Source organism: Duganella flavida (genome assembly GCF_009857445.1).
Taxonomy (GTDB): domain Bacteria; phylum Pseudomonadota; class Gammaproteobacteria; order Burkholderiales; family Burkholderiaceae_D; genus Rugamonas; species Rugamonas flavida.
On sequence record NZ_WWCN01000015.1, the window covers coordinates 1 to 113,237 of the forward strand.

The 113,237-nt window shown below is 60.3% G+C and carries 105 protein-coding genes, 4 tRNA genes and 2 pseudogenes (1 of these 111 running past the window's edge); 28 read left to right on the top strand and 83 right to left on the bottom strand.

The genetic code is table 11. The features are described from left to right. Positions 1 to 178 precede the first annotated feature (178 nt). From ilvC to GTP46_RS21685, 3 genes are read right to left on the bottom strand one after another with little or no spacing between them, the layout of a single operon-like run. Positions 179 to 1,195, bottom strand: a complete 1,017-nt coding sequence (ilvC, locus tag GTP46_RS21675; protein WP_161008712.1) for a ketol-acid reductoisomerase — start codon at positions 1,193 to 1,195, stop codon at positions 179 to 181. 53 nt (positions 1,196 to 1,248) lie between these two features. Further along, positions 1,249 to 1,740 (bottom strand): acetolactate synthase small subunit, encoded by a 492-nt coding sequence (gene ilvN / locus GTP46_RS21680; RefSeq protein WP_092273446.1) that lies wholly within the window; start codon positions 1,738 to 1,740, stop codon positions 1,249 to 1,251. 1 nt (position 1,741) lies between these two features. Next, a complete protein-coding gene (locus GTP46_RS21685; RefSeq protein ID WP_161008713.1) occupies positions 1,742 to 3,481 on the bottom strand; it encodes an acetolactate synthase 3 catalytic subunit in 1,740 nt (579 codons plus the stop codon). Between the two features lie 443 nt (positions 3,482 to 3,924). On the opposite strand from GTP46_RS21685, the gene GTP46_RS21690 reads away from it, so the two are divergent. From GTP46_RS21690 to GTP46_RS21710, 5 genes are read left to right on the top strand one after another with little or no spacing between them, the layout of a single operon-like run. Beyond that, on the top strand, positions 3,925 to 4,491 hold the full coding sequence (locus GTP46_RS21690) for an RNA polymerase sigma factor (protein ID WP_161008714.1): 567 nt from the start codon (positions 3,925 to 3,927) through the stop codon (positions 4,489 to 4,491). Continuing rightward, positions 4,488 to 4,901 (top strand): DUF3619 family protein, encoded by a 414-nt coding sequence (locus tag GTP46_RS21695; RefSeq protein ID WP_161008715.1) that lies wholly within the window; start codon positions 4,488 to 4,490, stop codon positions 4,899 to 4,901. Before GTP46_RS21690 ends, GTP46_RS21695 begins: the two co-directional genes overlap by 4 nt. A 4-nt stretch (positions 4,902 to 4,905) precedes the next feature. Beyond that, a complete protein-coding gene (locus GTP46_RS21700) occupies positions 4,906 to 5,610 on the top strand; it encodes a DUF3106 domain-containing protein (RefSeq protein ID WP_161008716.1) in 705 nt (234 codons plus the stop codon). Next, the gene (locus tag GTP46_RS21705; protein ID WP_161008717.1) at positions 5,600 to 6,100 is read left to right on the top strand and encodes an RDD family protein; all 501 of its coding nucleotides are present in this window, start codon (positions 5,600 to 5,602) and stop codon (positions 6,098 to 6,100) included. The genes GTP46_RS21700 and GTP46_RS21705 overlap by 11 nt, the downstream gene beginning before the upstream one ends. A 52-nt stretch (positions 6,101 to 6,152) precedes the next feature. After that, positions 6,153 to 8,273, top strand: a complete 2,121-nt coding sequence (locus tag GTP46_RS21710) for a prolyl oligopeptidase family serine peptidase (RefSeq protein WP_161008718.1) — start codon at positions 6,153 to 6,155, stop codon at positions 8,271 to 8,273. Here the strand turns inward: GTP46_RS21710 and GTP46_RS21715 are convergent, their stop codons facing one another. The 12 genes from GTP46_RS21715 to GTP46_RS21770 all read right to left on the bottom strand — a co-directional run bounded on the left by GTP46_RS21715 (position 8,274) and on the right by GTP46_RS21770 (position 17,263). Next, positions 8,274 to 8,993, bottom strand: coding sequence for an RNA pseudouridine synthase (locus GTP46_RS21715; RefSeq protein WP_161008719.1), 720 nt, complete (start codon positions 8,991 to 8,993; stop codon positions 8,274 to 8,276). After that, a complete protein-coding gene (gene ltaE / locus GTP46_RS21720) occupies positions 8,947 to 9,954 on the bottom strand; it encodes a low-specificity L-threonine aldolase (protein WP_161008720.1) in 1,008 nt (335 codons plus the stop codon). The genes GTP46_RS21715 and ltaE overlap by 47 nt, the downstream gene beginning before the upstream one ends. Next, positions 9,954 to 10,838, bottom strand: a complete 885-nt coding sequence (locus GTP46_RS21725; RefSeq protein WP_161008721.1) for a class I SAM-dependent methyltransferase — start codon at positions 10,836 to 10,838, stop codon at positions 9,954 to 9,956. Before GTP46_RS21725 ends, ltaE begins: the two co-directional genes overlap by 1 nt. Continuing rightward, positions 10,825 to 11,019: a Fe-S cluster assembly protein IscX gene (gene iscX, locus GTP46_RS21730; RefSeq protein WP_161008722.1), complete on the bottom strand. Its 195-nt coding sequence runs from the start codon at positions 11,017 to 11,019 to the stop codon at positions 10,825 to 10,827. The genes GTP46_RS21725 and iscX overlap by 14 nt, the downstream gene beginning before the upstream one ends. Before the next feature lies 1 nt (position 11,020). Next, a complete protein-coding gene (fdx, locus tag GTP46_RS21735) occupies positions 11,021 to 11,362 on the bottom strand; it encodes an ISC system 2Fe-2S type ferredoxin (RefSeq protein WP_161008723.1) in 342 nt (113 codons plus the stop codon). A gap of 18 nt (positions 11,363 to 11,380) precedes the next feature. Next, on the bottom strand, positions 11,381 to 13,261 hold the full coding sequence (gene hscA, locus GTP46_RS21740) for a Fe-S protein assembly chaperone HscA (RefSeq protein ID WP_161008724.1): 1,881 nt from the start codon (positions 13,259 to 13,261) through the stop codon (positions 11,381 to 11,383). Positions 13,262 to 13,320: 59 nt separating this feature from the next. After that, positions 13,321 to 13,836: a Fe-S protein assembly co-chaperone HscB gene (hscB, locus tag GTP46_RS21745; protein WP_161008725.1), complete on the bottom strand. Its 516-nt coding sequence runs from the start codon at positions 13,834 to 13,836 to the stop codon at positions 13,321 to 13,323. A gap of 6 nt (positions 13,837 to 13,842) precedes the next feature. Further along, a complete protein-coding gene (gene iscA, locus GTP46_RS21750) occupies positions 13,843 to 14,166 on the bottom strand; it encodes an iron-sulfur cluster assembly protein IscA (protein WP_161008726.1) in 324 nt (107 codons plus the stop codon). 42 nt (positions 14,167 to 14,208) lie between these two features. Beyond that, the gene (iscU, locus tag GTP46_RS21755) at positions 14,209 to 14,592 is read right to left on the bottom strand and encodes a Fe-S cluster assembly scaffold IscU (RefSeq protein ID WP_092273495.1); all 384 of its coding nucleotides are present in this window, start codon (positions 14,590 to 14,592) and stop codon (positions 14,209 to 14,211) included. A gap of 24 nt (positions 14,593 to 14,616) precedes the next feature. Further along, a complete protein-coding gene (locus GTP46_RS21760; RefSeq protein ID WP_161008727.1) occupies positions 14,617 to 15,873 on the bottom strand; it encodes an IscS subfamily cysteine desulfurase in 1,257 nt (418 codons plus the stop codon). Between the two features lie 19 nt (positions 15,874 to 15,892). Continuing rightward, a complete protein-coding gene (gene iscR, locus GTP46_RS21765; RefSeq protein ID WP_161008728.1) occupies positions 15,893 to 16,372 on the bottom strand; it encodes a Fe-S cluster assembly transcriptional regulator IscR in 480 nt (159 codons plus the stop codon). A 111-nt stretch (positions 16,373 to 16,483) separates the two neighbouring features. Next, positions 16,484 to 17,263 carry a uracil-DNA glycosylase family protein gene (locus GTP46_RS21770; RefSeq protein ID WP_161008729.1) on the bottom strand — a complete coding sequence of 260 codons (780 nt, stop codon included), beginning with the start codon at positions 17,261 to 17,263 and terminating at the stop codon, positions 16,484 to 16,486. 51 nt (positions 17,264 to 17,314) lie between these two features. On the opposite strand from GTP46_RS21770, the gene GTP46_RS21775 reads away from it, so the two are divergent. Both GTP46_RS21775 and GTP46_RS21780 read left to right on the top strand, forming a co-directional pair. Then, positions 17,315 to 18,322, top strand: a complete 1,008-nt coding sequence (locus GTP46_RS21775) for a S41 family peptidase (protein WP_161008730.1) — start codon at positions 17,315 to 17,317, stop codon at positions 18,320 to 18,322. A gap of 90 nt (positions 18,323 to 18,412) precedes the next feature. Beyond that, positions 18,413 to 20,110 (top strand): GGDEF domain-containing protein, encoded by a 1,698-nt coding sequence (locus tag GTP46_RS21780; protein ID WP_161008731.1) that lies wholly within the window; start codon positions 18,413 to 18,415, stop codon positions 20,108 to 20,110. Between the two features lies 1 nt (position 20,111). On the opposite strand, the gene maiA is transcribed toward GTP46_RS21780, so the two are convergent. The 3 genes from maiA to GTP46_RS21795 are packed head-to-tail and all read right to left on the bottom strand — an operon-like array spanning position 20,112 to position 22,317. Continuing rightward, entirely contained in the window at positions 20,112 to 20,756 is a 645-nt protein-coding gene (gene maiA, locus GTP46_RS21785) for a maleylacetoacetate isomerase (protein ID WP_161008732.1), read from the bottom strand. Continuing rightward, entirely contained in the window at positions 20,756 to 21,778 is a 1,023-nt protein-coding gene (locus GTP46_RS21790; RefSeq protein WP_161008733.1) for a fumarylacetoacetate hydrolase family protein, read from the bottom strand. Before GTP46_RS21790 ends, maiA begins: the two co-directional genes overlap by 1 nt. Then, a complete protein-coding gene (locus GTP46_RS21795) occupies positions 21,775 to 22,317 on the bottom strand; it encodes a VOC family protein (protein WP_161008734.1) in 543 nt (180 codons plus the stop codon). The genes GTP46_RS21790 and GTP46_RS21795 overlap by 4 nt, the downstream gene beginning before the upstream one ends. Before the next feature lie 99 nt (positions 22,318 to 22,416). Between GTP46_RS21795 and GTP46_RS21800 the strand changes: the two genes are divergently transcribed. From GTP46_RS21800 to GTP46_RS21810, 3 genes are all read left to right on the top strand, one after another. Next, complete coding sequence (locus tag GTP46_RS21800; RefSeq protein ID WP_161008735.1) at positions 22,417 to 23,331, top strand: LysR family transcriptional regulator; 915 nt, start codon at positions 22,417 to 22,419, stop codon at positions 23,329 to 23,331. Between the two features lie 98 nt (positions 23,332 to 23,429). Then, positions 23,430 to 23,996, top strand: coding sequence for an NAD(P)H-dependent oxidoreductase (locus GTP46_RS21805; RefSeq protein WP_161008736.1), 567 nt, complete (start codon positions 23,430 to 23,432; stop codon positions 23,994 to 23,996). Positions 23,997 to 24,029: 33 nt separating this feature from the next. Further along, positions 24,030 to 24,593 carry a gamma-glutamylcyclotransferase gene (locus GTP46_RS21810; protein WP_161008737.1) on the top strand — a complete coding sequence of 188 codons (564 nt, stop codon included), beginning with the start codon at positions 24,030 to 24,032 and terminating at the stop codon, positions 24,591 to 24,593. Here the strand turns inward: GTP46_RS21810 and GTP46_RS21815 are convergent. Next, positions 24,585 to 25,742 (bottom strand): PA0069 family radical SAM protein, encoded by a 1,158-nt coding sequence (locus GTP46_RS21815; protein WP_161008738.1) that lies wholly within the window; start codon positions 25,740 to 25,742, stop codon positions 24,585 to 24,587. The two genes, GTP46_RS21810 and GTP46_RS21815, sit on opposite strands and share 9 nt — an antisense overlap. 142 nt (positions 25,743 to 25,884) lie before the next feature. On the opposite strand from GTP46_RS21815, the gene GTP46_RS21820 reads away from it, so the two are divergent. From GTP46_RS21820 to GTP46_RS21830, 3 genes are read left to right on the top strand one after another with little or no spacing between them, the layout of a single operon-like run. Then, on the top strand, positions 25,885 to 26,472 hold the full coding sequence (locus tag GTP46_RS21820) for a DUF2760 domain-containing protein (protein ID WP_161008739.1): 588 nt from the start codon (positions 25,885 to 25,887) through the stop codon (positions 26,470 to 26,472). Beyond that, positions 26,469 to 28,313: an Hsp70 family protein gene (locus GTP46_RS21825; protein WP_161008740.1), complete on the top strand. Its 1,845-nt coding sequence runs from the start codon at positions 26,469 to 26,471 to the stop codon at positions 28,311 to 28,313. The genes GTP46_RS21820 and GTP46_RS21825 overlap by 4 nt, the downstream gene beginning before the upstream one ends. Continuing rightward, positions 28,313 to 31,126, top strand: coding sequence for an Hsp70 family protein (locus GTP46_RS21830; protein WP_161008862.1), 2,814 nt, complete (start codon positions 28,313 to 28,315; stop codon positions 31,124 to 31,126). The genes GTP46_RS21825 and GTP46_RS21830 overlap by 1 nt, the downstream gene beginning before the upstream one ends. Here GTP46_RS21830 and GTP46_RS21835 read toward each other — a convergent pair. The 4 genes and pseudogenes from GTP46_RS21835 to GTP46_RS21850 form a co-directional block, all read right to left on the bottom strand. Next, the gene (locus tag GTP46_RS21835) at positions 31,123 to 31,692 is read right to left on the bottom strand and encodes a tRNA-uridine aminocarboxypropyltransferase (protein ID WP_229259058.1); all 570 of its coding nucleotides are present in this window, start codon (positions 31,690 to 31,692) and stop codon (positions 31,123 to 31,125) included. The two genes, GTP46_RS21830 and GTP46_RS21835, sit on opposite strands and share 4 nt — an antisense overlap. A 75-nt stretch (positions 31,693 to 31,767) precedes the next feature. Continuing rightward, a complete protein-coding gene (locus GTP46_RS21840; protein ID WP_161008742.1) occupies positions 31,768 to 33,495 on the bottom strand; it encodes a methyl-accepting chemotaxis protein in 1,728 nt (575 codons plus the stop codon). 623 nt (positions 33,496 to 34,118) lie between these two features. Further along, positions 34,119 to 36,404: pseudogene (tssM, locus tag GTP46_RS21845) on the bottom strand (type VI secretion system membrane subunit TssM); the annotation flags it as partial. Between the two features lie 102 nt (positions 36,405 to 36,506). Beyond that, the gene (locus GTP46_RS21850) at positions 36,507 to 37,346 is read right to left on the bottom strand and encodes a M15 family metallopeptidase (protein ID WP_161008743.1); all 840 of its coding nucleotides are present in this window, start codon (positions 37,344 to 37,346) and stop codon (positions 36,507 to 36,509) included. 24 nt (positions 37,347 to 37,370) lie between these two features. Here GTP46_RS21850 and GTP46_RS21855 point away from each other — a divergent pair, with 24 nt between their 5' ends. After that, positions 37,371 to 38,180 (top strand): hypothetical protein, encoded by an 810-nt coding sequence (locus GTP46_RS21855; protein WP_229259054.1) that lies wholly within the window; start codon positions 37,371 to 37,373, stop codon positions 38,178 to 38,180. Here the strand turns inward: GTP46_RS21855 and GTP46_RS21860 are convergent, their stop codons facing one another. Beyond that, positions 38,181 to 38,885, bottom strand: a complete 705-nt coding sequence (locus tag GTP46_RS21860; protein ID WP_161008744.1) for a glutathione S-transferase N-terminal domain-containing protein — start codon at positions 38,883 to 38,885, stop codon at positions 38,181 to 38,183. A gap of 34 nt (positions 38,886 to 38,919) precedes the next feature. Further along, positions 38,920 to 39,534: a protein-S-isoprenylcysteine O-methyltransferase gene (locus GTP46_RS21865; protein ID WP_161008745.1), complete on the bottom strand. Its 615-nt coding sequence runs from the start codon at positions 39,532 to 39,534 to the stop codon at positions 38,920 to 38,922. A 60-nt stretch (positions 39,535 to 39,594) separates the two neighbouring features. Between GTP46_RS21865 and GTP46_RS21870 the strand changes: the two genes are divergently transcribed. After that, complete coding sequence (locus GTP46_RS21870) at positions 39,595 to 40,365, top strand: substrate-binding periplasmic protein (protein ID WP_161008746.1); 771 nt, start codon at positions 39,595 to 39,597, stop codon at positions 40,363 to 40,365. Positions 40,366 to 40,395: 30 nt separating this feature from the next. On the opposite strand, the gene GTP46_RS21875 is transcribed toward GTP46_RS21870, so the two are convergent. From GTP46_RS21875 to GTP46_RS21910, 8 genes are all read right to left on the bottom strand, one after another. Then, a complete protein-coding gene (locus GTP46_RS21875) occupies positions 40,396 to 40,833 on the bottom strand; it encodes a hypothetical protein (RefSeq protein WP_161008747.1) in 438 nt (145 codons plus the stop codon). Positions 40,834 to 41,394: 561 nt separating this feature from the next. Next, on the bottom strand, positions 41,395 to 41,937 hold the full coding sequence (locus tag GTP46_RS21880) for a cysteine hydrolase family protein (protein WP_161008748.1): 543 nt from the start codon (positions 41,935 to 41,937) through the stop codon (positions 41,395 to 41,397). Positions 41,938 to 42,037: 100 nt separating this feature from the next. Continuing rightward, a complete protein-coding gene (locus GTP46_RS21885; RefSeq protein WP_161008749.1) occupies positions 42,038 to 42,409 on the bottom strand; it encodes a hypothetical protein in 372 nt (123 codons plus the stop codon). 92 nt (positions 42,410 to 42,501) lie between these two features. Beyond that, positions 42,502 to 42,918: a hypothetical protein gene (locus tag GTP46_RS21890; protein ID WP_161008750.1), complete on the bottom strand. Its 417-nt coding sequence runs from the start codon at positions 42,916 to 42,918 to the stop codon at positions 42,502 to 42,504. A 92-nt stretch (positions 42,919 to 43,010) separates the two neighbouring features. Continuing rightward, positions 43,011 to 43,496: a DUF2199 domain-containing protein gene (locus tag GTP46_RS30410; RefSeq protein WP_161008751.1), complete on the bottom strand. Its 486-nt coding sequence runs from the start codon at positions 43,494 to 43,496 to the stop codon at positions 43,011 to 43,013. A gap of 30 nt (positions 43,497 to 43,526) precedes the next feature. Continuing rightward, positions 43,527 to 43,976, bottom strand: coding sequence for a hypothetical protein (locus GTP46_RS21900; protein WP_161008752.1), 450 nt, complete (start codon positions 43,974 to 43,976; stop codon positions 43,527 to 43,529). A 122-nt stretch (positions 43,977 to 44,098) separates the two neighbouring features. After that, the gene (locus GTP46_RS21905) at positions 44,099 to 44,575 is read right to left on the bottom strand and encodes a hypothetical protein (protein ID WP_161008753.1); all 477 of its coding nucleotides are present in this window, start codon (positions 44,573 to 44,575) and stop codon (positions 44,099 to 44,101) included. A gap of 109 nt (positions 44,576 to 44,684) precedes the next feature. After that, the gene (locus GTP46_RS21910; protein WP_161008754.1) at positions 44,685 to 44,990 is read right to left on the bottom strand and encodes a hypothetical protein; all 306 of its coding nucleotides are present in this window, start codon (positions 44,988 to 44,990) and stop codon (positions 44,685 to 44,687) included. A gap of 366 nt (positions 44,991 to 45,356) precedes the next feature. Between GTP46_RS21910 and GTP46_RS29930 the strand changes: the two are divergent. The 3 genes and pseudogenes from GTP46_RS29930 (at position 45,357) to GTP46_RS21930 (ending at position 47,729) form a co-directional block, all read left to right on the top strand. Then, a pseudogene (locus GTP46_RS29930) lies at positions 45,357 to 46,322 on the top strand (integron integrase). Positions 46,323 to 46,392: 70 nt separating this feature from the next. Next, positions 46,393 to 47,238: a transporter substrate-binding domain-containing protein gene (locus tag GTP46_RS21925; RefSeq protein WP_202414393.1), complete on the top strand. Its 846-nt coding sequence runs from the start codon at positions 46,393 to 46,395 to the stop codon at positions 47,236 to 47,238. Between the two features lie 80 nt (positions 47,239 to 47,318). After that, a complete protein-coding gene (locus GTP46_RS21930; RefSeq protein ID WP_161008756.1) occupies positions 47,319 to 47,729 on the top strand; it encodes a hypothetical protein in 411 nt (136 codons plus the stop codon). A 72-nt stretch (positions 47,730 to 47,801) separates the two neighbouring features. Here the strand turns inward: GTP46_RS21930 and GTP46_RS21935 are convergent. From GTP46_RS21935 to GTP46_RS21955, 5 genes are all read right to left on the bottom strand, one after another. After that, positions 47,802 to 47,877: transfer RNA gene (locus GTP46_RS21935), tRNA-Asn, on the bottom strand. A 57-nt stretch (positions 47,878 to 47,934) separates the two neighbouring features. Beyond that, entirely contained in the window at positions 47,935 to 50,118 is a 2,184-nt protein-coding gene (locus GTP46_RS21940; protein ID WP_161008757.1) for a TonB-dependent receptor, read from the bottom strand. 383 nt (positions 50,119 to 50,501) lie between these two features. After that, a complete protein-coding gene (locus tag GTP46_RS21945) occupies positions 50,502 to 51,200 on the bottom strand; it encodes a DUF3334 family protein (RefSeq protein ID WP_161008758.1) in 699 nt (232 codons plus the stop codon). Positions 51,201 to 51,304: 104 nt separating this feature from the next. Continuing rightward, positions 51,305 to 51,970, bottom strand: coding sequence for a helix-turn-helix transcriptional regulator (locus GTP46_RS21950; protein ID WP_161008759.1), 666 nt, complete (start codon positions 51,968 to 51,970; stop codon positions 51,305 to 51,307). Between the two features lie 75 nt (positions 51,971 to 52,045). After that, positions 52,046 to 52,348 carry a hypothetical protein gene (locus tag GTP46_RS21955; protein WP_161008760.1) on the bottom strand — a complete coding sequence of 101 codons (303 nt, stop codon included), beginning with the start codon at positions 52,346 to 52,348 and terminating at the stop codon, positions 52,046 to 52,048. 210 nt (positions 52,349 to 52,558) lie between these two features. Here GTP46_RS21955 and GTP46_RS21960 point away from each other — a divergent pair, with 210 nt between their 5' ends. Beyond that, positions 52,559 to 52,885, top strand: a complete 327-nt coding sequence (locus tag GTP46_RS21960; RefSeq protein ID WP_161008761.1) for a DUF2322 family protein — start codon at positions 52,559 to 52,561, stop codon at positions 52,883 to 52,885. A 93-nt stretch (positions 52,886 to 52,978) separates the two neighbouring features. Here GTP46_RS21960 and GTP46_RS21965 read toward each other — a convergent pair. After that, positions 52,979 to 53,054 (bottom strand) — tRNA-Asn (locus GTP46_RS21965). Between the two features lie 119 nt (positions 53,055 to 53,173). Here GTP46_RS21965 and GTP46_RS21970 point away from each other — a divergent pair. After that, on the top strand, positions 53,174 to 54,331 hold the full coding sequence (locus tag GTP46_RS21970) for a sterol desaturase family protein (RefSeq protein WP_161008762.1): 1,158 nt from the start codon (positions 53,174 to 53,176) through the stop codon (positions 54,329 to 54,331). A gap of 72 nt (positions 54,332 to 54,403) precedes the next feature. On the opposite strand, the gene GTP46_RS21975 is transcribed toward GTP46_RS21970, so the two are convergent. The 3 genes from GTP46_RS21975 to GTP46_RS21985 form a co-directional block, all read right to left on the bottom strand. Continuing rightward, a tRNA-Asn gene (locus tag GTP46_RS21975) sits at positions 54,404 to 54,479 on the bottom strand. A gap of 269 nt (positions 54,480 to 54,748) precedes the next feature. Continuing rightward, positions 54,749 to 54,824: transfer RNA gene (locus tag GTP46_RS21980), tRNA-Asn, on the bottom strand. A gap of 113 nt (positions 54,825 to 54,937) precedes the next feature. Continuing rightward, entirely contained in the window at positions 54,938 to 56,134 is a 1,197-nt protein-coding gene (locus GTP46_RS21985) for an amino acid aminotransferase (protein ID WP_202414394.1), read from the bottom strand. A gap of 114 nt (positions 56,135 to 56,248) precedes the next feature. On the opposite strand from GTP46_RS21985, the gene uvrB reads away from it, so the two are divergent. Next, the gene (uvrB, locus tag GTP46_RS21990) at positions 56,249 to 58,321 is read left to right on the top strand and encodes an excinuclease ABC subunit UvrB (protein WP_161008763.1); all 2,073 of its coding nucleotides are present in this window, start codon (positions 56,249 to 56,251) and stop codon (positions 58,319 to 58,321) included. A 3-nt stretch (positions 58,322 to 58,324) separates the two neighbouring features. On the opposite strand, the gene GTP46_RS21995 is transcribed toward uvrB, so the two are convergent. From GTP46_RS21995 to ndk, 22 genes are all read right to left on the bottom strand, one after another. Then, a complete protein-coding gene (locus tag GTP46_RS21995; protein WP_161008764.1) occupies positions 58,325 to 59,260 on the bottom strand; it encodes an alpha/beta hydrolase in 936 nt (311 codons plus the stop codon). A gap of 12 nt (positions 59,261 to 59,272) precedes the next feature. Then, on the bottom strand, positions 59,273 to 59,908 hold the full coding sequence (locus GTP46_RS22000; RefSeq protein WP_161008765.1) for an SdpI family protein: 636 nt from the start codon (positions 59,906 to 59,908) through the stop codon (positions 59,273 to 59,275). Then, positions 59,905 to 60,192 (bottom strand): autorepressor SdpR family transcription factor, encoded by a 288-nt coding sequence (locus GTP46_RS22005; protein WP_161008766.1) that lies wholly within the window; start codon positions 60,190 to 60,192, stop codon positions 59,905 to 59,907. Before GTP46_RS22005 ends, GTP46_RS22000 begins: the two co-directional genes overlap by 4 nt. A 75-nt stretch (positions 60,193 to 60,267) precedes the next feature. Next, entirely contained in the window at positions 60,268 to 60,864 is a 597-nt protein-coding gene (locus GTP46_RS22010) for a MarC family protein (protein ID WP_161008767.1), read from the bottom strand. 67 nt (positions 60,865 to 60,931) lie between these two features. Continuing rightward, positions 60,932 to 61,573, bottom strand: coding sequence for a choice-of-anchor E domain-containing protein (locus tag GTP46_RS29935; RefSeq protein ID WP_161008867.1), 642 nt, complete (start codon positions 61,571 to 61,573; stop codon positions 60,932 to 60,934). 36 nt (positions 61,574 to 61,609) lie between these two features. Then, complete coding sequence (locus tag GTP46_RS29940) at positions 61,610 to 62,284, bottom strand: PEP-CTERM sorting domain-containing protein (RefSeq protein ID WP_161008868.1); 675 nt, start codon at positions 62,282 to 62,284, stop codon at positions 61,610 to 61,612. 250 nt (positions 62,285 to 62,534) lie between these two features. Beyond that, positions 62,535 to 63,080: a phosphoribosyltransferase gene (locus GTP46_RS22025; RefSeq protein ID WP_161008768.1), complete on the bottom strand. Its 546-nt coding sequence runs from the start codon at positions 63,078 to 63,080 to the stop codon at positions 62,535 to 62,537. Positions 63,081 to 63,096: 16 nt separating this feature from the next. Continuing rightward, entirely contained in the window at positions 63,097 to 64,407 is a 1,311-nt protein-coding gene (locus tag GTP46_RS22030) for an adenylosuccinate synthase (RefSeq protein WP_161008769.1), read from the bottom strand. Between the two features lie 4 nt (positions 64,408 to 64,411). Continuing rightward, complete coding sequence (locus tag GTP46_RS22035; protein WP_161008770.1) at positions 64,412 to 65,572, bottom strand: ATP phosphoribosyltransferase regulatory subunit; 1,161 nt, start codon at positions 65,570 to 65,572, stop codon at positions 64,412 to 64,414. Positions 65,573 to 65,727: 155 nt separating this feature from the next. After that, the gene (gene hflC, locus GTP46_RS22040; protein WP_161008771.1) at positions 65,728 to 66,639 is read right to left on the bottom strand and encodes a protease modulator HflC; all 912 of its coding nucleotides are present in this window, start codon (positions 66,637 to 66,639) and stop codon (positions 65,728 to 65,730) included. Further along, a complete protein-coding gene (gene hflK / locus GTP46_RS22045; protein ID WP_229259055.1) occupies positions 66,639 to 67,928 on the bottom strand; it encodes an FtsH protease activity modulator HflK in 1,290 nt (429 codons plus the stop codon). Before hflK ends, hflC begins: the two co-directional genes overlap by 1 nt. Before the next feature lie 17 nt (positions 67,929 to 67,945). Continuing rightward, entirely contained in the window at positions 67,946 to 69,115 is a 1,170-nt protein-coding gene (gene hflX, locus GTP46_RS22050) for a GTPase HflX (RefSeq protein WP_161008773.1), read from the bottom strand. Between the two features lie 42 nt (positions 69,116 to 69,157). After that, complete coding sequence (hfq, locus tag GTP46_RS22055; RefSeq protein WP_072780809.1) at positions 69,158 to 69,394, bottom strand: RNA chaperone Hfq; 237 nt, start codon at positions 69,392 to 69,394, stop codon at positions 69,158 to 69,160. A 204-nt stretch (positions 69,395 to 69,598) separates the two neighbouring features. Next, positions 69,599 to 70,945 (bottom strand): ribosome biogenesis GTPase Der, encoded by a 1,347-nt coding sequence (der, locus tag GTP46_RS22060; RefSeq protein WP_161008774.1) that lies wholly within the window; start codon positions 70,943 to 70,945, stop codon positions 69,599 to 69,601. 4 nt (positions 70,946 to 70,949) lie between these two features. Next, the gene (gene bamB / locus GTP46_RS22065; protein ID WP_161008775.1) at positions 70,950 to 72,089 is read right to left on the bottom strand and encodes an outer membrane protein assembly factor BamB; all 1,140 of its coding nucleotides are present in this window, start codon (positions 72,087 to 72,089) and stop codon (positions 70,950 to 70,952) included. Positions 72,090 to 72,186: 97 nt separating this feature from the next. Next, entirely contained in the window at positions 72,187 to 72,819 is a 633-nt protein-coding gene (locus tag GTP46_RS22070; protein WP_161008776.1) for a YfgM family protein, read from the bottom strand. 30 nt (positions 72,820 to 72,849) lie between these two features. Then, a complete protein-coding gene (gene hisS / locus GTP46_RS22075; protein WP_161008777.1) occupies positions 72,850 to 74,193 on the bottom strand; it encodes a histidine--tRNA ligase in 1,344 nt (447 codons plus the stop codon). Next, on the bottom strand, positions 74,186 to 75,442 hold the full coding sequence (ispG, locus tag GTP46_RS22080; RefSeq protein ID WP_161008778.1) for a flavodoxin-dependent (E)-4-hydroxy-3-methylbut-2-enyl-diphosphate synthase: 1,257 nt from the start codon (positions 75,440 to 75,442) through the stop codon (positions 74,186 to 74,188). Before ispG ends, hisS begins: the two co-directional genes overlap by 8 nt. Before the next feature lie 19 nt (positions 75,443 to 75,461). After that, the gene (locus tag GTP46_RS22085; protein ID WP_161008779.1) at positions 75,462 to 76,481 is read right to left on the bottom strand and encodes a RodZ domain-containing protein; all 1,020 of its coding nucleotides are present in this window, start codon (positions 76,479 to 76,481) and stop codon (positions 75,462 to 75,464) included. A gap of 13 nt (positions 76,482 to 76,494) precedes the next feature. Further along, a complete protein-coding gene (pilW, locus tag GTP46_RS22090; protein ID WP_161008780.1) occupies positions 76,495 to 77,310 on the bottom strand; it encodes a type IV pilus biogenesis/stability protein PilW in 816 nt (271 codons plus the stop codon). Further along, entirely contained in the window at positions 77,310 to 78,482 is a 1,173-nt protein-coding gene (rlmN, locus tag GTP46_RS22095; protein WP_161008781.1) for a dual-specificity RNA methyltransferase RlmN, read from the bottom strand. The genes pilW and rlmN overlap by 1 nt, the downstream gene beginning before the upstream one ends. Before the next feature lie 72 nt (positions 78,483 to 78,554). Beyond that, positions 78,555 to 78,962 (bottom strand): nucleoside-diphosphate kinase, encoded by a 408-nt coding sequence (gene ndk, locus GTP46_RS22100; protein WP_161008782.1) that lies wholly within the window; start codon positions 78,960 to 78,962, stop codon positions 78,555 to 78,557. A 221-nt stretch (positions 78,963 to 79,183) separates the two neighbouring features. Here ndk and GTP46_RS22105 point away from each other — a divergent pair, with 221 nt between their 5' ends. After that, a complete protein-coding gene (locus GTP46_RS22105; protein WP_161008783.1) occupies positions 79,184 to 79,864 on the top strand; it encodes a Bax inhibitor-1/YccA family protein in 681 nt (226 codons plus the stop codon). Between the two features lie 44 nt (positions 79,865 to 79,908). Here GTP46_RS22105 and pbpC read toward each other — a convergent pair whose 3' ends face one another. The 9 genes from pbpC to GTP46_RS22150 all read right to left on the bottom strand — a co-directional run bounded on the left by pbpC (position 79,909) and on the right by GTP46_RS22150 (position 95,464). Further along, positions 79,909 to 82,023: a penicillin-binding protein 1C gene (gene pbpC, locus GTP46_RS22110; RefSeq protein WP_161008784.1), complete on the bottom strand. Its 2,115-nt coding sequence runs from the start codon at positions 82,021 to 82,023 to the stop codon at positions 79,909 to 79,911. Then, entirely contained in the window at positions 82,020 to 87,719 is a 5,700-nt protein-coding gene (locus tag GTP46_RS22115; protein ID WP_161008785.1) for an alpha-2-macroglobulin family protein, read from the bottom strand. The genes pbpC and GTP46_RS22115 overlap by 4 nt, the downstream gene beginning before the upstream one ends. A gap of 79 nt (positions 87,720 to 87,798) precedes the next feature. Further along, positions 87,799 to 89,142, bottom strand: coding sequence for a 23S rRNA (uracil(1939)-C(5))-methyltransferase RlmD (gene rlmD, locus GTP46_RS22120; RefSeq protein ID WP_161008786.1), 1,344 nt, complete (start codon positions 89,140 to 89,142; stop codon positions 87,799 to 87,801). Between the two features lie 77 nt (positions 89,143 to 89,219). Then, on the bottom strand, positions 89,220 to 90,224 hold the full coding sequence (rpoS, locus tag GTP46_RS22125) for an RNA polymerase sigma factor RpoS (protein WP_161008787.1): 1,005 nt from the start codon (positions 90,222 to 90,224) through the stop codon (positions 89,220 to 89,222). A 14-nt stretch (positions 90,225 to 90,238) separates the two neighbouring features. Further along, on the bottom strand, positions 90,239 to 91,180 hold the full coding sequence (locus GTP46_RS22130; protein ID WP_161008788.1) for a peptidoglycan DD-metalloendopeptidase family protein: 942 nt from the start codon (positions 91,178 to 91,180) through the stop codon (positions 90,239 to 90,241). A 30-nt stretch (positions 91,181 to 91,210) separates the two neighbouring features. Further along, complete coding sequence (locus GTP46_RS22135) at positions 91,211 to 92,080, bottom strand: protein-L-isoaspartate(D-aspartate) O-methyltransferase (RefSeq protein ID WP_161008789.1); 870 nt, start codon at positions 92,078 to 92,080, stop codon at positions 91,211 to 91,213. After that, positions 92,077 to 92,814, bottom strand: a complete 738-nt coding sequence (gene surE, locus GTP46_RS22140; RefSeq protein ID WP_161008790.1) for a 5'/3'-nucleotidase SurE — start codon at positions 92,812 to 92,814, stop codon at positions 92,077 to 92,079. Before surE ends, GTP46_RS22135 begins: the two co-directional genes overlap by 4 nt. Positions 92,815 to 92,884: 70 nt before the next feature. Further along, entirely contained in the window at positions 92,885 to 94,849 is a 1,965-nt protein-coding gene (locus tag GTP46_RS22145; RefSeq protein WP_161008791.1) for a KGGVGR-motif variant AAA ATPase, read from the bottom strand. A 9-nt stretch (positions 94,850 to 94,858) separates the two neighbouring features. Then, a complete protein-coding gene (locus GTP46_RS22150) occupies positions 94,859 to 95,464 on the bottom strand; it encodes a toll/interleukin-1 receptor domain-containing protein (protein WP_161008792.1) in 606 nt (201 codons plus the stop codon). A 158-nt stretch (positions 95,465 to 95,622) separates the two neighbouring features. On the opposite strand from GTP46_RS22150, the gene GTP46_RS22155 reads away from it, so the two are divergent. Continuing rightward, positions 95,623 to 96,600: an NADPH:quinone oxidoreductase family protein gene (locus GTP46_RS22155; RefSeq protein ID WP_161008793.1), complete on the top strand. Its 978-nt coding sequence runs from the start codon at positions 95,623 to 95,625 to the stop codon at positions 96,598 to 96,600. 106 nt (positions 96,601 to 96,706) lie between these two features. Here GTP46_RS22155 and yoaA read toward each other — a convergent pair whose 3' ends face one another. Then, positions 96,707 to 98,743, bottom strand: a complete 2,037-nt coding sequence (yoaA, locus tag GTP46_RS22160; RefSeq protein WP_161008794.1) for a DNA repair helicase YoaA — start codon at positions 98,741 to 98,743, stop codon at positions 96,707 to 96,709. A 15-nt stretch (positions 98,744 to 98,758) separates the two neighbouring features. Further along, complete coding sequence (locus tag GTP46_RS22165; protein WP_008450659.1) at positions 98,759 to 98,959, bottom strand: YdcH family protein; 201 nt, start codon at positions 98,957 to 98,959, stop codon at positions 98,759 to 98,761. A gap of 148 nt (positions 98,960 to 99,107) precedes the next feature. On the opposite strand from GTP46_RS22165, the gene GTP46_RS22170 reads away from it, so the two are divergent. Then, on the top strand, positions 99,108 to 99,911 hold the full coding sequence (locus tag GTP46_RS22170) for a PP2C family protein-serine/threonine phosphatase (protein WP_161008795.1): 804 nt from the start codon (positions 99,108 to 99,110) through the stop codon (positions 99,909 to 99,911). On the opposite strand, the gene GTP46_RS22175 is transcribed toward GTP46_RS22170, so the two are convergent. From GTP46_RS22175 to GTP46_RS22205, 7 genes are all read right to left on the bottom strand, one after another. Further along, complete coding sequence (locus tag GTP46_RS22175) at positions 99,912 to 100,541, bottom strand: hypothetical protein (RefSeq protein ID WP_161008796.1); 630 nt, start codon at positions 100,539 to 100,541, stop codon at positions 99,912 to 99,914. A gap of 12 nt (positions 100,542 to 100,553) precedes the next feature. Then, positions 100,554 to 101,651: a cell division protein ZapE gene (zapE, locus tag GTP46_RS22180; protein WP_161008797.1), complete on the bottom strand. Its 1,098-nt coding sequence runs from the start codon at positions 101,649 to 101,651 to the stop codon at positions 100,554 to 100,556. A gap of 70 nt (positions 101,652 to 101,721) precedes the next feature. Next, positions 101,722 to 103,152, bottom strand: coding sequence for a dihydrolipoyl dehydrogenase (gene lpdA, locus GTP46_RS22185; protein ID WP_161008798.1), 1,431 nt, complete (start codon positions 103,150 to 103,152; stop codon positions 101,722 to 101,724). Between the two features lie 3 nt (positions 103,153 to 103,155). Then, on the bottom strand, positions 103,156 to 103,476 hold the full coding sequence (locus GTP46_RS22190; RefSeq protein WP_161008799.1) for a PspC domain-containing protein: 321 nt from the start codon (positions 103,474 to 103,476) through the stop codon (positions 103,156 to 103,158). A 63-nt stretch (positions 103,477 to 103,539) separates the two neighbouring features. Then, positions 103,540 to 104,796 (bottom strand): 2-oxoglutarate dehydrogenase complex dihydrolipoyllysine-residue succinyltransferase, encoded by a 1,257-nt coding sequence (odhB, locus tag GTP46_RS22195; protein ID WP_161008800.1) that lies wholly within the window; start codon positions 104,794 to 104,796, stop codon positions 103,540 to 103,542. Positions 104,797 to 104,874: 78 nt separating this feature from the next. Then, positions 104,875 to 107,730, bottom strand: coding sequence for a 2-oxoglutarate dehydrogenase E1 component (locus tag GTP46_RS22200; RefSeq protein WP_161008801.1), 2,856 nt, complete (start codon positions 107,728 to 107,730; stop codon positions 104,875 to 104,877). Between the two features lie 218 nt (positions 107,731 to 107,948). Next, positions 107,949 to 108,863, bottom strand: coding sequence for a LysR family transcriptional regulator (locus GTP46_RS22205; protein ID WP_161008802.1), 915 nt, complete (start codon positions 108,861 to 108,863; stop codon positions 107,949 to 107,951). A 102-nt stretch (positions 108,864 to 108,965) separates the two neighbouring features. On the opposite strand from GTP46_RS22205, the gene GTP46_RS22210 reads away from it, so the two are divergent. The 3 genes from GTP46_RS22210 to GTP46_RS22220 all read left to right on the top strand — a co-directional run bounded on the left by GTP46_RS22210 (position 108,966) and on the right by GTP46_RS22220 (position 111,536). After that, positions 108,966 to 109,802 (top strand): MBL fold metallo-hydrolase, encoded by an 837-nt coding sequence (locus GTP46_RS22210; RefSeq protein ID WP_161008803.1) that lies wholly within the window; start codon positions 108,966 to 108,968, stop codon positions 109,800 to 109,802. A gap of 66 nt (positions 109,803 to 109,868) precedes the next feature. Next, positions 109,869 to 111,143 carry a leucine-rich repeat-containing protein kinase family protein gene (locus GTP46_RS22215; RefSeq protein ID WP_161008804.1) on the top strand — a complete coding sequence of 425 codons (1,275 nt, stop codon included), beginning with the start codon at positions 109,869 to 109,871 and terminating at the stop codon, positions 111,141 to 111,143. Between the two features lie 18 nt (positions 111,144 to 111,161). Next, the gene (locus GTP46_RS22220) at positions 111,162 to 111,536 is read left to right on the top strand and encodes a BlaI/MecI/CopY family transcriptional regulator (protein WP_161008805.1); all 375 of its coding nucleotides are present in this window, start codon (positions 111,162 to 111,164) and stop codon (positions 111,534 to 111,536) included. Positions 111,537 to 111,540: 4 nt separating this feature from the next. Here the strand turns inward: GTP46_RS22220 and GTP46_RS22225 are convergent, their stop codons facing one another. After that, entirely contained in the window at positions 111,541 to 112,860 is a 1,320-nt protein-coding gene (locus tag GTP46_RS22225; protein WP_161008806.1) for an alpha/beta hydrolase, read from the bottom strand. A 189-nt stretch (positions 112,861 to 113,049) separates the two neighbouring features. On the opposite strand from GTP46_RS22225, the gene GTP46_RS22230 reads away from it, so the two are divergent. Next, positions 113,050 to 113,237: the 5' portion of a hypothetical protein gene (locus GTP46_RS22230; protein ID WP_229259056.1), read on the top strand. It continues 169 nt past the right edge of the window; only the first 188 of its 357 coding nucleotides appear in the window; its start codon is at positions 113,050 to 113,052; its stop codon lies off the right edge, out of view.

A 113,237-nucleotide genomic window follows, 5' to 3' on the forward strand; every position in this document is an offset into this window, starting at 1 on the left:
CAACCAAGCACTGATCGCTCTCGCAAGGCGGCGCTGCGACGTGATGTACGCCATGATGCGAGACGGGACACTTTATTGCCCTGCACCTCTCGCAACTGCTTGACGAAGTACATAGGGACACCCCCCTCGCAAATAAAAAAGCCGGCATATGCCGGCTTTTGCGTGAAGAAGAAACTGCTTAGTTCTTCGACTGGTCAACCATTTTGTTTTTGGCGATCCAAGGCATCATGGCGCGCAGTTTGGCGCCGACTTCTTCGATCGGGTGCTCTGCGGTCAGGCGGCGACGCGAGATCAGGGTCGGTGCGCCAGCTTTGTTTTCCAGGATGAATGATTTAGCGTATTCACCGGTCTGGATGTCTTTCAGGCACTGACGCATGGCGTTCTTGGTGTCTTCGGTCACAACACGTGGGCCGGTCACGTACTCGCCGTATTCGGCGTTGTTCGAGATCGAGTAGTTCATGTTGGCGATGCCGCCTTCGTAGATCAGGTCAACGATCAGCTTCAGTTCGTGCAGGCACTCGAAGTACGCCATTTCCGGAGCATAGCCAGCTTCGGTCAGGGTTTCGAAACCAGCTTTGATCAGCTCAACCGCGCCACCGCACAGAACCGCTTGTTCGCCGAACAGGTCGGTCTCGGTTTCTTCACGGAAGTTGGTTTCGATGATGCCGGCTTTGCCGCCGCCATTGGCCGATGCGTACGACAGGGCGATGTCACGGGCGATGCCGGATTTGTCCTGGTACACAGCGATCAGGTGTGGCACGCCGCCGCCCTGGGTGTAGGTAGCGCGCACGGTGTGGCCTGGGGCTTTCGGTGCAACCATGATCACGTCCAGGTCAGCACGTGGCACAACTTGACCGTAGTGCACGTTGAAGCCGTGGGCGAAGGCCAGTACCGCGCCTTGCTTGGCGTTCGGTGCGATGTTTTCGTTGTAGACCTGGGCGATGTTCTCGTCCGGCAGCAGGATCATGACAACGTCAGCCGCTTTCACTGCGTCGTTCACTTCCGCCACTTTCAGGCCGGCTTTCTCAACCTTCTGCCACGAAGCGCCGCCTTTGCGCAGGCCAACGGTCACGTTGACGCCGGAGTCGCTCAGGTTTTGTGCGTGCGCGTGGCCCTGCGAGCCGTAACCGATGATGGCTACGTTTTTGCCTTTGATCAGGGAGAGGTCAGCGTCTTTGTCGTAGAAAACTTTCATGTTCATTCCTAGTAAATTCGTTTCAGTTGAAGTACTGCTTATACTGGTACTGCTTATACTTTGAGGATGCGTTCGCCGCGTCCGATGCCGGAACCGCCGGTACGTACCGTCTCGAGAATCGAGGCGCGGTCGATCGAATCGATAAACGCGTCGAGCTTGCTCTTGGCGCCGGTCAGTTCAATCGTGTAGCTCTTTTCGGTAACGTCGATGATGCGGCCGCGGAAGATGTCAGCGGTGCGCTTCATCTCTTCACGTTCCTTGCCCACCGCGCGCACTTTAATCAGCATCAGTTCGCGTTCGATGTGCTGGCCTTCGGTCAGGTCCACCACCTTCACCACCTCGATCAGGCGATTCAGGTGCTTGGTGATCTGCTCGATGATGTCATCCGAACCGGTGGTGACAATCGTCATCCGCGACAGCGTCGCATCTTCGGTCGGCGCCACGGTCAGCGTTTCGATGTTGTAGCCGCGCGCCGAGAACAGGCCCACCACGCGGGACAGCGCGCCGGCTTCGTTTTCCAGCAATACAGAGATAATGTGTCGCATATTAAAGATCCTCCGAACCCAGCAGCATTTCGGACAGACCCTTGCCAGCTTTCACCATCGGCCAGACGTTTTCCGATTGATCGGTAATGAAGTTCATGAAGACCAGCTTGTCTTTCATGGCGAAGGCATCGCGCAGCGCGCCATCTACGTCACCCGGTTTTTCAATGCGCATGCCGACGTGGCCATAAGCCTCGGCCAGCTTCTCGAAGTTCGGCAGCGAATCCATGTAGGACTCGGAGTAGCGCGAACCGTAGTCGATCTGCTGCCACTGGCGAACCATGCCCAGGAAGCGGTTGTTCAGCATGATGATCTTCGGCGTCAGGTGGTACTGTTTGCAGGTTGCCAGTTCCTGGATGCACATCTGGATCGAACCTTCGCCGGTGATGCAGGCCACCGTTGCGTCAGGATTCGCCATCTGCACGCCCATGGCGTACGGCAGGCCCACGCCCATGGTGCCCAGACCGCCCGAGTTGACCCAGCGCTTAGGCTTGTCGAACGGGTAGTACTGCGCAGCCCACATCTGGTGCTGGCCCACGTCGGAGGTGATGAAGGCGTCGCCTTTGGTCACTTCCCACAGTTTCTGCACCACGGATTGTGGCTTGATCACCAGATCCGAGGTGGCGAAGCTCAGGCAGTCCTTACCGCGCCATTCGTTGATCTGTTTCCACCAGTCCTTGAGCGCAGGCGCGTTCGGCTTGGCATCGGCCGCATCCAGCTGGGCCAGGAATTCGATCAGCACGTCTTTCACGTTGCCGACGATAGGAATGTCGACCTTCACGCGCTTGGAGATCGACGACGGATCGATGTCCACGTGGATGATCTTGCGCGGGTTGGAGGCGAAGTGTTTCGGATTGCCGATCACGCGGTCATCGAAACGCGCGCCGATAGCGATCAGCACGTCGCAGTTCTGCATCGCCATATTGGCTTCGTAGGTCCCGTGCATGCCTGGCATGCCGACGAATTTCTCGTCGCTGGCGCGATACGCGCCCAGGCCCATCAGCGTGTTGGTGACCGGGAAGCCAAGTTTGTCGACCAGCTTGTTCAGTTCCGGCGCCGCATTGGCCAGGATCACGCCGCCGCCGGTGTAAATCATCGGACGTTCGGCTTGCAACAGCAGTTGGACTGCCTTGCGGATCTGGCCGGAGTGGCCTTTGTCTACCGGCTTGTACGAACGCATCTCGACCTCTTTAGGGTACGAGTACGTCGTTTTGTGCATCGAGATATCCTTCGGAATATCCACCAGCACTGGGCCTGGACGGCCGGTACGGGCGATGAAGAAGGCTTTCTTGACGGTCTCAGCCAAGTCCTTGACGTCCTTGACGAGGAAGTTGTGCTTGACCACCGGACGGGTAATACCGACCGTGTCGCATTCCTGGAACGCATCCTGGCCGATTGCATGGCTCGGCACCTGGCCGGAGATCACGACCATCGGGATGGAATCCATGTACGCGGTGGACAGACCAGTCACTGCATTGGTAACACCCGGACCGGACGTCACCAGCGCAACACCGACCTTGTTCGACGAGCGCGAGTATGCATCGGCAGCGTGGACCGCAGCCTGCTCATGGCGTACCAGAACGTGTTGGAATTTGTCTTGCTTGAAGATGGCGTCGTAGATATACAGTACGGCTCCGCCCGGATAGCCAAAGACGTGTTCAACGCCCTCTTCGGCCAAGCAGCGCACCAGTATTTCCGCGCCAGTCAGTTGATTATTGCTTTGTGAAGATGCTTCGGTATTCATGAAACATTCCTTTCAAGGTCCATAGGAGATTGATTGGATGCTCTGTCCTAACGAAGTACACCTACCGCTACAGTTCTGCCCGGACTCCCTTTATTTATGCGGTCGCACTACCTCTTCCGTCAACCGTAGTGACGTGCAAAGCGGCGCTAGCGCAAACTCTCGTTTGGCCGGGTTTTCCGTAGTGGTTATGCGTACCTCTCGTACTTGTGGTACGGGCGAGAGCAAACTGCCTACATAAGAAAGCGCGTCGTGTCGTTTGCGGCGTTGTGTGCCTGCTGCGACCAGACCATAGAGCTTCGGGGTTGTTCAAAGCGTCCCATACGGTACACCGGGCCAACACTTTCAGCAAGAGCTAATTTGGAAAATGGTCGTTTTTGAGGTAAAACCATGCAAAACACGAGGTTTTTTGCTAGCATGCGCCACAGTTCAAAACATCCCGACGCATGGCCACAGACAAAGAATTATCCGACTTCCTCGAAAACGTCGAACGCCGGGCCTTCAAGCAAGCCGTCTACGCAGTACGCAAAGACGAATCTGCTTTAGATATCGTGCAGGACGCGATGATCAAACTCGCCGAAAAATACGGCGACAAGCCGGCTGCCGAGCTGCCGATGCTATTTCAGCGCATCCTGCAAACCACGATCCTCGACTACTTCCGCCGTGAAAAGGTGCGCAACACCTGGGTCAGCCTGTTTTCCAGCATGGGTCCCTCGGGCGACGAGCATGAGGACTTTGATATACTCGAATCGTATGCTGTTCAGGATGGCGAAGCCGGTGAATCAAGCGCCGACCAGGTCGAACGGCAGCAAACGCTGGCGATTATCGATGCCGAAGTACAAAAGCTACCGGCGCGTCAACGCGAAGCCTTCCTCATGCGTTATTGGCAGGATATGGACGTGGCCGAAACGGCCGAGGCGATGGGCTGCTCAGAAGGCAGCGTTAAAACGCATTGTTCACGAGCAACACATGCGCTGGCCGAGGCGCTGGCAGCCAAGGGAATTAAATTATGAACACCGACGACCTGAATTTCGCTCACAAAGTGCGCCACGCGCTCAATGAAAAGCTGGATGACCTGCCGGCTTCGACCACCGACCGCCTGGCCAAGGCGCGCCAGATCGCGCTCGCGCGCAAGAAAGCGCATGTGGAGCAGCCAATGAGCGTGCGCGTGACCAAGGCCGAACTGGCGGTTGCGGGCGGCGGCATCAGTGGCTTCTTCTCGCAGTTCAGCTGGCTGGGCCGCGTGAGCATGGCGGTGCCGGCGCTGGCACTGGTGATCGGCATGATCGGCATCTACCAGTACGAACAGCAGGAGCGCATTGCCGATTTGGCGGAAATCGATGCTGCCGTGCTGTCGGACGAGCTGCCGCTGAACGCCTATCTGGACCACGGCTTCAACGCCTATCTGTCGCAAAGCGAGTAAGCGTATGGCATGGAGCGGTCGCGCCAAACTGGGCGCAGGAGCAGCGGTGATAGTGGTCGCAGCAGCGGGCGCAGCCTGGGTCGCCAATCGGCCCGACGCGCCGGCACTGGCGCAGGCGCCGTTGGCTGCCGTGCAAGGCAAGAACACCGCCAACGCGCCTGAAAAAATCCTCTGGAAAAACTTGTCGCCTGCGCAGCAGCAGGCGCTGGAGCCGCTCGCCGGCGAGTGGGACCAGATGGAAGCGGTGCGCAAGCAGAAATGGCTGGGCATCGCCAAGCGCTACGCCAAGATGAATCCGGACGAGCAGGTACGCGTGCAAGAGCGCATGCGCGAATGGGTGCGCATGACGCCGGAAGAACGCCGCCAGGTGCGCCAGGCCTACGCCCGCGCGCAAAAGCTGAACCCGACGCAGAAATCGACTTCGTGGGAATCCTACCAGCAGCTGCCGGAAGAACAGAAGAAGGAACTGGCGGCTAAACCAGCCACCAAAAAACAGGTCGCCAATCTGCCGACGCCGGCGCAAGCCAAGCAGCAGACGGTGGCGCCGATCAAGCCAGCCGCGCCGACTGCATCGCCGGGCGTGGCGACGCCGGTGGCGTCACCGCTGGCGCCTGCTGCGCCCGCCCCAGCTGCTGCCGATCCGCTGCCGAACGCCTCCAACGTGACGCCGGTACCGCCGGCGCAACCTGCCCCGACCGATGTCAAATAACCCGACCATCAAGCGACGCCTGATTTCGATGGTGTACGAATCACTGCTCGGCTTTGCCGTGCTATTCCTGCCGTTTTTGATTTTTGAAGTGGTCACGCGGGCCAGCCACACGCCGCTGATCGAGCACATGCGGCAGGCGCTGGCCTTCCTGGTGCTGGGCTTCTACTTCATCCACCAGTGGAGCCGCGACGGCCAGACGCTGGCCATGAAAACCTGGCGCATGAAGCTGCTGGGCGCGCATGGCGGGGGCGTGTCGCCGCGCGCGGCCGCTGTGCGCTATCTGTTGAGCTGGATGTGGATTCTGCCGGCGCTGCTCGTCGCGCTAGCGTTGGACCTGCATCGCTGGCAGGCGCTAGGCGCCGTCTTCGCCGGCATTCTGCTGTGGTCGCTGACCGCCTTCTTCAACAAAGACCGCCAATTCCTGCACGATAAACTGGCTGGCACCCGCCTGGTACAGCTGCCGCCGCAGGAAAAGAAAAAGAAGGTGTAAATTTCGCAACCTTTCGTGGCAGAATAGTCTTTTCTGCCTTGAAGGGACCGAAATGAAACCTGTCATCTACGGCGCGCTGTTTGCGCTGATCGCCAACGCAGCAGCCGCTGCCGATATCCCTCCCGCGCCCGTCGCCCGCGTCGAACCCGTCACCGACACCTACTTCGGCGAAGCCATCGTCGACCGCTACCGCTGGATGGAGAACGACAAAGATCCGGACTGGCTGCCCTTCCTCAAGCAGCAAAGCGCCCACACGCGCGCCGTGCTGGATCAACTGCCCAAGCGCGATGAACTCTTCAGGCGCATCCAGCAACTGTCCGGCGACATGGCAAATGCGAGCGATCTGCAAAAGGCCGGCACGCGCCTGTTCTACCTGCAGCGCCCTGTCGGTGCCAACAACTTCAAACTGTTCGTCCGCGAAGCCGGCAAGGACCGCGTACTGGTCGATCCCACCAAGCTCGATACCAAAACCAGCCACGTCTCGCTGGACTGGTGGCGCGCCTCGCCTGATGGCAGCAAGTTGGTGTACGGCCTGTCGAAAGACGGCAGCGAAGACTCGGTGCTGCACATCATGGACGTGCGCAGCGGCGCGGTGCTGAAAGAGCGCATCCCCGACACGCAAGGCGCCAGCCCAAGCTGGCTGGCCGATAGCTCCGGCTTCTTCTACAACCAGCTCACCGGCAAAGTGAACACGCCGGAGCGCTACCTTGATGCGCAAGCGCGCTTCCACAAGCTGGGCGCCGATCCGGCCAAAGACCCAGTGCTGATGAAACGTGGCCAGGACGCCGCCGTCCAGTACGAGAAAATCCAGATGCCGCTGATCGTCGCCTCTGCGCAATCGAAGACCGCCGTGCTGCTGCTAGCCGATGTGCGCGAAGAGAAGCGGCTCTACACCGCACCGCTGCAAGACGTCTTGCGCGGCAAGGCGCAGTGGAAGCAGGCCACTACCTTCGCCGACGAGGTAACCGACTTCAATCTGCATGGCGATGAGCTCTACCTGCTGTCCTATCGCCAGCACCCGCGCGGCCGCCTGCTGAAAACCTCGGCGTCGACGCCGTCGCTGGTGAGCGCGCAGGAAGTGGCGCCGGAATCCGCGCTGGTGCTGCAAGGCGTTACGCGCGCCAAGGACGGCTTGTACATCCGCGCGCTGGACGGTGGCATCAACAAGCTGCTGCGCCTTGGCGCGGACGGCAAAGTGGCCAACGTCGCCCTGCCCTTCGACGGCACCATGCGCGCCATCGACACCGATGGCAATGCGCCGGGCGCGATGCTCATCCTCACCGGCTGGCTGCAGCCGACCGGCATCTGGTCGCTGGATGCGAACGGCAAGCTGGCCGACACTGGCATCACACCCAAGCCGCCGATTGACGTCAGCGCCTACACCACGGAGCGCCGCTTCGCCACCGCCAAAGACGGCACGCAAATTCCGTACACTTTGATTTACAAAAAAGGCCTGAAGCTCGATGGTAAAAACCCGGCCTTCATCTCGGCCTACGGCAGCTATGGCGCAGCGGCTTACATGCCGGTGTTTGCGGGCCGCACGCTGGCACTGGTGGATCAAGGCGCCGTTATCGGCTACGCCAATGTGCGCGGCGGCGGCGAATTTGGCCGCGAGTGGCATCGCGCCGGCCAGCTGGAAAACAAGCCAAACACCTGGCGCGATCTGATTGCCGTGTGCGAAGACATGCAGGCCAAGGGCTACACCTCGCCCGCCTATCAAGCGATTGGCGGACGTTCGGCCGGTGGCATCACGATGGGCCGTGCGCTGGAAGAGCGTCCGGACCTGTTTGCAGCCGTAGTGTCGGGCGTGGGCTGGCACAATCCGCTGCGCTACGTGGCGGAGCAAAACGGCTATGGTGAAGAACCTGAGTGGGGCGCGATTGCAGATCCGGCGGGCTTCAAGGCGCTGAAGAGCATCGACAGCTACCAGCAAGTGGTGGATGGCACGAAGTATCCGGCGATCTTGCTGACCACCGGCGTGACCGATCCGCGCGTGGCACCGTTCCATCCGGCGAAGATGGCAGCGCGCCTGCAAGCGGCGACTACCAGCGGCAAGCCTGTGTTGTTGCGAGTGGACTTTGACGCCGGCCACGGTATGGGCTCGACGCTGGCGCAACAGGATGCAGAGGCGGCGGATACTTATGCCTTCATCCTGTCACAGGTTGGAAAGTAGTTAGAACCTCTCGTAATCCTGCAGGTAGCGCCATTCGCCTGCAGGAAGGCTGGACATGGAGATGCGTCCCACGCGGATGCGCTTCATGCTCACCACTTTCAATCCCACTTCCTTGCACAGCTTTTCGATCAGGCCTAGCTTGGCGTTCTTCATGGCGAAGCGCAGGCGCGTTTCGTTTTGCCAGCTTACCTTGCCGTTGATGGTGTTTAGCTGGCGCAGTCCATCCTCAATGATGTTGCCGGAGACTTCAACGATAATTTCCTGCTCCACTGCTTCATCGCTCAACTTGCGGTTGACGCGGAAGTCCTGCGTGAACACGACCAGGCCACTGGCTTTCGCATCCAGCGGTGCCATCTGCTCCTGCCCCGTGATGTGACGCTTGAGGAAGCGCTTGCCCGGCACGGTGCGGGTCAGCGTTTCCACGTTCAGCAGGTGCAGCGGCTGCGCCGCGCCCGCAGGCTTGTGCAGCAGGATGGTGACTGGCGTGATTTCCAGCAGCGTGGCGTCGTCGGCGATGGTGATTTTTTGTTCCGGTGCGACGCGTGCGCCCACCTCTTCCACGACCTTGCCATCGACGCTGACAAAGCCACCCTCGATGTATAACTCGGCCTCACGGCGCGAGCAGCCCCGTTCTTCGGCTACGCGCTTGTTCAGGCGAATGCTGTTGTCATCATTATCCAAAGAAGTCTCCAAACACGGTAATGGCGCGATCGATGTCATCGCGCTTGGCATCCATGTGCGTGACGATGCGCAGGCGCTGCGACATTGAGACGCGGATGTGAGTCAGTTCCAGCACATCGCCCAAGCCCTGCATGACGAATTGCGGAATGTCGACGTAGAAGATGTTGGTCTGCGGCGTGCTGACTTTCAGACCCTTCATTTTCGCCAACTCGCCGGCGAAGTAAGCGGCGTTGTCGTGGTCTTCCTGCAAGCGCGGGATGTTGTGCTCCAGCGCGTACAAGCCACCGGCAGCAATCACGCCGGCCTGGCGCATACCGCCGCCCAGCATCTTGCGCCAACGCTTGGCTTCCTTGATCAGCGGCTTGGTGCCCAACAGGACCGAGCCAACCGGCGCGCCGAGGCCTTTGGACAAGCAGACGGACACGGAGTCGAAGCCGCGCGTGATATCACGCGGGCTGACACCCAGCTTGACCGCGGCATTGCAAACGCGCGCGCCGTCGAGGTGCGTGGACAGACCACGACCATGCGCCAGCGTGGTCGCCTGCTGCACGTAATCGAGTGGCAGTACGCGGCCGTTGATGGTGTTCTCCAATGCGAGCAACTTGGTGCGCGCGAAGTGGAAATCATCCGGCTTGATGTAGGACTCGATATCGGCCAGCGCGATACTGCCGTCGGCCTGATTGATGATCGGCTGCGGTTGAATACTGCCCAGCACCGCAGCGCCACCGCCTTCGTAGCGGTAGGTGTGTGCTTCCTGGCCAACCAGGTATTCATCGCCACGGCCGCAGTGCGCCAGCAGCGCAAGCAAATTGCTCTGCGTACCGGACGGCGCAAACAACGCGTCTTCAAAGCCAAACAAATCGGCTGCATATTCTTGCAGGCGATTGACGGTCGGGTCGTCGCCATAGACATCATCGCCGACTTCCGCGACATTCATGGCCGCGCGCATGGCGGCGCTTGGGCGCGTGACAGTGTCGCTACGCAGGTCGAGCCATTCCATTACGCCACCTCTTCGTCAGCGAAGAAACGGGTATTCATCTCTTGCAGGCCCACAGTCTCCAGCACTTCTTTCAAGCGCTCGGCCGGACGCTTGCGCGGCAGGTTTTTGTAGGTTGCGATGATGAGTTCATTCTTCATCGAGTGCTCCCAGCCTACCAGCTCTGTCACGGTGACGTTGTAGCCATGCGCTTCCAGTTGCAGGCAACGCAGCACGTTGGTGATCTGGCTGCCGAATTCACGCGTGTGAATCGGGTGGCGCCAGATTTCAGTCAGCGCGGATTTGCCCAGCGACTGGCCTTTGTTTTTCTTCAGGACCGAAGCTACTTCGGCCTGGCAGCACGGCACCAGCACGATGTGCTTGGCCTTTTTCTTCAGCGCGAACTGGATGGCGTCATCGGTCGCCGTATTACAGGCGTGGAGCGCGGTGACGACATCGATCTGCTCAGGCAGCAGCTTCGATTCGGTGGACTCGGCCACCGACAGCGGCAAGAAGGACATGCCGGGGAAGTTGAATTTCTGCGCTAGCTCCTGCGAACGCGCCACCAGCTCTTCGCGCGTCTCGATGCCGTAGATGTGCGAAGCCTGCAGCGCCTTGAAGAACAAGTCGTAGATGATGAAACCGAGGTAGGACTTACCCGCACCGTGATCCACCAGCGTGACGTTCTCTTTCGACGCCAGCACTTCTTTCAGCAGCGGCTCGATGAACTGGTACAGGTGATAGACCTGTTTCAGCTTGCGGCGGCTATCCTGGTTCATCTTGCCGTCGCGCGTGAGGATGTGCAGTTCCTGTAGCAGCGCTACGGTCTGGCCTTCACGGATTTCCGGCATGTTGTCGGCGCTGGTGACGGTGGCGCCGATCTTCGCGGTTTGCTTATTTTGCTTCATCGATCCACGCCTGCTGAACTGCTTCAAGGACTTTCTCACCGCCGCGCGTGTGGTCGTCGTCAAACTCTTCGAGGTCGACGATCCAGTTGTGCAGATCGGTGAAGCGGATGGTAAGCGGATCGGTGTCCGGATACTTGTCGTACAGCGCTTCCGCAATCGCGGTGATGTCAGTCCATTTCATATCAGTGGCCGCCTTCGCTAGCGTGATTGATGGTGTACTTCGGAATTTCGACAACCATGTCTTGATCCGCCACCACGGCCTGGCACGACAGGCGCGACACGGCTTCCAGGCCCCAGGCTTTATCCAGCAGGTCTTCTTCGGTTTCGCTGGCTTCGCTCAGCGAATTGAAGCCCTCGCGCACCAGCACGTGGCAGGTGGTGCAAGCGCAGGATTTTTCGCACGCGTGCTCGATGTGGATGTCATTTTCCAGCATGACGTCGCACAGGGTTTTGCCGGCTTGGGCTTCAACAACGGCGCCATCCGGGCACAGTTTTGCGTGAGGGAGGAATACGATTTGTGGCATATTGAGCTCTATGTTTATTTAAACGACCTGGTCGAGCGCCTTGCCCGCCAGTGCACTGCGCACGCTGCGATCCATGCGGCGCGATGCAAATTCTTCGGTGCCGTGAGCCAGCGCTTCGACTGCCGCCTTCACTGCTTGATGATCCACTGCGCCAGTCTGCGATTGGGCGACAATCTCGCGCGTCTTGACGATCAGCGCCTCGACCTCTACGCGCTCTTCGTCCGACAGCAGCGATGCATCTTCGTCCAGCGCCGCTTGGGTCGCCAGCAGGATGCGTTCTGCTTCCACCTGCTCTTCACGCAGCGCGCGCGCTTGCATGTCGGCTGCGGCCGACGAGTGCGAATCCATCAGCATGCGCGCTACATCATCATCGCCCAGGCCATAGGATGGCTTGACGGTGATGGAGGCTTCCACGCCCGAACGCAGCTCGCGTGCCGATACGGACAGCAGGCCGTCAGCATCGACTTGGTAGGTGATGCGGATACGCGCCGCACCAGCCGCCATCGGCGGAATGCCGCGCAGTTCAAAGCGTGCCAGCGAACGGCAATCGGCCACCAGTTCACGCTCGCCTTGCAGCACGTGCACTGCCAGCGCGGTCTGGCCATCCTTGAAGGTGGTGAATTCCTGCGCGCGGGCGCAAGGAATGGTCGAATTGCGCGGGATGATTTTCTCTACCAGGCCGCCCATGGTCTCAATGCCCAGCGACAGCGGGATCACGTCCAGCAGCAGCCAGTCATCGCCAGCTGCGCGGTTACCGGCCAGCAGATTCGCCTGAATCGCCGCGCCCAGCGCTACCACTTTGTCCGGATCGATATTCGCGTGCGGCGTGGTGTGGAAGTATTCGCTCACCGCGCGGTGCACGTGCGGCATGCGCGTCGCGCCGCCGACCATGACCACGCCATCAACGTCGTCCGCATCGACATTGGCGTCGCGCAGCGCTTTCTTGATGGCCTTCATGGTCTTCTCGATCAGGTGCTTGGTGATCTCCTGGAACTTCTCGGCGGTGATGGTGATGTGGACTTGTTCGCCCGACTTCAGCGCAGCATCCACAGTCACTTCGGACTTGGTGGACAGCAGTTCCTTGGCTTCGCGCGCTTTCACCATCAGCACGGCGGTATCTTCATCCGACAGCGGCGCCAGCTTTTCTTCCTGATGGATGTGGCAGAACAGGCGGTGATCGAAGTCGTCGCCGCCCAGCGCGGAATCGCCGCCAGTGGCCAACACTTCAAACACGCCTTTGCTCAGTTTCAGGATCGAGATATCGAAAGTGCCGCCGCCCAGATCGTAAACCGCATACACGCCTTCCGACGCGTTATCCAGACCGTAAGCGATAGCCGCTGCAGTCGGCTCGCTCAGCAGGCGCAGCACGTTCAGGCCGGCCAGTTGGGCCGCGTCCTTGGTCGCTTGACGCTGCGCGTCGTCGAAGTACGCTGGCACGGTGATGACCGCGCCAACCAGATCGTCGCCCAGCGAATCTTCCGCGCGCTGGCGCAGCGTAGCCAGGATCTGTGCCGACACTTCCACCGGGCTTTTCACGCCGGCGACAGTTTTCAGCTGGACCATGCCCGGCGTATCGAGGAACTGGTAGGGCAGGTTTTCCGCGTACGCGATATCAGCCAAACCACGGCCCATGAAACGCTTCACGGACACGATGGTGTTCTTTGGATCGGTAGTCTGCGCAGCCTGCGCCTTGTAGCCAATGTTGGCGTGACCGTTAGGCAGGTAGCGCACCACGGACGGCAGCAGCGCGCGGCCGTCTTCGTCGTTCAGCACTTCTGGAATGCTGTTGCGCACAGTCGCCACCAGCGAATTGGTGGTGCCCAAATCAATCCCCACCGCCAGACGATGCTGGTGCGGTGCGGTGGACATGCCTGGTTCGGAAATTTGCAGAAGTGCCATGAGACGGGACCTGTAGTTTTTATAGAACTTGCAGCGGCGCCAGCGCGGGCGCCAGCGTATCAAGCTTCGATTGCTTCAAAGGCGAAGCGGACTTCTTCGCCGAATTTTTCGAGGAACATCAGTGCGCGCACGCCTTGGGCGGCGGCCTGGAAATCATTGGCGTTGAGTTGCTGTTCGATCTGCGCCAGCTGCTGCTTGCGGGCTTTGCGCAGCTGCTCGTCCAGCGACTCCAGCGCGTCGCTATCCTTGGCGGCACGGGCGTCGCCCAGCTCTTCGCGCCACTCCATCTGCTGCATCAGGAAGGCCATCGGCATTGCCGTATTCGACTCGGTCTGCAAATCGACGCCATGCAGCTCGCACAGGTACTGCGCGCGCTTCTGCGGATTTTTCAGGGTCTGGTAGGCTTCGTTGGCGCGGGTGGCCCACTGCATGGCGACGCGCTTTTCGGCGTCGGTGGCATTCACGAATTTGTCGGGATGGACGCGGCTTTGCACGTCGCGGTAGGCGCTGTTCAGCGCATCCGCGTCGACGGCAAACTGCTTGGGCAGGTTGAAGAGTTCAAAGTGATTCTGCATGACGTGTCAGACGCGGAAGCTTTCACCGCAACCGCAATTGTCTTTCTCGTTCGGGTTGTTGAACTTGAAACCTTCGTTCAGGCCTTCGCGCGCGAAGTCCAGTTCCGTGCCGTCGATGTACGGCAGGCTTTTCGGATCAACGAACACTTTGACGCCGTGCGATTCGAACACGCTGTCCTCATCGGTCACGTCGTCGACGTATTCCAGCTTGTAGGCCATGCCCGAGCAGCCGGTGGTGCGCACGCCAAAACGCAAACCGATGCCCTTGCCGCGGCGCTCGATGTAGCGGTTGATGTGTTTCGCTGCTTTTTCGGTCAGGGTGATTGCCATTTGATTCTCCCGCGCCCCGGTATGCACCGGGGCGACGTGTAATTACGCTGCGTGCTTGGTCTGGTAGTCCAGAACAGCTGCCTTGATGGCGTCTTCCGCCAGGATCGAGCAGTGGATTTTCACTGGCGGCAGCGCCAGCTCTTCTGCGATCTGGGTGTTCTTGATGGCCAGTGCCTGGTCCAGGGTTTTGCCCTTGACCCATTCGGTCACCAGCGAGCTCGATGCAATCGCCGAACCGCAGCCGTAGGTTTTGAATTTAGCGTCTTCGATCACGCCATCCGCGCCCACTTTGATTTGCAGCTTCATCACGTCGCCGCAAGCTGGCGCGCCGACCATGCCGGTGCCCACGCTGTCGTCGCCTTTTTCAAACGCGCCGACGTTACGTGGGTTTTCGTAGTGGTCCAGTACTTTTTCCGAGTAAGCCATTTTGATGCTCCTATTTATTCAGTATTAGTGGGCTGCCCATTGGATCGAGCTGATGTCGATACCTTCTTTGAACATATCCCACAGCGGCGACAGTTCACGCAGTTTGTTAACCTTGGACTTCATCAGATCGATCGCGAAGTCGATATCGGCTTCGGTGGTGAAGCGGCCGATGGTGAAACGGATCGAGCTGTGCGCCAGTTCGTCGCTGCGGCCCAGGGCGCGCAGCACGTACGATGGTTCCAGCGAAGCCGAAGTGCAAGCGGAGCCCGACGATACCGCCAGGTCTTTCACTGCCATGATCAGCGATTCGCCCTCAACGTAATTGAAGCTCACGTTCAGGTTGTGCGGCACACGGTGGTCCATGTCGCCGTTGATGTAGGTCTCTTCGATTTCTTGCAGGCCTTTGGCCAGACGGTCGCGCAGCGCTTTAATGCGGGCGACTTCGGTGTCCATTTCCACTTTCGCCAGGCGGAACGCTTCGCCCATGCCGACGATCTGGTGGGTTGGCAGCGTGCCCGAACGCAGGCCACGTTCGTGGCCACCGCCATGCATTTGTGCTTCGATACGCACGCGCGGTTTGCGGCAGACGTACAGCGCGCCCACGCCTTTCGGGCCGTAGGTTTTGTGCGCGGTGAAGGTCATCAGATCGACTTTGGTTTTTTGCAGGTCGATGACGATCTTGCCGGTGGCTTGTGCAGCGTCGCAGTGGAAGATGATGCCTTTCGAGCGGCACAGCGCGCCGATTTCGTCGATCGGCTGGATCACGCCGATCTCGTTATTCACCAGCATGACCGAAATCAGGATGGTGTCCGGACGGATGGCGGCGGTCAGCTGTTCGATGGTGATCAGGCCATTGTCCTGCGGTTCCAGGTAGGTCGCTTCAAAGCCCTGGCGTTCCAGTTCACGCACGGTATCCAGCACGGCTTTGTGCTCGGTCTTGACCGTGATGATGTGCTTACCCTTGGTTTTGTAGAACTGCGCTGCGCCCTTGATGGCCAGGTTGTTCGATTCGGTGGCGCCCGAGGTCCAGATGATTTCGCGTGGGTCGGCATTGACCAGCGCTGCCACGTTGGCGCGCGCTTCTTCCACCGCTTTTTCTGCGGTCCAGCCGTACATATGGCTACGCGAAGCCGGATTGCCGAACTGCTCGCGCAGGTACGGAATCATCGCATCGGCGACGCGCGGATCGATCGGCGTGGTGGCCGAGTAGTCCATGTAGATCGGGAAGTGCGGCGCGGTCTGGAATTTCACGTCAGCGATGTTTTTTTCTGGGGCGTTCATCTGGTTACTCCGTTAGGGCTTACAGGGCGGCGTGGTTGCCGTTGCGCGGCATGACCACAACACTCTGTTCAGCGTTCTTCTGCTTTTGTTGATCGACCAGATCCTGCAGCGATACGGAATCCAGATAATCAACCATCTTTTCATTCAGCGTGGCCCACAGTTCGTGGGTCATGCAGCGCGCGCCACTGGCCGCATCGGCGCCGTGACAGTTTTCCTTGCCGCCGCACTGGGTCGCATCCAGCGGCTCATCCACGGCGATGATGATGTCAGCCACGGTGACCTTGTCGGCGCGGCGCGCCAGACTGTAGCCACCGCCCGGGCCACGGATCGATTCAACGATCTCGTGGCGGCGCAGCTTGCCAAACAGCTGCTCCAGGTAGGACAGCGAAATCGCCTGACGCTGGCTGATGCCGGACAGCGTGACTGGACCTTTGCCTTGGCGCAAAGCCAGATCGATCATCGCAGTCACAGCAAAACGGCCTTTGGTGGTCAGACGCATCACTACCTCGGTTGAGTTAAAATATCGACCTTTTCGCTGATCAGAAAGCCTGATTAGTTGATCGAATTAGTCAAGTATACCAAACTTTAACAAAGCTTGCTGACAGCCCACCTAGGCGCCATTCAGCAGCTGCATAGGCTGGAACAGCTGGTGCATATCCTTATTACCAATAAAACTAAGGTTATAAGGGTGTTCCGCAGTGATCTGCGGGAAATCTTTCATCACTGGCAACTTGGCCAGCAATTCCGCGATTTTCCCCCACAGCACCATCGTTGGCACGGTTGCGGCCTGCGCCGCCAGCCCTGCCATCACGGTTTCGAAGAACGGCAGCCAGGCTTTCGCGTCTTTCGCTGGCGGCACGTGGCTGCGGAAGACCAGCGAGGCGTTCAGCAGCAGGAAGCCCTGTTCGGTCAGCTTGTTCTGCATGTCCGCCAGGGTCAGGATGTGGCTGCTAACGCCGCTGCGCGCCTTGGCCGAAACCGCCGCCATCGCCTCGCCGGCGGTGTTTTCCAGCTGCAGCTGACCATCGGCCACGAGCAGCATTTTCATGAAGTTGCGCAGCGAGGTGGCCTTGTTGACCGGTTTGGACAGGCCGCCTCCTACTTCCGACGACCATAGGCTGCCAACAGCCCCATCCATGAAACAGACGCCAGTGGCGCTCTCTGCTCGCGGATATGGACCTTCGCCAACTAGTACATACTTCACTTTATTGAGCGGCAATGCGAACGCGGCAAACAGGCGCTGCTCGGTTGGCAGGTATTGGTCCTGCGCCAGTTGCGGCAGGTAATCCGGGGTGGCGGCCATCATGGCTTCCAAGCCCTTGACCAACAGTGGACGCCAGGAAACATCGGCGCGCTCCAGCGCCTCCAGAATCGTGCTCGGGATCGTCATTGCAGAAAAAGCTTTCGGGGAAAGGTAAGATTGTAACTTATGGGGAAAGATTTGAAACGCTGGATTGCCGCCGCCGCCTTCACCGCCGCTGTGGGCGCGCAGGTGCAATTGCATGCGCAGGCGCTGGATGAGGCGCTGGATGCGCCGGCGCGCGCGCATGTGATCAACGAATATGCACGCCGCCTGACGGCCCAGCACGTGGACGCGGCGCGCGCCAAGATGGCTGCCGACGACATCCGCCAGCGGCTGGGGCGCGGTGAATATGACCGCGAGACCACGGCACGTGCGCTAGCCACGCGCGTGTCGCGCGACGTGCTCGCCGTCATGGGCGACAAGCACACTTATCTCGAATACGTACCCTACGACCTGGGCGACGAGCGCCAGCGCCCGCAGCCGCCGGTACAGTCGGGCGACAACTACGGCCTCGGCAAGTTCGAAACGCGCGGCGATGGCATCGGCTACCTGCAAATCAGCCGCTTTGCGCCACTGGACCGGGGCGCCGGCGAGGCAGCAGCCAGGTTCATGTCGCAAGCGGCCGATTGCGCCGCGCTCATCATCGACCTGCGCGACGCCAACGGCGACGGCCAGGCAATGGCAGCGCTGCTGGCCAGCTACGTGCTGACCGACAAACGTAGCTACATTTTCATGGACAAGCAGCTCCACCTGCATGACCAGCTGGACCGCGATGGCCACATCGTGGCCGAGTACTGGACCAGCGCCGATGCGCCGGGCAAGCACTTCGGCGGCAAGAAACCTCTCTATTTGCTGGTCAACGAGCGCACCAGCGGTGCGGCCGAAGCGTTCGCCTACGATTTGCAGCAGTACGTGAAGCGTGCGGTGGTGGTCGGCGCGCCGACCTTGGGCGATGCCCGCATCGGCGCCAAGCAGCGCGTGTCGCGCCAGTTGCAAACCTCGGTGGCGGTCACACGCGCCAGCAATGTGCTTACCCGCGCCAACTGGGAAGGTAGCGGCGTCCAGCCAGACCGCATGATCGCCAGCGGCGAAGCGCTGGAAGCAGCGCAGACACTGGCCCAGGCGGCCCTGCGGCCAAAAAAATAGTCTGTACCGGCTGTGCCTGTATGGCAACAGCCTGCGCCGGGAAGCGTGCTAGACTTTCCTTAATGCAAATCTCGCTTATCCTCGCCAGCCATGCCGCCCTGGGATTACCGATTCGTTGCGCTGTCGCTGCGCCGGTTCTGGCGTGGCATGCTGCTGTGCGCGGTGCTGGTTGCGCCGGCGCAGGCGGCGCTGGCCGCCGAGCGCAAAGTGCTGATCTTGTACTCGCTGGGTTCGGACGCTTCGTCCGCCTGGCAAACCCTGCTACGCAAAGGCATGTCGGCCGAACTGGCGCGGCAGGACGTCACCACCCTTCCCAACGTTTTTGAAGAACGCTTCGATGCGGTGCGCATCGGCGATATCGCCGCCGTGGCCGCGATGGAGCCCTACCTGCGCAGCAAGTACGCCGGCGTCAAATTCGACGCCATCATCACGGAAAACTATACGGCCGCGCGCTTTCTCAGCGAGCGCCCCGATTTATTCCCCGGCGTGCCGCGTCACTACGTCAACCACTCTCGCCTGGCCTGGGCGCCCGCTGATGGTATCGCCTACCAGATCGAGGCCGATTACGCGCTCACTATCGGCATCATCCCGCGCGTGGCGCCGAACGTGAAGCGCGTGGTGGTGATTGGCGACAGCACCGAACGCATACAGGAATCGGTGCGCGCCGTGCGCACCGCCGCCCGCGCGCATGAAGGCAAGCTGGCGTTCGAATACTGGGAACACCAGAGCTACGACGAGATGTATCGCGCCGTCGCGCAACTGGACGAAGGCAGCGCCATCTTCCTGCTGCCCACTTATCATGACCGCACCGGCGAACGCCGGCGGCCGGTGGACACGGTGCGCAAGCTGGTGTCGATCGCGCGGGTGCCGATCTTCACCAACTGGGAAGCCATCGTGGTGCCCGGCGTAGTGGGCGGCTACGTGGTCAGCGCGGAGCGCATCGGCGGCGCGATTGCCGACATCCTGCTGCAACGCCAGCCCGATATCGCCGGCATCCCTGGCTACATCTTCGATTACGGCGCGGTGCAGCGTTATCACTTGCAGAACATTCCGCCGGCGGCGCAGTATCTGAACCGGCCGCAAAGCGTGCTACAGCAGTACCTGTGGCAGATTGTGGCGGGCCTGACGCTGATTGTACTGGAAGGGATTTTGATTTCGGCGCTGGTGGTGTCGCTGCGCAGCCGCCGCCAGACCTTGTGCGCGCTGAACGAGGAACGCGACCAATTGGAAGCACGCGTTACGCAGCGCACGCTGGAGCTGATGGTGGCGAACACCAAGCTGGAACAGCAAGCCACGACCGACCCGCTGACCGGCATCGGCAACCGCCGCCGCATGACGGAGCAGATCAACAAGGAACTGGAGCGCAGCCGGCGCTTCAAGCATCCGCTATCGCTGCTGATGGCGGATATCGATCACTTCAAGCATGTCAACGATATCCACGGCCACGAAGCGGGCGACCGCACGCTGGTGATGGTGGCGCACGCGCTGGCCAGCGGCATGCGCAGCATCGACATGGCGTCGCGCTTCGGCGGCGAAGAGTTTGTGTTGCTGATGCCGGAGACGGAAATCGATGTCGCGCGCGCTGCAGCTGAGCGCCTGCGCACCGACATTGCCGCGCTGCGGATTCAGGGAGACAACGGCGATGAGATCCAGCTCACCATCAGCATCGGTGTGTCCTGCTCCGATCCGACTGGGGCGATGGACAGTGCGTCATCGCTCATCTCGCGGGCGGACAAGGCGCTCTATCAAGCCAAACACCAAGGCCGCGACCGCGTGATCTGCTACTGATTTATTCCGCGTCCGGCTGCTGCGACGGGTGCGCCTGCTGGAAGGCCGGCAGCTCGCTGCACGCCGCGTGGATGCGCATCACGGTTGGATAGGCGCTCATATCGACATTGAAGCGCTGGGCGTTGAACACTTGCGGCACCAGGCAGCAATCGGCCAGCGATGGCGTGTCGCCGTGACAGTAGCGGCCAGTGCGCGCATCGTTGGCCAGCAAATCTTCCAGCGTTTGCAGGCCACTGCGCAGCCAGTGCTGCTGCCAGCCCAGCTTCACCTCTTCCGCCACGCCGATCTGGCCGGTCAGGTACTTCAGCACGCGCAGGTTGCCCAGCGGGTGCGCATCGGCAGCGATGCTCAGCGCCAGCGCACGCACGCGGGCGCGGCCTGCCGGGTCTTGCGGCAGCAGCGGCGCTTGCGTGTGCGTCTCGTCCAGATACTCGATGATGGCCAGCGACTGGCCGATCACGTTGCCATCATCTTCCAGCGCCGGCAGCAGCTTGGCCGGATTGACGGCGCGGTAGGCGTCCGCCAGCTGCTCGCCGCCGTTACGCAGCAAGTGCACCGGTACGGCATCGTAAGCGATGCCTTTCAGGTTGAGCGCAATCCGCACGCGATACGCAGCGGAGCTGCGGAAGTAGGTGTAGAGCTTCATCAGCCACGCTCCTTGTAGTGCGTGACGGTTTGCTCGATGACGCCGAAGATGCTGGCGCCGTTTTGGTCGTTCATCTCGATGCGCACACTGTCGCCGAACTTGAGGAATGGCGTTTGCGGTTTGCCGCTCTCAATGGTTTCGTACATGCGCACTTCGGCCAGGCAGCAGTAGCCCACGCCGCCGTTGGCGATACTCGATCCGTGCAGGCTGCCCTGCTTGTTCGACACGGTGCCGGAGCCGATGATGGCGCCTGCACCCAGTTCGCGCGTGGCGGCGGCATGCGCTACCAGTTGGGCGAAGTTGAAGGTCATATCTTCGCCGGCGTTGGGTTTGCCGAACGGCTGCTGGTTCAGTTGCACCAACAGCGGCAGGTGCACTTTGCTGTCGGCCCACTGCGCGCCCAGTTCATCCGGCGTAACGGCCACCGGCGAGAAGGCACTGGCAGGCTTGGACTGGAAGAAGCCAAAGCCTTTCGCCAGTTCGTTCGGAATCAGGTTGCGCAGCGAGACGTCGTTGACCAGCATGACCAGGCGGATAGCCTTCGCCGCTTCTTCCGGCGTGGCTCCCATGCGCACGTCGCCGGTAATGACTGCCACTTCGGCTTCCAGGTCGATGCCCCAGTCTTCGGTCAGCACGTAGATCGCATCGCGCGGGCCGACAAAACTATCGGAACCGCCCTGATACATCAGCGGGTCGGTGTAGAACGATGCCGGCACGTCGGCATTGCGCGCCTTGCGCACCAGCTCCACGTGGTTGATGTAGGCCGAGCCGTCGGCCCATTGATAGGCGCGCGGCAGCGGCGAGTGGCAGTACTGCTGGTCGAACGGTTTGGCGTCGACAGCATCGCCGGCGTTCAGCGCGGCGTAGATTTGTTCAAGGCGCGGCGCGACCAGATCCCAGTTATCCAATGCGTGCTGCATGGTGGCCGAGATTTTCGGCACGTGCTGGTAGTGCGACAGGTCGCGGCTGACGACGACCAGGCGGCCATCGCGGCTGCCGTCTTTCAGGGTCGCTAATTTCATGCGTTTTCCTCCAAAGGCGCTCCATGCATCCAAGCTGCGTGCTTGGGCGCTTTTTTGGTTTGCGACCATTCTTCCAGCATCTCCCATTTGACGTCGTCCAGCTTCTGCATCATTTCCGGCGTACCGGTGTTGCAGGCCAGTTCGAGACGATGGCCGTTCGGGTCGAAGAAGTAGATCGACTTGAAGATGGTGTGGTTGACCGGGCCGATAACGTCGATGCCGCCGGCGACCAGGCGCTCTTTGGCGGCCAGCAGTTCGTCCATGCTAGCCACTTCCATTGCCAGGTGCTGCACCCACGCGGGCGTGTTGTGGTCGCGGTCCATCGGCGCTTGCGTCGGCAGTTCGAAGAAGGCCAGTACGTTGCCGTTACCGGCGTCCAGGAACACGTGCATGTACGGGTCCGGCGCCTTGGTGGATGGCACTTCGTTTTCGGCGATAGCCAGCACGAAGTTCATGTTCAGATGTTTCACATACCACTCGACGGTTTCTTTCGCGTCTTTGCAGCGGTAGGCGACGTGGTGTATTTGCTTGATTTTCATAGGTGTCTCCAACTCGGTTCTGCTACTAATCGCGCCATTAAATGACAGATTCAGATATCATACAAATCGTATTTTTCTTCTTATTTATCAGAATTTCCAATGAATCCCAGCCTGAAGCAAATGCGCGCCCTGGTGGCGCTGGCCAAAACCGGCAGCTTCACGCTGGCCGCCGACCACCTGAACGTAACGCAATCGGCCCTCAGCGGCCAGATCAAGGAGCTGGAACAGCTATTGGGCATGCGTGTGGTCGAGCGTACCACGCGCAAGACCCAGCTATCCGAACTGGGCCGCGAACTGACGCCCCTGTTCGACAAGATGCTGCACGACCTCGACCGCGCAATGGCCGACATCGCCAGCCGCAAGGCGCTCAAGCAGGGCTCGGTGCGGGTGGCGGCGCCGCAGATGCTCTCCTGCACCATGCTGCCGGAGGTGATTGCCGCCTACCGCGCCCGCCACCCCGAGGTGCAGGTGCGGCTGACCGACTGTCCGCTGGAGCAGGTATCCGCCCGGGTATTCAGCGGCGAGGTCGATTTCGGCATTGGTCCCGAGCGCGACGCCACCGCCGAAATCGAAGCGCAGCCGCTGTTTGAAATGCCGTTCGTGGTGGTGTACCCGGACGGCCACGAACTGGATAAACGCAAGCGCATCAGCTGGAGCGACGTCAACCGCTATCCTTTCATCTCGCTGCAAGGCCAGTTCACAGAGCGTTTGCTGCGCGATGTACACGTGTCGTTCCGCGAGCTGTCGCGCAGCCCGCACAACGAAGTCACCTTCATGACCACCGCGCTGGCGATGGTGCACGCCGGCCAGGGCATCACCGTCTGCCTGCCCTACGCCGAGAAAATGGTGCAGCTGTACGGCATGAAAATGCGGCCGCTGGAAGCCCCGGCAGTGACCCGGCGTTTCTTCGTCTATACCCGCAGCGTGCGCGCCCTGTCTCCCGCAGCCGAGAGTTTTGTCGCATTTTTGCACCAATTTGTGGCGTCGCATGAATGGAATTTGCCTACAAGCTAAGGAAATACATCAACCGCTTTACAATTTCTTTCACACAGGGAAAGATTGTTGCCATTAATCCATTGTGGAAGCGCTTTCGTATTGTGTATCCTTTATTTATGAACATTCTGCATATCGACTCCTGCGCCTTGGGCGACCACGCCACCTCGCGCCAGACCACTGCCGCTGCAATCGCCGCCCTGGTGGCGGAGAACGCCCAGGCTACCGTCCTCTACCGCGACCTTGCGGCCTCCCCGCTGTCCCACGCCAGCGGCCCACTGTTGCAAGCCATCAGCCAGCGCTGGGATGCCGGCATTCCGATGAACGCCGAGCTGCGCGCCGAAGCACTGCAAAGCGCCTCGCTGCTGCAGGAATTCCACGACGCCGACGTCATTGTGCTGGGCGCACCGATGCACAACTTCTCCGTGCCATCGACGCTGAAAGCATGGATGGACCGCCTGCTGGAATTGCAACGCACCGCCGCCAGTGAGCCGCGCCGCGCTGCACGCCTGCTGCTGGTCACCTCCGGCTGCGGCGTGTCCGGCGTCGGCGCCAGCGAAGAACTGATGCGCAATCACGAGCAGCAACTCACGGCCGCCTTCCAATACCTCGGCGTCAGCCGCGTGGACGTGGTGCGCGACCTGGCCGATGTACAACAAGTACTGGCACCGCAACGCGCAGCCTGATGTTAGCGGTAACGCTGCTTTATAATGCAGCACATGACTGCGAACACCATCACCATCAATCAACAGATGGACAAGTTTGACGGCCAAGCCAGCGTTTGGCTGTTTGGCTACGGCTCCTTAATCTACAAGGCGGACTTCCCTTACCTGCAACGCCGCCCGGCCAGCATCGCCGGCTGGACGCGGCGCTTCTGGCAAGGCTCACACGACCACCGCGGCACGCCGGAAGCGCCGGGCCGCGTGGTCACCCTGATCGAACAAGAAGGGGCTATCTGCCACGGCATGGCTTACCTGATCACGCCGGAAGTGTTCGCCCATCTTGACCATCGCGAAAAGAATGGCTACCTGCGGCTGGCCATTCCCATCGTGTTTGAAGACAACGACGCGGTCGAAGGCCTGGTTTACATCGCCACGCCAGACAACACCGCCTTCCTCGGCGCTGCCTCGGAACAGGAAATCGCCGCCCATATCGCCCGCTCTACCGGACCGAGCGGGCCGAATAGCGATTACCTTAACCACCTCGCCACCGCCCTGCGTGAGCTAGGCCGCCACGACCAGCACGTGTTCGAGATTGAGCGCCACCTGGCCGCGCTAAAATAAATCCAACTGCCCCGCATCGGCTGCCGCCCTGGCGCGCGCGCCCAGCGGCGGTACCGCCAGCGGCCGGGTGAACTGCGAGCAGTCCATGCGGTGGAAGCGGCTGCCATGCCCCGTCAGCCCTAAGCGCTCGCTGGCAATTTTCACCCGCTGCCGTATCAGCTCGGCCCACACGCCCTCGCCCTTCATACGCGTGCTGAAATCACTGTCGTAGTCTTTTCCGCCGCGCATTTCGCGCACGCGATTCATCACCCGCTGCGCGCGCTCGGGAAAGTGCGCTTGCAGCCATTCCTTGAACAGCGGCGCCACTTCCCATGGCAGGCGCAGCACGGTGTAGTGCGCGCTCAGTGCACCGGCCTCATGCACAGCTTCCAGTATCCGCTCGATCTCCGGCTCGGTGACGAACGGAATGATGGGCGCGATGCTGACCGCCACCGGAATGCCCGCCTCAGTCAGCGTACGGATGGTGCGCAGGCGGCGCGCGGGCGACGTGGCGCGCGGCTCCAGCGTGCGGGCGATGGCCGGGTCCAAGGTGGTCAGCGTGATGGCCACGCCGGCTTGCTGTTTTGCTGCCATCGGCGCGAGGATGTCGATGTCGCGTTCGATCAGCGATGACTTGGTGATCAGGCCCACCGGATGCTGGCATTCCTGCAGTACTTCCAGCACGCGGCGGGTGAGCTTGAGTTCGCGCTCGCAGGGCTGGTAGGCGTCGGTATTGACACCCAGCGCGATCGATTGCGGCTCGTAGCCCGGCTTGGCCAGCTCGCGCCGCAGCATCTCCGGCGCGTTGATCTTGGCGAAGATTTTGCTCTCGAAGTCCATGCCCGGCGACAGCCCCAGATAGCTGTGCGTAGGCCGCGCAAAGCAGTAGATACAGCCATGCTCGCAGCCGCGATACGGATTGAGCGAAACGCTGAACGGCAAATCCGGCGAGGCGTTGCGGCTCAGGATAGAACGGCAGATTTCCTCGGTGACCTGTGTTTTCCACGGCGTGGCCTCCTCTTCCTCGCGCTCCCAGCCGTCGTCGTAGGCCTCGCGCGCGTTCACTTCGTAACGACCCTGTATATTGGAGACCGCGCCACGCCCTTTTTGCGCCTTGAGCGAGGGCGGCGGCAACATCACCTGCTCTTGATTGTTTTCATCATGGGACATGGCGCACTCAAATACTGTATAAACATACAGTATTCTAGGCGCTCCAAACTGCCATATCAAGGGAAATATCAAGTATCATGCCGGGCTTCGCCTGAAACGCGCGCCCGCGCTGCGTTCGGCAACCTTACACAGTGAGTAAAACATGACCAATTCGAGCCAACCTTTGCCGTCTTTTTTCAGCCGGATTTCCATCGCCATCGGCGCGTTCTTCCGCGCCTTGTCCGATGCTGAGTACGCTGCGCGCCTGAGCCGCATCGATGAAGCGCCGCAGCCAAGCGCCGCGCCAGTCGCTGCGCCAGCGCCAGCGCCAGCGCCAGCACCGGCTCCTGCGCCAGTGACGCTGCGCGTCGCCACCCCGGACGCCGCCCTGCAATTGCTGTCGCTGTTCCAGCGCGAGGCCCGCCTGATCGACTTCACGCAAGAAAACCTGAGCGCCTACTCCGACGCCGACATCGGCGCCGCCGCGCGCGTGGTGCATGAAGGCTGTGCCAAGGTACTGAAAGAACACTTCACCATCCAGCCGGTCCGCAGCGAAGCGGAAGGCAGCCGAATCGAACTGCCGGAAGGCTTCGATGCGGCCGCCGTGCGCCTGACTGGCAATGTGGTCGGCAAGGCGCCGTTCCGTGGTGCGCTGAGCCATCGCGGCTGGCGTTCGGCCGAGGTGCGCCTGCCAAAACTGGCGGAAGCGCACGACGCCTCCATCCTGGCGCCAGCGGAGGTGGAACTGTGAGCGATCCACGTTACGCCATCGGCATTGACCTTGGCACCACGCATAGCGCGCTGTCGTATGTGAACCTGCAAACCAGCGACGGCGAGAAAACTCAGCACGGCGTGCTGGCCATTCCGCAGCTGACCGCGCCGGGCACGATTGAAGAACTGCCGCTGCTGCCGTCCTTCCTCTACCTGCCGCACGCGGACGAACTGGCGCCGGGCGAGAACAATCTGCCCTGGCAGCAAACGGCGGAAGAGCAAACCGGCGTGGCCGGCGAGATGGCGCGCAGCCGTGGCGCGACTACGCCGATTCGTTTGGTCTCCAGCGCCAAGAGCTGGTTGAGCCATCCGGGCGTGGACCGCCGCAGCGCCCTGCTGCCAAACGACGCGCCGGAAGAAGTCTCGCGCGTGTCGCCGCTGGAAGCGTCGACGCGCTACCTGTCCCACCTGCGCAAGGCGTGGGAGCAGGCGCACCCTGACGCGCCGTTCGGCGAGCAAGCGGTGACGGTGACGATTCCTGCATCCTTCGATCCGGGCGCGCGCGAACTGACCGCCGATGCGGCACGCGCTGCCGGCTACACCAATCTCACGCTGCTGGAAGAACCGCAGGCAGCCTTGTATAGCTGGATCCAGGGCAGCGAAGGCCGCTGGCGCAAGGAAGTCAAGCCGGGCGACATTATCCTGGTGGTGGACGTAGGCGGCGGCACCAGCGACTTTTCGCTGATCGCCGTGCTGGAACGCGACGGCGTGCTGGAACCGCATCGCATCGCAGTCGGTGATCACATTCTGCTCGGCGGCGACAATATGGATCTGGCGTTGGCGCACCTGATGGCACGCAAGCTGGCCGCCAACGGCACGCAGCTCGACGCGTGGCAGATGCGCGCGCTGACCTACGGCTGCCGCACCGCCAAAGAAAAACTGCTGGCCGATGAAACCGTGACGACCTGGCCTATCGTAGTGCCTAGCCGTGGCTCGAAACTGATCGGCGGTTCGATCCGCACTGAACTCACGCGCGACGAAGTGTCGACCTTTATTCTCGATGGCTTCTTCCCGAAAGTGGAAGCGTCGGCGCGTCCGGCCGTGCGCCAGCGCGCGGGCCTGACGCAGCTTGGCCTGCCGTATGCACAGGATGCTGGTGTGACGCGTCATCTGGCAGCGTTCCTTGCGCGCCAGGTCGGTGCAACGACGGAACTGGAAGGCTACACCGGCAAGCAAAGCGCCGACGCGACTTTCCTGCATCCGACCGCAGTGCTGTTCAACGGCGGCGTGTTCAAGTCGGACCTGCTGGCGCAGCGCATCATGGGCACCATCAACGATTGGCTGTACATGGAAGGCGCAGAGCCTGCGCGCATGCTGGGCGGTGCTGATCTTGACCTGGCAGTGGCGCGCGGCGCAGCTTATTACAGCTACGCGCGTCGTGGCAGCGGCGTGCGCATTCGCGGCGGTACGGCGCGTTCGTACTACGTGGCGATTGAGTCGGCAATGCCGGCGATTCCGGGCATGGAGCCGCCGATTCAGGCGCTGTGCGTGGCGCCGTTCGGCATGGAAGAAGGCAGCGAGATCGAATTATCGAACCAGGAGTTTGGTTTGGTGGTGGGTGAACCGGTGCAGTTCCGTTTCTTCGGTTCTTCCGTGCGCCGCCAGGACCAGATTGGCGATCTGCTGGACTTCTGGGGCCCGGATGAACTGATCGAGATGAACGAGATTCAAGCCAACCTGTCGCCAGAAGGCCGTCAGGCTGGTGATGTGGTGCAGGTGCGCTTGCACGCGATGGCAACGGAATCCGGCACGCTGGAACTGGCCGCTGTGGCCAATGATGGCCAGCGCTGGAAGGTGGAGTTCGACGTTCGCAGCGCATGATGAGCAAATACGTCGTCAGCATCGATCTGGGCACCACCAATACGGTGATGGCCTATGCGGAAGCCGGCAGCGCCGAGATTCGCTTGTTCGATATCGAGCAGCTGACGGCGCCCGGCGAGATTGGTGCGGCGGCGTTGCTGGCGTCCTTGCGCTATCACCCTGTGGCCGGCGAGCTGGCGCAGGGTGATCTGCAATTGCCGTGGGCTTCCAGCGAGCCGGCAGTGATCGGCCGTTTGGCGCGGAAGCTTGGTGCCCAAGTCCCCGGGCGCCTGGTGGCCAGCGCCAAGAGCTGGCTCTCGCATCCGCAGGTGGATCGTACGGCGCCGATACTGCCGTGGGGCGCCGAAGCGGACGTGCCCAAAGTCTCGCCGGTTGCGGCCAGTGCGTCGTATCTGGCGCATGTGCGCAGCGCGTGGAATGCGCGCTTTCCGGCGCAGCCTTTGGAAACGCAGCAGATTGTTTTAACCATTCCGGCATCGTTTGATGAAGGCGCGCGTGCGTTGACGCTGGAGGCGGCGCGCACGGCGGGCTTGCCGTCCTTGCGATTACTGGAAGAACCGCAGGCCGCGTTTTACGATTGGCTGTTCCGCCAGCGCGCGTCATTGGGCGAGCAATTGGCCGACACGCGCCTGGTACTGGTGTGTGACGTCGGTGGCGGCACCACGGACTTTAGTTTGATGAAGGTCGATGCGGGCGACGCGGCGACTGCTGGCGCGCAGCCGGCCATCAGCCGCATTGGCGTCGGCAATCACCTGATCCTCGGCGGCGACAATATGGACCTCGCCCTCGCCCACCTCGTCGAGTCGCGCATGGCCACAACAGCGGGCAGCGCGGCCGGAGCAGCGCCAGCAAGGCTTTCCGCCAGCCGGCTGTCGCAGTTGGCGGAGCGGTGCCGCGCGGCGAAGGAGTTGCTGCTGGCGGCGGATGCGCCGGAGTGCACCACGGTCACGCTGCTGGGCTCCGGCTCTAAATTGATCGGCGGCTCGCGCTCCGTCGAGTTGACGCGTGATGAAGTCGCCGCGCTGGTGGTCGATGGCTTCTTCCCGCTGAACGCAGAACAAGCGCCGGCCAAGCGCGGTCGCGGTGCGATCGTTGAATTCGGCCTGCCCTACGCCGCAGATGCCGCCATCACGCGTCACCTTGCAGACTTCCTGCGCCAGCACGCCGCTGCCGCGCGCGAAGCACTCGGTCTGCCTGCCGACAGCACCGCCATCCCGATCCCGGACACGCTACTGCTCAACGGCGGCGTATTCCGCGCCGACGCATTGGCACGCCGATTGGAGGCCGCGCTGGCAGGCTGGCGCCAACAACCACTGCGCGTTCTGCACAACGATGATCCAGACGTCGCAGTCGCACGCGGCGGCGTCGCTTACGCGTTAGGCCAATCCGGCCAGGCACCAGTAATTGGCGGCGGCTCCGCGCGCAGCTACTTCCTGCTGCTCGACGCCACTGGCCCCGCCGACAAACCACGCCGCGCCATCTGCATTCTGCCGCGCGGCGCTGCCGAGAACAAAGAGCTCCTGCTGGCCGACCGCACTTTCGCACTGCGCCTCGGCCGGCCGGTGCGGTTCCATCTGGCCTCTTCCACCGCCGAAGCACCGCAAGCCGGCGACGTGGTCGAGCTGCAGCCGGATGACTACATCGAGCTGCCGCCGATCGCCACCGTCCTGCGCGACAGCAGCGCCACCGACGCGCGCAAAGAAATCCCGGTGCAACTGGCCGCCATGCTGAGTGAAGTCGGCACATTGGAAGTCCACTGCGTCGCCAAAGAGAACGATCAACGCTGGCTGCTCGAATTCCAGCTGCGCGCGGAAGCTGCTGCCGAAACCGAGCCGACGGATGAAGCGCCAATGCCCGCCGGCCTCCCCGCCGCACTCGAAAAAATCGACCGCATCTTTGGCAGTCGCGCGCAACAAGTCGACCTCAAGGAAGTCAAACAACTGCGCACGCAATTGGAACACCTGCTGGGTAGCCGCGAGAACTGGCCAACGCCCGTGCTGCGCCGCCTGTTCGACGCGTTGATGGAACGCGCCAAAGGCCGCCGCCGCTCCGCCGAACACGAACGCACATGGCTCAACTTGAGCGGCTACTGCCTGCGCCCCGGCTTCGGCCACACGCTGGACGAATGGCGCATCGAAAAACTGTGGGCCATGTTCGACACCGGCGTACAGAATCACAAAGACAGCCAGGCCTGCGCGGAATGGTGGACCATGTGGCGCCGCGTCGCCGGCGGCTTGAGCGTAGAAGCGCAGCTGCGCGTGCTGGACGATTTCGCCTTCAACGTACAAGCCGATGCTGCAGAACGTGGCCGCCGTCCCGTCACGCTGGTCAACGGCAGCGAGGAAGACATGCTGCGCCTCGGCGCATCGCTGGAACGCATCCCCGGCAACTACAAAGCGGAAATCGGCGCATGGATGCTGGAACAACTCCAGCAAGAAAAGAAATCTGAAGCAGCGCGTGGCCGCCTGCTGTGGGGCTTGAGCCGTGTCGGTGCGCGCCAGCCTTTCCACGGCAGCGCGCACGATGTGGTGGATACCACCATCGTCGAACAATGGCTGGACGCGGTGCTGGCGCTGGATTGGAAAAAAGTCGAACCGGCCGGCTACACAGCAGCTCACCTGGCCCGCATGACCGGCGACCGTTCGCGCGACATCAGCGACAGCTTGCGTGCAGAAGTGCTGCGCCGCCTGAACGCGTCCACCGCTCCCGCCACGTGGAGTGCCATGGTGCGCGAGGTAGTGCAGCTCGATCAGGCCGACGAAAAGCGCATGCTGGGCGAGGCGCTACCGCCGGGCCTCAAGCTGATTTCCTAAGTTGACCTGATATAGCTGGCCTGCTGCGCCACAAAGCCATCAAACGCAGCGATCAGTGGATCGAATTTATTTATATCGTTTTCCATCTGCGCCAGCGCGTACACCGTGGCTTCCAGTGTGGACAGCTGGTCCGGCAGGTGCGCCTTGCGTATCAGGTAGTGCGACGGCGGCGTGTCGCGCAGCGGCATGCGCGGCAAGGCTTGCAGCAGCGGATTCAGATACAGCATCTTGCGACTCTTGCGCCAGGTCCCGTCGAGCACCACAAGGCGCAGCGGCTCCTCAAGCCACGCCGCATCAAACGGCTGCGGCACGGCCAGTCCCAGCGACGCATCTTCCGTATCGGGATACAGCAGCACGCTGCGGCGTTCCGGTGAGAGCAGCGTTTGCAGCTGCTGCGGGTCAAACGTCTCACCTACTTCCATGCGGCTGTTGGTCAAACTCAAATGCAGCAGGCGCGCGCTGCCCTTGGCGTTGCTGACTTCCATGGGATGTTGAAGAATCAGGACTTCCACCTGATTAGGCAGCGCTGTCACCCAGCGGCAGATACAGGTCTGCTGTGGGCGCAGGCACGCGGCGCACATGGCGCGCCGCGTTGTTGGTGCAGAACTGGCGGTATTCATAGGCCGCCATTGTACAGCGGCTTAGAACTCTTCCCAGTCGCCCGCCTCGTTAGTAGTGACTGCGGCCTTGCGCGGCGCAGCCGACGCAGATGCCGGCGCAGACGCTTTGACCGCAGCAGGCTTCGGTGCCGTCACCGCTGCTGGACGGCGCGGCAGCGCCTTGGCGCGCGCCGGTGCAGCAGGCCGCGCCAGCGCAGGCGCACCGCTCACACCATCCAGCTTGAACACGCTGACCACATCCGCCAGCTTGGCCGACTGCTCCTGCATCGACTCCGCCGCCGCAGCAGCTTCCTCCACCAGCGCCGCATTCTGCTGCGTTACCTGGTCCATCTGCGTGATGGCGTCATTCACTTGTGCGATGCCGATGCTCTGCTCCTCGCTGGCATTGCTAATCTGCGTCATGATCTGCGTAACGCGGCTGATGCTCTGGACGATTTCCTCCATCGTCTGCCCAGCCTTGTCGACCAGCTCCGACCCGATCTGCACCTTCTGCACCGAATCGTCGATCAAGCCTTTGATGTCCTTGGCCGCCGACGCGGAGCGCTGCGCCAGGTTACGCACCTCCGACGCCACCACCGCAAAGCCGCGCCCCTGCTCACCGGCACGCGCCGCCTCCACCGCCGCATTCAGCGCAAGAATATTCGTCTGGAAGGCAATGCCGTCGATGACCGAAATAATATCCACGATCTTGCGCGACGAATCGTTAATCGATCCCATGGTGTTGACCACTTCACCCACTACCGAGCCGCCACGGCTGGCGATTTCCGATGCGGTGATCGCCAGCTCATTCGCTTGCCGCGCATTCTCCGCATTGAAGCGCACAGTGGACGTCAACTGCTCCATCGACGATGCGGTTTCCTCCAGCGAGCTTGCCTGCTCCTCGGTGCGCGAGGACAGGTCCTGGTTACCCGCCGCGATCTGCGTGGACGCCGTCGCAATCAGCTCCGTGCCGTTGCGCACCTGCCCGACGATGTTCACCAGATTGGTGTTCATGGTCTTCAAGGCGTTCATCAACTGGCCAGTTTCGTCGCTGCTGTTGACCTGAATATCGCTGGTGAGATCACCCGACGATACCGTCTCCGCCACCTTCACTGCTTCATTAATCGGCTGCGTGATGGTGCGCGTGATCCACCACGCGGCGAACACGCCCATCGCAATCGCCGCCATGCCGAGGATGATCAGCAGCGTGCGGCCGCTCTTATATTGTTGTTGAATGTCGGCGGCACTCGCGTCCAGCAATGCGCCTTGCTTTTCGGCGAATGCTTTAAGCGCGCCCAGGTAGCGTATGCGGCTCTGGGTCATGTCGCCTTCGTAGATCTTGGCAGCGCCGTCAAGATCGCCGCCATTCTTCGCGGCGAAAACGGCCTTGCGGAAATCGGTGTAAGCCTTGCGCGTTTCCAGTACTTTTTTGAACAGCGGCTTGAGTTCTTCTTCGTCGATGGCGGCGCCGATCTGGTCCTGGATCTGCGTGGCGCGGCCGGAGGATTCGGCCATCAGCGCTTCCAGTTTTTTCTGGTCGACCGCATCGCGCACCATGAACGCACCGGTGGTGCGCGCCGCGTTAACCTCTACTATCTTGGCCCACTCCGCGATCAGGCGCTCGTCGCGGATTTGCACGGCGATCATCTCGTCGGTCTGCGCACTGGCGCTGCTGAGGCGCAGGATACCGATCACCGTCATGGCCACCAGAAGTAGCAAAATCAACGAAAAGCCAAAGCCGAGACGGGTACCGATCTTGAGATTATTCATAGCAAACCCCTAGCAAAAAGTCTGGAATGTCCAGTTCATGCTAGCACTATTTGTCCACAATCTATAGCTTCCTAGGAAATATCGGCGCTGCAGCGCAGCAATTATTCAGCGCCCGGCGCGGCCCCCAGCAACTCCTCCACGCCGGCAATCGCCGACGGGTCCTTGATGACGGCGCGCAGCCAGACATGCAGCGGCATGTCGCCCCAGCTGGCAGCCCGCTCAGCCAGGTAGGCGACCGGACTGTGGGGTTCGGTGCGGCGGAAGAAGTCCGCTATGAGACGCAATTGCTGCAAGGCTTGCATCCGGCTCTGTGGCGCTCCGCCGGGCGCGATGGCAACGATACCAATAGTGGCCTGACCACTATCGTCCAGCGCGGCCAAGGGGCTGTGCGGCGCGAGATTGCGGATCACCGTTTGCAAGGCATCCCTGGCGGGAGTAAAACCGGGACCGTCGGCGCCCAGTTGCGTATCTACCACGCGCTCTAGCCGCATCAGCGCGGTGAGGCAAAATTCGGCGTCGAGCAACGCCGGCGACGCGCATCCCTGCACCAATGCGGGCGTGCGCGCGAGCAGCCAAAACAGGTTGCCAATGCGCTGGTCGTAGTCGCCGTCATCGACCAATGGATACAAATCGGCGAGGCCTTTCTGGATTTGTTCGGGACTGCCTTCCAGCGTGAGATCATCGCGCGCGGCGGTTTTTAGCACCCAGTCGGTGCTTTGCAGCTCGCGATTAGCGGCATTGCGGAAGGCATCCTGCACGAACTTCTCCCACGCCTCACGCGTGTACGCGCCGGGCACCGCGTAGCTGCCGGTGACCAGCACCTGATCCTGCTCGCCCACCATGCGCGCCACTGTCGCCGTCGGGAAACGCGTGTTGGCACGGGCGCGGATGTCGGCATACACGCGCTCCCGCGCCGGCAAGCCGCGTACCACGCGGCGCAGGTTCTCGCGCGCCTGGTCCACCAGCGCCAGCTTCAAGTCGATACGCGGCCAGGCTGGATCAGGAATCTGTGCGAGGTAGAACGTCATCAAACGCTCGGCGCTATGGATCATCTGCTCGCGCGGCATGGCGCCGCGATTATTCTCCAGCCACGCGCGCCAATGGCGCGGCAACTGATCGTTGAGGTGACTGGCTTCGGCATGCGATTTATCGGCCAGCATCAGGTAGCTTTTGAGTGCGTTGTACGCATCGTCCGTATTGGTGGCGTAGGCTTCCTGGAACTGCGCCGATGCCGCCGGTGCAGCGCCGCCGAGTGGCTGCAGTTCCGCCGCGTGCAGATTCATCTCCGACAGCAGCGTCTCAAGGTTGGCAACCACCGGCATCAGCATCACATTCTTCACGCCGGCGAAGTACTCCTCGCGCAGCTTGCGCTCCAATAGCTCGCCCTGATAAAGCCCCATGCGCAGCGACCAAGGACGCGCATCACGATACTTCTCCAGCTGCACGATGCGGTCCTGAATAATCTCCAGCGCCTCCAGCCGCGATTGCAGGTCCAGCCGCCTGGCCTGCAGCTTGATCACTTTGTCCAGGTCCGCCTGCACATTGCTGACCAGCTGACGATTGCCCATGTAGGCCCAACTCCATCCACCAAGCGATACACCGAGCAGCAGCACCGCACCGAAGAAGGCCGCGTACTTCAGGCGCACCTTGGTCTTGCTGGCGTACTGCGACACCAGGTCCTTGTCTTCGAAAATCACCTTGCGGAATAAATTCAGCAGGAAGAATCCCGAATGCCCAGTGCCGGCGGCTGGCGCGGCGTCTGCACCCGTCAACGCAAAGCGCTTGGCCACGCGCTGCGATTGCTCGCTCAACGGCATCCCCTCCTGCAGCGCACTGGTGAAATAGAAGCCGCGGAACACAGGCTTGAACTGGAACGGATTTTCCTCAAACAGCGTCACCAGAAAGGAGCGCAGCGGCGCACGGATCGTAGAAAACTCCAGAGGAAACGTAAACACGCCAGGCTCCATGCGCTCGCGCCGCTGCTGGCCCATGGTGGCAAGGCTCATGGCCTTCAAACCATCACACAGCTCATCGAAGGCGTGATCGAAGAACGCCATCAGCTGTTGACTGCTGATCTTGCGCTGGTAGGGCATGGTCGCGCCCCACACGCGTTCGCGCTCCGTGCGTTCGGCCTGCGCGAAGAAGTCGCCAAAGCCCGCAATCAAATCGGCCTTGGTGAACACCACATACACCGGCGCGAAAATCTCCAGCCGCTCGATTAAATCCTGCACCCGCTTGCGCAGGCTACGCGCCAGCTTGATGCCGACCTCCGGATCATCGCCGCGCAACTCCGCGATGCTAACCGCGATCACGATGCCGTTGACTGGCGCGCGGCGACGGTACTTCTTCAGCAAGTCGAGAAAACCGAACCACTCTTCGCGATGTTCATCCAGTACCGAATAGCGCCCGGCCGTGTCGAGCAAAATGCCCTCGGTAGTGAAGAACCAGTCGCAGTTGCGCGTGCCGCCCACGCCCTGCAGCACTTTGCCGTCGGCGAACGGGAACTGCAAACCAGAGTTGGTGATGGCCGTGCTTTTGCCCGCTGCCGGATTCCCGATAATCATGTACCACGGCAGCTCGTACAAAGCACGCGTGCCGGAGACGATGCCCAGCTTCGAGCCCTTGATGGTGTCAATCGCCCTCAGCATGCTGTCGCGAATAGCCTTGACCTCCGCGATAGACGGATCGACGATGGCCTCGTCCAATTTGTCCGACTCGCGCCTGGCGCGCCAGCGCCGCCACCACCACACCGCACCGGCCAGCGCCAGCATCGCTGCGGTGGCGATCAAGACCCACACCAGCGCCAGCTCCAGCACTTGCGCACCAAGGTAAAACAGCGCCGCCATCGCCGTCAGGCCGATGATGGTGAGGTGACGGCTATCGGTCAGGAAGGTCCAGATTCTGCGCATCATAGATGGTGTCCGGCGAAGATGGCGACGCCCATACGGCAGGCGGACCGATCAATGTTGCCACCAACAAAGCAGGGATTTCTTGCGCAAGAACAATCCCGCTTACTTCTTTACCGTACCCGCCACACGCAATTCGGTGTGGCCGAAGTCCATCATGGTCCAGCGGCCGCCCCAGGTCAGCCCGGCTGCTTCGGCGGCGGCACCGTAGAACTGGTAGCCGCGCATGGCCCACGGATCTTTTTCCGAAATCACCAGCTTGCCATCGCGCAGGAACGCGCAGTCGGCCGCCAGCCCGAACTGGTGATAGCTCTGAAACGCCCTGGCGTTGGTCACGCTGGGACCGGCTGCGGCCAGCGCGTTCTGCCGCTCAGGACTGCGGTAGCCCTCCAGGATGGCCATGTCGTAGCCGTGCCGCTCCTTCATGATCCTGAACACCAGCAGCAGCCGCTGCGCAAACGCCGGATCAAGCAGCTGCCAGTTGCGGTTTGCGCTATCGAGCATGGGCCGCACCAGCGTGACTTCGGCAGTGGTGAAAGCCAGCGGCGGCAATGGCACCGGCGCGGCCAATTGCTCGCCTTGCAGCACGCCGGCGATCTGGTCGTTGATGGCTTGCGTGTCGCTGTCGTAGCCGGACAGCATGCTGCGCCCGCTGAGTACCAGCGCCAGCAAGGGCGGCACCGTCACCAGCACACAGGCGGCCAACAGCAGCAGATAGCGCCGCCGCAGGAACCACGCCGTGCGACGCAGCGAGCCGCCCATGCCGCGTCCCAAGCCGCTGACCTGCTCCACGCCTTGCCGGTAGCCGCCGCGCAAACCAAGCTCAACGCGGCGGCCGGCCGCTCCCAGCGACTGCACCACCGCATCGCGCCCGGCGGGAAACAGCAACAACCAGGCGCAAAAACACGTCACCACAAAGAACAGCAGCACAGAAAAGAGAAACATGGTGCGCTCCATCAAAACGGCCCGATGCGACAGACCGGACACTGCATCGTAGGCCGTTCGCAGCGCTGCGACCTCGGCCAGATCAAATGGAGGGGGATTACCGTGGAAAAAACCAAACCAGATTTGATGGCCACTGCCGGCACGCGCCGGCCGTCCGACAGCAAGCGAATATTGGCGCAGCTCGAACATGGCGTGCGGCCGGCGGCGCATCCGGCCCGTGCGGCGGGCTGGACCGTCGATGGCTGGACCATCAGCTTGTTTGCGCTGTTGCTGTTGATGTGCTGCGTGGCGTGGCTGATGCACGACAAGACGATTACGCCGAAGACCTTCCGGCATAGCTACAGCAGCAGTTCGTCGTCGGGCGTGGCGCGGAAGGCGGCGGAAGGTGCACCGGCGGTTGAACTGCCAGCCGTCATCGTCAATGAGGCGCCATCGCCAGCCGTAGAAGTTGAGGAGCTCGCAGGTGCGCAAGCGAGCTGGAGTCCTACCGCTACCGCGCAGTCAGTACGCATAGTATCGCCGCAACTCAAGGCATCAACGCCAGCTACACGCACGGTGGTTGTGGCAACGCCGGCCGCCAATCCGACTCCGGCGATGCCGGTCAGCGACACCGACGTCGCCCTGCTCACCGCGCTGGTGGCCCATGCCAGCAAGCCTGCTACCGTCACGCCGGAGCGCCCGCGCGACGTCGTCGAACGCCAGGAAGGCGACACCACCACCCAGCTGCTAGCGCGCTGCAAGCAGCTGGGTCTGATCGAGGGCATGCTGTGCCGCTCGCGCATCTGCTCCGGGCGCTGGGAAAATGACGCCGCCTGCCGCGCCCCCAGCCACTAATCAGCCGCGCTTGGGAATATCCAATCCACGCGCCACGGCCGGACGATCGACAAACGCCGCCAGCACGCGCTGCACGTTGGTGAATTGGTGGAACTCCACCAGCTCGCCCGCGCCGTAGAAATTCACCAGATTGCGCACCCACGGGAAGATGGCGATGTCTGCAATGGTGTACTCATCGCCCATGATCCACTTGCGACCTTGCAGGCGCTGCTCCAGCACCGCCAGCAAACGCTTGGACTCGTTGATGTAGCGGTCACGCGGACGCTTGTCCTCGTAGTCCTTGCCGGCGAACTTATGGAAGAAGCCCACCTGCCCGAACATCGGCCCGATGCCGCCCATCTGGAACATCAGCCACTGGATGGTTTCGTAGCGGCCGGCGGCGTCTTTCGGGATCAGCTGGCCGCTCTTGTCGGCGATATACAGCAAAATGGCGCCGGACTCGAACAGCGGCAGCGGCTTGCCATCCGGCCCATTCGGATCGAGGATGGCCGGGATCTTGTTGTTCGGGTTCAGTGACAGGAATTCCGGCGACATCTGGTCGTTGCGGTCAAAGCTGACCAGGTGCGGCTCGTAGGCCAGGCCGGTCTCCTCCAGTGCAATCGACACCTTCACACCGTTCGGCGTCGGCAGCGAGTAGAGCTGGATGCGCTCTGGGTGCTGGGCCGGCCACTTGGCGGAGATAGGAAAAGCAGACAAATCGGTCATGGGACACTTTCAAAAGAAAATATCCGTCGATTATCTACGAACCGCCGGAAACGTGCTGGCGACGCCCAAAAGCGGGAAGCAGGCGATTGGTACGCTGCTGGTACTCGGCATATGCGGGGCCAAAGTGGTCCAGCATCATCTTTTCCTCGTGCTCGATACGGGAAAAGTACAGGATCGAGAACGCAATCAGGAACGCCGGTCCCACCACAAAATTGGCCAGCAACAGCATCTGCGCCAGTCCGTTGATGAACACGGCGGTGTACATGGGATGGCGTATCCGCGCGTAGATCCCCTGCGACACCAGCGTATGTGCCTCCTTCATTTCCAGCTTGGGAGAGAACAGCCGCCCCAGGTCATGATGCGACTTCCAGAACAAAAACACGCCGAGGATGGCGGCCACGCTGCCCAACACACCTTGCAATGGGCTAGCCGCATAATTCGCGAAGTCGAACCACGACGTGCACAGGTACAGCACCGGCATGGTCAACGAACCGGTGAAGACCAGCAGCAGGTTGAACCGTTCCTTCGCGTTGTCACGCGATTCGACCGCCTTGGCCTTCTTGTTCCGGAATTCCCACGGCGCCCGGATCAGGAAGCACGCTACGATCATCAGGACAAAAATGTAGTCAAACACTCCCAGGTGGTGCATAGGCGGCTCCTTTTCGTGGCAATCAGGATAACATCTATACTGGCTGTGCTAGCATTCAGCATGAACGCGCGAAGACTCTTCCTGCTAGCAAGCCTGTCGCTCACGCTCCCATGCGTCGCCGGCGAACTGATCATCCCACTGGTCACCTACTACGACTACGCGCCCTTCCACAGCGCCGAGGACAGCGCCGACCTGACGCACGAACTGGCTGCCCTGCTCACCAGGGAATCCGGCGGCCGTTACCGCTTCGTGCCGACACTGCTGCCCAAGAAACGCATCGACAATATGATGCAATTCCAGCACTGGCAAGGCGTGATCGCCTGGACCAACCCGCGCTTCTTTTACGACGAGAACAAAACACGCTACCTTTGGACCGAACCACTGCTAGTGGAGGCCGACCTGGTGGTGTCGCACATCGACGCCCCGGTTAAATTCGCCGGACTCGATACGCTGCGCGGCAAGGTGCTGGGCACCGTCCTGAACCAGCGCTATGCGGACGTCGAACCGATGCTGGCCAATCGCCAGCTGCGGCGGGCTGATGCGCCGACACTGGAATCGAATGTGCGCAAGCTGCTGCTCAAGCGGGTCGATGTGGTGTTCATCTCGCGCAGCGCCCTGAGCGGACTGCGCCACCGCATTCCTGACTTCGAAAGCCAGCTCTACATCGCGCCGCAGCCACGCAACACCTTCACCCGCCACCTGATGCTCACGCCCGGCTTGCCACCCGCAGTGATCAGCTACGTGCAGCAAACTACTGCCCACTTCGAACACAACCCGGCCTGGCGCGACCTCACCCTGCGCTACCACGTGGACGGCCAGGTGCCGCACTAGGCATCGTCTGGCGCTAAATTGTTGGGCCGCTTACTTGGCGTATTTTGATAAAGCATCAGCGGGGAGCTTGGCCGAATCGCCTTGCAGAGTTGGGGTTGGATTCCTCACCATTTCTATGCGCCCAATGCATTCAATCTCTTTTTCGTAGCCAGGGATCCGCGCGAAGTATGGCCCTACATCGCGCGCCAGTGACTGTCGCAATTGCGAATTCTGGTTCAACGCTTCTTCAAGGCCTGGAATTGGCAGCTTCAGTACGCTCCACGCTTGAAATGCCGCTTCGATCTCACTCTTGTTTTTTGGATAGGACTTCGCGCACTCATCAAAGAAAGTCGCAGTCTCCGCAATAACGCGGATCACGCAACGATCCAGATCTTCGTCACATGGACCATGAGCACCAAAAACCAGCGGTGAAAAGGAAAGCAGCAGAATAGCAAGCAGGTTTTGTCGTGAGGATGTCATGCGCTTCATTCGATATTAGTACAACGAGAAAATTCAGCCGCGCCATCTGGCGTCGGCTTCAATGTTTGGCTAAGTCTCTTGTGATATCCAACCTCTACCCGGCACGACAAGCGAGCAGCGATTGGCGTGTCCAGCGAAAGAAGTGAGCGAGGTCGAGCACATGGTTAGGCCGTCCGATTATTATGGCGTATGCGCACAAGAGAAAACGCCTCAAGACATTGAGCGTGGAGTTCAGTACCCCGCTCCTCTGCAGTAACTAAAGTAATCATTGTATCCGGCTCGAAGGTCCGCTCCCCTCGTTCAGCTAAGCTACCAATTTGGGCAAAGATCCGATGCTGAATTTCGTTGATCTGTCGTAGCAAGATCGGATCAACAACTCCTGGAGCCTGAAACTCGTACGCGCCACGAGCGACAACCGTAAGCCAATGACCAAGCCGTGAAAGAAATGTAGTTTCCTCCGACGGAGTGAGATCGGAAAGAAATTGGACGGCTTCTTGATGCGTAATTGACATAGCAGAGCCTAATGTTTGAGCTCACCGGCCGCCGAAGGCGGTCCAGTGGAATGAATGGTTAGGCCGTACTCAGCGCTATTGCAGAGTGAATGACAGTTGCATACTCGCCATGGAGGTTAGCCAGCGCCATGGCGTGCACTTCTTGGGCTGAACGTTTATTACCATCGAAGTCTGTCTTCTCGAATGCGAACGTTCCGTCAGAGACCACATACGTCTTGAAGCCGAGGTTACCGGCTGTGCGTGCAGTCGACTCCACGGAGTTATTGGTACTGACTCCAACAATCACCAGGGTGGACTCGCCACGGGCATGAAGCCAACGCTCCAGTCCCGTGTTGATGAACGCATCCGGGACGTTTTTCTCGACAACATGCTCGTGCGGCAAAGGTACAAGCGCAGGCTGGAACTCGACCCCGGGCTGGCCGGGCCAAAAGGGCGAACCCGGCGTTCTGGAGATATGGCGCACATGAACTATGGGGGCGTTGCGCAGACGCCAGTCTTCGAGAAGTCTCGCGATCACGGACTCGGCTTGAAGGTTGTTGCGGACAACGGGCTCTGGCCACGTCATTCCAACTTGCATATCGATAATCAGTAGTGTGGGCATGAGGTGCAGGCGATGAGGTCAATACGCTCATAAGGCATAGCGTGAAAAGTAACTGGCTGCCGGAACGCGCAGCGTAGAGGCAATCCAGTTGACTACTGGGTTAGCCATTGTACGTGCCTGAAATGCAAGCTCGCGCACGTGCATTGGTGATCCCCGTTTCGATTCGGTAGCGGACGCTTTGAAGCGTATGCTCAAGTTCATCTTGATTGCACCAATATTCGCCAATGGTTCCGAAATCGGAATACGACGAACAGTTGAAGCCGTCCTCGATGTCGTTGTACCAAATTACGGTCGTCCCCAATATGCCAACGACCCAAAATCCCCCACCAACGTTTCCATAGGAAGGCTCCGCCCATTTTTGAGGGGGAATGCGGACGCATTCCCACAGCATCGCCTCGGGCGGCTCCATCCGCGCCTCGGTCGCGAGAATCAAATCCCACAGCGCAGCTTCAGTGATCGGTGTCCAGTCCATGCTCTTGGGCTAACGTGATTGCTCAGCGGTCTGCGGAAGTGAGCGAAGCCCGCTGTAGCGCGTCCGCTGGAGTTGATGATTAGCGCAATCCGTCATTCCTTAGCCCCAAGTTCGGAAATGACGCCTGCCGCCTGCTTTTTGTTCATGGAGTTTCCACAGCTATCAACAAAATATGCCTTTCCATCCTTATGCAAGAAGAGTAAGTAGTCCGCGCCGGCTTCCAACGGAAAGCGTGAGGAAGTATTTTCGGAGCGTAGGACCAACGAGGATCCAGTTGTGCCTTTCATTCGGCGGAGCACTTTGACGTGGTAGAGCGTTGCGGTGACCCCGGATGGATCGTGCGAATCTTCAGTCAGATCTTTGTGCCCAGATATATGAGCGACAACCACGGCGTCACTAGAACCAAATTCTTCGCGGGGGCTCGGATGCCTGCCATCGAGGCAGACGGCAGAAGCTTCCACGAAAGAGAGTAGCAACGTGATGAATAGAACTAATTCTCGAATAATCATGACGATGTTTCGAACGCTAACGTATGCGATAACCGGCGGCTGGCGCGCGCAGCGCGTAAGCCGTACGGTTGATTAAAAGGTTAGACATAAACCTACGCGAACAAAGAAGTATACTCAGACACTCGATGCGCATCTATGCCCTTAGCCTGTTCAATGTACAGCGGATGATCACTCGGCTTCAGAAAAACATCCGGCCGAGTAGTCGGCCCCGTCAGTCGTAATTCGGCCTCCAAGCCACGAGAGCCATTAACAGTCGGAATTTCGTTAGCCAATTGAGCGTCGAATGGCATCTCGCCAAGTTGTTCCTCCGAGTCCCACAGATCGTAGATACGTTCAAACGAGGACCCAGAGATCTCAACCCATAAGCCTATACAGTATGGATGCTCGCGTGACTCCACCGAGAGCGGGAGAAGTCCACGTACGAAGAATCGCTTCCCTTCAACGATACACAAATCACGATTCTCTTGAACAAGACGAGAACGATCTTCAGAAGAAAGTCCCGCAACATCGTCGGGGCGACGAAAAGTCAACTCCATTTCTTCTATCGGATGTTCTTCTCCGCACTTTGAGCAAATCAATGACTTATCTTTCAGTCTAACCTCGTTGAATTAACCGGCGCGCGTCAGTGCGTCTGGGTTGACTGAATTGTTGGGCTTTTTTCTAAACAAAGCCGCAGTAACTGTTCCACTAAAAAATGCTGGGCCACCAAACATTAAGAAAAGAGTTCGAACCTCCGGCCATTCAAACGAACGAAGCAAAGTTACCGAACCAAAAGCCAACGACAGAATACAGGCAACCGCGCCAATTGCCACATACGCCGCTCGCCCATTAAGCGAGCGGCGAAAGCCTCCGGCAATAGCCCCTGTGATTAAGGCCGGAATACCCCCCAGCAGATAAGAGAACAAGGCAGAGCTAAACGTAGCCGGCAATAGGTATAGGAGTTCGATAGAAGGACTGGCAACGAGCGAGGCAATCGCAAGGACAAATGAGAAGAGCAGCGAACCAATCGGAGGCGCCAGTACAACAAAAAACAGCATACCTTTCAGGACATCACTCATACACAGACACTTCTCTCTCAGCAGCCCAACGTGGTGGCTCAGCGGCGTGCGGAAGTGGGCAATGCCCGCTGTAGCACGTCCGCTGGAGCTGGTGGTTGGACAATTGCGTCAAATTCATCGATTTAGTCGTCACTTCCAATTCCAGTATCCCACTGAATCTCACACCGATTGCAAATTGCTCCCCAATTTCGATTTTCCAAGATAGTCCGCTTACACTCGTTTCGGCAACTAGGACAAGCAAGCGTGCTCATCCGAAAAAAGGTAATGCCAAAAGCGACAAATATCGAGACCATACCGACAGGTCCGGCTATGCCAAACATTGTCCGATGCGAGGTTGACTCAAACAGAGCTGCTGCACCTATTGCAATTGCGCCGATCACAAAGAATGGTAGAGCGGGGCCGAATACTTTCTTTGTTGCACCAGGATATGGCTTGACCATGAATTCAGTGGAATCGCTGAAGGGAGCCTTCTCTCCAGCAAGTTTGCTCAAATGAGTTTCAATAAGAGCAGCCCGATCAGGGAAGCGCTCGCGATCAATCCGGGTCAGTATTTGCCTCAATTGAGCTTCATCGTACTTTTCGAAATCAGGAGCGTCCATGGCTGACTATTCAAATGCTAGATCGGTCCAACGTGACAAGTAACTGGCTGCCGGAACGCGCAGCGTGGAGGCAGTCCAGTTGACTGCATTGTTGGGACCAATAGCACCCTTATGCATTTGATTTCTCGTCGTATGGATTGGGCTCTTTTACCCATGACTCGATAACTGTGCGACGCCACGCATGCCAACCAAGCGGCAAGGTCGCGAGCTCTCGTACCGAGCCATCAAGTGCGACGATATCCTCTAGGCAGACTCGAACAGCATCTTCAATTTTAGGAGTATCCCAGCCAAGAAACTGCCACGCGCCATCATTCAGATTGTGACTCACATGGAGAATGGGCGAACGGCCTTCAGCGATCTCGCGCAGCGAAATCGCCAAGTAGTCTTTCGGTGCATCAAACTCCCAGGCGTCCATAGCCCTCCTAACGTGGTGCTAAGCGGCTGGCCGCCCGTAAATTAAACAAAAAACTGCTAGGGTCCGGCCAGTCCGCTTGAGCTAGCTGTTGGCGCGTGCGGACCACGAACCAAACACAAACCGGAACCACAGCACCTAATGCAGCAAAGGACAGAACGCTGACCGAAATTCGCGTACCGCGCCGCCACGGACAAAACGCCAGCCGTTACTACTGCCCGTAACACACCACGGGCCAACGTAAAGTGGACGTCATATTGACGTTTTAAAAATATTAACATGCCAGATAACGACAATTTGAGCAAGGTCTAAGAGGCACTTTCCTCTTCCGGTGAGCATAAAGCGACCTAACCACCGCGAGAAACCATCATGCCGCCTAACCCGCCCAAACTACTCGACCAAGTGCGCGACCTCATTCGCACCAAGCACTACAGCATCCGAACCGAGCAAGCCTACGTCGACTGGGTGCGCCGCTTCGTTTTGTTTCATAACAAGCGGCACCCAGCTGAAATGGGGAAGCAAGAGCTGGAAGCCTTCCTCACTCACCTAGCCGTGGACAGGCATGTATCCGCTTCCACTCAATCACAAGCCAAAGCGGCCCTGCTCTTCCTGTATCAAAAAGTACTCCAGCAAGATGTCGACTGGCTGAAGGACGTGGTGTCCGCCAAGCAGCCGCAGCACATGCCAACAGTCTTAACCGTTGATGAAGTCCGCACACTACTAGGCCACCTGGAAGGCGCAAGCTGGCTTATCTCATCCCTGCTCTACGGCAGCGGCCTGCGAATACTGGAGGCGTGCCGACTGCGTGTACTGGACCTGGATTTCAACATGCGCCAGTTAATGGTCCGTAATGGCAAAGGCGCCAAGGACAGGATCACGATGGTGCCCGACTCGTTGATTGAACCGCTCAAGTAACACCTGGAACTCGCCCACTTGCAGCACCAGCGCGATTGCGAACAAGGGTATGGCGAGGTCTATTTACCGTTCGCGCTGGACCGCAAATACACCAGCGCTGCGAAGGAGTGGAAATGGCAGTACGTTTTCCCGGCTGGCCGCATCTCCCAAGATCCGCGCTCCGGTGCGATGCGCCGCCATCACATCGAAGAGCAGCTGATCCAGCGCGCGGTGCGGAAAGCGGCTATCGATGCGAATATTCAGAAGAAGGTTACGCCGCACACCTTGCGCCACAGCTTCGCTACCCACTTGCTGATGAGAGGCTATGACATCCGCACAGTGCAAGAGCTGCTAGGCCACAAGGATGTCCGCACCACGATGATTTATACCCACGTCCTGAACCGGGGCGGGCGCGGCGTCATCAGCCCTTTAGATCACTAGGCCATCAAGGTTGAGGGCCGGATCAATCTGGTTATAATTCCAAAACTAAACCGGACTGATGGGGGCTCGCATGTGGGTTACCGCCGTTGTGTTAACAGCTGCTGCAGCGACTGCAAGCCCAGCCGTTGAACCAGCGCCGGACACCGTCAAAATCGGCCTGCAAAGCGTGATTGCGCCGTTTGTATTGTCGGATTATTCATCCGGCTTGCTGGTGGATGTGCTGCGGGCTGCGTTCGCGTCCCAGCATATGCCGGTCGAGTTTCGCTATTTGCCCAACATGCGTTTCGACGAGCAGTTCCGGCAGGGTGTGCTGGATGTCACCACCTCCTCTTCGCCACAGCAGGCGCAGGAAGGCTACCTTGGTCACTGGCCGGTCACGCATTTTCAAAACATGGCCATCACCTTGCGCAGCAAGATTCCAACCATGTCCAACCTGGATGAGTTGAAGAAGTATCGCGTGACGGCATTCCGGAGCGCGCGCAGGGTGTTGGGGCCGGCCTATGTGGCGGCGACGGAGAATCATCCGCATTATCGCGAGGCCGTTACCATGCCCTCGGGCGCCCTCTTCCTTGAGCGCACTGATGTGATTATTTCGCAGCCGGATATCTTCCTGTACTACCTCAGGCAGCAACTGCCGCAGCGGCCCAATACTGATACAGAGTTGGCCTATCATGATGTGCTGGGACCCGGCAGGTTTTACTGGATGCGATTTCGCACGGAGGCGCAGCGCGATGCTTTTGAGCGCGGTGTCGCGCAGCTTTATGCCAGCGGCGAGATCGACCGCATCCTCACGCGCTACCAACGCGACTACGGCATCACGCGCGACTTTTTCATCGCACTCGATTGCCGATTCCGCCCACAGCAAGCTCCGCAGAAATGCAAGAAGCTAAGTAAGGAATGGGAGAGCCCGCCATAAGAGGCATCCAGTCTGCGCTGGCGCAAAGCGGCGAATATCAACTTAGGAACAATGAATGGATGCTTGTAAAGGAGCCGCTCATGGAACCTATGGCAAACGAATCGCATCCAACATCCACGTATGATGATACCGAGTCCCCTCTAACCCAAGTGGAGAAAGCTGTGACGGATCTGCAATGCGACAACGCTCTGCTCAGGCAGCGAATGGACAGCGGCTTTGCGGGGGTTCAAGCACAGTTTGCACTGACTGAAGAGAAGCTGCGGCGTGAGTTTCACGATGCTCTGCACGCTCTGGAGCAACGCCTGAACGCAAAAATCGAAGCGGAATCGCATCGCTTGGAAAGCAAGTTCAGCAGCGAGATCCAGATCGTGATCACAAGGATGGATCGGCTAGAAACCAAGCTGGACCTGCTCACCAAATGGCTGATCGGCGCGCAAGTAACCACGATGGCTTTTGTCGCCGGCATCGCGGTCCAGCTATTCCTGCGCTGAAAAGCAAAAAACCCCATGTAGCGTTGCAACGATTTTGAACGTTGCAAGCACACATGAGGCTTTTCTATATTCTGGCTCCCCGACCTGGACTCGAACCAGGGACCTGCGGATTAACAGTCCGTCGCTCTACCAACTGAGCTATCAGGGAAAAGAGGCCGCATTATATACGGCCCTTTTTCAGCTGTCTAGGCTGAATGGCGATTAATTAAAAACCGCCGCGGAACTGCAGGCCAAGCTGGCGCGGCTCGTTGACGAAGCCGGTCAGGTTGTTGAAGTCAATACCGCCGATGATGCGCTGGGTGTTGGTGATGTTGCGGCCGAACGCTGCCACTTCATACTTGCCGCCATCCCAGTTGTAGCCCACGCGCAGGCCGCCTTCGATCATTTCCTTGCCAGTGAATTCTTTCGATTCATACAGGAAGAAGTTGATCTTGCTGCGGTACGACCAGTCGGTCAGCACGAACAGGTTGCCTTCCGCCAGCGGCCAGTTGTAACGCGCGGTGGCGTTGACGATGTACTTGGCAGCTTGCGGCAGCGGGTTGCCGTTGATCGACACCAGGCCGTTCGCGCCAATCGGATCGGTGATCGTGCACTGTGCGCATTTCGCGACGTACAAGTTAGGATCTTTGATCTCGGTGAAGTTGTACGAACCGCTCAGGCTGACTTTGAAGTCAGGCGTGACGAAGCCTTCGATCTCGCCTTCCAGGCCGCGGCCGGCGGTCTTGGCAGCGTTGATCAGTTTGGTGACGTTGGAGTTACCACCCACCACGGTCAGCTGCTGGTTCTTGATGTCGTAGTTGAACACGCTCAGCGACGCGCGGGCGCGGCGGTTGAACAGGTCAGCCTTGATACCAGCTTCGTACGAGGTGATGGTTTCAGCATCGGCCACAGTGATCGGCACCGACGCCGACGCTGCAGCGATCGATGGTGCACGGAAGCCGGTCGCTACGCGGGCGTAGGCGCTGACGTCCTTGTTCAGCTTGTAGGTGCTGCTCAGGTCCCAGTTGACTTTGCTCTTGCTCTCTTCTACCGATTTCGGGCCGATCTGGGTCACGTTCGTCGATTCCACGGTGCGGAAATCTTTCTGGTCGTGGGTGTAACGCAGGCCGCCGCGTACCGACAACTCGCTCGACACATCATAGGTCGCCGAACCGAACAGGGCGTACGCCGTGTTGTTCTGGTGGCTGGCCAGGTGCGAGGTTTGCGCCTGGGTATTGCTGTCGAAGTTATTGCTGTAGCCGGTACCGCTTTCTTTGAAGTAGTACACGCCGGTCTGCCAGTTCAGCGGGCCAGCGTTTTTCGATTCAACACGGAATTCCTGGCTGTACTGCTTCAGATCGGAGATGCCGCCACCGGTTTGTACCTGGAACGGGATGAAGCCCGGGCCAGTTGGGGTGCCGCCGTCGATGTCGCCGCGGGTGTAGTAGTTGTCGATGCCTTCGTAGCCGGTGATCGAGAACAGCTTGACCGAACCCAGGTCCCAGGTCAGGCGTGCATTGGCGCCGTTGGTGCTCAGGTTCTGGAAGTTCAGGCCGTTGGTGTTGATCTTGTCGAAGTCGTAGCCGTCAGCGAAATCGTTGGTGCCCTTCTTGATCAGGTTGGCGCGGAACAGGCGTGCGCTACCGTCAGTGGTACGCGAGTGCACGTTGAACAGGGCGTTGAAGGTGGTGCTAGGCTGGTACAGGAACTGCACGCGTTCCGCGTGTTCGTTGTAGCCTTCCAGCGCATTGGTTTGACCGGTGTAGGTGTTGCTGACGAAGTCGTCACGGTGCTGGCGCAGGGTCGATACACGCATCGCCCACTCGCTCGACAGCGGTACGTTGACGGCGCCTTCCAGGCTGGTGGTACCGTGCGAGGCGCGCGAAACGCTGTAGTAGCCTTCGACTTTGTCGAGGTTAGGCTTGGCCGATTCAAACTTCACCACGCCGGCCGGGGTGTTGCGGCCGAACAGGGTGCCTTGCGGGCCGCGCAGCACTTCCACGCCAGCCACGTCAAACACCGGGAAGCCTTTCAGGATGCCGTTCTCTTGCACTACGTCGTCGTACACCAGCGATACTGGCTGCGAAGCGAAGGTCGAGAAGTCGGTATTGCCGTAGCCGCGGATGTAGAAGCGCGGGAAGGTACGGCCGTTCGACGATTCCACGTTCAGCGACGGTACTTTGCCTGCCAGGAAGCGGATGTCCTGGCCGCCGGAGACCAGCACGTCCAGTTTCTCATCTTTCAGCATGGTCACGGAAACCGGCACATCCTTGATGTTTTCCGCGCGGCGCTGGGCGGTCACGGTCACGGTTTCCAGTTGCGGTTCGGTGGTTTGCGCAATGGCGGCACCAATAGGCAATACAGCAGTCAGCGCCAGAACGCGCTGATGCATCTTCGACAGTTTGATCATTCAATTTCCCGATTTAATGTAGTGCAAAGAGTAATAAACAGTTGTCTCCTGCTTTCTCTTTTTATATGGCGCAGCGCTTGTAGCAGCTATCAATAATGCACTGACTTTTTTGAAAGGCGATATTGTCTTAGATTGATAGTATGTATTGCAAGCCGAATATATCAGCCCACTCAGGAACGGTTAGAAATTCGGTTTTACATATGCAATTACTGAATATTCAATGGTTTACGCGTGTCGAACCGCCCACACAATGATGATATCGGCAAGCTTGCCGGGCCGGTATGCGGCTTAAGGAAGGTGAAGCAATTGTAGGAAAATTGCCACAAAATGCAGCACGGCCAGCGCGAGGCTGGCCGTGTGGTGGGGCGGGTGATGCGGCGGAATTACATGCCCAGTGACTTCAGTAGCTCATCAGCATCGCTGTCGCCGCTCGCGGCAGACGCTGCGGATTGCGTCCCCGCCAGGTGAACGGCACGCTGCTGCTCCAGCAGTGCATCCGGGTCGATGATCTCGCTGGAATCGAAATCGTGCAGGCGGATGAACTCGGTGCGGTCGATCGCCAGTTCCAGGTAGAACACATTGCCGGTCTCGGTGTAGAAGCTGACGCGGCGCATTTCCGGGCGGTCCAGCGGGGTATCGACGCTGAGCACGATCTGCTTGTTCAGCACCAGCATTTTCGGCTGGTTCTGGGTGATGTTGGTTTGCAGCTCGCGCCGCACCTTGCCGGTGAAGTCGCCGACTATCTGGTTCATCAACTCGCCCAGGATGTTGGACACTTCGTCCGATGTGTGCGAGCCGGCCAGCTCCGATTTCGGCATGCCCATGTTGAGCATGTAGCGCTCGTAAATTTCCATCGCCGTGCCGGCGGCAAAGTTCAACACCACCAGGCCAGTAAAGCCGCCGTCAAACAGCACGAAACAGCCGATATCGGGTTTCAGGCCGATCTTGGTGATGCGTTGTACCATGCCGGCGTAATTCACCTGGCTTTGGGTGGCGGCATTCAGCACCTTGGTGACCGAATTGCACAGGCTTTCCAGCAGGTCTTCGGTACCGTAGACCACTGTTTTGTTATCGCTGCTCATAATCTACCTCTACTTATTTTTCTAAGCCAGAATGAGATGAAACAGGAGCACTTCATCGTTGCATTTCTGATCCTGATCAGAATACCGAGTGGCAAGATTCTCGTCTATAGGAATCGCGTAATTGTGTGAGATTTACGCCCAATATCGGGCGCCACTTCGCTGGCGGCGATGGCGTTGGCCAGCTGCGCCTTGTCGCTCACGGCCAGCTTCTGGTAGACCTTCTGCAGGAAATTGCGCACTGTGGCCGGCGCCAGCCCCAGCTGCTGCGCCACCTCCTTGGACGACAGGCCGCCAGCATAGCAGCGCGCCACTTCCAGTTCGCGCGGCGAGAGCTGGGCAAATTTGAAGTGCTTGCGTGCGCGCAGGTACAGCCAGCGCTCGCGCACCGTGCACGCCACCAGCAGATGGCGACCGGCATACGATGCGCCCTGCCCGGCCAGCGCTGCCATCAATTCCTCCGGCAGCTGCTGCCCGCGCCAGTCCGGCCACTCCAGCTGTGCCAGCGCGTGGAAGGCAGGGCCGCAAAACTGCACCGCGCCGTCGTAATACGCGACTACCAGGTCACCATGCGACGCCTCATCCTTGGCGGCCTGGGCGTTGATGTGCAAGGCTTCCTGCAGATGCGGCAGCAGCTCCTGCAAGGCGCCACGCTCCGCATCTTCGCTACCAGCACTTTTCAGCAGGTCCAACGCAAATTCCGGAAATGCGGCGGCGGACATGGTGCGCGCGCCGCGATACAGCGCCAGCAATAGTGAACCTTGCGCTTCCATGCGGGTCTCTCGGTCCGGAAAAGTGAACGGCCAGCATAACGACAAATTATAATATTGACAATTAAATTCTAGCCATCACCCCACCTGCCGTACACAAAAGTGGTTTTTTGTTGCGTCCATAGCAGAAAGTGACCAGCCCCACCGGAAGCGGTTGAGCAGCATCTCGTCGCACTTGGCATTCAGCAGCTTCTCCATCTCGACATCAACGTCGCGCCGTGGGCGAGAACGCGCCCGCCGCCGCACCCGGCACCACCGGTTCCACTGCTCCATGGTCTGGATCAACAGTGGGTGCAGCTCCAACACCGGATTGTGCGGATCCTGGCGCTCAATCCGCGCCATCGGCCCAAGCTCTATCTGGTTGCGGCCCGGCGTGAGCAAGACCGAGCATCGGCTAAAAGGCACTTGCGAATCATTGATACTGGCGCCGAACTAGGACGGCATCGCCCCATTGAGCCAGCCACCTCAGAATTTATAGGCCGTATGCGTTTTCTGGAAGCTGTTTTCTGCCATGATAAAAGCTATACGGCAACAAAACGCCGCATATGACAAAATACTGCTTTAACCCCATGAACATTTGCAAGAGAACTTATGCAACCAAACTTCAGCGATAAATTTTCCGACAACCTGTCCCAGCTTCCGGCACTGGATGCGGTGGCCGCCGTCGAACTGGCCGACCAGTCCGGCGCCGTCGTGGCCAAAATCGAAAACAAACCAGGCCAAGCGGGATCACTCCGGGTTTATCACTGGCTGGCCGAGACCTTCACTGCAGTCACGCCGGAAGCAGCCGAACTGGGCCTGAAGATTTACGCCGAACACACCCAGGACGCCCTCACCAACCCGGGCAAACATCCCAACATCGACCGCCTGTTCAACATCAAAACGCCGGACCAGACCCTGAAGGTGAAGAGCCTGTAAGCCCGGCCTTAGCAGCCGGCGCTAGCCGCCGGCTTTAAATTGGCCCCGCAATGCAAAAAGCCCAACCTGTAAGGATTGGGCTTTTCTTTATTCTGGCTCCCCGACCTGGACTCGAACCAGGGACCTGCGGATTAACAGTCCGTCGCTCTACCGACTGAGCTATCAGGGAAAAGAGGCTGCATTATAGGCATCACGACAAAACCTGTCTAGTCTCTCCCACGTACCTACTTGCATCAAATCGAGTTATCATTTAGAAAATTTCACAGCTGCAACAGCAGGAGGAACTGAATGAAGAACAAGGTCATCGATCACGTCAGTAATGCGGTACAGGAGACGGGTGAACTGCTCAGGCAAAGCGGACCGCTGCCGAAAGGATTGGGACTAGCCAGTGGCGTACTGGCATTGACGCTGGCGATATTGTGCTTGCTGGGCGTGGCGGCCTTCCATTATCCGCAGTACCTGACCACGCCCGAACTGAGGCACGCCTACTCGCCCGACGTGATCCGCCATATCATGTTCGCCGCGCTGGTATTGTCCGGCTCTATCAGCCTGCTCAACGTGCTGTTCAAACGCAAGCGCAGCCTGAATGCGGTCGCGGGCGTGCTGGTGCTGATCAGTGTGGCGGCTGGTGGTTCGCATGTGCCGGTTGCCGACTTCCCCGACCATACGCCCTACATTGGCCTGGACTGGTTCATCCTCGACCTGCTGGGGTCAACTGCCATCTTCGCCGCCTTGGAAAAAATCTTCCCGCTCTACAAAGGCCAGCTGCTCTTCCGCAAAGAATGGCAGACCGACATGGTGCACTTTGCCGTCAACCACTTCATCGTCGGCCTGGCGCTGCTGACGGTGAACTTCGTCATCCACCGCCTGTTCGGCTGGATGCAGAACGATACCGTGCATAACGCTGTACAGGCTATCCCCTTCCTGCCGCAACTGCTGCTGTGCATCCTGGCGGCCGACCTGGTGCAATACTGGTTCCATCGCAGCTATCACGAAGTCCCGTTCCTGTGGAAGTTTCACGCGGTACACCATTCAGCGAAGACCATGGACTGGCTGGCCGGCTCGCGCCAACACATCCTGGAGCTGATCTGCACTCGCGTCGGTGTCCTGGGTGCGCTGTACGTGCTGGGCTTTGAGAAAGGCGTGATGGACGCCTACATCATCATCGTCGGCTTCCAGGCAGTGTTCAATCATGCCAATGTCCACCTGCCGTGGGGGCCACTGCGCTATCTGATCGTCACGCCGGACTTCCACCACTGGCACCACTCTTCCGACGATGTCGCGATCGACCGCAACTATGCGGCGCACTATGCTTTCCTGGATCACCTGTTCGGCACGGCGATTAAGGGCCAAAAAGGCTTCCCCGAGAAATATGGCGTGCAGGGCGACTACATGCCGGATGGCTTTCTGAATCAGCTAAGATTCCCGTTCCGTTCGCAAAAATAGAAGGTGAAAAATATTTTCAGGCCAAAAGCAAAAGCGGCCACACGATTTCTTGTGTGGCCGCTTTCTAAGTTCTGGCTCCCCGACCTGGACTCGAACCAGGGACCTGCGGATTAACAGTCCGTCGCTCTACCAACTGAGCTATCAGGGAAGTGAGGCCGGAATTATATCCGCCGAATCCGGATTTGGCTAATTTTTTTTATGCCACTTTACGACGACGGGAAATGACGCCCACCAAGCGCAAACCCGCCAGCAGCATGGCGCAGGTTTTCAGCTCAGGCACGGCAATGGTCAACACAATCTTATCCAGCGCGAACTGGGCAGTATTGGTCTTGAACGCCGAGCTGTCGTTGCTCGCATCAAAAAAGACTGCCGGAATGCAAAAAGCCCAACCTCGAAAGGATGGGCTTTTATGTGTTCTGGCTCCCCGACCTGGACTCGAACCAGGGACCTGCGGATTAACAGTCCGTCGCTCTACCAACTGAGCTATCAGGGATTAGAGGCAACATTTTATACTGTTTCTTTCACACCAGCAAGGTGCAATTTACTGCGGTATTTCATGCTGCCTTTCGTATCAAGCTTTGCAGCTCAACGCGAAGAAACAAGATTTTAAAGGACTTCGGCGATGGCGTCAATAACGATATCGATATTACGCGAATTCAGCGCGGCGACGCAGATGCGGCCGGTGTCCACAGCATAGATCGACTTGGCGCGCAGCGTTTCCACTTGTGCCTTGCTCAGACCCGAGTACGAGAACATGCCGATCTGGTCGCGCACGAAGGCGAAGTCGTGGCCCTTGGCCTGCAGCTTGACCACAAACGCTTCGCGCATTTCCTTGATGCGCACGCGCATCGCAGCCAGTTCGTCTTCCCACATCTGACGCAGTTCCGGGGTGGTCAGCACGGTTGCTACTACCTTGCCGCCGTGGACCGGTGGGTTGGAGTAGTTGGTGCGCACCACGCGCTTCAGTTGCGACATCAGGCGAGCCGCTTCTTCCGAGGTGGCAGCCACCACGCTCAGCGCGCCCACGCGCTCGCCGTACAGCGAGAACGATTTGGAGAACGAGTTCGATACCAGCAGCGGGCCGCCGGCAGCAGCGAAGCGGCGCACGACAGCGCCGTCTTCTGCGATGCCAGCACCAAAGCCCTGGTAAGCCATATCCAGGAACGGCACCAGGCCGCCATTGGTCACAGCAGCGATGACTTCATCCCACTGGGCCGAGGTCAGGTCGGCGCCGGTCGGGTTGTGGCAGCAAGCGTGCAGCAGCACGATGGCGCCGGCTGGCATGGCCTTGATGTCGGCGATCATGCCGGCGAAGTTCACGCCGTGGGTGGCCGCGTCGAAATAGGCGTAGTTGTTGACTTTGAAGCCGGCGCTTTCAAACAGCGCGCGGTGGTTTTCCCAGCTTGGGTCGCTGATGTAGACTTCCGCGTCTGGCGCAAAGCGCCTCAGGAAGTCGGCGCCGATTTTCAGGGCGCCGGTGCCGCCGATGGCTTGCACAGTGACGGCACGCTTCTCTTGCAATACGGCGCTGTCGGCGCCAAATACCAGCTCTTGCACCGCCTTGTCGTAGGCAGCCAGGCCTTCGATCGGCAGGTAGGTGCGCGGCGCTGGCGTCGCGATCAGGATTTCTTCCGCTTTCTGCACGCACGATAGCAGCGGCACTTTACCGTTGTCGTCATAATAAACGCCAACACCCAGATTGATTTTCTGTGGGTTTTGGTCGGCGTTAAAGGCTTCGGTAATGCCCAGGATAGGGTCGCGTGGCGCCATGTCGATGGCACTGAACAAGCTAGGATTCGTCATGATAAGATTGGATTCAATTGGAAGCGGTTCGCAGCAGAGATGTATAGACAGCGCCCTTAAAATAACGACTTCAGGCCGCTGACAGGCCATTATTCTAACAAAGGTCTGAGCAAGATGGCTGATTTACCTGTAGCAGATATTCCGAAGGCAACCGTGGTGACGTTCCCGGATTCGCCCTTCAAATTACACCAGCCCTTCCCGCCCGCAGGCGATCAGCCGGCCGCGATCGATCAGCTGTGCGAAGGCATCGACGACGGTTTATTCTTCCAGACGCTGCTCGGCGTAACCGGCTCCGGCAAGACCTACACCATGGCCAACGTCATTGCGCGCAAGGGCCGCCCGGCTATCGTGTTCGCGCCGAACAAAACACTGGCCGCGCAACTGTACTCGGAGTTCCGCGAGTTCTTCCCGGAGAATGCGGTCGAATACTTCGTGTCCTACTACGATTACTACCAGCCGGAAGCCTACGTGCCGCAGCGTGACCTGTTCATTGAAAAGGATTCGTCCATCAATGAGCACATCGAGCAAATGCGACTGTCGTGCACCAAGTCACTGATGGAGCGGCGCGATGTGGTGATCGTGGCCACCGTGTCGGCCATCTACGGTATCGGTAATCCGAGCGAGTATCACCAGATGATCCTGACCTTGCGCCAGAAGGATCGCGTGTCGCAGCGCGACATCATCGCGCGCCTGATCCAGATGCAGTACACGCGCAATGAAGTGGACTTCGGCCGCGGCACCTTCCGCGTGCGCGGCGATACGCTCGATATTTTCCCGGCCGAGAATGCGGACCTCGCAGTGCGCCTGGAACTGTGGGACGACGAGCTGGAATCGATCCAGCTATTCGACCCGCTGACCGGCCGAGTCAAGCAAAAGATCCCGCGCTTCACCGTGTATCCGGGCTCGCACTACGTGACGCCGCGTTCGACCGTGCTGCGCGCGATCGAAACCATCAAGCTGGAACTGCGCGAGCGGCTGGAGTTCTTCCGCAAGGAGAACAAGCTGATTGAAGAACAGCGCCTTGAACAGCGCACCCGTTTCGACCTGGAGATGATGGCGGAAATCGGCTTCACCAAGGGCATCGAAAACTACTCGCGCCATCTGAGCGGCGCGAAAGCCGGCGAACCACCACCAACGCTGGTGGACTACCTGCCGAAAGATGCGCTGATGTTCCTCGACGAATCGCACGTGCTGGTGGGCCAATTGAGCGCCATGTACAACGGCGACCGTTCGCGCAAAACCAACCTTGTAGATTATGGCTTCCGCCTGCCGTCGGCATTGGATAACCGCCCGCTGAAATTCGAAGAGTTCGAGCAGAAGATGCGACAGACGGTATTCGTCTCGGCCACGCCAGCGGACTACGAAAAGAAACGCGCGGATCAAGTAGTCGAGCAGGTGGTGCGTCCGACCGGCCTGGTGGACCCGCTGGTGATCGTGCGCCCTGCCCTGTCGCAGGTCGATGACCTGATGTCCGAGATCACCGACCGCGTAGCCAAGAACGAGCGCGTGCTGGTCACCACGCTGACCAAGCGCATGTCGGAACAGCTGACCGAATACCTGAGCGACCATGGCATCAAAGTGCGCTACCTGCACAGCGATATCGAAACCGTGGAACGCGTGGAACTGCTGCGCGACCTGCGCATCGGCACCTTCGATGTGCTGGTCGGGATTAACTTGCTGCGCGAAGGTCTGGACTTGCCGGAGGTATCGCTGGTAGCGATTCTGGATGCGGACAAGGAAGGCTTCCTGCGCTCCGAACGTTCGCTGATCCAGACCATCGGCCGCGCCGCGCGTAACCTGAACGGTGTAGCACTGCTGTATGCGGACCGCATGACCGATTCGATGACACGCGCCATCGGCGAGACCGAACGTCGCCGCGCCAAGCAGATCGCCTTCAATGAAGCCAACGGCATTGTGCCGCGCGGCGTGAAGAAGATCATCAAGGACATGATCGACGGCGTCTACAGCGAGAAAGGCGCGAAGGAAGAACTGGAAGTCGCGCAGGAGACGGCCAAGTACGAATCCATGAGCGAGAAGCAGATCAGCAAGGAGATCAAGCGCCTCGAAAAAGCCATGCTCGATCACGCCAAGAATCTGGAATTCGAAAAGGCCGCGCAAGTTCGCGACCAGCTCCACATCCTCAAGCAGCAGCTATTCGGCGCACCGGGCGCCGACAATATCGCCTGATTATTACGGCGTCTTGACGAAGGTGCTCAAGGCGTCAATCAACTGTGGGGCGACTGGCAGGTCCGGGCTGGCGTAGGATTTTTGCTGGAGGGCCTGGTCGTCGCCGACGATTTTCAGCAGGTGGTTCATGCCTTGCACGATCACCAGTTTCGCGCCCGGGGCGGCGGTGGATAGCGCCTTCGCTTCGTCTTGCGGCACTTGCAGGTCCGAAGTGCCTTGCAGGATCAGCACCGGTATCTTCAGCGCGGCAATCGCTTTGCGCGGATCGTGCTGGAAGGTGGAGATCAAATATGGCTGCACGTCCGGGCGATACAGCGCCATCAACGGCGGTGGTACTCTGTCCACGGTCTTGCCCTGCTTGAGCGACGCGAGAATGTCGTCACTCTCGCCCAGCAACGCTGGCGGCAGCTGTTCCTTCAGCTGGTCGCGCAGGATCTCGTCCAGCGGATGGCCGGCGCCGGCGATCAGCACGCAGGCATCCGCCCCACCCTGCGCACATGCTTCGGCGGCGATCTGCGCACCTTCGCTATGCCCCGCCATTACCACGCGCGAGAAACGGCCATCGGCGCGCAGCTTGCGTAGCCACGCGGCTGCATCGCCAACGTAATCATCAAGACGCAGGTTCTCTTCCTTCCACACCGGCAGCGCGCTGGAGGCGATGGCGCGCTTATCGTAGCGCACCGAGGCGATGCCCTGCCGCGCCAAGCCTTCCGCCACCATCTTCAGCGAGTCGTTAGGCCCCGGCAGCAGCTTGTTATTACCATCGCGGTCGGTCGGGCCGGAGCCGGAATGCAGCAGCACCACCGGCACTTTGCCGCTCACGCCATCGGGCGTCAGCTCGGTGCCGTAGACGGTGCCACCGCCCACATCCAGCGACACCGGCCGCGACGCCGCCAGCACAGACGAGGACAACATCATCAAGGACAGCAACAGCTTCATACTTTTCTCCGTTTATTGAGGAAGACGTTTGTACAGCAGTAGCGAGTAGCCGGCGGCCAGCAGCCCCCATGCCATCATCAGCACCAGCAGCAGCCAGTGGGGCGCGCCCAGCCACGCAGCCAGCAGGCCCAATACACCGCTGCCCACCATCAGCTTGCCCGTCAGCCGGTGCGTGGCGTACCAGACGTGCTCGCTGGCCAGCGTCCAGGGCGTGCGCACGCCGATGAAGAAATTGCGTCGCACCTTGCCCATCGGGTTACCCATCAGGATAAGCACCACGAACACCAGCGCCGGAATCACGTGCACCACGTCCAGCTTCACGCCCAGCGCGCTGTACAGCATGAATAACTCGATCGCACCAAACAGGGCAATCGGGATTGCCATCAGGTAGCCATAGGTGGCGCCGGAGTTCTGCACCTCAAACTGCTTGGGCGACAGCCACGGCAGTGCAATCGCCAACAGCAGGAAGGCGCTCATGACCACCGGACCGACGATCCACAGCTGCCAGCGCGCACCGTAGCCATCGACCTGCCCGGCATAGTTCCAGTGCGTCGGCATAATCTCCGGCAGCGACGGGTAGTAGTAAGCGGTGACGGCCGTCATGGCCAGGATCATCAGGATGCACAGCAATAAGGCGCGAGGCTTCATTTCTTTTTTCCTTTTGGTTGGTCGCCGGTGAGGTCCATCATCCACGCCAGCACGTCCTGCAGCACCGTAGTGTTGAGGCCATACCAGATGGTTTGCCCTTCGCGCCGACGCGTGATCAGGTCGGCTTCGGACAGCACGGCAAAGTGATGCGACATGGTGGGCTTGCTCATGTCGAAGTGTTGCGCCAGTTCGCCAGCCGTCATCTCGCCGCTACGCAGCAGGCGCAGGATTTCGCGCCGCGCGGGATCGGCGATGGCTTTGAAGGCGTTGTTGGCAGCAGTCATTAGGCAATCATCTAATTAGACACTTATCTAAATATAAGCCTGAAAAAAGCGGGCGTCAAGCGCCCGCCCCTACTGTTACAACGTCTTCACAAACTCGCGGATGCCGCCCAGCAGCATCTCCACCGACATCGCTGTCAGGATCAGGCCCATCAGGCGCTCGAAGGCCGTCATCACTTGCGGGCCGAGCACTTTCTGCAGCTTCTCGGCGCTCAGGAACACCGCCAGCCACACCACACCCACCGCCGCCAGCGCCGCCACGTGCACCAGCACCTCACCGGTGCTCTCGCGCGAGAACAGCAGCACCGTGGCCAGCGCCGACGGCCCGGCCAGCGCAGGAATCGCCAGCGGCACGATGAAGGGCTCGCCGCCATCCGTGCGGCCCAGTACGCCGTCCGGATGCGGGAAGATCATGCGGATCGAGATCAGCAGCAGGATCACGCTGCCGCCGATGCGCAGCGCTACTTCCGACAGGTGCAGCGCGGCCAGGAAGTGGCGGCCGAAGAACATGAAGATCAGCAGCAGCACAAAGGCAATCGCGCATTCGCGCACGACGATGCGCGGGCGGCGCGACGGCGGCACGGGATTGAGCACGCTGGCAAACAGCGGCACATTACCGAACGGGTCGGTCACCAGCAGCAAGAGGATGAAGGTCTGGAAAAAATCCTGGGTCATGGAATCTCAAAGTAGAAAAGAAAAACGGGAGCCGAAGCTCCCGTTTGAGTGTACCACCAGATTCAGCTTATGCCGACTTCCGGCGGCGAGCGAAGGCGCCTACCAGGCCCAGGCCAGCCAACATCATGGCGTAGGTTTCTGGTTCTGGAACTGGGGCGGTTTCGTAGGTATAGGTGACTTTAGCGTAGCCGTCCATGGTCACGATCGGATCGTAGGTGGCGTTGCCGGTACCCGAGCTATCGGCGGTCGACCAGCCGGTCAGCAGGGCGTGGTAGGTGCCTGGGCCGGTGAAGGCTGCCAGTGCGGCAGGCGACGACAGGGTCAGCGAATTGCTGACGGTCCATGGCGCCAGCGTAACGCTGCCGGTGTCACCCGAAGCCAGGGTGAAGTTCTTGGTGATCGAGCCGCTGGTGCTCAGCACGCTGCCCAGCACGTCGCCATCGATCTGGCCGCCGGCCGTCACGGTGAACTTGCCTTCGCTAGGGCCGTCATTGGTGACGGTGATGCTGCCGTACAGGCTGTTGAACAGTTCGAATTTCACGCTGGTCAGAGTACCCAGCGTATGGTCGAACTTGGCGATCGACAGATCACCGTCGAAGTTCTCAACGTCGACAGCGGTATTCGAGGTCACGGTGACCACACCGGCGTTAGCGCCCAGGGCGAAAGTCAGAGCCGCTGCGGCGAACAGGGTTTTCGAGTAGTTTTTCATAGTGAGATCCAGATTCTTAGTTGTCGGGTTGGCGTATCAGGCTTGGGCCGAGCGCGATTTACGCTTGGCAGCGAATGCCACAACACCCAGGCCCAACAGCAGCATGCCGTAGGTTTCTGGTTCTGGCACTGGAGCGGCGGTGTAGGTGTAGGTAACTTTACCGATACCATCAGCCAGCGTGGTGAATTTCGAGACGATGCCGGTCTGGCCGACCGAGGTGCCTACCGCGTTGATCGCCAGGCTGGCGACCACATTGCCGGTACCTTCGAACAGGGAGAAGTTGCCGGCGCCGACAGAGTAGGCGCTGGACAGGTGGCTCGAGCCGGAAGCCTTGATCACGTTCGAGCTGCCTGCCGCTGCGGTGGTAGCGACACCGCTAAACAGGCTCTTGGAATCGCTGCCCAGGGACAGTGAACCAGGGCCGGTCAGGGTCATGGTGGTGGTCAGACCGACCGTGGTGTTTTTGTTTTTTGGGCCGGCATTGCTCAGCGCAACTTTGCCGGTCACCGACGAACCGTATTCGATGGTGATGCTGGTCAGCGTGCCCAGCGTCGTGTCGAACTGGTGGATATCCAGATTGGTCAGGATGTTGGTCAGCGTGTTGGCGGCGACTGGAGTGATGTCATAGACCTTCACGGCAGCCATGGCAGGCGCGGCGAATGCACCGGCTGCAACACACAGCGAAGCGGCAGCAAAATGTTTGAGTTTCATGAGAATTTCCTTATTTTTGTGTGGCGAAGATTCCTGGCCTTGGGGGCGGCCGCGAAGTCTGTGCTTGCTGCCTTTTTCTAACTTAAAGCAATCTTAACATACAATGTGGAAATGTCATTTCATTTCGTGCACTTTGTGATGAAAAAATGGAATCTAAGTTTCCAAAAAGTAATTCCAAATGAAAAACGACCCAAAGGGTCGTTTTTGTACCACAAACTATGAAAAGCCCTTACGGGCGGCCCCGGAGGGCTTAGTTGCTGCTCTCGCCTTTTTTGATCCAGGCGGCCAGCTGATGCGGGCGCAGGCCGTCGTAATCTTCAAACGGCTGGTGGATCCACGGGTTGTGCGGCAGTTCTTCCATCTGGTAATCCGGACGGAAAGCCGAGCTGCCCTTGGTCCAGATGACAGCCGATTTCACCTCGGTCACGCCTTCGAAGTTATCCTTCAAGTGCTGCATGACTTTGATCAGGGTGACGCCAGAATCCGCGAGGTCATCGACCAGCAGGATCTTGCCGCTCAGTGGGCCCTTGGTCATGGTCATGTACTTGGCGATGTCCAGATCGCCCTGGGTGGTGCCCTTGTCTTCGCGGTACGAGCTGGTCGACAGGATCGCCAGCGGTACGTCAAAGATACGCGAGAACACATCGCCCGGACGCACGCCGCCGCGCGCCAGGCACAGCACCATGTCAAATTTCCAGCCTGATTCATGCACCTTGAGCGCCAGGCGCTCGATCAGGCGATGATATTCATCCCAGGATACCCAGAGGTGTTTTTCGTTGGATTGTGGGGTCGTCATAACTTTCCTTACTTATTTATGCGAATGGATGACGCAGCACGATCGTTTCTTCACGATCCGGGCCAGTCGATACCATGTCGATCGGCACGCCGACCAGTTCTTCGATACGCTTGATGTAGTTGCGGGCAGCAACCGGCAGGGCTTCCATGGTCTTGGCGCCGACGGTGCTGTCTTTCCAGCCTGGCATTTCCTCGTACACCGGCACGCAGCGAGCGGCTTCTTCAGCGCCCGATGGGAAGATGTCGACTGCTTCGCCGTCGATGGTGTAGCCGGTGCACAGCTTCAGGGTTTCCAGGCCGTCCAGTACATCCAGCTTGGTCAGGCACATGCCGGTCACGCCGTTGATCTGGACCGAGCGGCGCAGCAGCGCAGCGTCGAACCAGCCGCAGCGGCGGGCGCGGCCCGTCACGGTGCCGAACTCGTGGCCAACTTGCGCCAGGTGGTGGCCCACGCCTGCATCGGTCGGCAGTTCCGACGGGAACGGACCGGAACCCACACGGGTGGTGTAGGCCTTGGTGATGCCCATGATGTAGTGCAGCATGTTCGGACCAACGCCGGCGCCGGCAGCAGCATTGCCTGCCACGCAGTTCGACGAGGTGACGAACGGATAGGTGCCGTGGTCAACGTCCAGCAGCGAGCCTTGCGCGCCTTCGAACAGCAGATTGGCGCCGGCCTTGTGGGCTTTGTACAGGGCGCTCGACACGTCAGTCACCATAGGACGCAGACGTGGCACGTAGGCCAGCGCGTCGTCCAGGGTTTTCTGGTAATCGACCTTCGGTGCTTTGAGATAGTTCTCCAGCACGAAGTTATGGTAGTCCAGGTTTTCTTTCAGCTTTTCAGCCAGACGCTTTTCGTTCAGCAGGTCGGCGATACGGATGGCGCGACGGGCGACCTTGTCTTCGTATGCAGGGCCGATGCCCTTGCCAGTGGTGCCGATCTTGGCGTCGCCGCGAGCGGCTTCGCGCGCGTGGTCCAGTGCCGAGTGGTATGGCAGGATCACAGGGGCTGCGTCCGACACTTTCAGGCGCGAGGCGACTTCTACGCCGACCGCTTCCAGCTTGTCGATTTCGCGCAGCACGTCCGGCACCGACACTACCACACCGTTACCGATGTAGCAGGCCACGCCTGGGCGCATGATGCCCGACGGGATCAGCTGCAGTGCAGTTTTGACGCCGCCGATAACCAGCGTGTGGCCAGCGTTGTGGCCGCCCTGGAAGCGCACCACGCCTTGAGCGTGGTCAGTCAGCCAGTCGACGATTTTGCCTTTACCTTCATCGCCCCATTGGGTACCGATGACGACGACGTTTTTTGCGTTTTTGTTTGACATCACATTAACCTAAGTTTTTAAGAATCCAGTTACTACTATTCTCGTCGAGGACCAGCGCGCGGTCGCACTCGAACTCGTCCAGTTCGTGGCTATGACCCGGCATACTCTGGATCACCACTTCGCCGGACTTGCGCAGTTCGGCGATTTTTTCCTTCAATTCTGGCGCATTGCCCCACGGCGCGCGGATCGAATGCTTACGCTCCGCGGTCGGCAACAAGCGCGCCAGTTCGCGCAAATCGAGCGAGAAGCCGGTGGCGGGACGTGCCCGGCCAAAAGCCTCGCCGACGTGATCGTAACGGCCGCCGCGCGCCACCGCGTTCGGCAAGCCTGGTACATACAGCGCAAACATCGCGCCGCTTTCATACTGATAACCGCGCAGGTCGGCCAGGTCGATCGCCACCTGGGCACGGCCGATGGCCGATGCCGCCAGCGCAGCCAGTTCGGCCAGCGCCTTGGCGACGCCAGGCAGGTCCGGCAGCACTTCGCGTGCCTTGCCCAGCACGTCGATATCGCCGTACAACGATGGCAACGCCAGCAAAGCATCACGCACCAGCGGCGCGTAATCCTTGGTCAGGGCTTGCAAATCTGGCACATCCTTGGCGCGCAGCGCAGCATGGATTTTAGCCTGATCGCGCAAGGCGGCCGGGCATTGCTCCAGCAGCGCGCGCAGCACGCCGACATGGGTCAGGTCCAGCCGCACCTCATTGAAACCGGCCAGCGCCAACGACGCCAATGCCAGTTCCTGGATTTCCGCATCGGCTTCGAGGCCGGCATGGCCGTACATCTCGCAACCGATCTGCAATGGCTCGCGGGTGGCGTGCAGGCCCGATGGACGGGTATGCAGCACGCTGCCGGCGTAGCACAGGCGCGTGACCGAGGCGCGGTTCAGCAAGTGGGCGTCAATGCGCGCCACTTGCGTGGTCATGTCCGGGCGCAGGCCAAGCATGCGGCCCGACAGCTGGTCCACCAGCTTGAAGGTGCGCAGGTCGGTATCTTCACCGGCGCCGGTCAGCAGCGATTCCAGGTATTCCAGCAGCGGAGGCATTACCAGCTCGTAGCCATACAAGCGGAAATTATCCAGCATCAGACGACGCAATTCTTCAATCTTGCGTGCTTCCGACGGCAAAACGTCGGCGATATTCTCGGGCAGCAGCCAATTTGGCATGGGTCTATTAATTAAGAAATGAACAATGCGGCGCGCACGCCACGGCCACCAGACTGGAAGGCCGAACCTGATATTTTACGCGAAAATGCGTCTTTAGAGGGGAAAAAGATGCGATCGGGACACCTTATGAGTGTCCCGATGCGGGGTCCCTACTGTTACTTCTTGGCTGCAGCTGGTGCGGCGCCGGCGGCGCCCGAGCCTTTGAAGTATTTGAAGAAGTCGGAGCTGGAATCCATCACCATCACGTCACCATGATTCTTGAAGGTGGTGCGATAGGCTTCCAGACTGCGATAGAACTTGTAGAACTCGGGGTTGCGGCCAAAGGCATCGGCGTAGATGGCCGATGCTTTCGCATCGCCCTCGCCGCGAATCTGCTCGGCGTCGCGATAGGCTTCCGCCAGAATCACGGAGCGCTGGCGATCAGCATCGGCGCGGATCTTCTCCGACTCGGCCGAACCGGTCGAACGCATTTCGTTGGCCACGCGGGTACGCTCAGCCTTCATACGCTCGTACACCGAGTTGTTGATCTGCTCTACGTATTCCACGCGTTTCAAACGCACGTCGATGATCTCGACGCCGATCTGCGCAGCCTCCTGCACCACCTTGGCGCGGATGCCCTCCATTACCTTGCCACGCTGGCCGGAGATCACTTCCGCCACGGTGCGCTTGGTGATTTCCTCGTTCAGCGCTGCCTTGATGATTTGCGACATACGGTCACGCGCGCGGCCTTCATCGCCGCCGAAGGTCACGTAATACAGCTTGGGCTGATTCTCGCCGCGGCCGATACGCCACTTCACGAAGCTGTCCACCAGGATGTTCATCTTCTCGGCGGTGATAAAGCGCTCAGGATCCGACGACTCGATGGTCATGATGCGGTTATCGAGCAGCAGCACATTCTGGAACGGCGGCGGCAGTTTGAAATGCAGGCCCGGTTCGCGAATGACTTCTTTGATCTGGCCCAGCGCGAACACGATGGCGTACTTGCGCTGGTCAACCACAAACACGGTCGACGACAGCAGCATCAATGCGATAAAGGCCAGGACGACGGTACTAGCGATGCGATTCATTAACGGCTCTCCCGGTCACGTAAGCTGGAGTCGCGCGAGCGCGAGTCACGCGTGCGATTCACTTCCACCGACGGCATCAGCTCCGACGGCAGCGTGGTAGTGGCTGCCGGCGCCGATTGTGCAGCGCGCGCGGCGGCGGCTTGCGCATCGGTGGCTGCCGCCTGGGCGATCAGCTTATCCAACGGCAGGTACAGCAGGTTGCTGCCGGTCTTGGCATCCACCATCACCTTGGAGGCGCTGGAGAAAATCTGCTGCATGGTGTCGAGGTACATACGGTCGCGGGTTACGCCCGGCGCCTTCTGGTACTCGACCAGCACTTGCTTGAAGCGCGATGCATTACCGGTAGCGTTTTCCACCACCATCGAGCGATAGCCTTCCGCTTCCTGCAGCAGGCGCGATGCAGTACCGCGTGCTTTCGGAATCACGTCGTTGGCGTAAGCCTGGCCTTCGTTCTTCTGGCGCTCGCGGTCCTGCCCTGCTTTCACCGCATCGTCGAAGGCAACCTGCACCTGCTCCGGCGGCTGCACGGCCTGCAGCGAGACGCTGGAAATCAGCACGCCCGACGCGTAGCGGTCGAGGATCTGCTGCATCAGCTGCTGGGTTTCGAAAGCCACCTTGTCGCGGCCTTCGTACAGCACGAAGTCCATCTTGTTCTTGCCGACGATTTCGCGGATCGAGGTCTCGGCGACCTGGCGCACAGTATCGTCCTCGTCGCGGTTATTCATCAGCCATGCGACCGGATCTTTCAGCTTGAACTGCACTGCGAACTGGATGTCGATGATGTTTTCATCATCGGTCAACATCAGCGATTCGCGCGTTTGCTTGTTCTTGACATTGCCACGGTAGCCAATTTCCACCGTGCGCATCTGCGAGACCTTGACCGTCTCGTCGCTCTGGAACGGATACGGCCAGCGCCAGTTGAAACCGGAGCCGGTGGTGTGGCTTACCTTGCCGAAGGTGTAGACCACGCCGGTCTGGCCTTCCTGCACGATGAACGAGCCGCTGGCCAGCCAGATCAGCGCAACCACCGCGCCAATGGCGCCGGCCGTCGCGCGCACGCCGCCGGAGATGTCAGGACGATTACCGTCGCCGCCATTGCCGCCGCCGTTGTCATCGTTGTTTGGTTTTTTTTGCCCGAACAAGCCATTCAGGCGCTGGTTAAAATCGCGCCACAACTGTTCCATGTCGGGCGGGCCCTCGCCGGGCTTCTTGCCTTCATTGGCCTGCGGCTTGTTGTCCTTCCCCCAGCGAGGGTCGTTCAGCGACAGCTTCAGGCCAAGTCGTTTCATAAGTGAGGAGACACGCATTAGTGTGATCCAACGTCAGTGAGGGTGGGACTGCTCTCTACTTCTGCTAATTCTTCTTCGCCGTCTTCGATCTGGTACGCCTCGTTCAGGCGTGCGCCCGGTGCGGCCTTGGCCCACTCCGTAATGGCGCCGCGCAGCAGATCCAGTCCTTGTCCGGTGCGCGCACTGAGGAAGACTCGGGAAATCTTATCATATTCATCTCGCTCAACCGAAGGCTCCAGGTCTGCAGCGTCGATCTTATTCCACACCAAAATCTGCGGAATGTGATCAGCGCCGATTTCCCGCAGCACCAGGTTGACCTGCTCGATCTGCTCCATGCGCACCGGGGACGCAGCGTCCACCACGTGCAGCAGCAAATCGGCATGAATCGTCTCTTCCAGCGTGGCGCGGAATGCCGCCACCAGCTGGTGCGGCAGCTCGCGCACGAAACCGACCGTATCGGACAGCACCACGTTGCCAACTTCCTCGCCCATGTAGACGCGGCGCGAAGTCGTGTCCAGGGTGGCAAACAGCTGGTCGGCCGCATACACGCCGGCCTTGGTGACCGCGTTGAACAAAGTGGATTTACCCGCATTGGTGTAGCCCACCAGCGAGATTGAGAAGGTCTGGGTACGGTTGCGCGAACGGCGCTGGGTCTCGTGCTGCTTGCGCAGCTTCGCCAGGCGGGCACGCAGGGCCTTCACCCGCTCGCCGATCAGTCGGCGGTCGGTCTCCAGCTGGGTTTCACCAGGACCGCGCAAACCAATACCACCCTTCTGGCGCTCCAGGTGAGTCCAGCCGCGGATCAGGCGCGTGGCCAAGTGCTGCAACTGCGCCAGCTCAACCTGCAGCTTGCCCTCGTGACTCTTCGCGCGCTGCGCAAAGATATCGAGGATCAAACTGGTACGGTCCAGCACCCGGATGTTCAAACGCTTTTCCAGGTTACGCTGCTGTGCCGGCGACAAGGCGTGATTGAAGATGACGATTTCGCAGCGATCAGCCAGCACGGCTTGGCCGATCTCGTCGGCCTTGCCGCTGCCGACGAAATAAGCTGCGTCCGGAGAAGAGCGCTTGGCCGTGATGGTTGTCACTGGCTCAGCGCCAGCGGAACGAGCCAGCAACTGCAACTCTTCCATGCTGGCGGCAAAGTCGCCCTGGCCGAAATCGATACCGACTAAAGCTGCGCGCATAAGACGGTCAGGCTAGGTAAAAAGAAGCGGTGTTGCAAATGCTTATTCCGCTTCGTTTTCGATGTTGAGGTTGACGGCGCGTGCCGGCACCACGGTCGAGATGGCGTGCTTGTAGACCATCTGGGTCACGGTGTTACGCAGCAGTACGACGTATTGATCGAACGATTCGATGTGGCCCTGCAGCTTGATGCCGTTGACCAGGTAGATCGAAACAGGAACGTGCTCTTTGCGCAAGGCATTGAGGAATGGGTCTTGTAACAGTTGCCCTTTGTTGCTCATAACAGCTCCATTTTATGTTGTTGTGTTGGAAGTGGAGGCGAAACGCTTGATTTCAAGTACTTTCAAGGTCGTGGCTCAGCGAAAAGTCATATAAAAGTCAAACATTTTTCGCTGAAACACCGCTCGCCACGCTAAAAGTGGTGCTTCTAAGCCACTGTACCTTGTTTTTGCACTTTTTGCAGGCTGTTCCTGCAAAAAAACCGCTTATTTTTCCGAACCCTTGGCGAACGGGTTTTTACCAGTGCGCAGTTCAATGCGCAGCGGCGTACCGACCAGATTGAAGGTCTCGCGAAAATGCTTCTCCAGATAACGCTTGTATGGCTCAGCGATAGCATCCAGTGCATTGCCGTGGATGACGATCACCGGCGGGTTCATACCACCCTGGTGCGCATAACGCATCTTCGGACGGATCGAACCTTTGCGCTTCGGCTCTTGCTTCTCCACCGCTTCAATCAGCGCGCGGGTCAGCTTAGGCGTCGACAGATCGGCGAAAGCAGCGGCGTAAGCCTGGTCCAGGGATTTCATCAGCGGACCGATGCCCTGCGCCTTCAGCGCCGAAATGAAGTGCATCTTGGCGAAGCCGAGGAAGTCCAGCTTGCGGTCGATGTCGATCTTGATTTCGTCACGCTGCCACGATTCCAGGCCGTCCCACTTGTTGACGGCGATGACCAGCGCGCGGCCGGTTTCCAGCACGAATCCGGCGATGTGGGCGTCCTGCTCGGAGATGTCCTGCTGCGCGTCCAGCATCAGCACGACGACGTTGGCTTCCGAGATCGATTGCAGCGTCTTCACCACCGAGAATTTCTCGATCGCTTCAAACACTTTGCCGCGGCGGCGGATACCGGCGGTGTCGATCAGGGTGTACTGCTTACCATCGCGCTCGAACGGAATTTCGATCGAGTCGCGGGTGGTGCCCGGCATGTCGAAAGCGATCACGCGCTCTTCACCCACCAGGGTGTTGATCAGGGTCGACTTGCCGACGTTAGGACGGCCGACCAGCGCGATCTTGACGCCACGATCGGTCTTCTCCAGCTCTTCCGGATCTTCCGGACGCTGTTGGAACGCAGTGTCCAGCGCCAGATCGACCAGATCGTGCACGCCGTCGCCGTGTGCCGACGAAATGACAGCCGGTTCGCCCAGTCCCAGTTCATAGAAGTCCGCCACCACCGAGGTGTAGCGCATGCCCTCCGCCTTGTTCACGACCAGTACCACTGGACGACCGCTCTTGCGCAGGAAGTCGGTGATGGTCTTGTCGTGCGGCGTCAAACCTTGGCGGCCGTCGACCAGGAAGATGACAACGTCAGCTTCGGCCACGGCTTGCTTGGTTTGCTTCGCCATCTGGTGGAGGATGCCTTCCTTGGCTACCGGCTCAAAGCCGCCGGTGTCAATAACGAGGAAGGGACGTTCGCCGACACGGCCCTCGCCATAGTGACGATCTCGCGTCAACCCAGGCAAGTCCGCCACCAGCGCATCGCGCGAGCGGGTCAGACGATTGAACAAGGTCGATTTCCCTACATTGGGTCGACCCACTAGTGCGATTACCGGCTTCATTTTATTACTCGACCGCGAGAGCGGTCACTGTCCCTGATTGGGTTTGGAAAATCAAATTCGTGCCGGCGATGATCGGGTCAGCATTGATTGCGCTGCCGTCAGTCGCCACACGACCTATAAATGCACCATCTTCCCGCGACAGGAAGTGGATGTAACCCTGGTAGTCGCCAACTGCCACCGCACGGCCGTACGACACAGGGGTCGACAGTCCACGGTACGACAGTTTGTCGTTCTTCCAGGCGTTGGCGCCGTTTTCACGGCTATAGGCGCCAACTTCGCCTTTGTCGTCAGAGACGAATACAAAACGCTGGTCCACCGCTACGCCCCGGTCGGACGAAGTCGGCTTGCTCCAGTGCGGCGCGCCGGTGGTGGCATCGAAACAGGCCACACGGCCTTGATACGACACGGCGCATACATCTTTTTCGTAGATCACCGGCGTACCGGCGATATCGGTCACACGTTCCAGTTCAGTGGCGCCGCGCGGTTCGCCGACCACCACTTCAAAACGCTGCAGGCCACCGGCCAGGTTCAGCGCCAGCAGCTTGCCGCCCGGCTGAGCGATGTAAGCGTTAGGACCGCTGATCACCATGCCCGGCGCATTACGCAGGGTCAGGGCCGGCGTGGTGCGCGCTACATTCCACTTGCGCGCGCCAGTCTTGGCGTCGAAACCAGTGATCATGTTATCGACACTGCGTACCACCACCACACCGCCGCCGGCTTCCGGCGACGACAGCACTTCGCTCGAAGCTTGCGCTTTCCACAGCTGCTTGCCGTTGGTGTCATACGCCAGGATCTGGCCTTTGACGCCGCCGACCACCACGACATCACCATCCACGCCCACGCCGGCAGTCAGGTCGACGCCGGTCTTGACGCGCCAGATTTCCTTGCCGGTAGCGGCGTTCAGGCGTACCAGCACGCCGTCGGCATCGGCCACGTACACGCTGTCGCCGGACAGCGCAGGCGTGAACACCGCGTTGCCCGATTTACCTACCGAGTACTTCCACACGACCTTTGGCGTCAGCGATGGATTCTTCAGCTCCACCAGCACTGCCGGCTGGTTCTTGGTTTCTTTGGACGAGAACAAGGAACAACCGGCCAACATCGCAAACACGCTTGCTGCAACTACTGTTTTGGTCATACGCATAAATTTTCAACCTCAATCGTTACCTTGGACGTCGCCCTCGCGAAAGCGGGGGCCCATACTCAGCATGGATTCCCGCCTGCGCGGGAATGACGGCATCTTAGGCGGTGCCGCCGATGGCTTCCAGTTTCATTTGAATCAGCTGGCGGCCAGGATTTTTCTTGTCGGTGGCATCCAGTGCAGCCTTGTAGGCAGTGCGGGCTTCGGCCAGCTTGTTTTGCGCGGCTAATACGTCGCCCTTGCGGTCAGCAACGGCGCCGGCGAATTGCGCAGGCACGTCACCGGCCAGCACTTTCAGCGCTTCGTCGTAGGCTTTTTCGTCCAGCAGCACGCCGGCCAGACGCACTTTGGCGACGGCCTTGAACTCGTCGGCGCCGTGGTCCACTGCCCATTGCAGCTGGGCCTTGGCCGATTTCAGGTCGTTGGCTTCGAACGAGCTTTTAGCGGCAACCAGTGCGGCCATCGGCGCGTAAGCGGTGCTGCCAAATTGCGTTTCCATGTCTCCGGCGGCGCGCAGCACCTTGGCGTTGTCCTTGGCTTCCACGGCAGCTTGCACCTGGTCGTACAGCGCCGAGGCTTTGCCCGCCTGGTCGCGCTGGTAGTAGTTCCAGCCGTTCCAGCCGGAGTACGCAGCGAGGGCCGCGATCAGCACCCAGGTAGTCGAGTTGCCGTACTTGTCCCACCATGCTTTGAGGGACGCAATTTGTTCTTGTTCTTCAAGATCGTATGCCATGGTATTCGTCTGCCGTTATCGTTAATTGAATTAGTGGTTGCAGTGCTCATCGTGCACGTGGTGGTGATGATCGCCGCTATCGGTGATCTGGTCCACCACGAAGTCTACTACCTGGTCGAACGGCACCGAGGTTTGCTGCTGTTCGCCTTCCGCCGCGCGCATCGCTTTCACGCTGGCGGTGTGGTTGGTGACTTCATCTTCGCCAATGATGACGGCAAATGCGGCGCCAGCGCCGTCGGCCTTCTTCATCTGCGATTTGAAGCTGCCCGCGCCGGCCAGGGTAGAGCCGTGCATGATCACGTCCAGGCCCGCATCGCGCAGGCGCTCGCCCAGTACGAAGGCTTGCAGCTGCGCCGCTTCGCCTTGATGCACCAGGTAGACGTCGCACTGGTTAGGCATTTCCGGCTCGCCGGCTTCCTTCATCAGTTCCAGCAGGCGCTCGATGCCCATCGCGAAACCGACGGCAGGCGTAGGCTTGCCGCCAAACGATGCGATCAGCGGATCGTAACGGCCGCCAGCGCACACGGTACCCTGCGAACCCAGCGAGTCCGTCACCCATTCGAACACGGTGCGGTTGTAGTAATCCAGACCGCGCACCAGGCGGGTGTTGATCACGTAAGGAATGTTGTTGTGGTCGAGGATCTTGCGCACGCCGTTGAAGTGCGCCAGCGATTCTTCGCCCAGGTAGTCCATCAGCTTCGGCGCGGCGTTGACCATGTCCTGCATCGCAGGGTTCTTGGTGTCCAGAATGCGCAGCGGGTTGCTGTGCAGGCGGCGCTTGGCTTCGGCGTCGAGGATGTCTTCGTGCTTTTCCAAATACGCGATCAGGTCAACGCGGTGGCGCGCGCGCTCTTCGGCGTCGCCGATCGAGTTCAGTTCGAGGCGGATCTCCGGCAGGCCCAGGTCATCCCACAGACGGCGGCACAGCATAATCAGTTCCGCATCAACGTCAGGACCGGTGAAGCCGACCGCTTCGCAGCCGAACTGGTAGAACTGGCGATAGCGGCCGCGCTGCGGACGCTCGTGGCGGAACATCGGGCCGGTGTACCACAGGCGCTTCGGACCTTCGTACACCAGATTGTGCTCGATCACGGCGCGCACCGCGCCGGCCGTGCCTTCTGGGCGCAGGGTCAATTGGTCGCCGTTCATCGAATCTTCGAACGAGTACATCTCTTTTTCGACGATGTCGGTGACCGCGCCAATGGCGCGTTTAAACAGCGCCGTATCTTCCACGATCGGCGTGCGGATCTGCTGGAAGCCATAGCTCTGCACCACCGACTGCGCGGTGTTTTCGAACAGCTGCCACAAGTGCGAGTCCTGCGGCAGGATGTCGTTCATGCCTTTGACGGCGGAGATTTTTTCTTGTTTAGACATGTTTGCTGTAATTCTTCTTCACGTAATTCAGTACGATTTCCTGGAACTCTTCCACGATGCGCTCACCGCGCAGCGTTGCCACCTTGGCGCCATCGACGAACACCGGCGCGGCCGGCGATTCGCCGGTGCCCGGCAGGCTGATACCGATGTTGGCGTGCTTGGATTCGCCAGGACCGTTGACGATGCAACCCATCACGGCCACGTTCATCGCCTCCACGCCCGGATAGGTCTTTTTCCATTCCGGCATCTGGTCGCGCAGGTAGGTCTGGATGTTATCAGCCAGCTCCTGGAAAGTGGTCGAGGTAGTGCGGCCGCAACCCGGGCATGCAATCACCATCGGGGTGAATTTGCGCAGGCCCATGGTCTGCAGGATCTCCTGCCCTACCACTACTTCCTTGGTGCGGTCGCCGCCCGGTTCCGGGGTCAGCGAAATGCGGATGGTATCGCCGATACCTTCTTGCAGCAGCACCGACAGCGCGGCAGTCGACGCCACGATACCCTTGCTGCCCATGCCCGCTTCGGTCAGGCCGAGGTGCAGCGGATAGTCGCAGCGCTTGCCCAACTCGCGGTACACAGCGATCAAATCCTGCACGCCCGAGACTTTGCACGACAAGATAATTTTGTCGCGGGCCAGGCCCAGTTCTTCCGCGCGCACAGCGTTCTCGATGGCCGAAGTAATCAGCGCTTCATACATCACCTGCTGCGCGGTCCACGGATTGGCGCGGCCGGCGTTTTCGTCCATGATGCGCGCCAACAGCGCCTGATCCAGGCTACCCCAGTTGACGCCAATGCGTACCGGCTTGTCGTAGCGCGCTGCCACTTCAATCATCTGCGCAAACTGCGTATCGCGCTTGGCGCCCTTGCCCACGTTGCCCGGGTTGATGCGGTACTTGGACAGCGCTTGCGCGCACTCCGGGTAATCGTTCAGCAGCGTGTGGCCGTTGTAATGGAAGTCGCCGACCAGCGGCACGTCCACCTCCATCTTGTCCAGCTGCTCGCGGATGTACGGCACCGCTTCGGCGGCTTCCGGACGGTCCACGGTCAAGCGCACCAGCTCCGAGCCGGCACGCGCCAGGTCGCGGATCTGGATCGCGGTTTCGATCGCGTTGGCGGTGTCGGTGTTGGTCATCGACTGCACCACCACCGGGGCGTCGCCGCCCACCCAGATCTTGCGCTCGCCGTGCGAGATCAACACCCGGCGGCTGGCGCGGCGGTCGATTGGTCCCGATGGAATAGCAGTTTGCGTCATGGTTTTACTCTGTCTTACTTTACTTGATATTTACGCGCGAAATGGTACCACCCGGGATGGTCGGCAACGCCAGCGGCGCGCCGCCCAGCGAGGCTTCCACACCACCTGGCTTACCAACGATCAGCAGCGCTGGATCCTTGATATCGAAGGTCTCGGTACTGCCGGCTTTCACCACGCGCGAAATCAGCGCGGTGGTGCCAGGGCGGCGAATCTCGACCCACGAATCTTCCGTTACTTTCAACACCAGCTGGTGACCGGCGCTGCTCGCTGTAATCGGCGCAGGCGTCGGCGCTGGCGCTGGCGCTGCGGCCACTGGGGCTGGCGCAGGAGCCGGTACCGGAGCAGGCGCCACCGGGGCCGGCGTCGGCGCAGGCACTGCTGCTGCCGGCGCCACTGCGGCGATTGCCGGTGCTGCTGGCACGGTCGCCGCACCTGCTGCTTGCTCACCTTGCGGCGGCACCGAAATCAGCGGCACACTGGTCGACTGCACCGGCGCAGTTTCCTGCTCCGGCTTGACCAACGTGGTTTCAATCGCCGGCGTTTCGACCGGCTTCACTTCTTCTTTGCGCTCAAACAGCGAGGCCGGAATCAGGCCGCTCTGGTAGGCGTAGGCGCCTGCTGCGCCAACTACCACCACCACCGCCACGCCAATCAGCCAACCGGCTGGCGCCGACGAACGGCCCGTCATCGACGGGAAGCGCGACTCGGAGAACGACGCCGCCAAATCCTTGCGCGGCGCAACCACGACCTCGGGGCTGGTCGGCTGCGCTGCTTCAATCATGGCGACCAACGGGGCCGCATCCATCTTCAATACCTTGGCGTAGGCACGCACGAAGCCGCGCGTGACCGCCATATTCGGCAGCGCGGCGTAATCGCCGGCTTCCAATGCCTTCACCTGGCGCACCGCCAGTTTCAGTTGGTCTGCAATCTGTTCCACCGTCCAACCCATCGCTTCGCGCTGGGCGCCCAGCAATGCGCCGGGCGTAGCCTTGCCAGTGTTGCCCTGCTCCTGCGGCGGTTCTGCCCACTCAGAATTCATTGGTACCCCTGTTTCACTCATCAAACGCCCCACGTTGATAAGCAGCATATTCGGCCGAACCGGCGTGGTGGCGACGCAATTGCGTCGCCCAACCAGATTCCGCGTCCTTATCGCCCAGCTTATGCTGCACCTTAATCGCGAGCCACAGCACATCGGCCGTCAGGCTCTCCATCTTTGCCACCTTGTTCAAACGGGTGATGAAGAAATTGGCGCGCACATAATCGCCTTTTTCAACATACACCCGCGCCAGATTGGCGTTAGTGGCCGGCAGGTCGGGGGTCATCTGCAAGGCTTGCAGCAGATAACGCTCCGCGCTGGCGTAATCCTTGATCTTCAATGCGCACGAACCGGCATTGTTCGCGGCGCTGCCTGGCGAACGATATGCGCGGTTGTTCAGGGCCGCATCAAACAGCGGCAACGATTCCTTCACACGGCCAAGCTGGCACAGGAAAGAACCGTAGTTGTTGGCCAGGTCTGGACTGGCCGGAGCCAGCTTGCGGGCGCGGACGAAGTTATCTTCGGCCAGTGCGGTCTCGCCCATCTGCTGGTAAATCAGGCCACGCATGCCGTAGCCGTCGGCGTAATTCGGGTCGGCGGCCAGCGCCAGCTTGACTTCATCCAGCGCCACCGGGTACTGGCCTTGCTCGAAGTAGCCAATCGCCAGCTGCATGCGAATGTCCACCTTGCGCTGCACGGCAGTAGCGTCCGAGGTGGTAGTCAGCTCGGCCTTGCCGCTCTTGCCCGGCCCCGACGAGGCGCAGCCAGCCAGCGCCCCAGCCACGCAAAGCGCGACGAGAGTGAGCCGGCTACGCTGCGCCAGGAAGGTCATCAGGAACGGATCTCCACGATCTTGCCGAAGTTGGCGCCGAATTTAGTCTGGTACTCGGCCATTTTTTCCATGCGCTGCTGGACCTTGGTACGGTCCTGCACTTCGCCGGCCAGCTGGCCGCAGGCGGCGTCGATATCGTCACCGCGGGTTTTGCGGATGGTAGTGACGATGCCGGCATCCAGCAAGACTTGCGCGAAGGCCGTGATGCGTGGATTCTTCGAGCGCAGCAGACCCGATTCCGGGAAGGGGTTGAACGGAATCAGGTTGAATTTGCAGTTCACGCCGAATTCTGGGTGCTGTACCAGCGCCACCAGTTCGCGCGCGTGTTGGTCGGTGTCGTTGACACCGTCAAGCATGCAGTACTCGAAGGTGATGAAGTCGCGCGGCGCAAACTCGATGTAGCGTTTGCAGGCGGCCATCAGCTCCTTGAGCGGGTATTTTTTGTTCAGCGGGATCAGGCCATTACGCAGCTCGTCGTTGGAGGCGTGCAGCGATACCGCCAGTGCCACCGGCACTTCTTGCGACAGCTTGTCGATCATCGGCACCACGCCCGAGGTGGACAGGGTGACGCGGCGGCGCGACAGGCCATAGGCGTTATCATCCAGCATCAGCTTCAGCGCAGTGGCGGTCGGCTCGTAGTTGAGCAGCGGCTCGCCCATGCCCATCATCACCACGTTGGTGATCTGGCGCTCGCCTTTCGGTCCTGGTTCGATGCCCTTGGTGCGGCGCAGTTCAAATTCGGCCATCCACAGCTGGCCGATGATTTCGCCCACGCTCAGGTTGCGGCTGAAGCCCTGTTTGCCCGTCGAGCAGAAGCGGCAATTGACGGCACAACCAGCCTGGGTCGAGATGCACAGCGTGCCACGGTTCTCTTCCGGGATGTACACGGTTTCCACGGCATTGCCGTTGCCGACGTCGACCAGCCATTTGCGGGTGCCGTCGGTGGAGGTGTGGTCGCTGATGATCTGCGGCGCCACGATCTGGGCGCGGGTCTTCAGCTTATCGCGCAGCGACTTGGCCAGATCCGTCATGCTGTCGAAGTCCGACGCACCGAATTGGTGGATCCAGCGTTGCAGTTGCTTGGCGCGGAACGGCTTCTCTCCCAACTCGGCGCAATAAGCGGTGAGCTGCGCGGGATCGAAATCCAGCAAGTTGGTCAGAGGTGCGTTCATATTTTGGCTCAAAACAGTACTAATCATTTATCCCGTTTCCGCACCGCGGTGCGGAAACGGAATCCCTACAAATTACTTACCGAAGAAGTAAGCGATTTCAACAGCAGCGGCTTCAACAGCGTCCGAGCCGTGAACTGCGTTAGCGTCGATCGAGTCAGCGAAATCGGCGCGAATGGTGCCTGCGTCTGCTTTCTTAGGATCGGTAGCGCCCATCAGTTCGCGGTTTTTCAGAACGGCGTTTTCGCCTTCCAGGGCTTGGATCATGACTGGACCCGAAACCATGAAGTCCACCAGATCTTTGAAGAAGCCGCGCTCTTTGTGAGCAGCGTAGAAGCCTTCAGCTTCTTCGCGCGACAGTTGCTTCATTTGAGCGGCAACGATCTTCAGGCCAGCTTCTTCGAAGCGGGTGTAGATTTTGCCGATCACGTTTTTTGCAACTGCGTCTGGTTTGATGATCGACAGGGTGCGTTCGATTGCCATTTGAAAAACTCCAATAAAAAGAAAGGTTTAAAACAATAATTGATAATCCAATCAACCTTTGATTTTACCATAGAACACTCTATATTCCGAAAAGCCGGAGCCATGAAGGCAGTTTAAGTCCGGATTAAGTGCCTTTTTGGCATGTTTTTGCGTATTCTTGACCCGCCATGCTATGCTTTTAGCAAGCGGTAACCTTTTACCCCGCATTTGGAGGTATCACGATGATTAACATGCAAAAAACTTACGATCTGACGGAAAACCGTCGATTTGTCCAGCACAACGTGCTGCGTAATACTTATTGGCTGCTGGCCCTGTCGATGGTGCCAACCGTATTTGGCGCGGCGCTGGGCGTGGCCCTGCACCTGCCGCTGGGCGGCGGCCTGATGGCGCTGCTGTTCCTGGCGGTGGCCTTCGGCTTCATCTGGGGCATTGAAAAGAACAAGGATTCCGGCGTGGGCGTGGCCTTGCTGCTGGGCTTCACCTTCTTCATGGGCCTGATGCTGACGCCACTGCTGTCGCGCATCCTCGGTTTCTCGAACGGTGGCTTCCTGATCATGACCGCGTTCGGCGGTACGGCGGCCGTGTTTGCGGTGCTGGCGTCGGTGGCAACCGTGTCCAAGCGCGATTTCTCGGGCCTGGGTACCTGGCTGTTCGCGGGCGTAGTGATCCTGATGCTGGCGTCGATCGCCAACATCTTCCTGCAGATCCCGGCGCTGGCGATCGTGATGTCGGTGGTGGCAATTGCCATCTTCTCGGCGTACATCCTGTATGACGTGCAGCAGATCATCAACGGCGGCGAGACCAACTACATCACCGCCACCCTGGCGCTGTACCTGGACGTGTACAACATCTTCACCAACCTGCTGCGCCTGTTGGGCATCTTCGGCGGCGACCGCGATTAAGCGTCCCCTGCCCCACTAAAAAGCCGGCCTTCGCGCCGGCTTTTTTATTGCGCGCTCGCGCCGCGGACCTGGAAGTGAGTGGTGGTGATGGGATTGGCGTTGGCGTCGATCAGGGTCAGCTGGTGCTGGCCGGGGGTGGGACGCCAGGCGTAATCGGTGCCAGCCTGGGTTAGCGGTTCACCGTCCAATTGCCAGCGCAAGCCTTGGGCGCCTTGGGCCAGGAAGAACACGCGCTGGGTGGCGTCGGGAATGTCAGGATCGAGGGCGAGAATGCTGGCGTCGCCGGGGTAGAGGATTTTTGGCGTGCGGTGTTCGTCGCGTACCAATGCGATCACCGGGCTCTCGGTGCCAGCGATGAACCATTCGCTGCGCGCGGATTCCAATTCGGGCTGGTAGGCGATCTGCTGGCGCACCACGCCGGCCGGCGGCTTGGGTGGGCGGCTGGCTTGGTTGCGGTGCAGGTAATCCATCACGTCGCGCCACACCGGTGCTGCACCGCTGACACCAGAGACGTCCCACATCGACTGTCCGTCAAAATTTCCCACCCAGACGCCGACGGTGTAGCGGTCCGAGTAGCCCACGCACCAGTTATCGCGCATGTCCTTGCTGGTGCCGGTTTTGACGGCGGCCCAGAAGGTGGTCGCCAACTCGTTTTTCAAACCAAAGGTGATGCTGCGCGCCGCACGGTCGGCAAGGATGTCGCTGACGATGAAGCTGGCCCGCGCATCCAGCACGCGGCGCGGCACGAAGGCCGGCGAGCGCGCGCTGCCGCCGCTTGGCGCGAGCGTGGATGCGCTGTACATGCCGCCATTTGCCAGCACACGATACGCATTGGCCAGCTCCATTAGCGACACTTCGGCCGAGCCGAGTGCCAGCGCATAGCCGTAATATTCAGCCGGCTGCGTCAAACTGCTCAGCCCCACATTGCGCAGACGCTCGTGAAAACGCTCCATCCCCGTCATCATCAGCGTGCGCACCGCCGGCACGTTGAGCGAACTGGCAAGGCTGGTGCGCGCACTGACGTAGCCTTTGTAGCCCTTGTCGTAATTCTGCGGCGCGTACATGCCGGAGCCGGTGGAGATATCGATCGCCGAGTCGTCCATCAGCGAGGCGGCGGTGATCTGCTTGCGCTCCAGCGCCAGCTCGTACAAAAACGGCTTGAGCGTCGATCCGGCCTGGCGCAGCGCCGCCACGCCATCCACCTCGCCACCGCCGGCATTGCCGACGTAGGCGAGAATCTCGCCGCTGGCGTTATCCAGCACGATCACCGCGCCGTCATTCACATTGCGCCCGTTCAGCGCTGCCAGCTGCTGGCGCAGCACATTCTGTGCGTAGCGCTGCAAGCCAGCATCCAGCGTGCTGCGCACCGCCTGCCCGCTACGCGTGAGCAGCTGCTGCGCCACCTGCGGCGCAGGCGCGAGCGAGCCCGCCAACTGGGGACGGCTCCACGCCACGATGATGCGCAACTGGATTTCACTACACGTCGACGGCAAACGCAATTCATGCGCCAGCGAACAGGCACGCTGCGCGACGATCTTCTGTCCCGCCGCCGGCCCGCGCAGCAGACTAGCGAGAATCACAGATTCACTTAAATCCAATCCCGACGGCGCTTTGCCGAACATGCTGCGCGCCGCCGCGCCCACGCCTTGCAGTTCGCCGCGATACGACACCATATTCAGGTACGCCTCGATAATCTGCGGCTTGCTCCACTGCGCATCCAGCTCGCGCGCGGCTTTCACCTGATCCCATTTCTGCGACCAGCTCCGCCCTTTAGCAGCGGACTGCAAGGCCGGATCGAGCAAGGCCGCCAGCTGCATGGTGATGGTCGAGGCGCCGCGCGGACGCGTGCGAAACAAGTTGTCCCACGCCGCCTTGGCCGCAGCGCTCCAATCCACGCCATCATGTTCGTAAAAACGCTGATCCTCAGCTTGCAGCACCGCCGCCGGTAACGCAGGCGAAATATCACCCAGCGCGACCCACGGCAAGCGCCGCACCGCCATGTCGATACGCAGCGACTGAATCGGTTCGCCATGCCGGTCCAGCAGCTCCGCATCCGACGATCGGTACGCAGCGCGCACCTCGTCGTACGTCGGCACGGCGTGGGCTTGCGTTGTAACGCTGGCCAGCGCCAGCACGATGGCGGAAGCGCTCAGCCTCATTTCACGGTCATCACTGCGTTAGGAGCTGCGCCGAACATCTCAGGACTGTACATCGCCTCCACCCGCGTCGGCGGCAAGTTGAACTGGCCGGGGTTATTCAAGCGCACCGTGTACTCCACGCTCCATTTACCTTTCGGGACGAAACTGTAGAACGCGCGGTAGCCTTCAAAGGTCCGCTCCTGGAAAGCCGGGTCGACCCAGCCGGTGCCGCGCTCACCGCCAGTGGCAAGCTTGGAATCACCGCCAAGCCCAGAGCCCAGCACCGTGGCGCTAGCCGGAATCGGATCGTCCACCACCACCCACGTCATGTCCGACTGCGCTTCCAGATCGAGATGCACGCGGTAGGTATCGCCACGCGACCATGCGCCCTTCACCTTCTGCTCCAGCGGCGTGATGGTCTTGGCGATTTTGTAGCCGCTCGACAGCGGTGTCTTGAGCGGCACGGCGGATAAAGTCTGCAACGTGGCCCATGGTTTGCCGGCGCCAGTGTGCTCCAGCTCCAGCGAACCGCCGCCGCTACGCGGCCAAGGCAGCATGACAGTGCCGCCGGCAGGATCGCCACCGAAGGCGATGCTCTTGCTGGCATTAGCCAGCGTAGCGCCAGCGGTACCGGCCACCTTCTCGCTTTCAAACAGCTGCGAGAACTTATCAATCGCCAGCACGCCCCACGCATTAGCGACGGTCGTGCCCCAGCGGCCCTTCTTCTGCCGCCCCAGCGCACCGCGCGCAAGACGGCCGATGTCGTCCTTCCACGCCGGGTTGTTCGCCATCACCAGCAGCAGGCGATTGGCGTTGCTGTCCGCAGAGGACATCAACCACCACCAGTCGTCGGTGCGTTCGGTCGAGAAGGTCATGGGGGTGCCTTGCAGGTTGAGGCGCGAGCGCAGGATCTGGTCCGCTTCCTTCAAACGCTGGGCGTGCTGCGGCAACTTGGGCGAGCGTTGCAGGATCTGGTACCAGTCGATGACGGCGGATGTCGGCCACAGATTCGGCTGTACCGAGAACGACTCCAGCTCACTGGTGCTGACAGCGCGCGATCGCGACAAGGCTTCCAGCGCAGCGATCTTGCGCACGGCCAGATCAGCCGTTGGCAGCGACGAGTAGCGCACCACTTTGCCCTGCACGAACGCCAGCAACGCCGATTCCATGCGGCCTTTCAGCGCATCGGGAATCGCGTAGCCCGCCTCGCTGGCAGCCGACAGCACGTAAGCCGTCAGCGTATCGCTACCCTTGTCCATCAAGGAGAAATATTTGACCAGGCCATCAGCATCCAGATAGCCGGGCAGCTTTTCTACCGCTGCATTCCACATCGCTTCATCATGCAATGCGATCGAGCGCGAAGTCACCTGCTCGAAGCAGCGATACGGATATTGCAGCATGTAGTCGCGCACGCCCGGCAGCTCGCCACCCAGCTTGGGGCTGAACTGCACTTGCACGCCGCCGCGCCCCGGCACCGCGTCGTCCGGAATGTTGACGGCCATGCTTTGCTTGCGATCCAGCTGTAGCAAGGTCGCCTGCATCACCGTCACCGGCACCGCTGGCACCACCTGCTGCTTGATCTTGATGCGGTCCGTCGATGCTGGTCCGCCGCCCTCCACTGCCGCGCTGACGTCCCACGCCAACGTGGACGCCGACAGCGGAACCTGCACCTCCCAACTCACCTCGCGCGCCTGCCCCGGCTCCAGTGCGACAGTTTGCGGCGCCAATGGCTTGCCGCCGACACCCGCCGCTGCTGCACTGGCGCTACCGCTGCCGCTCGGGCTGACGCTCAGCGTGGCCTTGACCGCAGCCTCGGTCGTGTTCCGCAGCGTGAAAGTAGCGCGGAAACGGTCCCCCTCGCGCACCAGCGATGGCAAGCCGGAAAGCAGGATCAAGTCCTGCGAGCTGCGCACCTCGGTGCGGCCGGTGCCGAACAAATCCGCCTCCGCGCTGGCCACTGCGACGATACGGAACGCGGTCAGCGAATCGTTGATCGGTACCTGCACCGTGGCCTCGCCGTTGGCGTCCAGCGTGACGCGCGCTTTCCAGAACAGCAGCGTATCGAACAGCTCCCGTCCTCCGCCCTTACCGCCGCCACCGCCGGCCGGTACTGCCTTGCGCCCGAAGTGGCGCTTGCCAACTACCTGCATCTGCGCGGTGGAAGTGGTGACCTGCAGGTTACGCTGCTCCATCATGGCTTCCAGCAGATCCCAGCTGGTATTGGGCATTAACTCCAGCAGGCCGACATCAACAGCGGCCAGCGCCACCTCGGCACCAGCCGGTGGCGCAGAACCGTCCGGACGCGCGACCTTGAGTTTGACCGTGGCCTTGTCGCGCACCTTGTAGACTTCCTTGTCCGCCTTGACCTGCACCTTCAATTCATTGGCCGACCAGCCCACACGCAGCGGCGCGATGCCCAGTTTGTAGGCCGGCTTGCCCAGGTCGACCAGCGCGGTCGGCTGCACACCGTTCACGCGGCCGCGCACGACGAGCACCGATACATACACATTCGGCGCGTACTGCTTCTTCACCGGAATCGAGAACACCGGCTCGCTGCCACTCAGCGGACGCACGTAGGTATCGATCACGCCTTCGCGTTCCGCCGTAATCAGCGCGGTCGCCTCGCGGAACGGCATGCGCACCTGGAAGCTGGCGGTATCGCCAGGTTCGTAGCGCTTCTTCTCCGGCAGCAGGTCGATGCGGTCGTTGTCGGTGGCGGCGAACCACCAGTCCGCACCGTCGGCCACCCAGGTCTCGCGATTGGCGACGGCCACGCGCTGCTGTCCGTCTTGCGTTTTCGCGCGCAGAATCAAGTTGCCCGATGCGGGCGCCTTGGTCTGGCAGATCAGCAGGCCTTTGCTATCGGTCTTGCCCTCGCAGGCTGCGCCCAGTGCCTTCACTTCGCTGCTGTTTTCGTAGGCGTAGAAGCCGCCGATCAAACGGCGCCGGTGCGAGTACGATAGCCGCTGGAAGAAATCCACCGCCACCGGCGCATCGGCCACCGGCTTGCCTTGCAGGTCCAGCACCGCCACCGTGAACTTGAGCGAGTCCTTGCTGGCTACCCAGCCATCCGGCTGGATACCGATCACATAGCTCGATGGCCACAGCGGAATGCGCGTGGCGGCGGACAGCGTTTCGCCGTTGGCATCCTGCCACGTCATTTCGGCCATCACCTCGCGCGGCGTTTGCACTTGCGGCAGCTGGTCCAACGCGATGCGCGCGCCGCCGGCTTTGTCCAGCGTCAGGCTACGCGTGCGGACCGCACCCGGACTGACGGTGTCTTCGCCTTCTTCGAACATACCCTCGTCGTCATCGAAGCTGGCACCGCGCCGTTCAACGCCGGTCTTGACGTCGCCGTTACTGAAACTGAAGTCCGCGTAATCCTCAAAGCTCACGCTCTTGTCCTGCACCACGGTGCGCAGCTGCACCGGCGCGTCGCCCGCACCGCCGCCGGACAAGTAGCTGAGCTGCACATCCAGATCCACCGACGATGCCTGCACCGCCGGCGCCTTCGGCCCTTGCAGCAGCGCCCTCATGGTCGGCACGCGGAACTGCTCGACGCGGAACCGGCCCGACCCGCGACCGCCGATCATCAACTGATACCAACCTTGTTTTGCATCGGCCGGAATAGTCCACGTATTTTCGGAGGAACCATTGGCACTCCATTTCAGCGGTAGCTCGTACTGCTGGCCGCTGCCTTCGTGGATGATGAACATGCTGCTGGCCTGCTCTTTCGCAACGCGCACCAGCCCTTGCTCCACATGGCGGCGCAGGAAGTGCTTCATGTGCACCGTCTCGCCGGCGCGCAGCAGCGTGCGGTCAAATACCGTAGAGGCGATCAGGTTGTCGGCGCCGTAGTAGCCGGTCGACAGATTGAAGCGCCACGTCTCGATGCCACGATCCCAGTCCGACAAGGTGAAAGTCATGTCGCCGCCAAGGCGCGCGCTGACGAAGTAGCGCTGGTTATCCTTCTGGGTCAGGTCCTGGCGGATGTGCGCCAGGCCGCCGCTATCGGTCATGCCTTGCCACAGCAGCTTGCCCTTGAAGTCGCGCACCGCGACCTGCGCCTGCGCCACCGGCTTGCCCTTGTCGAGCGACGTCACCCACACCAGCGACGATTCCGCGCCGTGCTTGAAGTGCGCCACCATATTCGTCACCAACGCCGCGCTGCTGAAGTAGGCCGGACCACGTCCCAGCGCCAGCCCTGCGCCCAGCTTGGGACTCGCCAGCTCCACCACATAGAAACCCGGTTTGCGCAGCGGGATGCCGACTACTTCGAACGCCTTGCCGCCGCCCGGCTTAGGCATGGTGAAGCGTTCGACCTTGCCGGCGCTGGCGTCCAGCAGCGGCTTGGTCATCTTGTCCGCGTACAGTTCTTGCGGCTCCCAGCTATAGCGGCTGCCCATGCGCTTGAGCCAAGCGATGACTTGCTGGTCCTGCTGATCCGGCGATGCCGCGCCGTCATTGACGCGCAAGGCTGCGCCATCAACCTTGGCGCCAGCCACCTGCGCTTCCACGTTGCGCACGGTGACCGGCAGCAGCTTGTCGCCCTTGGCCTCGATGATGCCGAAGCGCACCGGGAACTTGACCAGCGGCGGCTGCGCGTCGGTGCGTATCACCATCGGGAAGCGCGACTGATTGACCAGCGCGCGGCCGGCATCGTCCTTCAAATTGGCCGGCACTAACACGGACAGCTTGGCGCTTTCCGGGAACGGTCCTTTAATGGTCAGCCATTCGAGGTACTCGCTTTTTTCCTCTTCCTTGTCGAGCACCGGCTTGAAGACTCTGCCGCCCGACCCAGTGATCTTGACGGCCAATGCGTCGGCGCGTTTGACTGGTGCGGAGAACTGCACGCGCATCGGCAGGAACGGCACGCAGCCTGCATCGGCGGACAGCCTGTCGCAGCTGAAGCGCGCCGTAAAATCGGGCCGCGTTTTGAACGACAGCGCTTGATCCTGCGTGGTGGCGATACCACTATCGGCCTTGATGCCCGCGCCCCACACCAGCGACACTTCCGTTTCCGCCGGCAGGTTGCGTTTGCACTGCAGGACCGCGAGCGGCAAGCGCTCCAGCTTCTTGTTGTTGACGGCGGCGGTGGCGCGCCACAACACGCCGCGCGCTTTGAAGTACAACGACAGATAACGCTCGGTGAAGGCTTTGCGCTGATCCAGCACTTGCTGGCGTTCCGCACCTTGCAGCACGCGCACGCCGATTTTTTCGTTGATGCCGTCGGCGCGGCACCATGCATGTGCGGCCACCGTTTCGTCGCTGGCCGGTGCGTCTAGGCCCAGCACGAAAATCTGCTGCTCATCGATATAGCTGGCGCCTTCGCGCGGCGCGACTTCCACCACGGCCGGGCCGCCGGTATTAAAGGTGTAGCGATGCTCGCCGGCTAGCGGCTTGCCGCTCAAATCCTTGATATCGTCCTTGAGCGTGAAGCGGCAGCTCACGCCGGCTGGCAGGTCGCGCGCAAAATCGTAACTCCAGTTCTGACCATCGATCCAGCGGCCCTTGCCCTCCTCCGGACAATCGATGGTGAAGGGATCGCCCAGCCGCATATCGCCCAGCGGGACCATTTGCCCGCTGAAGCGCGCAGCCACCTGCCGCACACCTTTAACGGTGCCGGATGGCGAAAACGACGTGACAGAAGTATCGGCCAGAACGGCCAGCGGGCTGCAGAACGCAGCCAGCGCGATAAGACGGGACAGGAGGCGCATGCCAACTCCGGGCGCTGATAAGGATCAGTCCAGTGTTGCGCACGCCTCCTGCAAAGTCAATAACATTAGAAGAAAAACATTAAATCAAGTCGAAGACAGCCATCGATTCAACGTGCGAGGTGTGTGGGAACATGTTGACCACACCGGCTTTATCAAGCTTGTAGCCGGCCAGGTTGACCAGCAGGTTGGCGTCGCGCGCCAAGGTCGATGGGCTGCACGAGACGTAGACGATACGCTTCGGCAGGAATTCGGGATTGGTCTTGCGCAGTTCGCCAAGCGCTTCGCACAGGGTCATCGCGCCGTCGCGTGGCGGGTCGATCAGCATGCGGTCGAACTTACCGAGTTCGAGCAGGTCATGCGGCGTGACTTCGAACAGGTTGCGGTTGTAGAAGGTGGTCTTGTTATCCAGGCCGTTGGCCTTGGCGTTGCTTAGCGAACGATCGGTCAGCGCCTGGCTGCCTTCGATGCCTACCACTTCGCGCGCCAGCGTCGCCAGCGGCAGGGTGAAGTTGCCGAGGCCGCAGAACAAGTCGGCCACGCGGTCTTCCGGCTGCACGTCCAGCAGGCGCAAGGCCTTGTGTACCAGCGCGCGGTTGATGTGGTGGTTCACCTGCGTGAAATCGACCGGCTTGAATGGCATACGCACGCCGTATTCTGGCAGCAGGTAGTGCAGCTCCGGTTCCAGCGGATAGAACGGTGCGGCGGTTTCCGGGCCCTTGGTCTGCAGCCAGAACTGCACGCCGTATTGGTCGGCGAAGGCTTTGACCTTGGTTTCGTCATCGGCCGTCATCGGCGCCATGATGCGCAGGACCATGGCGGTGACGTCTTCACCAATCGCCAGTTCGATCTGCGGAATTTCTTTGTACAGCGTCAGCGAGCCAATCAAAGCGCGCAACGGCAGCAGCATGTCCGACACGTGCTGCGGCAGGATCTCGCAGCTTTTAATATCGGCCACGAAGACCGAGCGCTTTTCCTTGAAGCCGACCAGCACCGTGCCCTTTTTTTCGACCCAGCGCACCGACAGGCGCGCGCGATAGCGGTAGCCCCAGGTTGGACCGTACATCGGGCGCATGATGTTGTCGGCGTGGACTTTGCCGATGTGCCACAGGTTATCTTCCAGCACGCGCTGCTTGATCGCTACCTGCGCGGTCGGCTCCAGGTGCTGCATGGAGCAGCCGCCGCAGTAGTCGAAGTGCTCGCACTTCGGCTTCACGCGCATCGACGATTCGCGGTGCAGCGCGGTCATGCGCGCCGCTTCCCAGTTCTTTTTCTTCTTGAAGGTTTCGAAGCTGACGCGCTCGCCCGGCAAGGCGCCTTCCACGAACACCACTTTACCCGGCGTGCCGTCTTCATTGTCCTGCAGGTGGCCGACGCCACGGGCGTCCATGTCGAGCGATTTGATGTCGATGGTATTTTCTTGCATAGCGTTCAATATTGAATGACAAAAGGAAGGCGCCGGCACCTATGCCGGGGCCGATATGATAGCAGAATGGGAAGGAACTACAGCAGGGAATCGCGGACCACGCCGCGCGCGGCCATCGCCCGCTTGAGCTTGACCAGTGCTTCCTGCTGGATCTGGCGCACCCGCTCGCGGGTCACGCCCATTTCCTCGGCCAGCGTTTCCAGGGTGGCCGGATCGTCGTTGTCGAGACCGAAACGGCGCATGATGACGATGCGCTGCTTGTCCGGCAGCTTGGTCAGCCAGTCGCGTACCAGCACCGTCATTTCGTGGTGTTCGGCGCGGGCGTCAGGGCTGTCGTCGGCGTCGCCGGGCAGCATGTCCATCAGCGACGATTGTGGATCGTTGTCCAGCGGCGCATCGAGCGAGGTGGCGTGCTCGGACAAGGCGAGAATGTCCTGCACCTCTTCCACCGGGCGGCCGACCAGCTCGGCGATGTCCTCGGCAGTGGCGTCCTTGCCGTTGTGGTGCTGGGCTTCGAGATGGTATTTGCCGCGCAGGATCTGGTTCAGCTCGCGCACCATATGCACCGGCAGGCGCACCGTGCGGGCCTGGTTCATGATGGCGCGCTCGATGCTCTGGCGTATCCACCAGGTGGCGTAGGTTGAAAAGCGGAAGCCGCGCTCAGGCTCGAACTTGTCGATGGCGCGCATCAGGCCGATATTGCCCTCTTCGATCATGTCGAGCAGCACCACGCCGCGGTTGATGTAGTGCTTGGCGATCGATACCACCAGCCGCAGGTTGTGCTCGATCATGGTCTGGCGGGCGCTGAAATCGCCGGCCTTGGCCAGGGTGGCGTAGTGGACTTCCTGCGGCGCCGTCAGCAGCGGGCGGGTGCCGATCTGGTTCAGGTAGTGCTGGGTGGTGTCGGTGGACAGCTCAGCGGCCAGCACTTTTTTCAGCTCGTCAACGCTCTCAAGGGCCGCGCCGGATTCTGGCTGCTCCGCCTCGTCCGCACCATCGATGGCGACATCGTCGTTCGACTCGTCCTGGAAGTCATCCGGGAGCGCATCGTCGTCCATCTGATCGTGCGGCGTAGAGGTCATCTCACATGGCTCGATTAGCGGTTAGGCAGGAATCTGGAGGGGTCCACCGGTTTGCCTTGCTGCCGGATTTCAAAGTGCAGCTTGACGGAGTCGGTATCGGAGTCACCCATTTCCGCGATCATTTGTCCTTTGGTCACGCTCTGCCCTTCCTTCACCAGGATGGCCCGGTTATGCGCGTAGGCCGACAACAAATTATTACTGTGCTTCACAATAACGAGATTACCATATCCGCGGATGCCGCTACCGGCATACATCACTTTTCCTGCGCCGGCGGCCACGACTTGCTGGCCGGCCTTGCCGGAGATATCCACGCCCTTGTTCTTGCCTTCGTCGAAGGTAGCGACCACCTTGCCATCGGCTGGCCAGACCCAGCTCAGGTTGGCTTCGTCGGCGGCCAGCGCTGGCGCGGCCGGAACTGCAGGCGCCGGGACGGTTGCGCGCGGCACGGCTGGAGCGGTTGCCGCCGGGGCCGGCGTTGGCGCAGCGGCCGTTTCCTTGCCAGTGTCGGCGCGCTGCATTTCAGCCAGGTTGGCTTCGGTGTACGGCTTCTTCTCGCCTTTCGGACCGGTTTTCTTGACCACCGGGGCCGGCGGCGGGGTCTTGTCGGACGGCGGCATCACGATGGCGGCAGTTTCCACGCCGTTGCTTTCCGGCGGCAGCACCCGCAGCACCTGGTCGACCTTGATGTCGTTCGGATTGGCCAGGTTGTTCCAGGCCACCAGGTCGCGGTAATTCTGGCCAAATTCCAGCGCGATACGGATCAGGGTATCGCCTTTTTTCACGGTGTACAGGCCGCGCTCGTCGCGAGCGACTTGCGCCGTTTCGCTAGGCGTGGACGATTTGACGGCCGGTGGGACGGTACGGTCTACGACCGGCGCCTGGTTGGGAGTGGTGGTACAGGCGCTCAATAAAGCCAGCGCAAAGCTCATGGCGAGCAGATTACTTTTCTTCGTCATTCTCATCTTAATGTCTGTGTGGTTCGGGCGTTACACCACGCCCGGACGCAGCGGCACGAAATGGCAATCTTCCAGCGTATGGCTGGCCCATTCCGTCTTGCCGATGCGCGTGATCAGTTCCAAATGCTGCGTGCGCTCCCCCACTGGCGCAACCAGGCGGCCGCCGATGGCCAGCTGTTCCAGCAGGGCTTGCGGTACTTCCAGCCCCGCAGCGGCCAGAATGATACCGTCAAACGGCGCCGCTTGCGGCAGGCCAAGCATACCATCTCCGTAATGCAAGCGCAGGTTCGCTACCCGCAGCGGTCGCAGATTGGCCTTGGCCAGCTCGTGCAGCGGCTTGATGCGCTCGATCGAATACACCTCTTGCGCCACGCAGGACAGCACCGCCGCCTGGTAGCCGCAGCCGGTGCCGATCTCCAGCACGCGCCTGAGCTGGCCGCCGTTGCGCATCACTTCGATCATGCGCGCCACGATGTAGGGCTGGGAAATAGTCTGGTGGTGGCCGATCGGCAGCGAGGCGTCGACATAGGCTTGCGGCGCCAAGCCTTCGTCCATGAACATATGGCGCGGCACCGTGTCCATCGCGCCCAGCACCACTTGGTCCTTGACGCCCTGCTTGGCAATCCGTTGCACCATGGCGCGGCGCACGGCGTCCGACACCAGCGGATTGGAGCGCGGCGCGGCTGCTGGCGCCGGCTGGGCGCGCTCCATCGCGTAACTGTGCGACTTGGACGGTGCGGCGACCGCACGGGGTGCTGGATATTGGGGCGGCGCATGGCGCGCGGCGTTTTGGGTGGCGGTTTGCGGTGTTGCCACCGGCGCGAATACCGTTGCCTTTTTGGCCCCCTTGTCTACTACCGAGGACAGCGGCAAAGGAAAGGTACGGTTTTTTTCGGTCATGCCAAGGCCTTTGCCAATGCACTGAGTTGGGAAGTGTGGGTCAGATCGATTTGCAGCGGGGTGATCGAGGTCTTACCAGCGGCCAGGGCATGGAAATCCGTGCCCTCACCCGCCTCCTTGCACGCGCCCGGCGGGCCGATCCAGTAAATATCCTTGCCGCGCGGGTCCTTGGCCTTGATCACCGGCTCGGACTGGTGACGCCGGCCCAGCCGAGTCGCCACCACGGCGTTAAGTTGCTCATAAGGACGATTCGGTATATTCACGTTCCACAGGCAGGGACGCGGCAGCGTGTCGTAGTAACGCTGGATCAGGTCGCGCGCATGGCGGGCGGCGTCATCGATATGCTCCCAGCCGTAGGTACCCTGTGAAAAGGCGATGGCGGGAATGCCGAACAGGAATCCCTCGGTCGCTGCCGCCACGGTGCCTGAGTACAACGTGTCGTCGCCCATATTCGGGCCGTTGTTGATGCCAGACACCACCAGATCTGGCTTGTAGTCCAGGATGGCCGTCAGCGCCACGTGCACGCAGTCGCTGGGCGTGCCGTTGACAAAGTAAAAGCCATTGGCGGCGCGCTGCACCGACAGCGGCCGGTCCAGCGACAGGGAGTTCGATGCGCCCGAGCGGTTGCTATCCGGCGCCACCACCACGATCTCCGCGATGGGTGCGAGCGCCTCAGCCAACGCATTGATACCAGGCGCCAGGTAGCCGTCATCATTGCTTATCAGGATTCTCATACAATAGATTTTACCTGAAGCAACGGCCGGACTGCGCATGCCGACGGCTCGGAAAACATATAAATTTCTGTCAACGCGACGGCGGCCGCGGCGAGGACAGATAACCATCCAGCGCCATCAGCTCATCGGTGCTGCGCGCCCACAGGCCGTTGGCCGGATGCTGGCCCCGGCTGCGGCCGGACAGCGCCAACGCATCGCCGTAATCGTCCATCGCCGCGTTCTGGTGCAGCTCGTGCACCAGCGGCAGCTCTCCGGGCGGGATGCCCAACTGAAGATGGATATCCGTCAGCTGCTCGCGCGCCGTGGCGGATTCCGGATGCTCAGGACCCAGCCGGCGCAAATGGGCGTGCAACACGGCTTCCAGCAGACTGCGCGCCGCGTCCAGTTCCTGCATCCGCAGCAAGGTGTGGGCCAGCGCGGTCTTGCTGCGCAGGGTGTCAGCATGTTCGGCGCCCAGCAAGCGCTTGCGCGCCGCCAGCACTTGCTCCTGCAGATTACGGGCATGTTCCAGGTCGCCGCGCAGCAGCAGCAAATCGGCGCGCGCCGCCTTGGCGGACAGGGTCAGCAGGTGCTCCGGGCCCAGCAGGCGCACATAAGCATCGATGATCGCATCCTGTATCGCCAGCGCTTCGGCCACCCGGCCTTGCTGGCCCAGCGTGATGGCCTGATTGCTGCGCGCCGCCAGCGTATCGACATGCTCGGCGCCCAGCAGCCGTTCGCGCGCCTCTACCACGCACTCGTCGAGAAATAGCGCTTCTTCCAGCTTGCCCTGCTGGCGCAGCGCGGCGGCGAGCCTGGTTTTGCTGGACAGCGTGTCCGGATGGTCTTCGCCAAGGCCGCGCTGGCGCAGCACCAGCCCCTCCTCCAGCAACGCCAGGGCAGGCCGCAGCTTGCCTTCACGCCGGTACAAATCCCCCAGCAGGCTGAGGTCGTGCGCCAGCAGCTGCGACACTGCCCGCGCGGCACCGCCGCCCGCCTCCAGCGTCCGGCGCGCCTCATCGATCGAGGCCAGCAGCTTGATTTCGCGGTGCGACTGCCACGGGAAATAGCCGGGCGCCAGCCACTCGAGGAAAGCCTCGAAAGTGCGCGTCAGCGAAAAACGGTCGCCGCCCTGATCCAGCCGCACCGCCACCTGCTCGCCGTAGGCAAAAATGCGGGTCTGCTGCAGCTGCACCTCATCGAAATAGCTTTCCAGCGAGACTTGCTGCATGCCGTAGCAATCACGTATCAGCGCCTCAAAGCTGGGCTGGTAGCCGAGAATGCGCTGGCGCTCATCCCCGCGCCGCCACTGCGAGCGCTGGGCGCTGTCCCCCATTTCTATGCGCGACGGCAAGGGATAGACTAGCAAGGGCCGCTGCTCGTCCTCGTGGCTGCGGCGATACACGGTGGCGCGCGTGACCAGCGCCTGCACGCCTTCCAGGCTTTGCCGGTTGGGCGTGAACACCACCACCAGCTTGCGCGGCAGCAAGGTCGTGCAAATACCGGCGCTATCGGTGCGGCCGGTACGCGAATCGACCAACACGTGGCGGAAGTGACGCGAGAGGCGCTCGCCAAAGCAGCGGAACAAGGCCGGGCAGCTATTAAATAGTTCCTCCCAGTGCATGGCGGCTAGCCGTTCGCCATAGCTGTCGTCGAAACGGCCGGCGCGCATCAGGTAAAGCTGGCTGCCCTGGTCGACCCGGCTTACATATTGTTCCCAGCCAACCGCCGCCAGCACCTCGTGGGCCAGCGCTTCGTCATCTTGCGCGGCGAGGCCGTTGCGGCGGCGCTGGAGCTGTTCGCGGCACGCCTCGAATAATTCCAGCACCCCGGGCCGGTCATCCTGGTGTGGATCGGGAAAATAATGGTGCAAACCCGGCGCTTCCAGATCCCAGTCGATCATCAGCACCGGCGTGGTGGCATTCTGCTGGCGCGCTAGCAGAACGCCTATATTAGAGAGCGCCATGGTGCGCCCCGTGCCTCCTTTGTAAGAGTAGAAAGTAATGACTTCACCGCTGGTGCTGAGCGGCGGCAGGATCAATGGATTCGGTTCCATAGCAAACCTTTAGCGTGGGAAATGTGGAGGAGGAATGACGCGCCATTCCGGTGGGATTTCCGGCAAGACAAAACGACCACAGTCGTGCTCCGGCGGCGTGCTTCGTTTTAGGCAGTGGTAATGCTCGGCAATGCGATGGACGATTTTTTCTATGTCCGGAAGAAAATCGGGATTGGTCTTCAAATCGCCGCTGGCCAGGGTGTAGCGGGAAAAATCCACGTACATGCCCGGCCCGGCAATTTGCGGCGGCAGGCCGCTGGGATGGCGGGTCATGATGACGGGGATAATCAAATGGCTGGGCAGCGTGTACCACTGTTTGCGCTCGCGTTCGAGAAGTTGCATGGCTGCAAACTCTCGGCGGGTGTAGCCGTGGGCTTCGTACTTCGGTGTATAAATAGCAACCATGCAAGCGCTTTCGCATAAAGCGCGGGCGATCTTCTCGTCGAGGTCATCTCCGCCGCCGAGTTGCTCACTATCAACGAACAGCTCTTCTTCATTGTCGAAGTGTGGTTCGAGATAGCACTTCAAGGCATCGACCAGGTCGTCCTTGAACTTGCTCATATAAGCATGCTGGCCATGTGCATAACTGAAAAAACAGCCGTGCCGGATAGTCATGACATCCTCCCTGCGTTTAACCAACTCTAACAAGCCTTTTTGCAGAGACTTTGAGGCAGCACAAAGGTGCGCCAGACCGAACGTTGCGCAAACGGCTGGCAAATTCAGGTAAGATAAAAATATAACGACCGTTCTTTTTTATAATCAAGGAGACCAGAATGAAAGCTGTCGTATGTGAAGCCTGGGGCGCACCAGATACGTTGAAAGTAAAAGAATTGCAAGACCTGCAGCCGGGACCAGGACAGGTAGTCATCGATGTTCAAGCGGCCGGTGTGAATTTTCCGGACGTCTTAATCGTGCAAGGAAAGTATCAATTCAAGCCGGAATTGCCGTTCGTGCCGGGCAGCGAAGTGGCGGGCATCATCCGCTCAGTTGCTAATGATGTGACAACATTCAAGGCCGGCGACAAGGTCATCGCCTTCACTCCGACGGGTGGTTTTGGGCAGCAATTATTAGCTCCCGCACAAGCCCTGATCCCGATGCCGCAGGGCATGGATTTCGAAACAGCGGCAGCCATCACCCTCACCTACGGCACCTCGTATCACGCGATTGTGGACCGGGCCAAGCTAGAAAATGGTGAGAACATGCTAATTCTTGGCGCAGCCGGAGGGGTAGGACTGGCGGCAATCGAGATAGGGAAAGCCCTGGGAGCCCGCATTATTGCTTGCGCCTCGAGTGATGAGAAGCTGGAAGTATGCCGCCAACACGGCGCCGACGTCCTGATCAATTACAGCAAGGAAGATTTGCGCGAGGCAGTGAAGGCGGCGACCGGCGGCAAGGGGCCGGACGTGATTTACGACCCGGTCGGCGGCGAATATACGGAGCCTGCGTTCCGTTCGATAGCCTGGGGTGGACGCCACTTGGTGGTTGGCTTCGCCAACGGCGAAATCCCCAAATTGCCACTCAATTTGACCCTGCTCAAAGGTGCGTCATTAATGGGCGTGTTTTGGGGCGAATTCACCAAGCGTAACCCAAAAGGCAATCTTGCCAACATGCGCCAACTGCTGCAGTGGTTGCACGAAGGCAAGATCAAACCAAGGATTTCGGGACGCTACAAACTGGAAGAAGCGGCGCAAGCGCTGAACGATATGGCCGCCCGCAAGGTGACTGGCAAAGTGGTAGTGTTGCCTCAGTAACAATTTGGGGTCAGCTCTGTCATTTGGACATTACGGAACTAATTCAAATTCTTTAGTTCTCGAATGTCCAAATGACAGAGCTGACCCCGAATTTCGATACTGAAAGTTACTGATCCGAATTCTTGTTTTTGAAGAATTCCATCACCACTTCTTGCTCGCGGGTACGTTTGAAGGATGGCAGGCTTTGCCAGATCCGCTTGCCGTAAGGCTTGGAAATCACGCGTGGATCACACAGCATCAGCACGCCGCGGTCATTTTCGTCGCGGATCAGCCGGCCTGCGCCCTGCTTCAGGTTGATGATTGCTTCGGGCAAGGTGTGGCTCATGAAGCCATTTTTGCCCTGTTTTTCCATCACTTCGATGCGGGCAGCCAACACCGGATCGTCCGGTGGTGCAAATGGAAGCTTGTCGATAATCACTAAAGACAGCGCATCGCCACGCACATCGACGCCCTCCCAGAAGCTTTGAGAGCCGATCAGCACGCCATTTCCTGCTTTGCGGAACTGATCCAGCAGTTCGGTGCGGCCTTTGTCGCCTTGTACGAACAACGGAAATGGCAGGTTGCGTTTCTCGAATTCGTCACGCAAACGCTCAGCCGCACGTTTGACGGCACGCAAAGTCGTGCAAAGCAGGAAAGTTTTTCCGCCCGCCGCCTCGATCACCGGCAGCGCCAAGTCCAGCACCGCGTCCGTGTAGCCGAAGGAATTCGGATCCGGCAGGCCGGTCGGCACGTACAAAATACCCTGCTCTTCGTAGTTGAACGGACTCGGCCACGACATCGACGGTTCGTTGCCCAGGCCCATTTGCTCGGAGAAATGGCTGAAGTCGTTCTTCACCGCCAGCGTTGCCGAGGTGAAAATCCAGCTGCGCGGCACACCTTCGCGCTGGCCGTTGAAGATCGGCGCGATCGATAGCGGGGTTTTGTGCAGCTGCAAGGACGAGGCATAAGCCTCCACCCAGAATACAGCTTCCTCGCCCTTGGCCACCTTGGCTTTCGGATCGAATTTCCATGCGGCCAGACGGCCCACCAGGTCAACACCGCGCTGGCGGCATTGCTCCAGCGTTTCCGCCCGTTCGGCCTGGCTTTCCAGCACGGTCATCATGCCGTCCAGCTCGTCTTTCAGGGTTTCCAGCGCCGGGAAGAAGTCGCTCGATGACGCGATTTGCGGCAAGGACAGGCGTACGATGTCTTGCGGGAACGTCAGGCGCAGGTCGCGCGCGGCTTTTTCCACCACGGTGACAACTTTGCCCCAGTCGGCGCCATCGCGCGCGTTCGACAAGCCTTCGGCCAGCACGTCGCGGCACAGTTCCAGCACTTGCGAGGTGGAAAAGGTGTCGCCGAAGAACAAGGTGGCGGTGTCTGGCAGCTGGTGCGCCTCATCGAAGATAATCGTGTTGGCCGATGGCAGCAACTCGGCAACCCCGGAATTTTTCAGCGCTACGTCGGCAAAGAACAGATGGTGGTTGACCACCACCACGTCCGCCTGCTGCGCTTCCTTGCGCGCCTTCATGACGAAGCAATCCTGGTAGTACTGGCATTCCGTGCCCATGCAGTTGTCACGGGTCGAGGTCACCAGGTTCCAGATCAGCGCATTTTCCGGCACGCGGGCCAGCTCGGCTTTATCGCCGGTCTTGGTCATTTTCAGGAAACGCGAGATTTCGCGCAAATGGCCGACGTCGTCGCGCGAGGTCATGCGGCCATTCTGCAGCGTACGCTCCAGATGGTAATGGCACAGGTAGTTCGAGCGACCTTTCAACAGGGCCACAGAGACCGGCGCCTGCAAGGCCGCGCGCACGGTCGGGATGTCACGCAGGAACAGCTGATCCTGCAAGTTCTTGGTCCCGGTGGACACAATCGTCTTGCCGCCCCACATCAGCGCCGGCACCAGGTAAGCAAAAGTTTTACCCGTACCGGTGCCCGCCTCGGCAATCAGCGTAGTCTGGCTGGCGATGGCCGATGCAATCGCCTTGGCCATCTCGGTCTGCGAGCGGCGCGGGCGAAAGTCGCCCACAGCCGGACCCAGCGGACCGCCGGCGCCAAACAGGCGCTCGACCTCGGAATCGTACTTGCCGGGAGGCTGTTCTGGCGTGGCGCCGATGACGGCGGGGATGGCGTCGGGTGCGGGAGGAAGGTGTTCGGTCAAAATAAATGAGCGTGCTTACGCCGGAACGTCAGGCACTAATTGCATTTTCAGCAGAGTGATATGGTCTTTCAATTGCAGCTTGCGCTTTTTGAGGCGGCGCAATTGCAGTTGATCGTGGTGTCCATCCAGCGTGAGCATGTCAATGACCGCGTCCAAATCGCGGTGCTCGACGTCTAATTCGATCAAACGACGTTGGATATCTTGTACATCAGTCATATTTCTCAATCAAATAGTTTCACTGGAACAACACCGATGCTGCGAACCCGTTGCATACAAACTGCGACACGGTGCATAGTTTAATCTACGGCGCGTCTGCCGCCAACAGAATGATCGCTCACCTGTCGATCGAGATACAGTACCAACTATGAGCGCTTACAAAATCGAGGCCGGGACCGCCCAGCACATCGGCAACCGGCCGCAACAAAATGACCGGGTGGCTTTGTACACGGCTGCGCAAGCGCCGGGTTACGTCATGGCCGTGCTGGCCGATGGCAATACCAGCGCTATCGCTGCCGACCAGGTGCTGCTGACCAGCAAGCACCTATTTGACGAATTCCGCGTCGGCGATACCGCCAACCTGCCCCGCCTGCAGGAACTGCTGCGCAATATCGCGCAGGAAGTTCACCAGGTCATCACCATGAATCCGCTAGCGGCGACGGCCGAGCCGCAAAGCGCGGTCGCCCTGCTGGTGCTGACGCCGCAGACGCAAGCCGTGTGGGCCCACGTCGGCGACGCCCGCATCTACCGTTTCAGCGGCGAGACTTGCGCCATGCGCACCAACGATGCCGCCTACGTCACGCACTTGGTGGAGCACGACAAGCTGCCGCTGGAGGCCGCCAAAAAGCACCGCGCCTCGCGACTGCTGAACAATGCGCTCGGCAACAGCATGAAAGCACCGTTCGTCACCACCGGCTACCACGCGGGCTTGCAAGCCGGCGATGCGTTGATGCTGTGTTCGGATGGTTTGTGGCAGCTGTTCCGCCCCGAGGAATTGGCAGCTGCCGTAGCGCGCAACACGCCGCGCCAGGCAGCGGAGCGTTTGATCAGCAAGGCCGGCGAGCGGGCACAAGGCAAAGGCGACAACTGCTCGATGGCGATCATCAAGCTGGTGGCGCCGCCGCAGGAAGCGCCGGCCTACACGGTCGAGAAGATGCGGCGCGCCGTGTAGTTACTTGCTAGGAGCCGGCGCCGATGCTTTCTCAGCGTCGGCTTTTTTCTTGTCAGCCTTGGCTTTGTTCTCGGCTTTCTTGCGCGCGACCTCGGCCTGGCGACGCTCGGACTCGGCTTTCTTTTTCTCGAAGGCTTCGACATTGGCGGCGCGCTTGCCGGCTTCGGCGGCGTCTTGCTGCGCCAGGCGTTTCAGCTTGGCTTCGTGCTGGGCTTCGCGATCGGCCACGCGCACGCCGGTCGGCGCTTTCGGCGCTTCCTTTTCTTCATGCTGCGGCTTCGGCGGCTGGGCGGCGCGCAGCGCGTTCTCTTCGTCGTCCTTGCGGGCGCGTTCGGCCAGTTCGGCATCGCGCTTGGCGACTGAATCGGCGCGCTTGAAGTGCTGGGCGTCGACCTCGACGGCACGCACAGCGGCCAACGCCACGCGGCGTTTTTCTTTGGCCTTGTCCAGGCAGTTATTGACGAAGAACTTGGTCGAGCATTCGCGCTCGCTGGCGGCGAATTCTTCGTTGACGGCGGCCCGGTCCTTGGCCACCTTGACCAGCGCGGCGTCGGCCTGCTCAACCGAGCTCACGTTCTGAGCTTGCGCCGTCACCGCCACGGCGGCCAGCAATGCGATAAGTGCTTTCATTTTCTGATCCAATTACGCCAGCGATGCAGCAGCGCCGCGCTGCTGGCGGTTCATATACTCCTGCGACTGCATCTCAACGATGCGCGACACGGTACGGTGGAATTCGTTGGCCATCGCGCCGTTGGTGTACAACTCCTCCGGCTCGACTTCGGCCGACATCAACAGCTTCACGCCCTGGTCGTAGAACACGTCGATCAACCAGGTGAACCGGCGCGCTTCCGACGACATCGACGCCGACATCATCGGCACCCCGGACAATATCACGGTATGGAAGCGGCTGGCGATTTCCAGATAATCGTTCTGCGATCGCGGGCCGCCGCACAGGGTATTGAAGTCGAACCAGATGATGGTCCCGGCGCGGCGCAGCGAGCGGATCTCACGCGCTTCGATGCGGATGGCCGGATCTTCATCGGCGGTTTCGGCTACGCTGGCGTAGGCGTCGCGCAGCGCCTTGTCGGTGTTGGCGTTCAAAGGCGTGTAGTACGCCTCGACCTGCTCCAGCGCACGGCCGCGATAGTCGATACCGGCGTCGATGTTCATCACATCCAGCTTCTCATACAACAGCGCGATGGTCGGCAGGATGCGGTCGCGGTGCAAGCCATCCGGATACAGCAGGTTCGGATCGTAGTTCGAGGTCATGATGAAGGACACGCCGTTATCAAACAGCGCCTTCAGCAGGTTGTACATGATCATGGCGTCGGCCACGTCCGAGATGTGGAATTCGTCGAAGCAGATCAAACGGTATTTCTTGGCCACGCGCTTGGCCACTTCGTCCAGCGGATCGGCAACGCCGCGCAATTCGTCCAACTGGCGATGCACGTCGCGCATGAATTCGTGGAAGTGCACACGCGTCTTGCGCACCAGTGGCACCACCGAGAAGAAGCTGTCCATCAAGAAGGACTTACCACGCCCCACGCCACCCCACATATACACGCCCTTCGGCACCGACGGACGGTTGATCAGGCGCTTGAAAGTGCTGGAGCGCTGGCCTTTGTACTCCACCCATTCGTCATAGCATTCCTGCAAACGGGTGATGGCGCGCTGCTGCGCTTCATCGGGCTTGTAGCCGCGCTGCGACAGCGCGTTGTGGTAGTACTCTTGGACGTTCATAGTATTCAATCTGCACAAACAAAAACGGCGGACCATAACGGTCCGCCTTGTGACAAGCTACAGCATCAACTTAGAAGTTGAGGGTGCGCTTGTCGATAGCCAGAGCGGCTTCCTTGGTCGCTTCCGACAGCGATGGGTGAGCGTGGCAGATACGTGCGATGTCTTCCGCCGAAGCCTTGAACTCCATTGCCACAACCGCTTCTGCGATCAGTTCCGAAGCCATAGGGCCGATGATGTGCACGCCCAGAATTTCGTCGGTAGTTGCATCAGCCAGGAACTTGACCATGCCCGAGGTATCGCCCAGCGCGCGTGCGCGGCCGTTCGCCAGGAATGGGAAGGTGCCGGCTTTGTAGGCGACGCCGTCGGCCTTCAGTTGCTGCTCGGTGCGGCCTACCCACGCGATTTCCGGCGAGGTGTAGATGACCCAAGGGATGGTGTTGAAGTTGGTGTGACCGTGCTGGCCAGCGATACGCTCGGCCACGGCAACGCCTTCTTCTTCCGCTTTGTGCGCCAGCATCGGGCCGCGCACCACGTCGCCCACTGCCCATACGCCTGGCAGGTTGGTTTTGCAGTCGTCGTCAACCGCCACGAAACCACGCTCGTCCAGCGCCAGGCCGACTTTGTCAGCGCCCAGGCCGTTGGTGTTCGGGGTACGGCCGATCGATACGATCAGCTTGTCGAACACGGCGGTGTTGGCTTCGCCTTTGGCGTTGTCGTATTCCACGGTGACATTGCTGTCGCCCTTGGTGACTTTGTTGATCTTGCAGCCCAGGTTGATGCTCAGGCCTTGTTTGGTGAACAGCTTGTTGGCTTCCTTGGCGATCTGCTCGTCAACGGCGCCCAGGAAGGTCGGCAGACCTTCCAGCACGGTCACTTCCGAACCCAGACGACGCCATACCGAACCCATTTCCAGGCCGATCACGCCAGCGCCGATCACGCCCAGCTTGGCCGGCACTTCGCCGATGGCCAGTGCGCCGGTGTTCGACAGGATCAGTTTTTCATCAAAGTCTGCACCTGGCAGCGCACGGGCGTTGGAGCCGGTGGCGATGATCACTTGCTTGGCGTTGATGGTCTCGTTGGCTGGCGCCGAGATCACCAGCGGGTAACCATCAGCGGTAGCGGCGCCAGCGAAGGCAGCGCGGCCGTGGAAGAAGGTCACTTTGTTTTTCTTGAACAGGAACAGGATGCCGTCGTTGTTTTGCTTCACAACGGTGTCCTTGCGCTTGATCATTTGCGGCAGGTTCAGCGACAGGCCCGATACGTCGATGCCGTGGTCCTTGAACGCGTGGCCGGCGTGCTCGTAGTGTTCCGACGATTGCAGCAGTGCTTTCGAAGGGATGCAACCTACGTTGGTGCAGGTGCCGCCTGGAGCAGGACCGCCCTTTTCGTTTTCCCATGCATCTACGCAAGCAACCGAGAAGCCCAGTTGTGCAGCGCGGATGGCGGCGATATAACCGCCAGGACCGGCGCCGATAACTACTACGTCAAATTGTTTACTCATTTTTTAATGTCCAATCAGTTCGTCTTCTGGAACGAAGATCCACAACAGAATGTATATCGCGAGGCCGAAACCGAAGGTCAGCACAAACATCACAAACAGCAAACGCCAGATCCAGGAATCGACACCGGTGATGCGGCCGAGGCCACCACACACGCCGCCTAGCCAGCGGTCGGTATGCGAGCGGCGCAAGCGGGAGATGTCGCCGGAATCGGCAGGAGCTTCGTTGTTCAACAAACGGGCTTTGGCAGCGGCGAACTCTTGGTCCGACAGCGCGCCAGCCTGGTGCAGTTCGTGCAAACGCTTGATTTCTTCAGCAACGCTCATTCGTGATCCTCTTGAGAATTCTCCGGGCCCGTACGAGCCCGGAGTCAAGCAAGAACTACAGAATTACAGGTCCAGCAGCAGGCGGGCTGGATCTTCCAGCGCTTCCTTCATGGCCACCAGGCCCAGCACGGCTTCGCGGCCGTCGATGATACGGTGGTCGTAGGACATTGCCAGGTAGTTCATTGGACGAACAACGATCTGACCATTTTCAACCACTGCGCGGTCTTTGGTCGCGTGCACGCCCAGGATCGCCGATTGTGGTGGGTTGATGATCGGGGTCGACAGCATCGAACCGAAGGTGCCGCCGTTCGAGATCGAGAAGGTACCGCCGGTCAGGTCGTCCAGGGTCAGCTTGCCTTCTTTGGCTTTGGCGCCGAATTCGCCGATTTTCTTCTCGATTTCAGCGATCGACATTTGGTCGGCGTTGCGCAGGATAGGCACCACCAGGCCGCGTGGCGAACCCACTGCGATACCGATGTCGAAGTAGCCGTGGTAGACGATGTCGTTGCCATCAACCGAAGCGTTCAGGATTGGGTATTTCTTCAGCGCGGCAACCGCAGCTTTAACGAAGAACGACATGAAGCCCAGCTTGACGCCGTGCTCTTTTTCGAACTTGTCTTTGTACTTGTTACGCAGGTCCATGACCGGAGCCATGTTCACTTCGTTGAAGGTGGTCAGGATGGCGTTGGTCGATTGCGACTGAATCAGACGCTCAGCGATACGGGCACGCAGGCGGCTCATCGGCACGCGCTCTTCTGGACGGTCGCCCAGGTTGGCAGCGGCTGGAGCAGCAACTTGTGCCAGTGCTGGCTTGGCAGCTGGAGCAGCCAGTGGCGCAACAGCTGGGGTCGATGGAGCCGAAGCGGCCAGGGCGTCGCCCTTGGTCACGCGGCCGTCTTTGCCCGAACCGGCGACGTCGGAAGCCGACAGGCCTTTTTCCGACAGGATCTTGGCAGCGGCTGGCATCGCCACGTCGCCTTTGTTGCCACCGGTAGCGGCAGCAGCGGCTGGAGCAGCGGCGGCAGCAGCAGGTGCAGGAGCAGCGGCAGCGGCTGGGGCGGCAGCAACAGCAGCGCCACCTTCGGTATCGATAATCGCGATCACTTCGTCAGCAACAACGGTGCTGCCGTCGCCCTTGATGATTTGCACCAGGGTACCGGCGGCAGGCGCTGGCAGTTCCAGAACCACTTTGTCGGTTTCGATATCGATCAGGTTTTCGTCGCGGGTGATGGTGTCGCCGACTTTTTTATGCCAGGTCAGCATGGTTGCTTCTGCGACCGATTCCGACAGCTGAGGAACTTTGACTTCGATTTGTGCCATGAAAAAACTCCGTATATTTTGTTTTTGCGGCGCCCCGCCGCGTAGCAGCAGGGCGCTCCGTTCAATGTGGTGCGACGATTATTTCGTCAGAATGAAACCCTTGAGTTTCGAGAAGGCGGTTTCCAGCAGCTCTTTCTGTTGAGCGTAGTGCTTGTCGTAGTAACCGACAGCTGGCGATGCCGATGCTGGGCGACCGGCGTATGCCAGGCGCTGACCAGCTTCCATGCTCTCGAACAGGTTGTGCTGAATCTGGAACCAAGGGCCCTGATTCTGCGGCTCGTCCTGCGCCCACACCACTTCGGCCAGCGATGGGAACTTTTTCAGTTCGGCAGCGAAGGCTTTGTGCGGGAACGGATACAGCTGCTCGATACGCACGATGGCGGTATCGGTCTGGCCACGGGTTTTGCGTGCGTTGACCAGGTCGTAGTAGACCTTGCCCGAGCAAGCGATCACGCGCTTAACTTTCTTGGCGTCGATCTTGTCGTCCACTTCACCGATCACGGTCTGGAACGCGCCCTTGGCCAGTTCGCTCAGCGGCGAACCTGCATCTTTGTTACGCAGCAGCGATTTCGGGGTCATGACCACCAGCGGCTTACGGAACTGACGCACCATCTGACGACGCAGTACGTGGAAGATCTGCGATGCGGTGGTTGGCTGCACCACTTGCATATTGTTGTCAGCGCACAGTTGCAGGAAGCGCTCTGGACGTGCCGACGAGTGCTCTGGACCCTGGCCTTCGTAGCCGTGTGGCAGCAGCATCACCAGGCCGGAAGCACGGCCCCACTTCACTTCGCCGGAGCTGATGAATTGGTCGATCACCACCTGGGCGCCGTTGACGAAGTCGCCGAACTGGGCTTCCCAGATGGTCAAGGTGTTAGGTTCTGCGGTCGAGTAGCCGTATTCGAAGCCCAGCACTGCCTCTTCCGACAGTACCGAGTCAATCACGGTGAACGGCGCCTGGCCTTCAGCGATGTTCTGCAGTGGCACGTAGGTGCCGGCATCCCAACGCTCACGGTTCTGATCGTGCAGCACAGCGTGACGGTGGGTGAAGGTGCCGCGGCCTGCATCCTGGCCGGTCAGGCGGATAGCGTAGCCCGACGATACCAGCGACGCGAAGCCCAGGTGTTCGCCCATGCCCCAGTCCAGGTTGACTTCGCCACGGCCCATGGCTGCGCGGTCGGCCAGTACTTTCTCAACCAGCGAGTGCACTTTGAAGCCTTCTGGCACGGTGGTGATGCGGGTCGCCAGGCGTTTCAGTTCGGTCAGCGGCACTGCGGTGTCAGCAGCGTCGGTCCATTTCTTGTTCAGGAACGGCAGCCAATCAACGGCGTACTTGTTCTTGAAGTTCGAGATCACTGGATCCACGGTGTGCTTGCCGGCGTCCATGGCGTCGCGGAAGGCTGCTTGCAGCTGTTCGCCGCCGTCGGCCGGGATCACGTTCTGGGCAGCCAGTTTGTCCGCGTACAGCTTGCGGGTGCCTGGGTGCTTGCCGATTTTCTTGTACATCAGCGGCTGAGTCAGCGCTGGGGTGTCTTGCTCGTTGTGGCCCAGTTTGCGGAAGCAAATGATGTCAACCACGATGTCTTTACCGAACTCAGTGCGGTAGTCCATCGCGATTTGCGATGCCAGCACGGTGGCTTCAGGATCATCGGCGTTCACGTGCAGCACTGGTGCTTCGATCATCTTGACGACGTCCGAGCAATAGATGGTGGAACGGGCATCGCGCGGGTCGGAGGTGGTGAAACCGATCTGGTTGTTGATGACGATGTGCACGGTACCGCCGGTGCCGTAGCCACGGGTTTGTGCCAGATTCAGGGTTTCCATCACAACGCCCTGGCCTGCGAAGGCGGCGTCGCCGTGCACCAGGATAGGCAGCACTTGCTTGCCTGCTGGGTCGCCGCGGCGATCCATACGGGCTTTGACCGAACCTTCAACCACTGGGTTGACGATTTCCAGGTGCGATGGGTTGAACGCCAGCGACAGGTGGACTGGACCGCCAACGGTCGAGATGTCTGACGAGAAGCCTTGGTGGTATTTCACGTCACCGGCTGGCAGGTCGTCGCCGTGCTTGCCTTCGAATTCTTCGAACAGGTCTTTTGGTGCTTTGCCCAGGGTGTTGACCAGCACGTTCAGACGGCCACGGTGAGCCATACCGATCACGATCTCTTGCACGCCTTTTTCACCGGCGCGCTGGATGATCTCGTCGATCGACGCGATGAAGGTCTCGCCGCCTTCCAGCGAGAAACGCTTCTGGCCAACGTACTTGGTGTGGAGGTAGCGCTCCAGGCCTTCTGCAGCGGTCAGACGCTCCAGGATGTGTTTTTTCTTCTCGGCGGTGAAGCTTGGGGTCGAACGGATCGACTCCAGGCGTTCTTGCAGCCAGCGCTTTTCTTTCGGGTCCGAGATGTACATGTACTCGGCGCCGATCGAACGGGTGTAGGTGTCGCGCAGGAAGTTCAGCAGGTCGCGCAGGGTCGCGGTCTCTGGGCCGAAGTAGGTATTGCTGACGTTGAACACGGTGTCCATGTCGGCATCGGTGAAGCCGTAGAAGCTCGGCTCCAGCTCAGGAATGCTTGGACGTTCTTGACGTTGCAGCGGGTCCAGGTTGGCCCAGCGGGAACCCAGATAGCGGTAAGCGGCGATCAGCTGGGTAACGGCAACGCGTTTGCGGCCCATTTCAGCGTCAGCCGAGGCACTCACGGTGCGGATCGGGCCGGCTTTCGCGCGTTCGGCGAAGGAGGCGATCACGGAAGCGTGGGCGACGTCAGGTTTATTGGAACCATCGACTGCCGGTACGTGCTGCATGGCGTCGAAGTAGGCGCGCCAGTTGTCTGGGACCGAGCCTGGGTTATTCAGATACGCTTCGTACAGTTCTTCAACGTACGGTGCGTTCCCACCAAACAGGTAGGAGTTGGACGTAGATTGTTGCATCATTCTTGCTCACCTTTCTTCGCGCTTCGCGAGGAATTAGCGGGTTAGTCTAACCTTCCGCGACACGGCCTGACCGGTTAGCGGATTGCACATCAAGTTGTGGGGAAGGGCTATTTGTTCAGTGTTACCTAAAACGGGCCATTCAGCATAGCACCGGTATTGTATCCCAACAATGATTTACGCGACAAAATCGCGCTAAATCTTTCCGCATTAATTTTAACTTAAGCCGCATGGACGCTGGTCTGGCGTGCAATATTGCCAAACCATGTTAGCAATAAATCCAACATGGCACGCAATGCCGGTGACATATGTTGACGGGAAGTATAGATGCCGTAAATCCCCATTCGGGAGGGTGTGTATCCAGGAAGCAACGCCACCAGCTTGCCGGCGGCGATCAGCGGGGCGGCGCTGTACAGCGGCTGCAAGGCGATGCCACTGCCCTGCTCTGCCGCTTTCAGCAGGATCAGGTCTTCGTTGGCGGACAGGTTGCCGCTGACTGGCACCGACACGGCCGCGCCGTCGTCGGCGGTGAATTGCCACAGGCTTTTGCCAAAATAAGTGTAAGTCAGGCAGTTGTGGCCGGCCAGGTCTTGCGGCCGCTGCGGCGTGCCGCGCTCTTGCAGGTAGGACGGGGCGGCGCATACCACCGAGTCGCAATGGCCAAGCTGGCGCGCGATCAGGTTGGGCTCCAGCGTGTTGGTGACGCGCAGCGCAAGGTCGATGCGCTCTTCGATCAGATTGACGGCGCGGTTGCTCATCTGCAGGTCGACCGAGGTGCGTGGATAGCGCTGCAGGAACTCGCCCACGGCAGCGGCCAGCTCAGCCTGCGCCAAGGATTGCGAACAGGTGATGCGCAGCAGGCCGTGCGGCGTGTCGGCATCATCACCGGCGGCGACCGCCATGTCGTCGGCCACTTCCAGCATGCGGCGGCAGCGCGCCAGTGTGATATCGCCGGCGTCAGTCAGGCTCAGGCGGCGGGTGCTCCGGTGCAGCAGGCGGGCGCCGGCCCACTCTTCCATCTCAGCCAGGTAGCGCGTGACCATGGCGCGTGACATGTCCAGCGCGTCGGCGGCGGCGATCATGCTGCCGCGTTCGGCAATACTGACAAAAACCCGCGCGGCGATGATGCGATCCATGATTCGTCCGATTTATGCAATTAACTAGCGCAGATTAGCCTATTTTTCTATCGGATTGAGAAATTTAAGATGGCGTCATTCCTACTTCACTGAAAGACGATCATGTTCAAACCTGCCCTGCTGTCCGCCGCCCTCGCTACTGCCATCAGCGCCCACGCCGCGCCGCTCAAGCTGGACGTGTTTAATCCGGGCGAAGCGGCCATCTTCCCGGTCGCCTCGGTGATTGTCAGCGGTGCCAAGGATGCGGTGCTGATCGACGCCCAGTTCTCGCGCGGCGAGGCGGTCAAGCTGGTCGAGCAGATCCGCGCCACCGGCAAGCACCTGACCACCGTCTACATCAGCCACGATGATCCGGACTACTACTTCGGCCTGGACGTGATCCACGCCGCCTTCCCGGATGCCAAGATCGTCGCCCTGCCCGACGTCATCGCCGGCATCGAGCGCAAGAAAGCCGCCAAAGTCGCCTACTGGGGCCCGATCCTGAAAGACAACGCACCGCAAGAAGTGATCGTGCCGCAGCCGCTGAAGGGCAAAGCCATCACGCTGGAAGGCCAGAAGCTGAACATCACCCGCGAATATGTGTGGATTCCGTCGATCAAGGCGGTGGTGGGCGGCGTTGAAGTTTTCAACGGTCTGCACGTGTGGACTGCCGACTCGCAAACGCCAGCCTCGCGCAAGCAATGGCTGTCGACGCTGGACCGCATCGCCGCACTGAAACCGGCCACCGTGGTGCCGGGCCACTTCGCGCCGGGCGCGCCGCTGACGCCGGACAGCATCAGCTACACCCGCGACTATCTGGTCAAGTTTGAAGCCGAAACCGCCAAAGCCGCCGACTCAGCCGCGCTGATCGCGCGCATGCAGCAGTTGTATCCAAACGCCGGCTTGCAAAGCGCGCTGGAGATCAGTGCCAAAGTGGCCAAAGGCGAAATGAAGTGGTGATGTAGCGCGGCCCGGCGACGGCGGCGAAGTGTTACACTGCGCCGTCGTTGTTCACCGCCTCATCCCATGCACACCCTTGAGCAGTTGCGCAGCGGCGCACTGGCAGGCATCACGCGCCTGACCTTGCGCTGCGGCCTCACAGAATTCCCTCCTGAGATCTACACACTGGCCGACAGCCTGGAAATCCTCGACCTGTCCGGCAACGCGCTATCGACGCTGCCGGATGACCTACCGCTGCTGCGCAAGCTGCGCATCATCTTCTGCTCGGATAACCAGTTCACCGAGCTGCCGGCGGTGCTGGGCGCCTGCCCTGCGCTCACGATGCTCGGTTTCAAAGCCAACCAGATCCGCCATGTGCCCGCCGCCGCCCTGCCGGCCGCACTACGCTGGCTGGTGCTAACCGATAACGAGATCGAAGAACTGCCCACCGCGCTGGGCGAACGCCCACAACTCCAAAAGCTGATGCTGGCCGGGAATCGCTTGCGCGCGCTGCCCGAGTCGATGGCGCAACTGCACCAGCTGGAACTGCTGCGCATCGCCTCGAACCAGTTGGAAGAGCTGCCATCGTGGCTGCTGTCGCTGCTACGCTTGACGTGGCTGGCCTACGCCGGCAATCCGCTGTGCAACCAACTGGAAGACACGCTGGTGCACACGCCATCGGCCACCGTCCGCTGGCCGGAGCTGACGCTGGGCGCCAAGCTGGGCGAAGGTGCCTCCGGCGTGATTTATCGCGCCGATTGGCGTGACCAGCATATCGCAGTCAAGCTATTCAAAGGCTCGATGACCAGCGACGGCTCGCCACTGAGCGAAATGGCCGCCTGCCTCGGGGCCGGCGCGCATCCAAACCTGATCCCGGTCCTAGGCCATATTGAGGACCATCCTGAAGATGCGCATGGCCTGGCCATGTCGCTGATCTCGCCAGACTTCCACAACCTCGCCGGCCCGCCGAGCCTGGACAGCTGCACGCGCGACATCTACCGCGACGGCAAGCGCTTCGAGCTGAACGCCATGCTGTCGATCGCACGCGGCATCGCCTCGGCGGCGGCGCAGCTGCACGAACACGGCATCATGCACGGCGACCTGTACGGCCACAACGTCCTGCACGACGACCACGGCCACACCCTGCTGGGCGACTTCGGTGCCGCCTCGTTCTACGATACAGAAGGCCCACACGCCGCCACACTGCAAACACTGGAAGTCCGCGCCTTCGGCAACCTGCTGGAAGAACTGCTGGACCGCTGCGACACCGCCCTGCCACGCCTGCGCCAGCTACAAACCGCCTGCCAGCAAGGCGGGCCGCGCTTCGCCAACATCAAAGAACAGCTAGACAATCCGTTCTAGATATTTTATTCTACATCCATGAGCACCCTACCGAAACCAACCGCCGCCGAACTGGAGATGTTGCGCTTGCTGTTCGCGCTCGGCCCCGCAACGGCGCGGCAAGTGCACGAAGCGGCGCAGGAAACGCGTCCCGACACCAGCTACGCCAACGTCCTGCGCGTGCTGCAAGTGATGCACACCAAAGGCCTGCTGAAACGCGACGAAAGCCAGCGTGCCCACGTCTACGCGCCAGTGCAGGAACAGGACTCCGTCCAAACCAACCTGCTGAAAGACCTGATCCAGAAAGCCTTCGCCGGCTCCGGCAAAGCCCTGGTACTAGCCGCCCTGCGCGGCGGCCACGTCAGCAAAAAAGAGCGCGAAGAAATCCAGGCCCTGCTGGATCAGGAAAAATAGGCGGCTAACGCTCCGCCACTTCATCCTTTATCGATATCTTCGCTCGGCAAGCATACGACTCTGCTGCGCTAGTGTTTTTTGGTCGCGGCAAAAGATCCGGGGTACCGATCTGCTTCAGAAAAGTTTGCACCTCGTCCGCCACCACCGGCATGAAAGCTTTCTCCATCCAGTCAAAGTCCACACGCCTGGACAGCAGATGATGCCGCCCTTCGAAGAGGACAAACTGCAAGTGCTGTACCGGGACGCCCGCCGCGCACACCTGCCGAATCAGTTCAGCCTCGTGCGAGGTTCCCACCTGCGTATCTAGCCCTCCCCACAAAAACAGGCTCGGTATCGCAAGCCGTTGGATCACTGCCACCGGTGTGATCTGGCTATGGAAGTGCATATTCCAGAACGCGTCATTGATATCCGGCGCCATGACGCCATTGGCTTGCCGCTTCCAGGACAGCTTGCCCGCAGCGCTACCGGTATCGGTTTGCTGCATGAGAATTGCATAGTTATTCTCCAGTCGAGCCTTGAATTCATGCATGTTGGCAGCGTCCCATCGTCCGTATGGACTGAGCCAGGTTTCCAGCGTCATCACACCCCCAATACCTTCTTTGTAACGCTTGCGGATCTCAGGATTGGTAATGATGCTGTCGGCATTGATATCAAACTCAGGGAGAATTTCCAACATGCGCTCAACCGCTTGCCATCGTGTCAGCGCTTCAAATCGCTGAGCCGGCGAACCGATAGAAATCAGGCCACTAATATGTACTCGCTCGCGATCGGCAATTGCGGCAGCGTGCATCAATCCTCCCGAAAAGCCAAAGAGCACCAGTTTTCCGCGCACCGCCGGCACCATGTCTTCAATATGCAGCAATACATTCTCGATGCTGCGCTGATAGCGCTCTACCGTGAGATTCGCGTACACCGGCACATTCACACAGCGGCGCTCCAATGTCGCTTTGCTGAAACCGGATTTCAGGACCGTCTGCTGGCATTTAAGGTTCGGTGAGAGAACACCCGGACTATCGAAACGCACTACCGCGACGCCTTGGGCAACCAATGCCGTCGACAATTCCCGCAGCGGCATCCGTTCGGCCCACACAGTCTCCAGCGCCCGCACCAGCCAGCCGTTCCTGTCATACGCACCGCTAGCCGAAACGAATACCACGATTGGGCCGCGCCAAAGCGCCAGCTCGCCACCAGGCCAGTCGATTTGTCCATTGATGGCATCCGTTTCGGCGGTCTGTGCAACCGAAAATTGTCGATGCATGCCCTCAGCAAACGCAGCCTCCGAGCAAAAGAAAGCCAAACACAACAAAACCAATTTGATGCCCATGACACCCTCCGCACAAAGATGAGAAACTTCAGATTCTCACCGTGCATAGAACGACGGTATTGAATGAACGCAAGCTTTCATCAATCTGCCTTGGGCACTCCGGGGGCATTACAATAGTGCCCTTTCACTTCATATCAAACGATGAATTTTCAGAACTGGCCTGAACAGGCTCATCCTGTTATTGCTGTCATGTTAGCTGTGGCGATTTGCGCTATACCGGTGGTGCTGCCGCACTTTGATCTGACCAACCTGCCGGCCAACCTGTTTGCCTACGTCTTCTGCTGCGTGCTGGTGTATCCGTTTGCCTCGCTGCTGCGCCATCGCGTGACCAGCTTGCCTACGATCTGGGGCCTCGCTGCGCTGTTCCTGCTGGCGGC

Coding starts and splice junctions, on each gene's coding strand:
- ilvC (WP_161008712.1), bottom strand. CDS start 1,195: ATGAAAGTTTTCTACGACAAAGACGCTGACCTCTCCCTGATCAAAGGC.
- ilvN (WP_092273446.1), bottom strand. CDS start 1,740: ATGCGACACATTATCTCTGTATTGCTGGAAAACGAAGCCGGCGCGCTG.
- GTP46_RS21685 (WP_161008713.1), bottom strand. CDS start 3,481: ATGAATACCGAAGCATCTTCACAAAGCAATAATCAACTGACTGGCGCG.
- GTP46_RS21690 (WP_161008714.1), top strand. CDS start 3,925: ATGGCCACAGACAAAGAATTATCCGACTTCCTCGAAAACGTCGAACGC.
- GTP46_RS21695 (WP_161008715.1), top strand. CDS start 4,488: ATGAACACCGACGACCTGAATTTCGCTCACAAAGTGCGCCACGCGCTC.
- GTP46_RS21700 (WP_161008716.1), top strand. CDS start 4,906: ATGGCATGGAGCGGTCGCGCCAAACTGGGCGCAGGAGCAGCGGTGATA.
- GTP46_RS21705 (WP_161008717.1), top strand. CDS start 5,600: ATGTCAAATAACCCGACCATCAAGCGACGCCTGATTTCGATGGTGTAC.
- GTP46_RS21710 (WP_161008718.1), top strand. CDS start 6,153: ATGAAACCTGTCATCTACGGCGCGCTGTTTGCGCTGATCGCCAACGCA.
- GTP46_RS21715 (WP_161008719.1), bottom strand. CDS start 8,993: ATGACATCGATCGCGCCATTACCGTGTTTGGAGACTTCTTTGGATAAT.
- ltaE (WP_161008720.1), bottom strand. CDS start 9,954: ATGGAATGGCTCGACCTGCGTAGCGACACTGTCACGCGCCCAAGCGCC.
- GTP46_RS21725 (WP_161008721.1), bottom strand. CDS start 10,838: ATGAAGCAAAATAAGCAAACCGCGAAGATCGGCGCCACCGTCACCAGC.
- iscX (WP_161008722.1), bottom strand. CDS start 11,019: ATGAAATGGACTGACATCACCGCGATTGCGGAAGCGCTGTACGACAAG.
- fdx (WP_161008723.1), bottom strand. CDS start 11,362: ATGCCACAAATCGTATTCCTCCCTCACGCAAAACTGTGCCCGGATGGC.
- hscA (WP_161008724.1), bottom strand. CDS start 13,261: ATGGCACTTCTGCAAATTTCCGAACCAGGCATGTCCACCGCACCGCAC.
- hscB (WP_161008725.1), bottom strand. CDS start 13,836: ATGCAGAATCACTTTGAACTCTTCAACCTGCCCAAGCAGTTTGCCGTC.
- iscA (WP_161008726.1), bottom strand. CDS start 14,166: ATGGCAATCACCCTGACCGAAAAAGCAGCGAAACACATCAACCGCTAC.
- iscU (WP_092273495.1), bottom strand. CDS start 14,592: ATGGCTTACTCGGAAAAAGTACTGGACCACTACGAAAACCCACGTAAC.
- GTP46_RS21760 (WP_161008727.1), bottom strand. CDS start 15,873: ATGAACGCCCCAGAAAAAAACATCGCTGACGTGAAATTCCAGACCGCG.
- iscR (WP_161008728.1), bottom strand. CDS start 16,372: ATGCGTCTGACCACCAAAGGCCGTTTTGCTGTGACTGCGATGATCGAT.
- GTP46_RS21770 (WP_161008729.1), bottom strand. CDS start 17,263: ATGACGATCCCGAGCACGATTCTGGAGGCGCTGGAGCGCGCCGATGTT.
- GTP46_RS21780 (WP_161008731.1), top strand. CDS start 18,413: ATGCCGCCCTGGGATTACCGATTCGTTGCGCTGTCGCTGCGCCGGTTC.
- maiA (WP_161008732.1), bottom strand. CDS start 20,756: ATGAAGCTCTACACCTACTTCCGCAGCTCCGCTGCGTATCGCGTGCGG.
- GTP46_RS21790 (WP_161008733.1), bottom strand. CDS start 21,778: ATGAAATTAGCGACCCTGAAAGACGGCAGCCGCGATGGCCGCCTGGTC.
- GTP46_RS21795 (WP_161008734.1), bottom strand. CDS start 22,317: ATGAAAATCAAGCAAATACACCACGTCGCCTACCGCTGCAAAGACGCG.
- GTP46_RS21800 (WP_161008735.1), top strand. CDS start 22,417: ATGAATCCCAGCCTGAAGCAAATGCGCGCCCTGGTGGCGCTGGCCAAA.
- GTP46_RS21805 (WP_161008736.1), top strand. CDS start 23,430: ATGAACATTCTGCATATCGACTCCTGCGCCTTGGGCGACCACGCCACC.
- GTP46_RS21810 (WP_161008737.1), top strand. CDS start 24,030: ATGACTGCGAACACCATCACCATCAATCAACAGATGGACAAGTTTGAC.
- GTP46_RS21815 (WP_161008738.1), bottom strand. CDS start 25,742: ATGTCCCATGATGAAAACAATCAAGAGCAGGTGATGTTGCCGCCGCCC.
- GTP46_RS21820 (WP_161008739.1), top strand. CDS start 25,885: ATGACCAATTCGAGCCAACCTTTGCCGTCTTTTTTCAGCCGGATTTCC.
- GTP46_RS21830 (WP_161008862.1), top strand. CDS start 28,313: ATGAGCAAATACGTCGTCAGCATCGATCTGGGCACCACCAATACGGTG.
- GTP46_RS21840 (WP_161008742.1), bottom strand. CDS start 33,495: ATGAATAATCTCAAGATCGGTACCCGTCTCGGCTTTGGCTTTTCGTTG.
- GTP46_RS21850 (WP_161008743.1), bottom strand. CDS start 37,346: ATGTTTCTCTTTTCTGTGCTGCTGTTCTTTGTGGTGACGTGTTTTTGC.
- GTP46_RS21855 (WP_229259054.1), top strand. CDS start 37,371: ATGCGACAGACCGGACACTGCATCGTAGGCCGTTCGCAGCGCTGCGAC.
- GTP46_RS21860 (WP_161008744.1), bottom strand. CDS start 38,885: ATGACCGATTTGTCTGCTTTTCCTATCTCCGCCAAGTGGCCGGCCCAG.
- GTP46_RS21865 (WP_161008745.1), bottom strand. CDS start 39,534: ATGCACCACCTGGGAGTGTTTGACTACATTTTTGTCCTGATGATCGTA.
- GTP46_RS21870 (WP_161008746.1), top strand. CDS start 39,595: ATGAACGCGCGAAGACTCTTCCTGCTAGCAAGCCTGTCGCTCACGCTC.
- GTP46_RS21875 (WP_161008747.1), bottom strand. CDS start 40,833: ATGAAGCGCATGACATCCTCACGACAAAACCTGCTTGCTATTCTGCTG.
- GTP46_RS21880 (WP_161008748.1), bottom strand. CDS start 41,937: ATGCCCACACTACTGATTATCGATATGCAAGTTGGAATGACGTGGCCA.
- GTP46_RS21885 (WP_161008749.1), bottom strand. CDS start 42,409: ATGGACTGGACACCGATCACTGAAGCTGCGCTGTGGGATTTGATTCTC.
- GTP46_RS21890 (WP_161008750.1), bottom strand. CDS start 42,918: ATGATTATTCGAGAATTAGTTCTATTCATCACGTTGCTACTCTCTTTC.
- GTP46_RS21900 (WP_161008752.1), bottom strand. CDS start 43,976: ATGAGTGATGTCCTGAAAGGTATGCTGTTTTTTGTTGTACTGGCGCCT.
- GTP46_RS21905 (WP_161008753.1), bottom strand. CDS start 44,575: ATGGACGCTCCTGATTTCGAAAAGTACGATGAAGCTCAATTGAGGCAA.
- GTP46_RS21910 (WP_161008754.1), bottom strand. CDS start 44,990: ATGGACGCCTGGGAGTTTGATGCACCGAAAGACTACTTGGCGATTTCG.
- GTP46_RS21925 (WP_202414393.1), top strand. CDS start 46,393: ATGTGGGTTACCGCCGTTGTGTTAACAGCTGCTGCAGCGACTGCAAGC.
- GTP46_RS21930 (WP_161008756.1), top strand. CDS start 47,319: ATGGAACCTATGGCAAACGAATCGCATCCAACATCCACGTATGATGAT.
- GTP46_RS21940 (WP_161008757.1), bottom strand. CDS start 50,118: ATGATCAAACTGTCGAAGATGCATCAGCGCGTTCTGGCGCTGACTGCT.
- GTP46_RS21945 (WP_161008758.1), bottom strand. CDS start 51,200: ATGAGCAGCGATAACAAAACAGTGGTCTACGGTACCGAAGACCTGCTG.
- GTP46_RS21950 (WP_161008759.1), bottom strand. CDS start 51,970: ATGGAAGCGCAAGGTTCACTATTGCTGGCGCTGTATCGCGGCGCGCGC.
- GTP46_RS21960 (WP_161008761.1), top strand. CDS start 52,559: ATGCAACCAAACTTCAGCGATAAATTTTCCGACAACCTGTCCCAGCTT.
- GTP46_RS21970 (WP_161008762.1), top strand. CDS start 53,174: ATGAAGAACAAGGTCATCGATCACGTCAGTAATGCGGTACAGGAGACG.
- GTP46_RS21985 (WP_202414394.1), bottom strand. CDS start 56,134: ATGACGAATCCTAGCTTGTTCAGTGCCATCGACATGGCGCCACGCGAC.
- uvrB (WP_161008763.1), top strand. CDS start 56,249: ATGGCTGATTTACCTGTAGCAGATATTCCGAAGGCAACCGTGGTGACG.
- GTP46_RS21995 (WP_161008764.1), bottom strand. CDS start 59,260: ATGAAGCTGTTGCTGTCCTTGATGATGTTGTCCTCGTCTGTGCTGGCG.
- GTP46_RS22000 (WP_161008765.1), bottom strand. CDS start 59,908: ATGAAGCCTCGCGCCTTATTGCTGTGCATCCTGATGATCCTGGCCATG.
- GTP46_RS22005 (WP_161008766.1), bottom strand. CDS start 60,192: ATGACTGCTGCCAACAACGCCTTCAAAGCCATCGCCGATCCCGCGCGG.
- GTP46_RS22010 (WP_161008767.1), bottom strand. CDS start 60,864: ATGACCCAGGATTTTTTCCAGACCTTCATCCTCTTGCTGCTGGTGACC.
- GTP46_RS29935 (WP_161008867.1), bottom strand. CDS start 61,573: ATGAAAAACTACTCGAAAACCCTGTTCGCCGCAGCGGCTCTGACTTTC.
- GTP46_RS29940 (WP_161008868.1), bottom strand. CDS start 62,284: ATGAAACTCAAACATTTTGCTGCCGCTTCGCTGTGTGTTGCAGCCGGT.
- GTP46_RS22025 (WP_161008768.1), bottom strand. CDS start 63,080: ATGACGACCCCACAATCCAACGAAAAACACCTCTGGGTATCCTGGGAT.
- GTP46_RS22030 (WP_161008769.1), bottom strand. CDS start 64,407: ATGTCAAACAAAAACGCAAAAAACGTCGTCGTCATCGGTACCCAATGG.
- GTP46_RS22035 (WP_161008770.1), bottom strand. CDS start 65,572: ATGCCAAATTGGCTGCTGCCCGAGAATATCGCCGACGTTTTGCCGTCG.
- hflC (WP_161008771.1), bottom strand. CDS start 66,639: ATGAATCGCATCGCTAGTACCGTCGTCCTGGCCTTTATCGCATTGATG.
- hflK (WP_229259055.1), bottom strand. CDS start 67,928: ATGAAACGACTTGGCCTGAAGCTGTCGCTGAACGACCCTCGCTGGGGG.
- hflX (WP_161008773.1), bottom strand. CDS start 69,115: ATGCGCGCAGCTTTAGTCGGTATCGATTTCGGCCAGGGCGACTTTGCC.
- hfq (WP_072780809.1), bottom strand. CDS start 69,394: ATGAGCAACAAAGGGCAACTGTTACAAGACCCATTCCTCAATGCCTTG.
- der (WP_161008774.1), bottom strand. CDS start 70,945: ATGAAGCCGGTAATCGCACTAGTGGGTCGACCCAATGTAGGGAAATCG.
- bamB (WP_161008775.1), bottom strand. CDS start 72,089: ATGCGTATGACCAAAACAGTAGTTGCAGCAAGCGTGTTTGCGATGTTG.
- GTP46_RS22070 (WP_161008776.1), bottom strand. CDS start 72,819: ATGGCATACGATCTTGAAGAACAAGAACAAATTGCGTCCCTCAAAGCA.
- hisS (WP_161008777.1), bottom strand. CDS start 74,193: ATGTCTAAACAAGAAAAAATCTCCGCCGTCAAAGGCATGAACGACATC.
- ispG (WP_161008778.1), bottom strand. CDS start 75,442: ATGACGCAAACTGCTATTCCATCGGGACCAATCGACCGCCGCGCCAGC.
- GTP46_RS22085 (WP_161008779.1), bottom strand. CDS start 76,481: ATGAATTCTGAGTGGGCAGAACCGCCGCAGGAGCAGGGCAACACTGGC.
- pilW (WP_161008780.1), bottom strand. CDS start 77,310: ATGACCTTCCTGGCGCAGCGTAGCCGGCTCACTCTCGTCGCGCTTTGC.
- rlmN (WP_161008781.1), bottom strand. CDS start 78,482: ATGAACGCACCTCTGACCAACTTGCTGGATTTCGATCCCGCGCAGCTC.
- ndk (WP_161008782.1), bottom strand. CDS start 78,962: ATGGCAATCGAACGCACCCTGTCGATCATCAAACCAGACGCAGTTGCA.
- GTP46_RS22105 (WP_161008783.1), top strand. CDS start 79,184: ATGATTAACATGCAAAAAACTTACGATCTGACGGAAAACCGTCGATTT.
- pbpC (WP_161008784.1), bottom strand. CDS start 82,023: ATGAGGCTGAGCGCTTCCGCCATCGTGCTGGCGCTGGCCAGCGTTACA.
- GTP46_RS22115 (WP_161008785.1), bottom strand. CDS start 87,719: ATGCGCCTCCTGTCCCGTCTTATCGCGCTGGCTGCGTTCTGCAGCCCG.
- rlmD (WP_161008786.1), bottom strand. CDS start 89,142: ATGCAAGAAAATACCATCGACATCAAATCGCTCGACATGGACGCCCGT.
- rpoS (WP_161008787.1), bottom strand. CDS start 90,224: ATGACCTCTACGCCGCACGATCAGATGGACGACGATGCGCTCCCGGAT.
- GTP46_RS22130 (WP_161008788.1), bottom strand. CDS start 91,180: ATGACGAAGAAAAGTAATCTGCTCGCCATGAGCTTTGCGCTGGCTTTA.
- GTP46_RS22135 (WP_161008789.1), bottom strand. CDS start 92,080: ATGACCGAAAAAAACCGTACCTTTCCTTTGCCGCTGTCCTCGGTAGTA.
- surE (WP_161008790.1), bottom strand. CDS start 92,814: ATGAGAATCCTGATAAGCAATGATGACGGCTACCTGGCGCCTGGTATC.
- GTP46_RS22145 (WP_161008791.1), bottom strand. CDS start 94,849: ATGGAACCGAATCCATTGATCCTGCCGCCGCTCAGCACCAGCGGTGAA.
- GTP46_RS22150 (WP_161008792.1), bottom strand. CDS start 95,464: ATGACTATCCGGCACGGCTGTTTTTTCAGTTATGCACATGGCCAGCAT.
- GTP46_RS22155 (WP_161008793.1), top strand. CDS start 95,623: ATGAAAGCTGTCGTATGTGAAGCCTGGGGCGCACCAGATACGTTGAAA.
- GTP46_RS22165 (WP_008450659.1), bottom strand. CDS start 98,959: ATGACTGATGTACAAGATATCCAACGTCGTTTGATCGAATTAGACGTC.
- GTP46_RS22170 (WP_161008795.1), top strand. CDS start 99,108: ATGAGCGCTTACAAAATCGAGGCCGGGACCGCCCAGCACATCGGCAAC.
- GTP46_RS22175 (WP_161008796.1), bottom strand. CDS start 100,541: ATGAAAGCACTTATCGCATTGCTGGCCGCCGTGGCGGTGACGGCGCAA.
- zapE (WP_161008797.1), bottom strand. CDS start 101,651: ATGAACGTCCAAGAGTACTACCACAACGCGCTGTCGCAGCGCGGCTAC.
- lpdA (WP_161008798.1), bottom strand. CDS start 103,152: ATGAGTAAACAATTTGACGTAGTAGTTATCGGCGCCGGTCCTGGCGGT.
- GTP46_RS22190 (WP_161008799.1), bottom strand. CDS start 103,476: ATGAGCGTTGCTGAAGAAATCAAGCGTTTGCACGAACTGCACCAGGCT.
- odhB (WP_161008800.1), bottom strand. CDS start 104,796: ATGGCACAAATCGAAGTCAAAGTTCCTCAGCTGTCGGAATCGGTCGCA.
- GTP46_RS22200 (WP_161008801.1), bottom strand. CDS start 107,730: ATGATGCAACAATCTACGTCCAACTCCTACCTGTTTGGTGGGAACGCA.
- GTP46_RS22205 (WP_161008802.1), bottom strand. CDS start 108,863: ATGGATCGCATCATCGCCGCGCGGGTTTTTGTCAGTATTGCCGAACGC.
- GTP46_RS22210 (WP_161008803.1), top strand. CDS start 108,966: ATGTTCAAACCTGCCCTGCTGTCCGCCGCCCTCGCTACTGCCATCAGC.
- GTP46_RS22215 (WP_161008804.1), top strand. CDS start 109,869: ATGCACACCCTTGAGCAGTTGCGCAGCGGCGCACTGGCAGGCATCACG.
- GTP46_RS22220 (WP_161008805.1), top strand. CDS start 111,162: ATGAGCACCCTACCGAAACCAACCGCCGCCGAACTGGAGATGTTGCGC.
- GTP46_RS22225 (WP_161008806.1), bottom strand. CDS start 112,860: ATGGGCATCAAATTGGTTTTGTTGTGTTTGGCTTTCTTTTGCTCGGAG.